93 protein-coding genes (1 of these 93 running past the window's edge) are annotated in these 115,343 nt (G+C 73.8%); 50 read left to right on the top strand and 43 right to left on the bottom strand.

Going from position 1 to position 115,343, the window contains the following annotated elements; genetic code table 11:
* The 7 genes from RM555_RS08040 to RM555_RS08010 form a co-directional block, all read right to left on the bottom strand.
* On the bottom strand, positions 1 to 213 hold the 5' portion of the coding sequence (locus RM555_RS08040) for a tetratricopeptide repeat protein (protein WP_311411127.1). It extends 660 nt beyond the left edge of the window; the window shows 213 of its 873 coding nt (coding positions 1-213); it begins with the start codon at positions 211 to 213; its stop codon lies off the left edge, out of view.
* A gap of 70 nt (positions 214 to 283) precedes the next feature.
* Positions 284 to 1,894 (bottom strand): ABC transporter substrate-binding protein, encoded by a 1,611-nt coding sequence (locus RM555_RS08035; protein ID WP_311411126.1) that lies wholly within the window; start codon positions 1,892 to 1,894, stop codon positions 284 to 286.
* A 38-nt stretch (positions 1,895 to 1,932) separates the two neighbouring features.
* On the bottom strand, positions 1,933 to 2,982 hold the full coding sequence (locus tag RM555_RS08030) for a dipeptidase (protein WP_311411125.1): 1,050 nt from the start codon (positions 2,980 to 2,982) through the stop codon (positions 1,933 to 1,935).
* A 486-nt stretch (positions 2,983 to 3,468) separates the two neighbouring features.
* Positions 3,469 to 4,251 carry an alpha/beta hydrolase gene (locus RM555_RS08025; RefSeq protein ID WP_311411124.1) on the bottom strand — a complete coding sequence of 261 codons (783 nt, stop codon included), beginning with the start codon at positions 4,249 to 4,251 and terminating at the stop codon, positions 3,469 to 3,471.
* A 22-nt stretch (positions 4,252 to 4,273) separates the two neighbouring features.
* Complete coding sequence (locus RM555_RS08020; protein ID WP_311411123.1) at positions 4,274 to 5,464, bottom strand: spore photoproduct lyase family protein; 1,191 nt, start codon at positions 5,462 to 5,464, stop codon at positions 4,274 to 4,276.
* Between the two features lie 43 nt (positions 5,465 to 5,507).
* Positions 5,508 to 5,924 (bottom strand): DUF4180 domain-containing protein, encoded by a 417-nt coding sequence (locus RM555_RS08015; protein ID WP_311411122.1) that lies wholly within the window; start codon positions 5,922 to 5,924, stop codon positions 5,508 to 5,510.
* Complete coding sequence (locus RM555_RS08010) at positions 5,917 to 6,372, bottom strand: helix-turn-helix domain-containing protein (RefSeq protein WP_311411121.1); 456 nt, start codon at positions 6,370 to 6,372, stop codon at positions 5,917 to 5,919. The genes RM555_RS08015 and RM555_RS08010 overlap by 8 nt, the downstream gene beginning before the upstream one ends.
* A gap of 471 nt (positions 6,373 to 6,843) precedes the next feature.
* On the opposite strand from RM555_RS08010, the gene RM555_RS08005 reads away from it, so the two are divergent.
* The 6 genes from RM555_RS08005 (at position 6,844) to RM555_RS07980 (ending at position 13,878) form a co-directional block, all read left to right on the top strand.
* The gene (locus RM555_RS08005; RefSeq protein WP_311411120.1) at positions 6,844 to 8,043 is read left to right on the top strand and encodes an RtcB family protein; all 1,200 of its coding nucleotides are present in this window, start codon (positions 6,844 to 6,846) and stop codon (positions 8,041 to 8,043) included.
* A gap of 120 nt (positions 8,044 to 8,163) precedes the next feature.
* Positions 8,164 to 9,261, top strand: a complete 1,098-nt coding sequence (locus RM555_RS08000) for an SRPBCC family protein (RefSeq protein WP_311411119.1) — start codon at positions 8,164 to 8,166, stop codon at positions 9,259 to 9,261.
* A gap of 222 nt (positions 9,262 to 9,483) precedes the next feature.
* A complete protein-coding gene (gene abc-f / locus RM555_RS07995; protein ID WP_311411118.1) occupies positions 9,484 to 11,133 on the top strand; it encodes a ribosomal protection-like ABC-F family protein in 1,650 nt (549 codons plus the stop codon).
* A 149-nt stretch (positions 11,134 to 11,282) separates the two neighbouring features.
* Positions 11,283 to 11,759 carry a hypothetical protein gene (locus tag RM555_RS07990; RefSeq protein ID WP_311411117.1) on the top strand — a complete coding sequence of 159 codons (477 nt, stop codon included), beginning with the start codon at positions 11,283 to 11,285 and terminating at the stop codon, positions 11,757 to 11,759.
* 54 nt (positions 11,760 to 11,813) lie between these two features.
* A complete protein-coding gene (locus RM555_RS07985; protein ID WP_396888715.1) occupies positions 11,814 to 13,064 on the top strand; it encodes a snapalysin family zinc-dependent metalloprotease in 1,251 nt (416 codons plus the stop codon).
* A 148-nt stretch (positions 13,065 to 13,212) separates the two neighbouring features.
* Positions 13,213 to 13,878 carry a hypothetical protein gene (locus RM555_RS07980; protein WP_311411115.1) on the top strand — a complete coding sequence of 222 codons (666 nt, stop codon included), beginning with the start codon at positions 13,213 to 13,215 and terminating at the stop codon, positions 13,876 to 13,878.
* A 169-nt stretch (positions 13,879 to 14,047) separates the two neighbouring features.
* Here RM555_RS07980 and RM555_RS07975 read toward each other — a convergent pair whose 3' ends face one another.
* From RM555_RS07975 to RM555_RS07960, 4 genes are all read right to left on the bottom strand, one after another.
* Positions 14,048 to 14,698, bottom strand: a complete 651-nt coding sequence (locus RM555_RS07975) for a C39 family peptidase (protein ID WP_311411114.1) — start codon at positions 14,696 to 14,698, stop codon at positions 14,048 to 14,050.
* Between the two features lie 728 nt (positions 14,699 to 15,426).
* Positions 15,427 to 18,264 carry an ATP-binding protein gene (locus RM555_RS07970; protein WP_311411113.1) on the bottom strand — a complete coding sequence of 946 codons (2,838 nt, stop codon included), beginning with the start codon at positions 18,262 to 18,264 and terminating at the stop codon, positions 15,427 to 15,429.
* 184 nt (positions 18,265 to 18,448) lie between these two features.
* A complete protein-coding gene (locus tag RM555_RS07965) occupies positions 18,449 to 19,471 on the bottom strand; it encodes a T3SS (YopN, CesT) and YbjN peptide-binding chaperone 1 (RefSeq protein ID WP_311411112.1) in 1,023 nt (340 codons plus the stop codon).
* Positions 19,458 to 19,817 carry a hypothetical protein gene (locus RM555_RS07960; protein WP_132239768.1) on the bottom strand — a complete coding sequence of 120 codons (360 nt, stop codon included), beginning with the start codon at positions 19,815 to 19,817 and terminating at the stop codon, positions 19,458 to 19,460. Before RM555_RS07960 ends, RM555_RS07965 begins: the two co-directional genes overlap by 14 nt.
* A gap of 205 nt (positions 19,818 to 20,022) precedes the next feature.
* On the opposite strand from RM555_RS07960, the gene htpG reads away from it, so the two are divergent.
* The 13 genes from htpG (at position 20,023) to RM555_RS07895 (ending at position 34,221) form a co-directional block, all read left to right on the top strand.
* Entirely contained in the window at positions 20,023 to 21,936 is a 1,914-nt protein-coding gene (gene htpG, locus RM555_RS07955) for a molecular chaperone HtpG (protein WP_311411111.1), read from the top strand.
* Positions 21,937 to 22,319: 383 nt separating this feature from the next.
* Positions 22,320 to 22,454, top strand: a complete 135-nt coding sequence (locus RM555_RS07950; protein WP_311411110.1) for a hypothetical protein — start codon at positions 22,320 to 22,322, stop codon at positions 22,452 to 22,454.
* Between the two features lie 87 nt (positions 22,455 to 22,541).
* On the top strand, positions 22,542 to 23,813 hold the full coding sequence (locus RM555_RS07945) for a cytochrome P450 (RefSeq protein ID WP_311411109.1): 1,272 nt from the start codon (positions 22,542 to 22,544) through the stop codon (positions 23,811 to 23,813).
* A gap of 265 nt (positions 23,814 to 24,078) precedes the next feature.
* A complete protein-coding gene (locus tag RM555_RS07940) occupies positions 24,079 to 24,552 on the top strand; it encodes a helix-turn-helix transcriptional regulator (RefSeq protein WP_311411108.1) in 474 nt (157 codons plus the stop codon).
* A 178-nt stretch (positions 24,553 to 24,730) separates the two neighbouring features.
* Complete coding sequence (locus RM555_RS07935; RefSeq protein ID WP_311411107.1) at positions 24,731 to 27,205, top strand: nitrate- and nitrite sensing domain-containing protein; 2,475 nt, start codon at positions 24,731 to 24,733, stop codon at positions 27,203 to 27,205.
* 17 nt (positions 27,206 to 27,222) lie between these two features.
* Positions 27,223 to 27,627, top strand: a complete 405-nt coding sequence (locus RM555_RS07930) for a roadblock/LC7 domain-containing protein (RefSeq protein ID WP_091094994.1) — start codon at positions 27,223 to 27,225, stop codon at positions 27,625 to 27,627.
* 47 nt (positions 27,628 to 27,674) lie between these two features.
* Positions 27,675 to 28,868: an ABC transporter substrate-binding protein gene (locus RM555_RS07925; RefSeq protein WP_311411106.1), complete on the top strand. Its 1,194-nt coding sequence runs from the start codon at positions 27,675 to 27,677 to the stop codon at positions 28,866 to 28,868.
* Positions 28,865 to 29,758 (top strand): branched-chain amino acid ABC transporter permease, encoded by an 894-nt coding sequence (locus RM555_RS07920; protein ID WP_311411105.1) that lies wholly within the window; start codon positions 28,865 to 28,867, stop codon positions 29,756 to 29,758. The genes RM555_RS07925 and RM555_RS07920 overlap by 4 nt, the downstream gene beginning before the upstream one ends.
* Positions 29,755 to 30,768, top strand: coding sequence for a branched-chain amino acid ABC transporter permease (locus RM555_RS07915; RefSeq protein ID WP_311411104.1), 1,014 nt, complete (start codon positions 29,755 to 29,757; stop codon positions 30,766 to 30,768). The genes RM555_RS07920 and RM555_RS07915 overlap by 4 nt, the downstream gene beginning before the upstream one ends.
* A complete protein-coding gene (locus RM555_RS07910) occupies positions 30,765 to 31,508 on the top strand; it encodes an ABC transporter ATP-binding protein (RefSeq protein ID WP_311411103.1) in 744 nt (247 codons plus the stop codon). The genes RM555_RS07915 and RM555_RS07910 overlap by 4 nt, the downstream gene beginning before the upstream one ends.
* Positions 31,508 to 32,281 carry an ABC transporter ATP-binding protein gene (locus RM555_RS07905; protein ID WP_311411102.1) on the top strand — a complete coding sequence of 258 codons (774 nt, stop codon included), beginning with the start codon at positions 31,508 to 31,510 and terminating at the stop codon, positions 32,279 to 32,281. The genes RM555_RS07910 and RM555_RS07905 overlap by 1 nt, the downstream gene beginning before the upstream one ends.
* A 30-nt stretch (positions 32,282 to 32,311) precedes the next feature.
* A complete protein-coding gene (locus tag RM555_RS07900; protein WP_311411101.1) occupies positions 32,312 to 33,121 on the top strand; it encodes a methyltransferase domain-containing protein in 810 nt (269 codons plus the stop codon).
* 167 nt (positions 33,122 to 33,288) lie between these two features.
* Positions 33,289 to 34,221, top strand: coding sequence for a diacylglycerol/lipid kinase family protein (locus RM555_RS07895; RefSeq protein WP_311411100.1), 933 nt, complete (start codon positions 33,289 to 33,291; stop codon positions 34,219 to 34,221).
* A 3-nt stretch (positions 34,222 to 34,224) separates the two neighbouring features.
* Here the strand turns inward: RM555_RS07895 and RM555_RS07890 are convergent, their stop codons facing one another.
* Positions 34,225 to 37,164: a glycosyl hydrolase family 28-related protein gene (locus RM555_RS07890; protein ID WP_311411099.1), complete on the bottom strand. Its 2,940-nt coding sequence runs from the start codon at positions 37,162 to 37,164 to the stop codon at positions 34,225 to 34,227.
* A 344-nt stretch (positions 37,165 to 37,508) separates the two neighbouring features.
* Between RM555_RS07890 and RM555_RS07885 the strand changes: the two genes are divergently transcribed.
* Positions 37,509 to 38,570: a LacI family DNA-binding transcriptional regulator gene (locus RM555_RS07885; RefSeq protein WP_311411098.1), complete on the top strand. Its 1,062-nt coding sequence runs from the start codon at positions 37,509 to 37,511 to the stop codon at positions 38,568 to 38,570.
* Here RM555_RS07885 and RM555_RS07880 read toward each other — a convergent pair.
* Genes RM555_RS07880 through RM555_RS07850 form a run of 7 tightly spaced genes read right to left on the bottom strand, consistent with a single transcriptional unit; the run spans position 38,563 to position 45,990 of the window.
* Positions 38,563 to 39,258 (bottom strand): N-acetylmannosamine-6-phosphate 2-epimerase, encoded by a 696-nt coding sequence (locus tag RM555_RS07880; RefSeq protein ID WP_311411097.1) that lies wholly within the window; start codon positions 39,256 to 39,258, stop codon positions 38,563 to 38,565. The two genes, RM555_RS07885 and RM555_RS07880, sit on opposite strands and share 8 nt — an antisense overlap.
* A complete protein-coding gene (locus RM555_RS07875; RefSeq protein WP_311411096.1) occupies positions 39,255 to 40,214 on the bottom strand; it encodes an ROK family protein in 960 nt (319 codons plus the stop codon). The genes RM555_RS07880 and RM555_RS07875 overlap by 4 nt, the downstream gene beginning before the upstream one ends.
* Entirely contained in the window at positions 40,211 to 41,053 is an 843-nt protein-coding gene (locus RM555_RS07870; protein WP_311411095.1) for a carbohydrate ABC transporter permease, read from the bottom strand. Before RM555_RS07870 ends, RM555_RS07875 begins: the two co-directional genes overlap by 4 nt.
* Positions 41,043 to 41,990: a carbohydrate ABC transporter permease gene (locus RM555_RS07865; protein ID WP_311411094.1), complete on the bottom strand. Its 948-nt coding sequence runs from the start codon at positions 41,988 to 41,990 to the stop codon at positions 41,043 to 41,045. Before RM555_RS07865 ends, RM555_RS07870 begins: the two co-directional genes overlap by 11 nt.
* 12 nt (positions 41,991 to 42,002) lie before the next feature.
* A complete protein-coding gene (locus RM555_RS07860; protein WP_311411093.1) occupies positions 42,003 to 43,286 on the bottom strand; it encodes an ABC transporter substrate-binding protein in 1,284 nt (427 codons plus the stop codon).
* Positions 43,287 to 43,309: 23 nt separating this feature from the next.
* Positions 43,310 to 44,905 (bottom strand): FAD-dependent oxidoreductase, encoded by a 1,596-nt coding sequence (locus tag RM555_RS07855; RefSeq protein WP_311411092.1) that lies wholly within the window; start codon positions 44,903 to 44,905, stop codon positions 43,310 to 43,312.
* Between the two features lie 32 nt (positions 44,906 to 44,937).
* Positions 44,938 to 45,990, bottom strand: a complete 1,053-nt coding sequence (locus RM555_RS07850) for a LacI family DNA-binding transcriptional regulator (RefSeq protein WP_151455491.1) — start codon at positions 45,988 to 45,990, stop codon at positions 44,938 to 44,940.
* 495 nt (positions 45,991 to 46,485) lie between these two features.
* Here RM555_RS07850 and RM555_RS07845 point away from each other — a divergent pair, with 495 nt between their 5' ends.
* The 3 genes from RM555_RS07845 to RM555_RS07835 all read left to right on the top strand — a co-directional run bounded on the left by RM555_RS07845 (position 46,486) and on the right by RM555_RS07835 (position 49,851).
* Positions 46,486 to 47,844, top strand: a complete 1,359-nt coding sequence (locus tag RM555_RS07845) for a glycoside hydrolase family protein (RefSeq protein ID WP_311411091.1) — start codon at positions 46,486 to 46,488, stop codon at positions 47,842 to 47,844.
* Positions 47,845 to 48,011: 167 nt separating this feature from the next.
* A complete protein-coding gene (locus RM555_RS07840; RefSeq protein ID WP_311411220.1) occupies positions 48,012 to 48,839 on the top strand; it encodes a DUF72 domain-containing protein in 828 nt (275 codons plus the stop codon).
* Between the two features lie 55 nt (positions 48,840 to 48,894).
* Positions 48,895 to 49,851: a DUF1152 domain-containing protein gene (locus tag RM555_RS07835; RefSeq protein WP_311411090.1), complete on the top strand. Its 957-nt coding sequence runs from the start codon at positions 48,895 to 48,897 to the stop codon at positions 49,849 to 49,851.
* Positions 49,852 to 49,876: 25 nt separating this feature from the next.
* Here RM555_RS07835 and RM555_RS07830 read toward each other — a convergent pair whose 3' ends face one another.
* The gene (locus tag RM555_RS07830; protein WP_311411089.1) at positions 49,877 to 50,929 is read right to left on the bottom strand and encodes a zinc-dependent alcohol dehydrogenase; all 1,053 of its coding nucleotides are present in this window, start codon (positions 50,927 to 50,929) and stop codon (positions 49,877 to 49,879) included.
* Positions 50,930 to 51,181: 252 nt separating this feature from the next.
* Between RM555_RS07830 and RM555_RS07825 the strand changes: the two genes are divergently transcribed.
* Entirely contained in the window at positions 51,182 to 52,378 is a 1,197-nt protein-coding gene (locus RM555_RS07825; protein ID WP_311411088.1) for a peptidoglycan DD-metalloendopeptidase family protein, read from the top strand.
* A gap of 83 nt (positions 52,379 to 52,461) precedes the next feature.
* On the opposite strand, the gene RM555_RS07820 is transcribed toward RM555_RS07825, so the two are convergent.
* Positions 52,462 to 53,181: an ElyC/SanA/YdcF family protein gene (locus RM555_RS07820; RefSeq protein ID WP_311411087.1), complete on the bottom strand. Its 720-nt coding sequence runs from the start codon at positions 53,179 to 53,181 to the stop codon at positions 52,462 to 52,464.
* A 178-nt stretch (positions 53,182 to 53,359) separates the two neighbouring features.
* On the opposite strand from RM555_RS07820, the gene RM555_RS07815 reads away from it, so the two are divergent.
* Positions 53,360 to 54,520 (top strand): epoxide hydrolase family protein, encoded by a 1,161-nt coding sequence (locus RM555_RS07815; RefSeq protein WP_311411086.1) that lies wholly within the window; start codon positions 53,360 to 53,362, stop codon positions 54,518 to 54,520.
* Positions 54,521 to 54,650: 130 nt separating this feature from the next.
* Entirely contained in the window at positions 54,651 to 55,769 is a 1,119-nt protein-coding gene (locus RM555_RS07810) for a hypothetical protein (protein ID WP_311411085.1), read from the top strand.
* On the opposite strand, the gene RM555_RS07805 is transcribed toward RM555_RS07810, so the two are convergent.
* Complete coding sequence (locus tag RM555_RS07805; RefSeq protein WP_311411084.1) at positions 55,753 to 56,496, bottom strand: N-acetyltransferase; 744 nt, start codon at positions 56,494 to 56,496, stop codon at positions 55,753 to 55,755. The two genes, RM555_RS07810 and RM555_RS07805, sit on opposite strands and share 17 nt — an antisense overlap.
* 456 nt (positions 56,497 to 56,952) lie before the next feature.
* On the opposite strand from RM555_RS07805, the gene RM555_RS07800 reads away from it, so the two are divergent.
* A complete protein-coding gene (locus RM555_RS07800) occupies positions 56,953 to 57,297 on the top strand; it encodes a TraR/DksA family transcriptional regulator (RefSeq protein ID WP_311411083.1) in 345 nt (114 codons plus the stop codon).
* Between the two features lie 129 nt (positions 57,298 to 57,426).
* Here the strand turns inward: RM555_RS07800 and RM555_RS07795 are convergent, their stop codons facing one another.
* Together RM555_RS07795 and RM555_RS07790 are read right to left on the bottom strand one after the other, a co-directional pair.
* A complete protein-coding gene (locus tag RM555_RS07795) occupies positions 57,427 to 57,699 on the bottom strand; it encodes a GlsB/YeaQ/YmgE family stress response membrane protein (protein ID WP_311411082.1) in 273 nt (90 codons plus the stop codon).
* Positions 57,700 to 57,887: 188 nt separating this feature from the next.
* Positions 57,888 to 59,150, bottom strand: a complete 1,263-nt coding sequence (locus RM555_RS07790) for an NAD(P)/FAD-dependent oxidoreductase (RefSeq protein ID WP_311411081.1) — start codon at positions 59,148 to 59,150, stop codon at positions 57,888 to 57,890.
* A 135-nt stretch (positions 59,151 to 59,285) separates the two neighbouring features.
* Between RM555_RS07790 and RM555_RS07785 the strand changes: the two genes are divergently transcribed.
* Positions 59,286 to 60,857, top strand: a complete 1,572-nt coding sequence (locus RM555_RS07785) for a helix-turn-helix domain-containing protein (RefSeq protein WP_311411080.1) — start codon at positions 59,286 to 59,288, stop codon at positions 60,855 to 60,857.
* A gap of 52 nt (positions 60,858 to 60,909) precedes the next feature.
* On the opposite strand, the gene recD2 is transcribed toward RM555_RS07785, so the two are convergent.
* From recD2 to RM555_RS07715, 14 genes are all read right to left on the bottom strand, one after another.
* Positions 60,910 to 63,114, bottom strand: coding sequence for an SF1B family DNA helicase RecD2 (gene recD2, locus RM555_RS07780; RefSeq protein WP_311411079.1), 2,205 nt, complete (start codon positions 63,112 to 63,114; stop codon positions 60,910 to 60,912).
* A gap of 133 nt (positions 63,115 to 63,247) precedes the next feature.
* Positions 63,248 to 65,596 carry an AbfB domain-containing protein gene (locus RM555_RS07775; protein WP_311411078.1) on the bottom strand — a complete coding sequence of 783 codons (2,349 nt, stop codon included), beginning with the start codon at positions 65,594 to 65,596 and terminating at the stop codon, positions 63,248 to 63,250.
* 123 nt (positions 65,597 to 65,719) lie between these two features.
* On the bottom strand, positions 65,720 to 68,716 hold the full coding sequence (locus tag RM555_RS07770) for a family 16 glycoside hydrolase (RefSeq protein ID WP_311411077.1): 2,997 nt from the start codon (positions 68,714 to 68,716) through the stop codon (positions 65,720 to 65,722).
* A gap of 302 nt (positions 68,717 to 69,018) precedes the next feature.
* Positions 69,019 to 70,074, bottom strand: a complete 1,056-nt coding sequence (locus tag RM555_RS07765) for an alcohol dehydrogenase catalytic domain-containing protein (protein WP_311411076.1) — start codon at positions 70,072 to 70,074, stop codon at positions 69,019 to 69,021.
* Complete coding sequence (locus RM555_RS07760; protein ID WP_311411075.1) at positions 70,061 to 70,774, bottom strand: GntR family transcriptional regulator; 714 nt, start codon at positions 70,772 to 70,774, stop codon at positions 70,061 to 70,063. The genes RM555_RS07765 and RM555_RS07760 overlap by 14 nt, the downstream gene beginning before the upstream one ends.
* 8 nt (positions 70,775 to 70,782) lie before the next feature.
* Entirely contained in the window at positions 70,783 to 71,694 is a 912-nt protein-coding gene (locus tag RM555_RS07755; RefSeq protein ID WP_311411074.1) for a 2-deoxy-5-keto-D-gluconate 6-phosphate aldolase domain-containing protein, read from the bottom strand.
* Entirely contained in the window at positions 71,691 to 72,692 is a 1,002-nt protein-coding gene (locus RM555_RS07750) for an alcohol dehydrogenase catalytic domain-containing protein (protein WP_311411073.1), read from the bottom strand. The genes RM555_RS07755 and RM555_RS07750 overlap by 4 nt, the downstream gene beginning before the upstream one ends.
* On the bottom strand, positions 72,689 to 73,510 hold the full coding sequence (locus RM555_RS07745) for a carbohydrate ABC transporter permease (protein WP_311411072.1): 822 nt from the start codon (positions 73,508 to 73,510) through the stop codon (positions 72,689 to 72,691). The genes RM555_RS07750 and RM555_RS07745 overlap by 4 nt, the downstream gene beginning before the upstream one ends.
* Complete coding sequence (locus tag RM555_RS07740; RefSeq protein ID WP_311411071.1) at positions 73,507 to 74,370, bottom strand: carbohydrate ABC transporter permease; 864 nt, start codon at positions 74,368 to 74,370, stop codon at positions 73,507 to 73,509. The genes RM555_RS07745 and RM555_RS07740 overlap by 4 nt, the downstream gene beginning before the upstream one ends.
* A gap of 97 nt (positions 74,371 to 74,467) precedes the next feature.
* A complete protein-coding gene (locus RM555_RS07735; RefSeq protein ID WP_311411070.1) occupies positions 74,468 to 75,763 on the bottom strand; it encodes an ABC transporter substrate-binding protein in 1,296 nt (431 codons plus the stop codon).
* Positions 75,764 to 75,790: 27 nt separating this feature from the next.
* The gene (locus tag RM555_RS07730; protein ID WP_311411069.1) at positions 75,791 to 76,897 is read right to left on the bottom strand and encodes a diphosphate--fructose-6-phosphate 1-phosphotransferase; all 1,107 of its coding nucleotides are present in this window, start codon (positions 76,895 to 76,897) and stop codon (positions 75,791 to 75,793) included.
* Between the two features lie 5 nt (positions 76,898 to 76,902).
* The gene (locus tag RM555_RS07725; protein WP_311411068.1) at positions 76,903 to 78,378 is read right to left on the bottom strand and encodes an aldehyde dehydrogenase family protein; all 1,476 of its coding nucleotides are present in this window, start codon (positions 78,376 to 78,378) and stop codon (positions 76,903 to 76,905) included.
* On the bottom strand, positions 78,375 to 79,595 hold the full coding sequence (locus RM555_RS07720; protein WP_311411067.1) for a mandelate racemase/muconate lactonizing enzyme family protein: 1,221 nt from the start codon (positions 79,593 to 79,595) through the stop codon (positions 78,375 to 78,377). Before RM555_RS07720 ends, RM555_RS07725 begins: the two co-directional genes overlap by 4 nt.
* 374 nt (positions 79,596 to 79,969) lie before the next feature.
* Entirely contained in the window at positions 79,970 to 80,752 is a 783-nt protein-coding gene (locus tag RM555_RS07715; RefSeq protein ID WP_311411066.1) for a DeoR/GlpR family DNA-binding transcription regulator, read from the bottom strand.
* A gap of 127 nt (positions 80,753 to 80,879) precedes the next feature.
* On the opposite strand from RM555_RS07715, the gene RM555_RS07710 reads away from it, so the two are divergent.
* From RM555_RS07710 to RM555_RS07660, 11 genes are all read left to right on the top strand, one after another.
* Positions 80,880 to 81,755 (top strand): hypothetical protein, encoded by an 876-nt coding sequence (locus RM555_RS07710; RefSeq protein ID WP_311411065.1) that lies wholly within the window; start codon positions 80,880 to 80,882, stop codon positions 81,753 to 81,755.
* 2 nt (positions 81,756 to 81,757) lie between these two features.
* A complete protein-coding gene (locus RM555_RS07705; RefSeq protein ID WP_311411064.1) occupies positions 81,758 to 82,486 on the top strand; it encodes a sulfite exporter TauE/SafE family protein in 729 nt (242 codons plus the stop codon).
* A complete protein-coding gene (locus RM555_RS07700; RefSeq protein ID WP_311411063.1) occupies positions 82,480 to 82,878 on the top strand; it encodes a YidH family protein in 399 nt (132 codons plus the stop codon). The genes RM555_RS07705 and RM555_RS07700 overlap by 7 nt, the downstream gene beginning before the upstream one ends.
* A complete protein-coding gene (locus tag RM555_RS07695; protein ID WP_311411062.1) occupies positions 82,875 to 83,282 on the top strand; it encodes a DUF202 domain-containing protein in 408 nt (135 codons plus the stop codon). Before RM555_RS07700 ends, RM555_RS07695 begins: the two co-directional genes overlap by 4 nt.
* A 523-nt stretch (positions 83,283 to 83,805) precedes the next feature.
* Entirely contained in the window at positions 83,806 to 85,455 is a 1,650-nt protein-coding gene (locus tag RM555_RS07690) for a glycoside hydrolase family 10 protein (protein ID WP_311411061.1), read from the top strand.
* Between the two features lie 46 nt (positions 85,456 to 85,501).
* Positions 85,502 to 86,047: a hypothetical protein gene (locus tag RM555_RS07685; RefSeq protein ID WP_311411060.1), complete on the top strand. Its 546-nt coding sequence runs from the start codon at positions 85,502 to 85,504 to the stop codon at positions 86,045 to 86,047.
* A gap of 127 nt (positions 86,048 to 86,174) precedes the next feature.
* Positions 86,175 to 86,927, top strand: a complete 753-nt coding sequence (locus RM555_RS07680) for an alpha/beta hydrolase (RefSeq protein WP_311411059.1) — start codon at positions 86,175 to 86,177, stop codon at positions 86,925 to 86,927.
* A gap of 207 nt (positions 86,928 to 87,134) precedes the next feature.
* On the top strand, positions 87,135 to 88,610 hold the full coding sequence (locus RM555_RS07675; protein ID WP_311411058.1) for a phenylacetate--CoA ligase family protein: 1,476 nt from the start codon (positions 87,135 to 87,137) through the stop codon (positions 88,608 to 88,610).
* A 3-nt stretch (positions 88,611 to 88,613) separates the two neighbouring features.
* Complete coding sequence (locus RM555_RS07670) at positions 88,614 to 89,054, top strand: DUF4188 domain-containing protein (protein WP_132239827.1); 441 nt, start codon at positions 88,614 to 88,616, stop codon at positions 89,052 to 89,054.
* Positions 89,051 to 90,184: a hypothetical protein gene (locus tag RM555_RS07665; protein ID WP_311411057.1), complete on the top strand. Its 1,134-nt coding sequence runs from the start codon at positions 89,051 to 89,053 to the stop codon at positions 90,182 to 90,184. Before RM555_RS07670 ends, RM555_RS07665 begins: the two co-directional genes overlap by 4 nt.
* 2 nt (positions 90,185 to 90,186) lie before the next feature.
* Entirely contained in the window at positions 90,187 to 91,170 is a 984-nt protein-coding gene (locus RM555_RS07660; protein WP_311411056.1) for a nitroreductase family protein, read from the top strand.
* 65 nt (positions 91,171 to 91,235) lie between these two features.
* Here RM555_RS07660 and RM555_RS07655 read toward each other — a convergent pair whose 3' ends face one another.
* The gene (locus tag RM555_RS07655) at positions 91,236 to 92,525 is read right to left on the bottom strand and encodes an MFS transporter (protein WP_311411055.1); all 1,290 of its coding nucleotides are present in this window, start codon (positions 92,523 to 92,525) and stop codon (positions 91,236 to 91,238) included.
* 119 nt (positions 92,526 to 92,644) lie between these two features.
* Between RM555_RS07655 and RM555_RS07650 the strand changes: the two genes are divergently transcribed.
* The 7 genes from RM555_RS07650 to RM555_RS07620 all read left to right on the top strand — a co-directional run bounded on the left by RM555_RS07650 (position 92,645) and on the right by RM555_RS07620 (position 102,983).
* The gene (locus tag RM555_RS07650; RefSeq protein ID WP_311411054.1) at positions 92,645 to 95,734 is read left to right on the top strand and encodes an MXAN_6230/SCO0854 family RING domain-containing protein; all 3,090 of its coding nucleotides are present in this window, start codon (positions 92,645 to 92,647) and stop codon (positions 95,732 to 95,734) included.
* A gap of 69 nt (positions 95,735 to 95,803) precedes the next feature.
* A complete protein-coding gene (locus RM555_RS07645) occupies positions 95,804 to 96,106 on the top strand; it encodes a WXG100 family type VII secretion target (protein WP_311411053.1) in 303 nt (100 codons plus the stop codon).
* Between the two features lie 7 nt (positions 96,107 to 96,113).
* Positions 96,114 to 97,778 (top strand): alpha/beta hydrolase, encoded by a 1,665-nt coding sequence (locus RM555_RS07640; protein ID WP_311411052.1) that lies wholly within the window; start codon positions 96,114 to 96,116, stop codon positions 97,776 to 97,778.
* Positions 97,779 to 97,891: 113 nt separating this feature from the next.
* Positions 97,892 to 98,314 (top strand): hypothetical protein, encoded by a 423-nt coding sequence (locus tag RM555_RS07635; protein WP_311411051.1) that lies wholly within the window; start codon positions 97,892 to 97,894, stop codon positions 98,312 to 98,314.
* Between the two features lie 252 nt (positions 98,315 to 98,566).
* Positions 98,567 to 100,273, top strand: coding sequence for an ABC transporter ATP-binding protein (locus RM555_RS07630; RefSeq protein WP_311411050.1), 1,707 nt, complete (start codon positions 98,567 to 98,569; stop codon positions 100,271 to 100,273).
* Positions 100,270 to 102,138, top strand: coding sequence for an ABC transporter ATP-binding protein (locus tag RM555_RS07625; protein WP_311411049.1), 1,869 nt, complete (start codon positions 100,270 to 100,272; stop codon positions 102,136 to 102,138). The genes RM555_RS07630 and RM555_RS07625 overlap by 4 nt, the downstream gene beginning before the upstream one ends.
* Before the next feature lie 77 nt (positions 102,139 to 102,215).
* Positions 102,216 to 102,983 (top strand): YqjF family protein, encoded by a 768-nt coding sequence (locus RM555_RS07620; RefSeq protein ID WP_311411048.1) that lies wholly within the window; start codon positions 102,216 to 102,218, stop codon positions 102,981 to 102,983.
* Here the strand turns inward: RM555_RS07620 and RM555_RS07615 are convergent.
* Complete coding sequence (locus tag RM555_RS07615; protein WP_311411047.1) at positions 102,975 to 103,454, bottom strand: winged helix-turn-helix domain-containing protein; 480 nt, start codon at positions 103,452 to 103,454, stop codon at positions 102,975 to 102,977. The genes RM555_RS07620 and RM555_RS07615 overlap by 9 nt on opposite strands.
* Positions 103,455 to 103,811: 357 nt before the next feature.
* Between RM555_RS07615 and RM555_RS07610 the strand changes: the two genes are divergently transcribed.
* Positions 103,812 to 108,194: a S8 family serine peptidase gene (locus RM555_RS07610; RefSeq protein WP_311411046.1), complete on the top strand. Its 4,383-nt coding sequence runs from the start codon at positions 103,812 to 103,814 to the stop codon at positions 108,192 to 108,194.
* 128 nt (positions 108,195 to 108,322) lie between these two features.
* Here the strand turns inward: RM555_RS07610 and RM555_RS07605 are convergent, their stop codons facing one another.
* From RM555_RS07605 to RM555_RS07595, 3 genes are all read right to left on the bottom strand, one after another.
* On the bottom strand, positions 108,323 to 109,018 hold the full coding sequence (locus RM555_RS07605; RefSeq protein WP_311411045.1) for a winged helix-turn-helix domain-containing protein: 696 nt from the start codon (positions 109,016 to 109,018) through the stop codon (positions 108,323 to 108,325).
* A gap of 333 nt (positions 109,019 to 109,351) precedes the next feature.
* Positions 109,352 to 111,157: a serine hydrolase domain-containing protein gene (locus RM555_RS07600; RefSeq protein WP_311411044.1), complete on the bottom strand. Its 1,806-nt coding sequence runs from the start codon at positions 111,155 to 111,157 to the stop codon at positions 109,352 to 109,354.
* Positions 111,158 to 111,170: 13 nt separating this feature from the next.
* On the bottom strand, positions 111,171 to 112,991 hold the full coding sequence (locus tag RM555_RS07595; protein WP_311411043.1) for a glycoside hydrolase family 3 protein: 1,821 nt from the start codon (positions 112,989 to 112,991) through the stop codon (positions 111,171 to 111,173).
* A 177-nt stretch (positions 112,992 to 113,168) separates the two neighbouring features.
* On the opposite strand from RM555_RS07595, the gene RM555_RS07590 reads away from it, so the two are divergent.
* From RM555_RS07590 to RM555_RS07580, 3 genes are all read left to right on the top strand, one after another.
* Positions 113,169 to 113,744: an RNA polymerase sigma factor gene (locus tag RM555_RS07590; protein ID WP_311411042.1), complete on the top strand. Its 576-nt coding sequence runs from the start codon at positions 113,169 to 113,171 to the stop codon at positions 113,742 to 113,744.
* Positions 113,737 to 114,456, top strand: coding sequence for a hypothetical protein (locus tag RM555_RS07585; RefSeq protein ID WP_311411041.1), 720 nt, complete (start codon positions 113,737 to 113,739; stop codon positions 114,454 to 114,456). The genes RM555_RS07590 and RM555_RS07585 overlap by 8 nt, the downstream gene beginning before the upstream one ends.
* Positions 114,457 to 114,715: 259 nt before the next feature.
* The gene (locus RM555_RS07580; protein WP_311411040.1) at positions 114,716 to 115,141 is read left to right on the top strand and encodes a hypothetical protein; all 426 of its coding nucleotides are present in this window, start codon (positions 114,716 to 114,718) and stop codon (positions 115,139 to 115,141) included.
* Positions 115,142 to 115,343: the final 202 nt, after the last annotated feature.

Genomic DNA, 115,343 nt, shown 5'->3' with positions numbered 1-115,343 from the left:
CAGCTGGTCGGCCGCGGCGCGCAGGTCGGCGACGGCACCGGCGTAGTCGCCGATCGAGATGCGTCGGTGTCCCCGGAAGCGCAGCAGGCGTGCGCTGCCCGGCTCCAGCTCCAGCGCCTCGGTCAGCAGTGCCACCGCCTCGCCGTGCTTGTTGAGGTAGCCCTTGAGCCGGGCGGCGATGACATAGCGGTCGGTCAGCGGTACGGACGTCATGGGCCTGCCTTTCGTCGTCTTCGCGGGTGGTGGCGGGGGCGCCGGGAGGCCGGCGTCCCCGCCACGGCCGTCAGCGGTCGAGCCAGATGTGCCGGTAGAAGCGGTACGTCGGTGTCGGGTCGCCCTGGTATCCCATGACGTCCTTCTGCACCACGTCGAAGTCCGCGTTCAGGAAGGTCATGGCCACCGGCCCGCGCTCGGCCAGGATCTTCTCGGCCTGCTGGTAGAGCGCGGCGCGCTTGTCCTTGTCCATCTCCGAGCGGGCCTGCACGACGAGGCTCTCGTACTCCTTGTCGGACCAGTTGCCGTAGTTCAGGCCGCCGCCGGGGAGGAAGCTGGCGGTGAACCGCTCGTCCGGGTCGTAGGTCAGACCGAAGCCGGACTGGTACATGTCGAAGTCCGCGGACTTCGTCTTCGTGTCGGCGATGGTCGACTCGACCGACTCGATGGTCACCTTGATGCCGATCTTGGCGAGCTGCTGCTGCTCCACCTCGGCCGAGCGCACCTGGAAGGCCGAGGTGGCGATGACCATGAGCTTGGCCTCGAAGCCGTTCGGGAACCCCGCCTCGGCCAGCAGCGCCTTGGCCTTCTCGACGTCGGCCTTGCCGTAGATCGGCTCCTTCACCGCGCCGAACCGGTCCGGCGGCAGGTAGCCCGCGTTGAGCGCGGTCCCGAAGCCGGAGTTGGCCACGTTGAGGATCTCCTGGCGGTCGAGCGCGAGGTAGATGGCCTGCCGGACCTTGACGTTGTCGTAGGGGGCCTTGGAGGTGTTGAGCCGCAGGTGCAGCGAGAGCGACCCGGATCCGCCGTACCACTTGAGCTTCTCGTCGCGCTTGAGCGCGTCGATGAACTCGGGCGCCGGACGCCAGAGGAAGTCGACGGTGCCACTGCGGACCGCCGCGGCGCGGGCGTTGTCGTCCGGGTTGAAGGTGAAGTCCATCCCGTCGAGGTAGGGAACGCCCTGCTCCCAGTACTGGGCGTGCTTGTCGAGCTTGATGGCCTGGCCGGTGACCCGCGAGGCCATCTTGAACGGGCCGCTGCCGCCGTCGACGCTGCCGTTGAGGCCGCCCGCCTCGGCCACCGTGCGGTCCACGATCGACGAGGCGGCGGTGGAGAGCAGGGTCAGGATGGCGGCGTTCGGCTTGGCCAGCTTCATCTCGACGGTACGCTCGTCGAGCGCCGTGACCGAGCTGATGCCCTCGTAGCTACGGGCCCGTGGCGCCCGGGTCGCCGGGTCCTTGATCCGCTCGATCGAGTACTTCACGTCCGCCGCGGTCACCTTGCGCCCGCTGTGGAAGACCGCGTTGTCGCGCAGCTTGAACGTCACCGTCAGCCCGTCGGTGCTCTGCGTCCACGACTCCGCGATCGCCGGCTTGATCTCGCCCCGGTACGACTGCACCAGCGACTCGTAGATCTGCTCGTTGATGACGAAGGCCGAGGTCTCCGACATGCGGTGCGGGTCGAGTTCGTTGGCGTCCAGCCGGATCATGATCCGGAGCCGACCGCCGGACTTCGGGGTGCCTGCCGGCTGCGACTCGTCCTGGAGGCGGACGCTGCCGCTCAGGCCGTCGTTGGAGCTGCTGCCGCTGTTCTTGGACGGAGGCTCACCGCCTCCGCAGCCGGCGGCGAGCGCCGAGATGACGCCCACTGCCAGCACCTTGGTCAAAACACGAGTACGCATTGGTCTCCTTGGCTGGTGTCACGATCAGCACTTACAGGTCAGGCCGGCTTCCACGTCTGTCCGTAGACCCGGAGCCAGTTGCCGCCGAGGATCTTGGTCACGTCCGCGGGCGAGAAGCCGCCCTTCAGGAGCGCCTCGGTGAAGTTGGGGAAGTCCGCGGCGTCGTCCATCCCGATCGCCCGGCGCTCGGTCCAGCCGAAGTCACCGAGGAGGTTCTGGTGCTCCTTGGACTTCGACTGCGCGATGGACTTCAGCTGCGCGATCCGCATCGGTTCCGTCCACGTCTCGTCGTAGTCGGTGGCGATCGCGACGTGGTCGATGCCGGCCACCTCCACCACGCGGCTGACGTGCTCGACGAAGCGGGCCAGATCCGGACGCCGGGACGGGGCCTCCGGGTAGTACAGGAACCCTGACAAGGTGGTGATGCCCATGACGCCGCCCTGCTCGCCGAGGCTGCGCAGGTAGCCGTCGGACTTGGCGCGAATGTGCGGCGACATCGCGTCGCAGAAGGAATGGGTGACGACGACCGGCTTGGCGGACGCCTCCATCGCGTCCAGGCCGGTGCGCTCGCCACAGTGCGAGACGTCGACCAGGATGCCCAGCTCGTCCATCGCCTGGACGAAGCGGCGACCCCGGTGCGTCAGGCCCGAGTCGGTCTCCTCGCCGCAGCCGGCGCCGAGCAGGTTCTGCCGCTGGTAGGTCAGCTGCAGGATGCGGACGCCGAGATCGTAGAAGGTGCCGAGCAGGTCGAGGTCGACGCCGATCATCTCGGTGTCCTGCGGGCCGAAGATGACGGCCTCCTTGCCCTCGGCCTTGGCCCGCTCGATGTCGGCGACGGTCAGTGCGAGCAGCACCTCGTCGGAGTGTTCGTCGATCCACCTGCGGCACCGGTTCACCTCCCGCAGGGCGGTGACCGTGTCCGCGTACGGCCTGGTGACCGTGTGGTTGACAGCGGTTACGCCGCCTCGCCGGATCCGGTCGAGGTGGGCGTCGCTGAGCTCGATGACCGTGCTCCCGTCCACCACGGTGGCGGCGGCGTGCAGCTCGGTCGCCTGGTTGGCGGGAATTTCCGTGACGGCAGTGTTCACATCATCTCCAGGATCATCGGAAGATGGTGAGACCCTACGAGTGCCGCCGGTTCATGTCCATAGATCCTGGCTAACTCGTCAAATATTGGTGCCTGAGCGACGAATTTCGTCGAATTTACGGATCGCGACTCGCCACAGAGGAGCATCGCGGAACAAAACGGACAGTTTCCTGCTGGCCGCCGGGATCCTGCACGTCCTGCGGGTTGAGACGGCGGGAAGCCCGCGCGCCAGCCGGGCGACCGTCGCACGTGCCGTCAGGTGAGGGGGAGTGGGCTGTGTCGCCCTGCCCCATGGACGGGGCAGGGCGGCCGTCCCGGACTCCCGGTGGCGCGGCGGCACCCGCCCGTGACGATTGGTCTCATCGACGGGGCAGCTCGACAGCGCGGACACGGCCGCCCCCCCGAGGACCCGCGCCAGCGGCGCCACCCGCGCCGGGCCGCCCGGCCACCGGCACCGGCGCTCAGCTGGCGCCCGGGGCCGGTCGGGTCAGCCGCCGGCGCGCAGCGGCAACCAGGCCAGCACGTCCTGGATCTTCGCGTCCCAGTACGCCCAGTCGTGCGCACCGGGGGAGAAGTCCACGGTGAGCGGGACACCGCGCTCGCGGGCCGCCGTCACGAAGGTCAGGTTGTCCTCGTACAGGAAGTCCTCGGTGCCGCAGGCGACGCGCAGCGCGGGCAGGTCGGCGCCCGCCGCCGCGTCGAGCAGGGCGAGGGTGTCGTCGTCGGTGCCGGTCACCGGGCGGTCGCCGAAGACGGTGTGCCAGACGCCGGGGTCGAGGGGCGCGGTCGGATGGTGGCGGCGGGTGGCCACGTCGAGCGCCCCGGAGAGGCTCGCCGCTGCGGCGAACCGGCCCGGGTCGCGCAGCGCCCACTTCAGCGCCCCGTAGCCGCCCATCGAGAGCCCGGCGACGAAGGTGTCCTCCCGACGCGCCGAGAGCCGGAAGAACCCGTGGCACAGCCGGGGCAGCTCGTCGGTGAGGAAGGTCCAGTACCGGTTGCCGTGCTCCTCGTCGCTGTAGAAGCTGCGCCCGACCTGGGGCATCACCACGGCCAGGCCGAGCGGCGCCACGTACCGCTCGATCGAGGTGCGGCGCAGCCAGATCGTGTCGTCGTCGGACAGCCCGTGCAGCAGGTAGAGCACGGGCGGGTCGCCCTGCGGGGCGGCACCGGACATGCCGACCTGCGAGGAGGTGTGCTGCGGCAGGATCACGGTCATGGAGGTGCCGAGGCCGAGCACCTCGGAGTGGAAGTCGACACGCATCAGGGCCACGGTCGTCGACCGTAGCCGATCCTCACGTCCAGTAGAGGACCCGGCAGGCCGGCAGCCGGGCGGCCAGCTCGCGGTCGAACCAGGTGCGCAGCTCGGCCATCGTGTCGCGCGGGTACACGTACTTCACCGCGCCGAACCTGCCGTACCTGCGGCTGCGGGCGGACTCGTCCATCTCCAGCCTCGTGCGCGGGTACCAGCCGAGCAGCACCTCCTTGCTGCCCGGGGTGAACCGGTGGGTGATCAGCTCGGCGGTCAGGTCGAGCCCCGGCACCCCGGCGACCGCGCCCGCGACCGCGTCGAGCAGCTCGCCGTAGTGCTCCCGCCAGCCGGGCAGCGGCATGATCGGCGCGACGGTCAACCCCACCGGGTAGCCGTCGAGGGCGAGCCGGCGCAGCGCCGCCAGCCGGTGCGGCACCGACGCCGTGCCGCCCTCCATCCGCTCGCTGACCGGGCGGCAGTTGACGCTGAACCGGACCCGGGTGCGCCCGGCGTGCGGCAGCCCCACGAACGTGTCCACGTCGGCGTACTTGGTGGTCCAGCGCAGTTGCACCGGGGCGTCCCAGCCGGCGAAGTGCTCCACCGCCCGGCGCCAGCTGCCGGTGAGGTGCTCCAGGGCCAGCGGGTCGGTGTAGCAGGACGCCTCGAAGGTGGTGCCCTCGGCGGCCCGCCCGGCGCTGCGGCTGGTCACGGTGCCCCGCCCGGCGTAGTCGGCCAGGCTGGCGAGGATGTCGTCCAGGTCGGCGTACACGCGCGTCACCGGTGGCCCCGACAGCGAGCCGGCGAGGTAGCAGTACTGGCAGTGGGCCGGGCAGCCCTCCGCCAGGTCGAAGCGCCAGTCCGCGCTGGGCGCGATGGGTTGCAGCTTCCGGCGCGACGGCGGGCTGACCACGAGCGCCATGGTCGCCTTCGCCCGCGCGTACGTCTCCCGCTCGGTGGCCCCGCGGACGCCGGTGAGCCGGTTGGCGCGCAGCCGCTCGACCTCGATGCCCAGGGCCTCGACCCGCCGGGCGATCCGTCGGCCGTGCGGGTGGTCCAGCGCGGCCGGCGTGGCGACCACCCGGCGCGGCGTCCACCGCCGGGCCGGCCGCGCCGGCGGCGCCAGCCCGGCCAGGTCGCGGGTCGGCACGCGCTCGCCGCTGGCGTCGTGCGGCGCGGGCGGTACGTCGACGGCCAGCGGCTCGTCGACGTCCACCGGCTCGGCCTCCGGCCTCATCCGCGCCGGTTACCCGTCCCGCGCGCCGGCAACCCCGGGGCGGTCAGCCGCGCGTCGGCGCCCCGCCCGGCCCGGCGGCGGCCCCACCGGGTCCCGGCGGTGGCGCCAGGCGGGCGTCGAGGGCGTCGAGGTCGGGGACGAACCACACGTGGCCGGAGCGGTTCGACTCGTGCACGAGGGCGCGCAGGGCCGAACTGGCCGCGAGGTGCGGGCCGATGTCGCCCACGACGGCCAGGCGCAGCCGGTAGTTGACGAACTTCTGCATGACCTCGCCGGCGAAGCGGGTGCCGAGGGAGAAGAAGGAGGCGTCGAGGCGGCTCACCGGCACGGCAACCACCTGGGCGCCGAGGAAGGCCGAGCCGATCAGGTCCAGCGCGTCCTGCTCGGTGGTCACCGGCGGCCCGTCCGGGTCGCACACCAGCACCGGCACCCCGGCCCGCTCCTGGATGACGTCAGGCACCGCCGGCCTCCCCCGTGAGCAGGACGTTGTCGCCGTCGAGCACGGCGTCGACCAGGTGCAGCACCTCGGCGGTGGCCGAGGCTCCGCCCAGGATCACGATCTTCATGCGGTTCCGCTCCTCGTCGTGGACGGTCTGGATGCGCAGCGGGTGCGCGGGGTGGTGGGTGGTGTTCGCCGCGGCCAGGACGAGCGTGGCCAGCCGGTCGGCCGCGGCCCGGTCGACGCCGTCGATCTGCAAAATGCTCGACACCTCCACCGCCGTGCCGCCGACGGGACGGGCGAGGGCCGGCCGACCGGTCAGCGCGTCGAGGTCGGCGCGGGCGATCCGGTACTGCTTGCCGATCCGCACCGCCCTGAGCCGACCGGCGCGGATGTAGCCCCGCACGGTGCGCACGTGCAGGCCCAGCCGCTCGGCCACCTGCTCGACCGAGTACATTTCCTCACTCATCGTTCCCTACTCTAGTGCAGACAGGGAAGGATGGGGAAGCAGCCGTGACGCGGACGTCGTGCCCGCCACCCGGTGCGCGTAGACGGGTGGAACGCGAATATCCATTGCGGCCACCGTCCCGCCCCGCCTACCGTCATCGGCGCAAGGTCAAGTGGACGACCCAGGGGAGTACGCCGTGTCGCAGCGCGCCCGCACCGACGCCGTGTGGCCGACGCCGCGCGGTGGTGCCCCGCTAGTCGCGGGCACACGATCCTGTGGGCGGCGCCGTCCCGAACAGGGGCGGCAACGGGGGTGGCGGCGCGTCTAGCGCCGGCGCGTACGCGCAGCCGCCCACCCCACCGGGGCCGGGCGGCTTTTTCGTCCCCCCGATCGCCGTCCACCCCCGTCCCGGCCGCGCCCCGGCGACGTCACCCGATCCCTCCCGGTCCCGCCGCGACGGCGGCGACCAGCCCTCGACACGAGGAGACGACGATGAGCTACACCCCGCTCGCGGGCACCCGCGCGCCGGTCCGGGTCTGGACCGACCCGTACGGCATCGAGCCGCAGGCCGCCCAGCAACTGCGCAACATCGGCGCCCTCCCGTGGGTGGAGGGCGTCGCGGTCATGCCCGACGTGCACTTCGGCAAGGGCGCCACGGTCGGCTCGGTCATCGCGATGCGGCAGGCCGTCTCGCCGGCGGCGGTCGGCGTCGACATCGGCTGCGGCATGTCCGCGGTGCGCACCTCGCTCACCGCCGCCGACCTCCCGGACGACCTGGCCGGGCTGCGCTCGGCGATCGAGGCCACGATCCCGGTCGGGTTCAACCAGCGGGAGAAGCCGGTCGACCCGCGCCGGGTGCGGGGCCTGGAGCAGGCCGGCTGGGACGACTTCTGGCGCCGGTTCGCCGGCCTCGACCGGAGGGTGGCGCAGTTGGAGACGCGGGCCCAGCGGCAGATGGGCACGCTCGGCGGAGGCAACCACTTCATCGAGGTCTGCCTGGAGCAGGGCGGCGCCGACGAGGGACGGGTGTGGCTCATGCTGCACTCCGGCTCGCGCAACATCGGCAAGGAGTTGGCGGAGCGGCACATCGCGGTCGCCCGGCGGCTGCCGCACAACACCGACCTGCCCGACCGCGACCTCGCGGTGTTCCTCGCCGGCACGCCGGAGATGGACGCCTACCGCCGGGACCTGTGGTGGGCGCAGGAGTACGCGCGGCGCAACCGGGCGGTCATGCTCGCCCTGCTCTGCGGGGTGGTACGGGAGCAGTTCCCGCACGTCGGCTACGACGAGCCGATCAGCTGCCACCACAACTACGTGGCGGAGGAGAGCTACGACGGCGTCGACGTGCTGGTCACCCGCAAGGGGGCGATCCGGGCCGGTCGGGGGGACCTGGGCATCATCCCGGGATCGATGGGCACCGGCTCGTACGTCGTGCGGGGCAAGGGGAACCCGGACGCGTACTGCTCCGCCTCGCACGGGGCGGGGCGGCGGATGTCGCGGGCGCAGGCGAAGCGCACGTACAGCACCGCCGACCTGGCCGCGCAGACGGCCGGCGTGGAGTGCCGCAAGGACGCCGGGGTGGTCGACGAGATCCCCGGGGCGTACAAGGACATCACCCAGGTGATGGCGCAGCAGGAGGACCTGGTCGAGGTGGTGGCGCACCTCAAGCAGGTGGTCTGCGTGAAGGGATGACCGCCGACCGGCGCCCCGGAGGGGTGGGCGCCGGTCGCCCACCCCGGCGGCCCGGCCGGCGCACAATGGGGGATCCCCCCGTCCGGGGCGGGCCGCGATCGATACCCGTAGAGTCGCGCCGTGATCGAGATCGACGTGCAGGTGGACCTGTTCCACCCGGCGGACCGGGTGTGGCACGCATTGACGGATCGCGCTCTGCTCGCCCGCTGGTTCACCGAGGTCGAGCCGATGGCCGGGTCGCGCGGCCGGCTGCTGCTGTTCACCGCCGGTCTGCCCGGGTTCGACGCCGCCGTCGACGCGGAGGTGACCGACCGGCGGGAGCCGGAGCTGATCGCGTTGCGGTGCCTCGAGGGCGGCCGGCGGAGCCGGCTGGCCTGTGCCGTCGCCCCCACCGCCGAGGGGTGCCGGCTGTCGGTCCGCGAGGTGCTGGAGCACGGCAGCTGGAACGACGAGCAGCGCGAGCGCCGTGAGGAGTCCTACCGGCAGGCGTTGACGGGGCGCCTGCCGGCGATCCTCGACTGGCTGGCCTTCCGGCAGGTCGACCTGAGTCGGGGTGAGCCCGGGATGACCGCCGAGATGCCGGTGACCGAGGTAGTCGGCGACGAGCCGGCGCCGGCCGCCCGGCGCCGCCGCTGGCCGCTGCTGGTCGCGGGGCTGACCGGCGTCGTGCTGGCCGCCGGGGCGGCGGCGTGGGCGGTCCTACCCGCCGAGCCGGACCCGGTCGCCGGCCCGGTCGCGACGCCGTCGCCGACCGCCACGGCCACCCCGAGTCGTACGCCGCGGGCGACCCCCTCCGCCCGCCCCACGCGCAGCGCCACGCCGACCCCGTCCCGCCCGAGCCGGACGCCGTCGGCGACCCCCTCGGCGACGCCCTCGCGCACGCCCACCTCGATCGCGCCGCCGGCCCCCGCCATGACCGCCCGCTACCGGACCGTGTCGACGAGGCTGCTCGGCTTCACCGGCGAGGTGGTCGTCGACAACTCCGGCAGCGCGGCGGTGGACGGCTGGACGGTGGTCGTCACGCTGGCCGAGGGCGGCTCCCTGACCGACGTCAGCGGGGCGGAGCACCGGCGCGACGGGCAGGTCGTCACCTTCACCGGGCCGCCCGTGCCGCCCGGCCGCTCGCGGACCTTCACGTTCGCCGTGCGCGACGTCGACCAGCTCACCAGGGCGCCCGAGGACTGCTCGCTGGGCGAGAACCCCTGCGCGGGCCTCTGACGCCGTCGCGCGTACCCGGGGCACGGGGCCGCGCTGTTAGGATGGGCGCGAGTGATCGGGACAGGGAGACCAGACGTGGCGGGTGACGACGACATCTCCGGGTGACACCGGAAGTGCCCGGACAGCGGCAGGCGTTCGACCGCCGCCGTGGCCGTGGTCCGTCGTCTTCGAATCCCGTCTCCAGGGCGCCCGGCGCGCCCACGTCACCCCGAGGGTCCCCGCATGTCCGACGCGTACATCATCTGTTCCCGCCTCTCCTTCTCCTGGCCGGACGACACCCCGGTCTTCGAGGGGCTGTCCTGCACGGTCGGTGCCGGCCGCACCGGCCTCGTCGCGCCCAACGGCGCCGGCAAGACCACGCTGCTCAAGCTGATCGCCGGCGAATACCAGCCGACCGACGGCTCCGTGACCGTCGACGGGGTGCTCGGCTATCTCCCGCAGAGCCTTCCGCTGGCCGGCGACCTGACCGTGGCCGAGGTCATGGGGATCGCCCCGGTGCTCGGGGCGCTGCACGCCATCGAGGCCGGGGACGCCGACGAGGAGCACTTCACCACGATCGGCAACGACTGGGACATCGAGGAGCGCACCCGCGCCCAACTGGACCGGCTCGGCCTCGACGACGTGTCCCTCGACCGGCCCCTGCACACCCTCAGCGGCGGTCAGGTCGTCTCCCTCGGCCTGGCGGCGCAACTGCTGCGGCGGCCCGACATCCTGCTCCTCGACGAGCCCACCAACAACCTGGACCTCGACGCCCGCCGCAAGCTGTACGCCGTGCTGGAGGACTGGAACGGTTGCCTGCTGCTGGTCAGCCACGACCGGGCGCTGCTGGACCGGATGGACCGCATCCTCGAACTCGACCGGAGCGAGGTCCGCTCCTACGGCGGCAACTTCACCGCGTACGAGGAGGCGGTGCGCGCCGAGCGGGAGGTCGCGGAGAAGAACGTCCGCCACGCCGAGCAGGAGGTCAAGCGGGAGAAGCGGGAGATGCAGCAGGCGCGCGAACGGGCCGAGCGCCGGGCCGGCAACGCCGCCCGCAACCTGAAGAGCGCCGGGCTGCCGAAGATCTTCGCCGGCACCATGAAGCGGGGCGCCCAGGAGTCGGCGGGCCGGTCGAACGAGACGCACGCCGCGCGGGTCGGCGACGCCAAGGCCCGGCTCGACGAGGCGGGCCGTGCCCTACGCGAGGAACAGCGGATCACGCTGGAACTGCCCGGCACCAGCCTTCCGGCCGGTCGCACGGTCTTCCACGGCGAGGGGATGCAGGTCCGCTACGGCGGGCGCGCCCTGTTCGCCGGTGACGGCGTCGACCTCACGATCCGGGGGCCCGAACGGATCGCGCTCACCGGTCCGAACGGCGCCGGCAAGTCCACCCTGCTGCGCGTGGTCAGCGGCGACGTGCAGCCGGAGGGCGGCCGGACCAGGCGGGCCGACGGCCGGATCGCCTACCTCTCCCAGCGGCTGGACCTGCTGGACCTCGACCGCACGGTCGCGGAGAGCCTCGCCGCGTACGCGCCCGCGATGCCGGAGGCGCAGCGGATGACCCTGCTCGCCCGCTTCCTGTTCCGGGGTTCCCGCGCCCACCTCCCGGTCGGGGCGCTTTCCGGCGGCGAGCGGCTCCGCGCCACCCTGGCCTGCGTGCTGTTCGCCGAACCGGCACCGCAGTTGCTCCTGCTCGACGAGCCGACCAACAACCTGGACCTGGTCAGCGTCGGCCAGCTGGAGAGCGCGCTCGACGCGTACGAGGGGGCGTTCGTGGTGATCAGCCACGATGAACGGTTCCTCGCGGCGATCGGCGTGGACCGCTGGCTGCGGCTCGCCGACGGCCGGCTGCGGGAGACCGGCGCCCCCGCCGGCCTCGCGCCGGAGTCGTGACCGGGGGCCGTCAAGGTCTCCGAGTGGGCGGGTTCCTTCCTCATCTCGGCGACCCGCTCGTCGAGGAAGGCGTGCAGCCGGTCACCCCTGGGTCGGGTGGCACCCGACGTGGCACGATGCGGGGTGATACCCGAGCAGGGGAGGCGGCAGTGTCGATGCCCGTTGCCGAGCTGAGTGAGCTGCGACGTCGTCTGTCGCGGGTGGTCCTCGTCCATGTCGCGCTCTCGGTCGGGTTCGCGCTGCTCGCGGCGGGCGGTGTGTCGTCGCCCGCCGGGCGGGCGGGGGCGTTCGCCGTGCCGTGGCTGGTGATCGGGGCCGCCGGCGCGCTCGGTGCGCTGCTCATCGCCGCCGCCGCGTGGCAGCTGCGCGCGGGCCTCACGGCGGGACGGTCGCCGGGGAGCCGGTGGGCCGTGCGGTGGGAGGCGTCGGCCCGCCTGGGCATGGCGATCGCGGCGGCGGTGGCGCTTGCCGCCGGCGTCGCCGTGGCGCCGGCCGGGTCGGAGCGGGGATTCGTGATCGGGGTGGACGCGGCCCTCGCCGGCGCGCTCGCGCTGTTCGCGCTGGCGGCCGGCGACGTTCGCCGGGCCGCCCGTTCGGTGGAGCGGGCCGCCGCGTCGCCGGTATGACGATTCCGTTATGCCGCATATCGGCGGCCCCGGCTCTAGCATTCACGTACATCGATGACTGGCGGTGGCACGCCGCCGGACAACCCAGGGAGTGCGTGTATGTTCCGACGACAACTGCTGCACGCGGCGACCGCCGCGCTGGCGGCGGTGCTGGCCGCAACCGGAATGCAGGTTGCCACCGGCGCGAGCGCGTCCGCCGACACGGGCGCGTCCGCCGCCCGGACCGTCTACTACGACGCGAGCCGGGCCGGCGAGTTCCGCACCAACTTCGACCAGGCCGCAGCCATCTGGAACAGCCGGGTCAGCAACGTCCAGCTGGTCGCCCGTACGCCGGGCAATGTCACCATCTACGTCGACAGCGGCTGGCCGCGCGCGCAGGTCACCAGCCTCGGCGCGGGCCGGGTCTGGATGGGCTGGACCGCCGTCAACCAGGGCTACAACCGCACCCGCATCGCCACCCACGAGCTCGGCCACATCCTCGGCCTGCCCGACCGGCGTACCGGGCTCTGCTCCGACCTGATGTCGGGCAGCAGCGCGCCGGTCTCCTGCACCAACGCGTACCCGAGCGCCGCCGAGGCGTCCCGGGTGAACCAGCTCTTCGCCGGTGGTCTCGCCGCGTCGGAGGTGCCCACCGGCACCTTCACGTGGAACGACACCGACGACATCTCGCCGCAGGTGGTCAACGGCCGGCCGGCGAGCGAGAACTACCCGTGGATGGTGTACGTCTCCGGCTGCACCGGCACGCTGATCAAGGCCAACTGGGCGGTCACCGCCAAGCACTGCGGGACCCCCTCCTCGGTGCGGGTCGGCAGCATCTACCGCAACAGCGGCGGCACCGTCGTCCCGGTCGTCCGGGCGGTCAACCACCCGAGCGTCGACGTGAAGCTGCTCCAGCTGTCCAGCTCGGTCAGCTACGCCCCGGCGCCGATCCCGACCACCTCAGGCGCGGTCGGCACCGCCACGCGGATCATCGGCTGGGGTCAGACCTGTGCCCCCCGGGGCTGCGGTAGCGCCCCCACCGTCGCGCACGAGCTGGACACCTCGATCGTCTCGGACAGCCGCTGCCTCGGCATCAACGGCCCGTACGAGATCTGCACCAACAACACCAACGGCAACGCGGGCGCCTGCTACGGCGACTCGGGCGGCCCCCAGGTGCGCCGGATCAACGGGGCCTGGGCCCTGATCGGCGCCACCAGCCGGGCCGGCAACAACAACTCCACCTGCGCCACCGGCCCGTCCATCTACGTGGACCTGCCGTCCATCCGCACCTGGATCAACACCCAGGTCGGCGGCCTGCCGGCCTGACCCCACCCCGGTACGGGGGGCGCCGCGTGCGGCGTCCCCCGTAGCGTCGTCGCCCCGGTCGTACCGCCGGGGCGTCACGCGGCGACCACCCGGAGTGCGGTACGGTGCCTGGCACATCGACCCCCTCTCGAGGTGAACCATGCGTGTCGTGGCCGCGCTCGCTCTGACCCTGGCGCTCGCTCCCGCGCCGACGCCGACGGCCTCCGGCGGGCCGGTCGGTGACCTGCTCGGCGGCGTCGGGCAGGTCGTCGACGACCTGCTCAAGGGGGGCGGCCGGGCCACCCCGGGGACCTCCCCGACGCCCGTGCCGTCCAGCTCGGCGGCGCCCGCCCCGTCCCCGGCCGGCCCGTCGGCCGCGCCGGCTCTCCCGGCGGCGCCGGGCCGGTCCGCGCCCGCGTCCAGCCCCGGGGGTGCGTCCGCGCCCGCACCCGCCGGTGACCGGCCTGCCGGGCGACCGGCCGACCGGGAGGCCGAGGCGCCGGGCGCACCCGGGCAGGGTGCCGCCTCCGACGCCCCCTCGACGGTCGCGGCCCCGCCACGCGAGGGCGAGGGGGGAGCGGACCGGTGGCTGGTCTACGGCCTGGCGCTGGGCGTCCTGGCGGTGCCCGTGCTGTTCGTCCTGCACCGACGGCGCCGGCCCGCCGCCGCGGCCACCGGCCTGGCCGGCCCGGCCAGCCCGCCGACCCCCGCCCCCGGGCCGGACGACGAGCCCGTGGCCGACAACGTGACCCACCTGCCGACGGAACTGAACGCGATCTACGAACTCGGCCGGCTCGACGAGCGGCTCAGCCAGGAGCGCAACCGCCGGTCCTGAGCCGGGTACGGGTGGCGGCGGTGGACACCACGCTGGGCGGGACCGGGCAGGGCGGGCGAGCCCGCGGCACGGCACGACGAAAGGGCCGGCCCCATGTGGTGGGGCCGGCCCTTGTCGTTGTCGCTGGGTGGTGTGTGTCGCTGTAGTGCGGTGGTGTGCCGTTGTTGGGTCAGGCGGTGTAGCCGCGGGTGGCGATCCAGTCGGCGAGGTTGTCGACGCTCATCCGGTAGGAGGCCTGGTTGGGGTTGGCGGAGTCGGCGATGGTGACGGTGTTGCCGTTGTCGCGGTAGCCGACGACGCTGATGTAGTGCCCGCCTTCGAAGGAGTGGGTGGTGCCGTCGGTGTCGGTGGCGGTGCCGGCGATGTTGGCGACGATGGCGTGGCCTTCGTCGATGGCGGTGACGATGTCGGCGCGCAGCTTGTCGGTCTGCTTGTCGTCGGCCTTGGCGTCGGGGATCTCGACGGACTGGTAGGCGTCCTTGCCGGTTTCCTTGTTCAGGATGGGGGTGATGTCGTTGATGGAGTTGGTGCCGGCTTCGGTGGTGCCCATGCGTTGGGCCATGCCGTCGACGTCGATGTTCTTGCCCTGCACGCTGAGGGCGTTGCGGGCGGCGGCGGGGCCGCAGTAGTAGAAGTTGGGCTGTGCCTCGTAGCGCACGCCCAGTTCGCGCTCGCCACCCTTGCGGTCCTGGGCGACCGTGGCCGACACCGGGGTGGTGGGGGCGGCGAGGGCGGTGGTGACGGGGCCGGCGATGGCGCCGCCGGTGAAGGCGAGGCCGGCAGCGGTCAGGGCGGTCTTACGCAGGATGTCGGTACGCATGATGGCAGCACCTTTCGATCGGGGGCACGCGACACACCAGAGGGGGGTGGGTGCGCCACGGTTGAGGAAAGGTCGAGATCTTCGGGGGCCTGCGGCCGGCGGGGCCGGCCGGGCTCGTCCCGGGGGATGCAACCGGTCGGGCCGGCCACACATTCCACGTCTCGCGGGCCCGTCCGGGTGCGGCGGTCGCCTGCTCGGTGGCCCCGGGGATGTAACCACCGTGGGCGGCCGGTCATTCCGCCGGCCCGGCGCCCGGGTCGGGCGGAGGTACTCGGTGGTCCGGGGGATGTAACCACCCCGGCCCGGCCCGCATTCCGCCGACCACGAGGCCAGCGAACGACCACCGGGCCGGCACCCCGGCCCATGCCCACCCGACCCGTGACGCCCACCTCCGCCGCCGTCCGGGGGCACGGTGGAACACCATGGGTGTCACCGGGGCCGCGAGACACCTATGGTGTTCCACCGGTGACCGGGTCGCCGGCGTCCCTGCTCTCGGATCCGTCCGCTGCGCCTCCCGCCGGCCACTAACCGATCTTGGGAGGAAGGGGCCCCGCCACGGGCCGAATCTGCCAAGGTCTCCGCAGCCGCCGTTGAAGCGTCCGCGCGCGCGGGGCGTCCGGTTCAAGCCCGGCGTCCGGATGGGCCCCGTCGCAGGGTACGCAAACGGGACATACGCCGCATGGGCCGACGCGGTGACGGCAGGCGCGAGAGGTCCCGACCGTGCGGGGTCAGGCGGTGGGCGGCAGGCGACGTTCGATGGTGACGGTGGTGCCTTCGGCGGTGGAGACCAGTCGCACGTCGCCGTACGCGTTCATCAGCGTGGCACCCCGCCCCCGGTCCATGGCCGGACGACGGTCCCGCCAGGTGCCGAAGTCGCGCACCGAGATCCGTACCGTGCCGTCAGCCACCCGCAGTCGCACCCGCACCTCGGGGCGGGTGGGGCGTTGGGCGTGCTCGACGGCGTTGTTGACCGCCTCGGAGGCGGCCAGCAGGAGGTCGGCCACGGTGTCCGGATCGACGTCCAGGTCCTCCAGCGAGGCCCGCACGTCCCGGCGCATCGCGGCGGCGGAGGTGGGCTGTGAGGGGTACGTCCAGCCCGTGTCCAGCGCGGCCGGCTGCTCGGGAGCCGGCCGCCGGCCCCCGTTGTGGGCGTGCTCCCCGTTCCCGTCGACCGACGGATCGACGCCCGGCGCGGCAGGCGGGCCGCTCACCGGACCGCCACCCACGTCCACGGGACCGCCACCCGAGGTCGGTGCCCTGGCCGGGGCGGGGCCGTCCGCCCCACGTGCCGTGTCGCCGGGGCCGCCCGCGTCGTCCCGGTGGTGCCGCCGGGTGCGGGCGCCGTGCAGGGCGGACCGGACCCGGGCGAGCAGCTCGGCGGCGGCGAAGGGCTTGACGACGTAGTCGTCGGCACCCAGGTCGAGCCCCTCCACGCTGGCGTCGCCGCCGGCGCGCGCCGAGAGCACCACCACCGGCAGCGTGCGGGTGCCGGACTGCCCGCGCAGCCGACGGAGCAGCTCGAAGCCGTCGATCCCGGGCATCATCACGTCGGTGAGCACCAGGTCGGGCGGTTCCCGGCGGATCGCCTCCAGGGCCTGCCGGCCGTCGCCGACCGTTTCCACCCGCCAGCCCTGCTCGCCCAGCAACCGGGCCAGGTACGCGCGCATGTCGGCGTTGTCGTCGGCGACGAGGATCCGCGCGTGCCGCAGTGCGTCCGCGGCACCGTACGCCGGCACCGGCGGCCCGGCCGGCGCGGACGCCCCCGCCTGCGCGGGGTCGGCCAGCCAGCCGACCGCCTCCTGGACGGCGGCCCGGGCCGCGTCCCCGGCCCCGGCCAGGTCCGTGGCCGGACCGGCGCGCCGCCCCGCAGCGGACCAGGGCAGCGCCACGGTGAACGTCGTTCCCGTCCCGATCCGGCTGTCCACCCGCACGTCGCCGCCTTCGAGGCGGGCCAGCTCGCGGACCAGGGCGAGCCCGATCCCGGTGCCCTCGTGGCTGCGCGACCGGGTGCCCTGCACCCGGTGGAAGCGTTCGAAGAGCCGGGGCAGATCCTCCTCGGCGATACCGATGCCCGTGTCGGCGACGGTCAGTCGTACCCCGTCGTCGTCGGCGGTCAGCCCGACCCGGATCTGGCCGACGAAGGTGTACTTCAGCGCGTTCGACAGCAGGTTGGTGACGATGCGTTCCCAGTTGACCGGGTCGACGGAGACCGCGCGGGGCAGTGGCGGGCAATCGACCTCCAGGCGCAGCCCGGCGCGTTCGACGGCTGCCCGGAAGACGCTCGCCAGCTCGGTGGTGAGCCCGGCCAGGTCGACCTCGCGAGCCTGGCTGTGTGCCTGCCCGGCCTCGAGGCTGGAGAAGGTGAGCAGGCTGTTGACGAGGGTGAGCAGCCGGGTGGCGTTGCGCCAGGCGGTGTCGACCCGTTCCCGCTGCGTCGTTGGCAGGGGATGCTCGTTGTCGTTGAGGGCGTCGGCCAGCGGGCCGAGCATCAGCGTCAGCGGGGTCCGGAACTCGTGGCTGACGTTGGTGAAGAAGCCGGTCTTGACCCGGTCCAGCTCGGCGAGCGCCTCGGCCCGCCGGCGCTCCTCCTCGTACGCCTGCGCGTTGCGTACGGCGACGGCCACCTGCTGGGCCAGCAGCGCGTGGAACGACCGGTACGCCTCGTCCAGCCCCCGGCTCGGGCTGACCCCGAGCAGCAGCACCCCGAGGGGCTGGCCCGCCTCGGCGGACGGCAGTGGCAGGGCGCGGGCGGTGCCGACCGGGTCGCCCCACGGCCCGGCGGGCAGGGCGAGTCGCCGCTCGACGCCGGCCACGTCGGTCGTCGTGCCGCCGGCAGCGGCCGCCAGCCCCCACTCGTGCTCCTCGCCCGCCGGCAGCGTGGCGGGCAGGGCCGCGGCCACGGGCTCCCCGCCGACGTGGGCGGCGCGGCGCAGCAGCGCGTCCTCGCGCAGGTAGATCGCGGCGAAGGGGACGTCCAGCGGGTGCCCGCCGATGGCCTCGGCGAGCCGGGCGCAGGTGCTCTCCACGTCGACGGTACGCCCGCCGCCGCCGACGGACAGGTCACGCAGCAGGCGCAGCCGGCGCTCACCGACGACCTGCTCGGTGACCTCGCTGCACACGGTGAGCACCCCCACCGTGCGTCCCTCGTCGTCGCGGGCAGGGGCGTGCGAGACGCTGAAGTACGCCTCCTCGCGGTAGCCGGCGCGGTCGAGCAGCAGTCGCAGGGCCGGCACCCAGCTGGCGACCCCGGTCGCCATCGCCTCGTCGATCAGGGGGCCCAGCACGTCCCAGCCCTCGGCCAGGGTGACCCGCACGTCGCCGCCGAGCGCGTCGGGGTGTTTGTCGCCGATCAGGGCGGAGTACGCGTCGTTGTACAGCTGGGTGAAGCGGTCCCCCCATAGCAGCAGCATCGGGTAGCGGGAGGAGAGGACCATCCGGACGGCGGCGCGCAGGCTCTGCGGCCAGCCGTCGACCGGGCCGAGCGGGGTGGCGGCCCAGTCGAGGCGCGCCATCAGCCGCCCGGTCCCACCGCCGTCGGCGAACAGGTCCCCCGTGGGCCGTGTCACCCTCGGTCGCACCTCATCGCAGCCCTCACTTCCGGGCCCCGACGACCCTTGCTGGTGTTACCCGCACATCCTGGCACCCAGCTTCAGCTGCACGTCCGCCGGCACCCCAGCGCGTGTCTGTACCCAGGCCTGCGCATCTCCACACCTCGACCCGGCAGATTGGGTCGGCAGGGGCGGGGCGGGGTCAGCCCTCGGCCGCCCGGCGGCGCAGCAGCTCGACCGCCTCGTCGACCAGGCCGCCTTCGGTGAGCAGCGTGAGCAGCAGCGGCAGGTGCCGCCAGTCGCCGCCGTCGACCGCCTGCCGCAGCAGGCCGACCGCCTCGTCGTGCCGGCCCCGGGCGGCCAACAGCACGGCCAGTTCGTCGCGGGCGCGCGGATCGCCCTGCTCGGCGGCGATCCGCCAGTACCGTTCGGCCTCGTCGGTGCGGCCCTCCCCGGCGAGCAGCGCGGCGAGCCGGGCGGCGGCGTGCCAGTCGCCGTGCTCGGCACGGATCCGCAGCTCCTCCGTCCGCCCCCGGTCCGCCAACAGGTCGACCAGGACGCTGCCCGCCCCGTTCGCGCCGGCCCGGTCGAGATCGCGCAGGTAGCCGGTCGGGTCGGGCACCGCCACCAGCCCGGCGGACTCCGGGCCGAAGAAGCGGCTGCCGCCGAACTCCCGCCGGAGCTGGTCGTCGAGGTCGTCGGCGAGCGCGATCATGGCCCGCAGGGCCAGCAGCAGATGGGTGGGCGCGAAGTCCTGCCCGAAGACGGGGATGGACGCCCAGACCGTGTCGCCGGTGCAGTAGACGCGCCCGACCACGAGCCCGTTGGTGAGGTCGGAGAGCCGCCGGTACAGGGACTCGGTCGGGTCGACGCCGGTGAGCAGCGGAGAGAACACGTCGACCAGCGGCGGGTCGTCCTGCGCCCGTACGAAGATCATGGCCGAGCCGGCGCGGATGCCGACGTCGCCGTCGGCGTCGACGCGCAACTGGTCCGTGGTGACGCCGAGGAGGCCGGCGAGCACAGCCCGGACCTGGTGGGTCAGCTTCCCTCCGTCGTCGTCCTCGGCGTCGGGGAGCGGGCCGGCGCTGCGGGCGGCGACCGGCCGGGCGGCCAGCGCGGCGGCGAGCCGCGTCCGGGCCGTTACGGGAACGGCCGTGGCGGTGGTGGCCGGGCGGGCGGCCAGCGCGGCGACGAACCTGCCGAGCAGGTTCTCACGCGGCGTCATCGTGCTCGCCGCCCGTGCCGTCCCGGCCGCTGTCGGCCGGTCGTTCCGTCACCCGGACCTGGTCGAACATCTTGGCGATCACCAGTGGCGCCGCGACCCCGAAGGTGAAGCTGGCGAAGGCCGTGGTGGCCAGGCCACCCGCCCCGGCCGCGGCGGCGAGGCCGGTGCCGGCCACGGTCCTGAGCAGCACCGCGAACACGACGATCGGGGCGTCCCGCCGGTCCCGCCACGGCCACTGCCACCGGCCCCCGGACTCGCTGGTCGGGCGCATCATCCCGGAGAGGTTCAGCGCCTCGGCCACCGCGCTGCCGACCAGTCCCCACATCGCGGCCATCCATAGAGACACATCCCTACCGTACTGACCGCCCGCCGCGGCGGGCGCACCAGCCCTCGGCTTCTCCGGCGGCCACGTCGACGCCAACTGCGACGGTAGGGCGCGGGGGCAACGCGACGCCAGCCGACGTTCCGCGGTCCCGTCGTCTCGCCGTCGGCGACGGCTCGTATCCTTTCCGCGAACCTTCAGTGGGCTTTCGAGGATGAAAGGACACGGTGTGAGCAACCGGGCCGAGACGTTGGAGTTCCAGGCCGAGGCGCGTCAGCTGCTCCAGCTGATGGTCCACTCGATCTATTCGAACAAGGACGTCTTCCTGCGTGAACTGATCTCGAACGCCTCGGACGCGCTGGACAAGCTGCGCCTGGCGTCGATGGTCGACAAGGAGCTGGAGGTCGACACCTCCGACCTGCACATCGAGATCGAGGTCGACAAGGCGGCGCGCACGCTGACCGTCCGGGACAACGGCATCGGCATGTCCCGCGACGAGGTCGTGCAGGTGATCGGCACGATCGCCAAGTCCGGGACAGCCGAGCTGCTGCGCAAGCTGCGCGAATCCTCCGACGCCGGGGCGCGGCAGGAGCTGATCGGCCAGTTCGGCGTGGGCTTCTACGCGGCGTTCATGGTCGCCGACCGGGTGGAGCTGGTGACCCGCCGGGCGGGGGAGAGCGGCGGCACCCGGTGGGAGTCGGCCGGTGAGGGCACGTACTCCGTCGAGTCGGTCGAGGAGACGCCGCAGGGCACGTCGGTGACCCTGCACCTCAAGCCGGCCGACGACGAGGACAACCTGCACGACTACACCGCCGATTGGACGATCCGCGAGATCGTCAAGCGGTACTCGGACTTCATCGCCTGGCCGATCCGGATGACCGTCGAGCGCCCCGGCGAGGGCGACGAGACCAGCACCGAGACCCAGACGCTCAACTCGATGAAGGCGCTCTGGGCCCGCTCCCGCGACGAGGTCGACGAGGCCGAGTACAAGGAGTTCTACAAGCACGTCAGCCACGACTGGGCCGACCCGCTGGACATCGTGCACATGCGGGGCGAGGGCACCTTCGAGTACGAGGCCCTGCTGTTCATCCCGTCGCACGCGCCGCTGGACCTGTTCGCCCCGCAGGGCCGCCGCGGCGTGCAGCTCTACGTCAAGCGCGTCTTCATCATGGACGACTGCGAAGCGCTCATGCCAAACTACCTGCGCTTCGTCAAGGGCGTCGTGGACGCGCACGACCTGTCGCTGAACATCTCCCGGGAGATCCTCCAGCAGGACCGGCAGATCCAGGTCGTCCGCCGCCGGCTGGTCAAGAAGATCCTGTCCACCGTCAAGGACATGAAGGCCAACCACGCCGAGCGTTACCGGACCTTCTGGACGGAGTTCGGGGCCGCCGTCAAGGAGGGCCTGATCGACGACACGGAGAACCGGGACACGCTCCTGGAGATCCTGTCGGTCGCCTCCACCCACGATCCGGCCGAGCCCACCGACCTCGCCGGCTACGTCGGCCGGATGAAGGACGGGCAGAGCGACATCTACTACGCCACCGGCGACTCGCGCACGATGATCGAGAACTCGCCGCACATGGAGGCGTTCCGCGCCAAGGGCTACGAGGTGCTGCTGCTCACCGACCCGGTCGACGAGGTGTGGATCGAGCGCGTCGGCCAGTACGACGGCCGGACGCTGCGCTCCATCGCCAAGGGCCAGGTGGACCTGGACACCGAGGAGGAGAAGAAGGAGGCCGAGGCCGAGCGCGAGCAGCAGCGCAAGGACTTCGCCGACCTGCTCACCTGGATGGGCGCCACCCTCGCCGACTCCGTCAAGGAGGTCCGCCTCTCCTCCCGGCTGACCACCTCGCCCGCCTGCGTCGTCGGCGACGCCCACGACATCACCCCGACGCTGGAGAAGATGTACCGGGCGATGGGGCACGAGGTGCCGACGGTCAAGCGGATCCTGGAGCTCAACCCCGGGCACCCGCTGGTCACCGGCCTGCGCAAGGCGCACGAGCAGGGCGGCACGGAGGAGTCGCTGAAGGAGACCGCCGAGCTGCTCCACGGCCTGGCGCTGCTCGCCGAGGGCGGGGAACTGGCCGACCCGTCCCGGTTCACCCGCGTGCTCGCCGACCGGCTCGCCCGGACCCTCTAGCCGCACGCACGGGCCGGCCGGCGGGGGTGCCGCCAGCCGGCCCGTGACCGGTCGGCTCCCACACCGGGCCGTCCCCCGGACCGCCGGGGTGGGCCGCCCCGCGCGTCGTCCTGCTCGGCGCCCCCGCCGCCCGCGTCGCGCCGCCCGCATGGACCCGAACCGTCCGCCGGAATCTGCGCGCTCCTGCCCGGAAAACTCCTGCGGGTAATCGGTCGGCCGTTCACGGAACGTGTCGTGAATCGTGTTCCCGGTGCGCGTACGAACGCCGGCCTTTCACGGCCTGATCCTCGGTCGATGTCGCACCGCCATTCCGCCCGGCCGTGCGGGACACGCGGGGCCGTGTCGCGAGGGAGTCCCCGCTGCCGGCCGCCGCGTCGGCTACCGTGTTCAACGTCGCCACCAGCGGGCAAGGAACATCCCGCAACTTGCAGGACGGCGTGGTGCACGCGCGGCCGAAGGCGTGGAAATTGCGCATCGGCGCATTGAAGAACGCCGATATTGACTTGCTCTCGGAATGAGCGCACCGTGAAGCGTGCGGCGGTAACCGGAGCCCCGGGAGTCGTTCGGCAATTCCGTTCGTGGCCATGGCGCTCGAGGAGGCGGTCATGCGATTGGATCCGTTCGCGGGGGCATATCTGACCGACCCGGCGCAGGTGTGGCGGCGGCTCCTCGACGAGCCCGAGGGGGTGCGCCACGACCCGGACCTGGGGCTGTGGCTGATCACCCGGCACGCCGACGTGCGCCGCGCGCTGGGTGACGCGGAGGCCTTCGGCAACGCACTCACCCTCGCTCCGATCTACGACGTCTGCCCCGAGGCGATGGAGTTCATCGCCCGCATCGACGCGCCGCCCACCACCGCCGCCGCGGACCCCCCGGTGCACCCCCGGACCCGTCGGGCCCTGCGGGTGACCTTCGCCAACACCGCCGAACGCGTCGAGCGCCGGTACGGCGCGATCGTCCAGCGCCGGGTCGACGAACTGGTGTCCCGGCTCGTCGACCGCGCCGACGGGCGGGCGGACCTCGTCGGCGAGTTCACCACCGAACTGCCCCTGCTGGTCCTGCTCGACATCCTCGGCGTACCGGAGGAGGACGTCGGGCGGGTCAGGGCCTGGGGGGACGGCCAGATCGCGTTGCTCTGGGGGCAGCCGGACCCGGCCGAGCAGGTCCGGCTGGCCCGGGACCTGTGGGAGTTCTGGCGCTACTGCGAGCGGTTGGTCGGCGCCCGACTCGGCGGTGGCCGGCACGGCGACGACTACGTCAGCCAACTGCTGGCGTACCGCGACGGCGACGACGAGGTGCTCACGGTGGCCGAGGTGTCGAGCATCGTGTTCAACCTCCTGGTCGCCGGGCACGAGACCACGGCCGGGCTGCTCGCCCACGCGCTCGACCAGGCGCTGTCGGGCCCGGGCCGGTGGCGGGAACTCGGCGAGGACCCGCGCCGGATACCCGCGTTCCTGACCGAGACGCTGCGTTTCGCGCCCGCCATCGACGGTTGGCTGCGGGTGACCCGCCGACCCGTCACCCTGGACGGCGTCACCATTCCGGCGGGTGAGCGCTGCCTGCTGCTGATCGGCGCCGCCAACCGGGATCCGGCGGTGTTCGCCCGGCCGGAACAATTCGATCCGCACCGGTCCGACAGGGACGGGCACCTGTCGTTCGGGCACGGGCCGCACTTCTGTATCGGCGCGGCGCTGGCCCGGCTGGAGGCGGAAATGGCGCTGACCCGGCTCTGCCGAGCGGTTCCCGGACTGCGCCTGGCCCCCGGCCACCGCCGCTCGTACAAGGTCAACATCGCCTTCCGCGCGCACCGGAGCCTGCCGGTGGTCCTCGACACGACGGTGCCGTCCGGTGCTCCGGCGGCGCCCGTCGCCGGGTGACCAGCCGTCTCGTGGCGGCGCCGGTCCTGTTCTGCGGGCGGGTGCGTCGGAGCGTGCCGTGCGGCGTCCGACCGGCTGCGCGCGGACCCGTGGGGTCGCCGCGGCCCGGCCGGCGGCCCCCGGCAGGCGACTACGCTCCGAAGTCACGTCTTCACACCCGTCGACCGATGGGTTAAGAATTGTCCCCTGCGAATGCCCATTCATCGCCCAATGTCTATTGACGCCGATGCCGATGCCGGCCGGTCGGCGTCGCGAAGGTGAACACATGGATCGCACGCCCCCGTCGAGCGCCCTCCGCTCCGGTGCCATCCACCGGTTCCGCTCCGAACTGCGCACCTGGCGCACCCGTCAGGGGTTGACCCAGCGGGCGCTCGCGGAGCGGGTGCGGTTCAGCCGCGAGACGGTCGCCGCGGTCGAGTCCGGTCGCCGGTACGGCAGCCACGAGTTCGCCGTCCGCTGCGACGAGGTGCTCGGCACCGGCGGTTGCCTGGCGGCGCTGTGGCCGCAGGTCGCGGCGGAGCAGTTGGCGGCGGACGGCCGCCGCGGTCCCCGGTTCGGAACGGTGGCAGGGCCCGACCCGGCCCCCGCGCCGCCGGCCGCGCGGCGGGACGCGCGCGACCCGGAGGCGGTCGTGGCGGCGATCGACGAGCTGCGGGAGCTGATCGGCCAGGTGCTCGGTGGGCCGCCGGAGGCCGACCTCCCGCCGCAGCCGTCAGGCGGGCGGCCCGGGCGCTCCTGACCTGCGCGGGATCGGAGTCGCGAGGCGGGACGGGCGCTGCTGACGCTGGGTACAGATGCCGGTACGGGCCGTTTGTACCACCGTCAGGTCTTCTCTGCGGGCGCTCGGTCCGGCGGAATGAGACGTGCAAACGGCAAGGTGCGCATTGGCCGTCTTGGATGAGTCGCGGGAGTCAGTCTTGGCGTCGAGCACGAGGTCCCACGCGGCCCGACCCTACCCGACCGGCCGCCGCGGCTGGAAGATCGGCACCCGGATGCGCCTCATCGTGGCGGCCCCGCTGGTCGCCGTGATGGGATTCGCCGGCCTCGCCCTGACCGAGAGCGTCCGCCAGACGACCCGCGCGAGCGATCTCGGACTCCTGGCACACCTCGGCGCCGACGCGGGCGACCTGGCCCACCGGCTGCAACGCGAGCGCGTCGTCGCCGCCGACCTGCTCAGCCGGGGCGCGGCCGAGCAGCAGGAGGCCTTCGCGGACGCCACCGGGAGCACCGACGACGCCGTCGCCCGCTACCGCCGGCAGCGGGCCCTTGTGCCTCCCGGCCCCGCCGCCGGGCAGACCGCGCTCCAACGGATCGACCTGGCGCTGGAGGGCCTGGCGCCGCTGCGCGCCCAGGTGCGTACGGCGGCGCACGCCTCGGTGTCGGCGATGACCTTCAGCTACCGGATCGTGATCGCCGACCTGCTCAGCCTTCGGGAGAGCGTCACCCTCGGCGCGGTCAACGCCCGGATCACGGACGGCATGCGGGCCTCGGCGGCGCTGTCCAAGGCGGCCGAGGCGGCCGGCCAGCAGCAGGTAGCCGTCCTGCGCGCGGTGGCGGCCGACCAGTTGACCCCCGCCATGCAGCAGGACATCACCGCCGCCCGGTCCGGCTTCACCGAGTCCAGCCTGTCCTTCCTGGCCCTCGCCCGGCCCGCCTGGCGGGGCTGGTGGGAGCAGGCGGGCAGCGGCCAGGACGCCCTGCTGCTGCAACGGCTGCAGGACGAGGTGTCGAGGACCCGGGCGGGAAGCCGGTTGCGGCTGGACCCCGGCGCCTGGGTCGCCGCGACCCAGCAGTGGTCCGTCCGCCTGGCCGAGCTGCGTCAACGGGTCGACGCGGCGGTGCTCGACGACATCCGGTCCGCCCACGCCGACCAGCGGCGGCGCACGGCATTCGAGGCGGCTGCCGTGGCCGTGGCCCTGCTGCTCACCGCGCTGGTCACCTGGGCGGTGGCCCGGCAGATCACGCGGCGCCTGCGCCGGCTACGGGACGCCGCGAACGCCGTCGCCTTCGAACGGCTGCCGCAGGTGGTGGCCCGGCTCCAGCAACCGGACAGCTCGTCGGTCGACCCGGACGAGCTGGCCCGCCAACAGTCCGCGGAGGCCCTGGAGCCGTCGCGCGGCGACGAGATCGGCGAGCTGGGGGAGGCGTTCGCGGCCGTGCACCGGGCGGCCGTGCGTACGGCGGCCGAGCAGGCGGTCATGCGGGCCAACACGGCCGACATCTTCATCCACCTCAGTCGCCGGGAGCAGCGGCTGGTCGACGCGGTGCTGGCGCAGGTCGACAAGGTCGAACGGGACGAGACCGACCCCGAACGGCTGGACCAGCTCTACACGCTGGACAACCTGGCCACCCGGATGGGACGGATCAACGCCAGCCTGCTGGTGCTGGGCGGGGTGGGGGTCGGGCGGGTACGCCAGCACGACGTGCCCCTGCAACAGGTGCTCCAGGCCGCGCAGAGCCAGATCGAGCACTACGCCAGGATCCGCCTCGGCATGGTCGACGGCGACGTCGCCGTCGCGGCCGACGCCGTCGACGAGGTCGTGCACCTGCTGGCCGAGCTGATGGACAACGCCACCGGCTACTCCGCGCCGGGCACCGAGGCGTGGGTGACCGGCCGCAGCCTCGGCGACCGGGTGATCGTGCAGGTCAGCGACGAGGGTGTGGGGCTGTCCCCGCAGCGTCGGCAACAGCTCAACGACCTGCTGGCCCGCCCGCCCGCCATCGACGTCGCGGCCGTACGGGCGATGGGGCTGGTCGTGGTGGGACAGCTCGCCGCCCGGCTGGGCGCGGCCGTCCAGCTCCGTCCGGGCCCCCGGCGCGGCACCATCGCCGAGGCGGCGTTCCCGGGGGCGATCATCCGACCGCTGCCGCCGGAGGAGTTCCTGCTCGCGCCCGGCAGGACGTCGCGGCGCGCGGCGCGGACCACCCTCGCGCCGCCGGCGTACGCCACGGCCCCGCAGCCGTGGGCCGGGAGCGAGGCGCAGCCGTGGGCGGGCGGGCCGGCGCCCGAGCGGGCGCTGCCGGTGGCGCCGGTCTTCCGGCCCGCACCGGCGCCGGCCGGCGCAGGTGACGAGCCCACCCAGGAACTCGTCATCTTCGAGGAGGTCAACCACTGGTTCCAGGCCGGCCACGACGACGCCACGAACGCGGGGCCGTGGGCCAGCCCCGCCGACGAGGCCTGGCGGACCGCTGCCCGGGCCGACGCGCCCGAGGTCGTCGCCACCACCACGTCCGGCCTGCCACGGCGTCAGCCGCGACAGCACCTCGTCCCGGGCGGCGTCACCGTGCCGCAGCAGCGCTCCGCGCACCGCGACCCGACCCAGGTGGCCACCGCGATGGCCGCGTACGCGCGGGGCGTCGCGGGCCGCCGGACCAACCTGATCACCAACTGACCCGACAGGGAGAGCACGTGACCGACCAACAGGATCTCGGCTGGCTGCTGGACGCCTTCGCCGAGCGCGCCACCGAGGTCAGCCATGCGATCGCGATCTCCAGCGACGGCCTGATGGTGGCCGCCACGAGGGGCCTCCCGCCGGACCGGGCGGACCAGCTCGCGGCGACCGGCAGCGGGCTGGTGAGCCTGCTCCGCGGCGCGGCGGCCTTCTTCGACGCCGGCGCGGTGATCTCCAACGTGACCCAGCTCGAGGGCGGCTTCATGTTCTCGATGGCCTTCAACGACGGCGCGTCCCTGCTCGTGCTCGCCGACCCGCAGTGCGACGTCGGCAAGGTCTCCTACGAGATGACCGAGCTGGCGAACCGCATCGGCGACGCGCTGACCCCGGCGGCGCGGGCGGCACTGAGCCGCAGCCGCTGACACCCCCGGCACCCCACGCCGGAACCCCCATCCCTCCTGGAGAAGACATGTCGCTGACCATCCCCCGGCGCAGCCGTGCCCGCACCGCGGCCCTGCTCGCCCTCGTCCTGTTCGCCGCGACCGCCTGTGCCGACGGCGGGCGGGGCGCCGGCGCCGCCGGATCGATCAAGATCGGCCTGCTGGCGTCGCTGTCCGGCACCTACCAGGCGGTCGGCAAGGAGATCCGCGCCGGCTTCGAGCTCTACCTGGCCACCCACGACGGCAGGCTCGGCGGGCGGCAGGTGGAACTCGTCGTCGCCGACGAGGGCAACGGCGCCGCGACCGCGGTGCCCGCCGCGACGAAACTGCTCAAGCAGGACCGGGTGGCCGCGCTCACCGGGATCGTCGGCGGTGGCTCGGTGGCCGCCGTCTATCCGTTGCTCAACGAGACGAAGGTGCCGTTCGTCGGCTCGAACGGTCGCCCGGAACTCAAGGACGTGTCCCGGATCTGGCACACCTCGTACCTCTCCGACGAGCCGGGGGAGGCGATCGCCCGGCACGTGCGCGACAACGTCGACGGCAGCGTCTACGCCATCGGCCCGGACTACCAGGGCGGCTGGGACGAACTGCGCGGCTTCACCGACGCCTTCGTCAAGGAGGGCGGCAGGCTCGCCAACCCCGACGGCAAGACCACCTTCACCCCGTTCCCGACGACCACCAACTTCACCCCGTACTTCGCCCGGATCAAGGCCTCCGGCGCGGACGCCGTCTACACGTTCTACGCCGGTAGCGCGGCCGTCGACTTCGTCAAGCAGTACGCGCAGTCGGAGATCAGCGACCTGCCGCTCTACGCCGCCGGGTTCCTGACCGAGGGCGGGGTGCTCGACGCCCAGGGCGAGGCAGCCCGCGACGTCTACTCGGTGCTGAACTACTCGCCGGACCTGGACAACGCCGAGAACCGCGCCTTCGTGGCCGCCTGGAAGGCGAAGAACGACGGCTCCCCGACCACGTACGCCATGGCCTCCTACGACGCCGCGGCCGTCCTGGACCGGGCCATCGAGGCGGCCGGGGACGACCCGAGCCCGGAGAGCATCAACGCGGCCATCGCCCAGCTGGGCCAGATCGCCAGCCCGCGCGGCACCTGGCAGTTCTCGCCGAGCACGCACGCACCCGTGCAGAAGTGGTACCTGCGCCAGGTGCGCCAGGACGGCCGGGCGCTGTCCAACACCGTCGTGGGTGACCTCGCCACCGTCGGCGGGTGAACGGCGTGGCGGTCGACATCCGGATCGACCCGTACCTGGTCCCGGCCCTGGACGGGGTGGCCTACGGGCTGCTGGTCTTCGTCGCCGCGGCGGGACTGGTGCTCTGCTTCGGCGTCGCCGGCATCCTGAACCTGGCGCACGGCACCCTGTACGCGATCGGCGGGTACACCGCCGCCGCGCTGCTGGACGGCGGCTGGCCGAGCCTGGTGCTGGCGCTGGCCGTCGGGACCGTCGCCGCCACCTCCGCCGGCGCGCTGGTCGCCGGCCTGCTCACCCGGCTCGCCGCGCGCAGCCACCTCACCCAGGCGCTGCTCACCTTCGGGGTGGCGCTGGCCGGGGGCAGCCTGCTCGTGGCGGCGTTCGGGCCGGACGACCCGCCGGTGCGGGTGCCGGCGGCGCTGGACGGGTCGGTGGTCGTGGCCGGGCACCGCTACGCGGCGTACCGCCTGGTCTTCATCGTCGTCGCGGCCGTGCTCGCCGGCCTGCTCCACCTCGCGGTGCGTCGCACCCGGGCCGGGATGCTGGTCCGCGCGGCCGTCGACGACGCCGAGATGGTATCCACCCTCGGCGTGAACCCCGCCTGGATCCGCGTCGGCGTGCTCGCCGCCGCCGGGGCGCTGGCCGGCGCCGCGGGCGTGCTCGGCGCGCCGATCATCGGTCCGGGGCCGGACACCGCCGACGCGGTGCTGCTGCTGTCGCTGGTCGTCGTCGTCCTCGGCGGGCTCGGGTCGATGACCGGCACGCTGCTCGCGGCCCTGGCGGTCGGGCAGATCCAGACCCTCGGGGTGGCGCTCGCCCCGTCGGCCGCCCCGTTCCTGCTCTTCGCCGCCATGGCCGCCGTCCTCGCGGTGCGGGCGCGGGGCCTGGCCACGACCCGGAGGACGTCGTGAGGGACGAGGCGGTACGCGCGCTGCGGCGCGGCGTCGCCGTGCTCGTCCTGGCCGGCCTGGTGCTGGCGCCGTGGGCGGTCGACGACTACACCGTGGCGCTGCTGGCCCGTACCCTCGCGCTGGGCCTGGTGGGGGTGAGCGTCGCGCTGCTCACCGGCGTGGCGGGGCTGCCCACCCTGGGGCAGACCGCGCCCTACGCGGCGGGCGCGTACGCCAGCGCGGTGGTCGGCAGCCGGCTCTCCGACGTGGCGGTGGTGCACCTGGTCGTCGCGGCGGCGGCCGGGGCGGCGCTGGCTGCGGCGACCGTCCCGCTCGTGGTGTACGCGCGCGGCGTGATCGTCCTGATGATCACCCTGGCGATCGGCGAGCTCGTGGTGACCGTCGTCGGGCGCTGGCGGTCGGTGACCGGCGGCACCGACGGGCTCGCCGGGGTGCCGCCGGTGCGTCCGCTGTGGGGGCTGCCGGTGCTGGCCACCGACCGGGCCCGCTACCTGTACGCCCTGGTGGTCGTCGCCGTGCTGGTCGGCGCGGTGCTGCTGGTCCTGCGCACCCGGGTCGGCCTGCTGCTGCGGGCCGGCCGGGACGACGAGGCGCGGCTGCGGGCCAGCGGCCACCGGGTGGCGGCCCACGTGGCGGCCGTGCACGTGGCCGCGGGGGCGGTCGCGGGCGCCGCGGGCTCCCTGCTGGTGGTCGCCCAGCAGTTCATCTCGCCGGCCGACTTCGGCTTCGACACCTCCGCCCTGCTGCTGCTCGGGGTGGTGGTCGGCGGCGTCGCGTCCGTGGGCGGCGCCCTGGTCGGCGCAGCGATCGTGATCGCCGGCCGGGACTGGCTGTTCGGCGTGCTCCCCGGGCACGCGCCCCTGGTGCTGGGGGTGGCGTTCGTCGTCACCGTCCACCTGCTGCCCCGCGACGGGCACCGGCCGGCGGGCGTGCGGGGCCGGCTCCTGCCGGGACTGCCGACGGGCCCCCCGGCCGAGGAACGGCCGGCGCCGACGGGGGCACGCGCATGACGCCGCTGCTGTCCGCCCGGGGCGTCACGGTCCGCTACGGCTCGCTGGCCGCGCTGGACGGGGTGGACCTGCGGATCGACCACGGCCAGCGGCACGCCCTGATCGGGCCCAACGGCGCCGGCAAGAGCACGCTGCTCGACGTGCTGGGCGGGGCGACCCCGGCGGGCGGCGGCCGGGTGCTCCTCGCCGGGCGGGACGTCACCCGGCTCGGCCCCGGCGCCCGGGCCCGGCGGGGCATCGGTCGGATCCACCAGCGTCCCGCCGTGTGGTCGAGCCTGACCGCCGCCGAGAACGTGGTGGTCGCCGCGTTGCCCCACGCGGTGCGGCCCGGCCGGTGGCGGCCCGGCGCGAGGCGGTGCGCCGCCGAGCGTACGGCGGGTGCGTGGCTGGAACGGCTGGGCCTGCGCGACGTCGGCGCGACTCCCGCCGGTCAGCTCGCCCACGGGCAGCGGCGGCAACTCGAGATCGCCATCGCCCTGGCCGGTCGCCCGCGGCTGCTGCTGCTCGACGAGCCGGCCGCCGGGCTGTCCGCCGTCGAGGTCGGCCGGCTGGTGGAGTTCCTGCGGGCCCTGCCGCGCGCCGTCGCGGTGCTGCTGGTCGAGCACCGGCTGGACCTGGTGTACGCGCTCTGCGACCAGGTGACCGTGCTCCGGGACGGCCGGACGGTCGCCACCGGGACGCCGGCCGAGATCCGCGCCTCCGGTCCGGTCCGGCAGGCCTACGCGGAGGGGGTGTCGTGATGTTGCGGACGGAGCGGCTCTGCGCCGGCTACGCCGGCGGGATCGTGCTGCACGAGGTCACCCTCGACGTGGCGGCCGGCGCCGTGCAGGCGGTCGTGGGCCGCAACGGCGCCGGCAAGAGCACCCTCGTGCACGCCGTCGCCGGGCTGGTGCGGCCCTGCGGGGGGCGGATCGAGGTCGACGGCGTGCACGTCGCCGGCCGGCAGCCGCACCGGATCGCCCGGTGCGGGGTCGGCCTCGTCCCGCAGGGCCGGCGGGTCTTCTCCCGGTTGACCGTGGCCGAGCACCTCGCCCTGGCGGCGGTGCCGTGGCGCGCCGCGACGCCGACGGGCGAGGGGTGGACCGTCGCGCGGGTCCTGGAGCTGCTGCCCCGGCTGGCGGCCCGGCTGCGCCATCGCGGCGACCAGCTCTCCGGCGGCGAGCAGCAGATGCTGGCGATCGCCCGGGCCCTGCTCGGCCAGCCCCGGGTGCTGCTGCTGGACGAGCCGTGCGAAGGGCTGGCCCCCGGCCTGGCCGCCCGGGTACGCGACCTCGTCGGCACCCTGGCCAGGACCGGGCTGGCCGTGCTCCTCGTCGAGCAGCAGCTCCAGCACGCCGTCGAGATCGCGGACCGGATCGCGGTGCTCGAGTACGGCCGGGTGGTCTACGACCGCCCGGCGGACGAGGCCCGGGCCGAGCCGGGCCGCCTGGCGGCGATGCTCAGCGTCGCCGCCGTCGCGGAGCTGCCGGCTCCCCGACCGGTACCCGGTTCCGGGCCGGTCCCGCGCACCTGACCCGACCGCCTACGACAGGAACGAGCGACGATGCCGACAGACATCCGTGACACCGAGTACACCTTCGACAACGGATCCCCCGAGGCGGTGCCCCAGCTGCGGGCGCTGGAGTCCTTCCTGGACCCGATCACCGCGGCCCGGATCGGCGCCCCGGTGCTCGCCCCGGGCCGCGTGTGCTGGGAGATCGGCGCCGGCGGGGGCTCGGTCGCCCGGAGCATGGCCGAGGCGGTCGGCCCGGCGGGACGCGTGCTGGCGACCGACATCGACGTCGCCCACCTCGCCCCCGCGGGCAACCTCGACGTCCGTCGGCACGACGTGCGCAGCGAGCCGCCGCCCGGCGACGCCTTCGACCTCATCCACGCCCGGCTGGTGCTGCTCCACCTGCCGGAGCGGCGGCGCGTGCTGGCCTCGCTGGCCGGCGCGCTGGCTCCGGGCGGGTGGCTGGTGGTCGAGGAGTTCGACTGCACGGCCCCGCTGCGCGTGCTGACCGCGCCGAGCGACGACGCGGCGAAGCTCTTCACCCACGTGACGGACGCGATGCTCGACGTCCTGCAGAGCCACGGCGCGGACCTGGCCTGGGCGCAGGACGTGCACGCCCACCTCGCGTCGGCGGGACTCATCGAGGTCGACACGGTCACCCACTCCGAGAGCTGGCCCGGTGGCTCGCTCGGCGCGTCGCTGTACGCGACGAACTCCCGGCAGTTGGCGCCGGAGCTGATCGAGGCGGGTGTGTCGCCCGGCCAGCTGGAGGCGTTCCGTCGGCTCCTGCGCGACCCCGGGTTCGTCGTGATGTCGTACCAGTTCGTGTCGACCCGGGGGCGGCGTCCGGCCCGGCGGTGAGGCGGTTCCCCTCGCCCGTACCGCCGCCGCGCCGGCGGGCCGGTCGGCGGGGCGCACGCCGAGGCGCCGCGCCGACCGGCCGTACCCGCGCCGTGGTCGGACAGAGCTGGCCGCGCCGGCGGGCCGGTCGGGCGTGGAAACCGCGCCGGCCGGGTACCACGGCGGTCATGGGTACGAGCAGCACGGTCGGCGACGCGCCGGCGACCGCCGTCCGGGTGGGCACGGTCGCGGTCGTCGCCCACCGCAAGAAGACCCTCGGCGGCGGCCTCGACGAGCTGCGCGCGGAGCTGGCGGGCGCGGGCGTCGAGGACCTCGTCTGGTACGAGGTGCCGAAGAGCCGCAAGGCGCCGAAGAAGGTCCGCAAGGCGCTGAAGAAGGGCGCCGAGCTGGTCTTCGTGTGGGGCGGCGACGGCATGGTGCAGCGCTGCGCCGACACCCTCGCCGGCTCCGGCGTCCCGATGGCGATCGTGCCCGCCGGCACCGCCAACCTCTTCGCCGCCAACCTGGGCGTACCGGAGGACCTCCCCGAGGCCGTCCGCATCGGCCTGCACGGCCGGCGCCGCTCCCTCGACCTGGGCCGGCTCAACGGCGAGCACTTCGCCGTGATGGCCGGTGCCGGCTTCGACGGCGACCTGATCCGCGAGGCGGACCGCACGCTGAAGGGCAAGCTCGGTCGCCTCGCCTACATGTGGACGGGGCTGCGGCACGTCCGGGGCGAACTGGTCGGCACGCGGATCACCGTCGACGGCGCGGAGTGGTTCGACGGCGACGCGAGCTGCGTGCTGTTCGGCAACGTCGGCACGATCACCGGCGGCATTCCGGCGTTCGACGACGCCCGCCCCGACGACGGCTGCCTGGAGATCGGCGTGTCGACCGCCGACGGCGCGGTGGACTGGGCGCGCACCCTCGGCCGGATGGCCGCCGGCCGCTCGGAGGAGTCGCCGTTCGTGCGGATCACCCGGGGCCGCAAGATCAAGGTCCGGCTCGCCGCGCCCCGCACGTACGAGCTGGACGGCGGCGCCCGGGGAGAGGTCACCAAGCTCAAGGTGCGGGTGGTGCCCGGGGCGCTGACGGTCTGCTGCCCCGGGCCCGTTCCCTGAGCGTCAGCGGAGGCCGTGGATCTCCACCTCGAAGACCCGGGCCAACCCGTCGGTCGGGCTGGGCTCGGTGAACACGAGCCGGACCTGTCGGATCCCGGTCGGCGCGCCGGCGAGGTCGACCCGGGCCGGGTTGGCGGTGTTCGCCCCGGCCGAACCGATGGTCGTCCAGGCCCCGTCGACCAGGGCCTCCACCCGGAACGCCCGCACCCGCAGGCTCTCCGAGCCGGCCACCCCGCTGTAGAGGTCGAGCCGCTGGAGCTGCGCCGGCCCGCCGAGATCCAGGGTGAGCGTCGGTGCCGGGTCGGCCGAGCCGGAGATCCAGCGGGCGCCCGTCCGGTCACCGTCCACCGCGTTGGCCGCGACGTTGCCGGAGAGCACCGAACTCGCCTGTACCGCAGCACCCCGGGCGAGGTTCTCCCCGGCCACGCCCACCCGCAGGGTCTGCGTGATCTCCTGCCGGTGGTTGGCCCGGGTGAACGCGACGGTCAACCGGACCGTGCCGTCGGTCACCGCGTCGGCGGGGACCTGCACGCTCACCGCGACCGGCGTGGTGGCGCCCGCGGGCAGCCGGGTGGTCTCCGGCCGCGCCCGCACCTGCCAGCCGGGCGGCGCGTCGGCGGCGACCGTCAGGGCGGTGAGCGGGCCGGGGCCGTCGTTGCGTACCCGCAGCACGGCGCTCCCGGCCCGGCCGGGCAGCACCCGGACCTCCGGCGCGTCCAGCGCGACGTGGGCGCCGGCCGGGTCGGCCTTCCTGCCGGTCACCCCGACCCCCAGGTACGCCACCTCGATCTCGGGCACGGTCCGGCCGGTCGCCACGTCGGCGACGGTGGCGCCCCACCGGGTGTTGGCCACGTTGTCCGGCCGGTAGCCCCGGGTGCCCCGGATCACGATGCCGCTGCTGTCGCGCAGTCCCACCGCGTACGGGTACGGGCCCTGCACGGTGGCCACCCGGAAGAAGACCGTGTTGCCGAACAGGACGTCGTGCACGTCGTCCAGCTCGACGGCCTGGGACCGCCAGCCGTAGATGTGGTCCTCGGTCTGCAGCGCGTGCAACTGCCAGTTGCGGACGCGGCGCAGCACGACCTCGCGGTGCTCGTGGTGCTCGACGGAGACCTCGTACATCCGGCCGCGCACCGAGGTGTCCTCGACGAGGAACCCGTTGTCGGCCCAGCCGGCGACGCTCCAGATGTTGGCGAAGGTCCCGCCGCCGCCCTGCACCCAGAAGCTGTACTTGTGCCGGCCCCGGTACTGGTAGCCGGGATCACCGGCGCCGGGGTCGCCGGGCGCGGTCCGCTCCGGGTGCCACTTCACGAACTGGGTGGCGATGTCGGCGAGGTAGCTGCGCTCACCGGAGCGCCAGTGCACCTGCACCGAGCCCGCGGTCTGCTGCGCGGAGTCCAGGCCGAGGCCGGTGACCTGGTTCCGCCCACCGGGCGGGGTCTGGACCATCGCCTTCGGCCGGTCCGGGTCGGTGAATCCGGCGGCGCTCTCCGGCAGCTTCAGCCAGGTCTGGCGGGGATGCAGGCCGATCAGGTTGTTCTGTGGCCGCAGCCGCAGGGTGTTCCCGATCAGGTACTGCCCCATCGGCACGTAGACGGTGTCGTGCTCGTCGAGGGCCCGCTGGAAGATGGCGTGGTCGTCGCTGGTGCCGCTGCCGACCGTGACGCCCCTGGCGGCGGCGTACTCGACCACGTTGACCCAGCCGCCGGTGGCCGGTGGCAGGGGCGCGTCGGAGCGCAGCAGCCGGGCGAAGCTCGGCGGCGCGGCCGGTGTCGCGGAGACCAGGACGCCGTCGGTACGCCGCTCGGTGTCGCCGAGCGCGTCGTCGACCCGGAGTCCGAGCGTGGCGTCGCGCACCAGGTACGACGGGCCGGGGCCGACCCAGGTGCGTCCGCTGGGCACGGTGGTCAGCAGCGCACCGGTGCCGGTGACCCCGGTGTCGACCACGTTGAGCTGGTTCTGGGCGCGGATGAGTTCCGGCTCGCCGCCGCCCGCGACGGACTCGCTGTCGTTGAGGGTGATCGCCGCCCCGCTGATGTTCTCGAAGACCGAGTCCTGCACGTAGAGGCGCTGGGTCTGGTTCGGGGTGGCGACGATGCCGGCCGGCGAGTCGGCGAAGCGGTTGCGGATCAGGCTCAGCTTGCTGTCCGTGTGCAGCTTGACGGCCGCTTCGCGTTGACCGGTGAAGGTGGTGTCCAGCAGCGTGGTCTGCCAGCCGGGCGAGGCGGCGAAGGCCAGCATGCCGACCGTGCCGCCGTACACGTTGACCCGTTGGATCAGGTTGGCGTTGTGGTCGATCCCGGCGTAACCCGTACCCACGTGGATGTCGAGGTCCTGGAGGACGAACATCTGGGCGCCGCTGAAGCGTACGGCCACCGCGGCGGGGTTGCCGGGCCCGATCCGGATGTCCAGGTTGACCAGGCCGGTGCCGAAGGTGTCGTTGTTGCCGAAGCTGCGGGCCGCGCCGGGCTGGAAGGGCCGGCGCAGCGCGGCGAAGAGGAAGGACTGGTTGCCGTCCTGGAAGCCGGGGGTGGACTCGCCGAGGACGAACTCGGGCCGCGCGGCGCCGAACCCGATCAGGCGTACCGAGGCGTGCAGGTCCACCTGCCGGGAGAGGCGGTAACGCCCTTGCGGCACGAAGACCACGCCGCCGCCGTCGCCGACGGTGACGTTGCGTGCCCCGCCGACGATGTTGCCCAGCCAGTTCTCGCCGCCCCGGCGGGAGGCCTCGTCGATGGCGGCCTGCACCGAGGCCGTGTCGTCGCCGACGCCGTCGCCGTGCACCGGGAACTCTGCGCTGCCGAGGACGACCGCGGTCGGGTCGGTCGGCATGCTCCGGTAGACGGAGGTCGAGGCGGTCGGTGGGGTGGGGGCCGCCGCTGGCGGGGCGGCGACCGCTGGCGCCACGGCCGAGGCGGCCAGGAGGAGGGAACCGGCCAGCATGCCGACCCGTGCCCGGCCCGCTGGGGGTCGGCGGCCGGCTGCCCGCCGGGGTGGAGCTTGGATCATCGGTACGCCTTTCCTGCCCCTGTCGGGACCGGTCGGCGACCATGTGGTCATGCGCATAACCAGAATGTTTCCGCAGGCCCGAGCTGTCAAGAGCCGGGCCGCCAGAATATGAAACCCCCGCGTAACATTGACTTGCGGCGGCCGGCGGGCTGATCATTCACGGCAGCCCGCTCCCGAGACGTCGCCGTGTGCGATCGTGTGGTCATGCGCATGACCAGCCGGGGCGACGGCGCGGGAGCGGGCCCCCGGCGAGCGGCCGGGACACGGAGGTGACAAGGATGCCAGGCACCAACGGACGGGCCACCCAGGCCGACGTCGCCCGGCTCGCCGGGGTCAGCCAGGCGACCGTGTCACTGATCCTCAAGGGAGGCGACACGGGTCGCCGACGCGTCGGTGAGCAGACCCGTCAACGCGTGCTCGACGCCATCCGGATGACCGGGTACGTCGCGAACCCGGCCGCCCAACGCCTGGCCGGGGGGCGCACCCGGATCATCGGCGTCTTCACCTACGAGCCGGTCTTCCCGCGCGACAGCCGGGACTTCTACCACCCGTTCCTGGTGGGGGTCGAGGCGCAGGCCGAGGAGCTCGACTGCGACCTGCTCTTCTTCACCAGCACCCCGGCCCGGCAGGGGCGGCGCCTGCTCGGCGACGGTTCCCGCCGGCTCGGCGTCGCCGACGGCTGCGTCCTGCTCGGCCGCCACGACGACAAGCGTGACCTGGCGGACCTGCTCGGCCGCGACTTCCCGTTCGCCTTCATCGGTCGACGGGAGTCCGACGCCGGCATCGTGCCGTACGTCGGCGCCGACTACGTGACCGCCACCCGCGAGGTGGTCGAGCGGCTGTTCGCCCTCGGCCACGAACGGGTCGGCTTCCTCGGCGACCTGCGCCGGGACGAGCCGTCGGCCGACCGCGCGCAGGGCTACCAGCAGGCGGTACGCGCCGCCCGCAGCCGCCCGGTCGTGCTGGACGGCGCCGGGTTGACCGGCGGCGAGGCCCTCGACCTGCTCGACGACAACGGCCTCACCGCGGCGGTCGTCTGGCCGTCCGGGTTGGCCCCGCGGATCCGGGCGGCGGCGCTGGCCCGGGGGATGTCCGTTCCCGGGGACCTGTCGCTGGCCCAGCTCGGCGACGCCGAGGACGGCAGTCCCGGCGACATCGACTGGACCGGTTTCCGGATCCCCCGCGAGCAGATGGGCGCGGGGGCCGTGCGACTGCTCTTCGAACAGCTGGTCGGTCCCGCGCCGAGCGCCGACGCCCTGCAACGCAGCCTGCCCTGCGCCGTCGTGCCCGGGACCACCGCCGCGGCGCCGGCGGGCACCCGGCCACGCGCCGTCAGGTGAGCCGGGCGCCCGCCGGGGTGGCCGGCACCAGGCGACGGGTGAGCCACAGCGGCGAGGTGACCGCGTTGCCCATCACCACCGAGTGGGCGCCCGCCGCGAACGCCTGCCCGATCTGCTCGGCGCTGCGGTAGCGGCCCTCGGCGATCACCGGCACCGCCAGCAGGTCGGCGAGCCGGGCCACCAGCGTCAGGTCCGGCCCGTCGGTCGGCGGGCTGGCCGGGGTGTAGCCGGAGAGGGTGGTCGCGACGGCGTCCGCACCGGCCCGCACGGCGGCCACACCCTCCTCGACGGTGGAGACGTCGGCGAGGACCAGCGCGTCGCTCCGCTCCCGGACCGCCCGGACGGTGTCGGCGAAGCTGCGCCCGTCCGGACGGGGACGGTCGGTGGCGTCGACGGCGACGATGTGCGCCCCGGCCGCGGCCACGTCGAGCGCGTGCGCCGCCGTCGGGGTGATGAAGACCCCTTCGACGCCCTGCTTGTGCAGCCCGATGACCGGCACGTCGACGGCGGCGCGGATGGCCCGGACGTCGGCGGTGCCGTTGGCCCGGACGGCGACCGCGCCGCCCCGAACCACCGCCGCGGCCACCCGGGCCTGCACGTACGGGTCGCGCATCGGGTCGTCGGGGTCGTCGAGCACCGGCTGGCAGGAGACCACGAGGCCGCCGGCCAGCTCGTCGAACACACTCACGTTCTCGTCCTCTCGTCGGTGACCACGGCGGAGCTGCCGGCCGCCTGCCGGCCGGGGCCCGGGAGACCCGCCAGCCGGGCGGCGCCCACGACGACCGCGTCCGCGCCGAGCGCCGCCGGGAGCAGGGACACGTCCGCCCAGGCCGCGGGAAGTTCGGCGGTGAAGGCGGCGCGGGCGCCGGGGAACAGGGCGTCGGCCGCCCCGCCCGCGAGCACCACCGCCTGCGGATCGAGCAGGGCGACCAGCCCCGCGAGCGCCCGGCCGAGGGCCGTGGCGGCGCGGTCCACCACCTCCCGGGCGACCGGTTCACCGGCCGCCGCCCGCTCGGCCACGGCCCGCCCGGTGATCCGCTCACCGGTCTCGAGGGCGTACGCGCCGGACAGTCCCGTGCCCGAGGCGATGCCCTCCAGGTGCCCGTACCGGCCGCACCCGCAGCGCAGCCGCTCGGCGCCGGGAGCCGGGAGGTGCCCCACCTCGCCGGCGCCGCCCCGGGCGCCGGTGGAGATCCGGCCGTGCTGGAGCATCGCGCCGCCCAGGCCCGTGCCGACCGCGACCAGCACCAGGTCCCGCCGGTCCCGGCCCGCGCCGACCCAGCTCTCGCCGAGCACGGCGGCGTTCACGTCGTTGGTGACCCGGACCGGCCGGGCCAGCCGCGCGGCCAACTCGTCGGCGACGGGCGTGCCGGCCCAGCCGGGCAGGCTGTCGGTGGCGTACCGGATGGTGCCGGTGGCCGGATCGACCGTGCCGGCGGTGCCCACGCCGACCGGGCCGGCGCCGCCCGCGTCGAGCAGTTCCCGGACGAGCCCCGCGGCGGTGTCCAACACCGCCGCCGGCCCCGACCCGGCAGGGGTGGGCGCCAGGCGACGCCCGAGCACCTGCCCGTCGGGTCCGACCAGCGCCGCCGCCGTCTTGGTGCCGCCGATGTCGAGGCCCACCAGGGCCGCCGGCACCGTCATCCCTTGAGCCCGGTGTGCGCCAGGCCCTCGACGAACTGCTTCTGCGCGATGACGAAGACCACCAGGACCGGCAGCGCGGTCATCGACGCCGCGGCGAGCTGGACGTTCCACATCGGGCCGCCGTAGGCGTCGACGAACTGGGTGAGCGCCTGCGGCAGGGTGAACTTCTCCGGCGAGGAGAGGAACACGATCGGTTCCAGGTAGAGGTTCCAGCTGTGCAGGAAGGTGAAGATGGCGACCGCGCCCAGCGCGGGCCGGGACAGCGGCAGGGCGATCTTCCAGAAGGTGGCGAACCGACCCAGCCCGTCCACCCGGGCCGCCTCCTCCAACTCGCCGGGGAGGCTGATGAAGAACTGCCGCATGATGAAGGTCGCCAGCACGCTCGGCGCGCCGAGGATCGGCACCAGGATCAGCGGCCAGTGGGTGTCGACCAGGCCCAGCTTGAAGAACATCTGGAACAGCGGCACGATCGTCACCTCGCTCGGGATGAGCAGGCCGGCGAGGATCACCAGGAAGAGCACGTTCTGGCCACGGAAGCGGATCCGGGCGAAGGCGTACCCGGACAGCGCCGCCACCGCCAGGGTGCCGACGGTGACCACCAGCGCGATGTAGAGGCTGTTCAGGTACTGCTGACCGAACGGCTGCAACTCGAACACCCGCCGGTACGCGTCCAGCTCCGCGTCGACCGGCAGCAGTTTCGGCGGGAAGGCGAAGATGTCCGCCACCGGCTTCAGCGACGAGGTGACCATCCACCAGGTCGGGAAGACGAACGGGACCGCCAGGACCATCAGCACCCCGTAGAGCACCAGCTTGGTCCGGCGCGACAGCTCACGACTCATGGTGGACCCACCTCTTACGCATCTGCCACTGGAGCACGGTGAGCGCGAGCACGATGACGAACAGGACGATCGACAGGGTGGCGCCGTAACCGAAGTGGTGGAACTGGAACGCCTGCTGGTACAGGTAGTAGACGAGCACCGTGGTCGAGGTGCCGGGGCCGCCCTGGGTGAGCACCGCGATCTGCGCGAAGACCTGCAACGAGCCGACCACCGTGATGATCGACGTGAGCAGGATGGTCGGGCTGATCATCGGTACGGTGATCCGCCAGAACTGGCGCAGCCGGCTGGCCCCGTCCACCTCGGCGGCCTCGTACAGCTCGGCCGGCACGCCCTGGAGGGCGGCGAGGAAGAGCACCATGTTCAGGCCGACGTTCTTGAACACCTGCACCACGACGACCGAGAACATGGCGGTGCCCTCACCGCGCAGCCAGTTCGGCCCGTCCACGCCGACCGTGTCGAGCAGGCCGTTCACGCCGCCGTTGTCCTGCAGCAGGAATCCCCACACGATGGTCCAGGCGACCAGCGAGACGACCACGGGGGAGAAGAACAGGGTGCGGAACACGATCGTCCCGCGCAGCTTCTGGTTGAGCAGTACGGCGAGCAGCAGGGCCAGGCCGAGGTTGAACACCACGAGCCCGACCGAGAACAGGCCGGTGGCCCGCAGCACCGAGCCGAGGTTGGTGTCGTCGGCGAGGTTCGCGTAGTTCTCGGTGCCGACGAACTCGAACGTGCCGGCCAGCACGTTCCACTCGTGCAGGCTGTACCAGACCACCAGGATCAGCGGCAGGATCACGAAGACGACGCTGCCGAGCAGTTGGGGAGCGATGAACAGGTAACCGGTGAGCTGGTCGCGGCGGCGGCTGGTCCAGTACGGCCGCGACCGGTCCCGGGTGGGCGGGGCCTCGACCCCGCCCACCGTCGTGTCCGTCTGGGACATGGTCAGGCTGCCCTACTTCGCCAGCAGCGGCTGGATCTTGGTGCAGACACCTTCGAGGACGGCCTTGACGTCCGCGTCGGCCTTCCAGAGCGGGTCGAGCCCGGCGCGCACCTGCTGGCTCAGCTCGGCCTGCCCGGCGTGACTGGGCTTGACCACGCCGTTGGTGATGCCGTCGATGACGACCTTCTGCAACTGCTCGGGCTTGAGCGTCGGGTTCGTCTTGGCCAGCGTCTCCGCGGTGAGCTGCGACTGGCGCGGCGGCGGGAAGAACTGGGCCAGCTTGGCCGAGTTGGTGGGGTTCGTCAGGAAGGCGAGGAAGTCCGCCGCCGCGTCCGCGTTCTTGCTCTTCTTCATCACGCCGACGCCGGCCTGGCCGACCACCGAGTAGTTGCCCTTCGGCCCGGCCGGCAGCGGCACCAGGTCCCAGCCGAAGCCGTCCGGCTTCAGCAGCGAGGCGCGGGAGATCTGGGTGACCGTCATGGCGGCGTCACCGGCGAAGAAGTCGGCGGTCGTACCCGGGCCGGGCAGCGCCTTGCCGGTGAAGATCGCCTTGTGCAGGGTGGTCATCGCCTCGACCATCTCCGGGGCGGCGAAGCCGCAGGACTTGCCGTCCTCGCTCCACGCCTGGGCGCCCCAACCCGTCCAGAGGGTCGACAGGTTGTCCCAGCCCTTGTAGTCGAAGTCGCGGATCACCAGGCCGGCCTTGCCGGTCGCGCCGGCGGTGGCGCCGGCGACGGTCAGCGCGGTGTCCCAGTTCCACTGCCCGGCCGCGATCAGTTCGGCCGGGGTCTTCTGCCCGGCCTTCTTGAGCATGTCGGTGTTGACGAAGACGCCGAACGGCGAGGTGGAGAACGGGTACGCGTACAGCTTGCCCCCGTCCTGCCAGAGCTTGAGGGTGGCGGGGGAGATGTCGTCGTACTGGTAGCCCTCGGTCTTCTTGAGCTTCTCGTCCAGCGGCAGCAGCGCGCCGGAGGCGACGAAGTCGGGGGCCGAGTTCTCGAACACCCAGGCCAGGTCGGGCGCGTTGCCGCCGGCGATCTGGGTGGTCAGCGTCGTGGTGTAGTTCTCGAACGGCAGCGGGTCGAACTTGATGGACGCGACGTCCGGGTGGCTCTTGCGGTACTCGTCGGCGATCTCGTTGAACAGCTTGAGGTGCGCCTCGTTGGCCGACCAGACGGTCATCCGCAGGTTGGCGGGACCCTTGTCCGCGGCGTCGTCACCGCCGCCGCAGGCGGACAGCGCGAGGACGCCGGCCAGTGTCGCCGCGACACCGCGCACAGCCTTTCCCAATCTCATGATCTTCTCCTCTTCGGGGGTGTTCAGTAGCCCGCGACCTGGGGCCAGCGCATCTCCACGCCGGCCGCCGAGAGGCGGTCCTGGAAGTCGGCCAGCAGGCGGGGGGTGCCGCGGACCGCGCGCGGGGACTCGCCCCGGGCCAGACAGAAGTCGGCGAGCAGGCCGGCGACCTCGCCGACGTTCCACTCGACCGGGTGCAGCCGGTAGCTGCCGTTGGTGATGTGGGTGGTGCCGATGTTCTTGCCGGCCGGGAGCAGGTTCTCGACCCGCTGCGGGATCAGCGCGCCCAGCGGGATCTCGAACGGGCACGACCCGACGTCGATGTAGTTGTCGCCGCCGGTGGAGGGGTGCAGGTCGATGCGGTACATCCCGACGCCGATCGAGTCCGGGTAGGCGACCGCGCCGTGCTCGCCGCGCACGGCCAGCGACAGGTCCTGCTCGACGACCGTGTACTCGGCCCGGATGCGGCGCGACTCCCGGATGTAGGGCGCCTGCGCCAGGCCGTCGCGGCTGCCGGTCACGTCGCCGCGCAGGCGCAGGCCGGGGAAGCCGGTCCCGCCGTCCGGCCGGGGCGCCTCGGTCTGCATCCAGTAGAGCACCGAGTACGACAGCTCGCGGGCCTTGCTCAGGTGCCACGACGCGTTCGGCACGTCGATGACCGGACCCTCGAAGTAGTCGATCATCGGCCAGTTCACCAGCGTGATGTCGCTGTCGTACGCGCCGTCGGTGAAGTTGCGCCGGGCGGCGATGCGCCGGAACGTCCAGAGGTTGCCGTCGCCGGGGTTGAGCCGCTGGTCGGCGTTGACGGCCAGCGGGTCGTCGTCCGGGTTGGGCGTGAAGCTGCGCTCGACGATCTCCAGGGTGCGCGGGTGCGGCGACCGCCAGGACAGCAGCCGGTCGCCCCAGAAGTCGGGCTTGTAGTCGCGCCAGAAGTCGTAGTTCGCCGGCCGCTCGATGGTGTGGTCGCCGTCGACGTGGTCGAGGGCGAAGCAGACGGAGACGGCCTGCATGTTCATCGGCTGCGCCTCGGCCGGCGCGCTGGGCTCGCCGGTGTCGGCCTGCGACTCGAAGCCGGTGACGTACTCGGTGCCGGTCAGCGGCAGCAGCTCGCCGGTCTCCGTCGCGTCCAGGATGTACGGCGCGACGAGGTCGATCCGCTCGTCCCGGTCGCGGTGCGCGACGGTCACCCCGACCACCCGGTCCCCGTCGGTCTCCGCGGCGACCGGCCGGTACGGCTGGAGCACCGTCAGCCGGCCGGAGCCGAGGAACGGCGCCAGCATCTGCTCGATGACGGCGACGGCCACCCGGGGCTCGTGGCAGACCCGGCTCACCCAGCCGGCTCCCGGGTTGAGGTCGGTCCAGGCCCGCGACCGCTCGGTGAGCGGGTAGTGCCGGCGGTAGTAGTCACGGATCCCGGTGCGCAGGGCCCGGTAGCTCGCGGTGGCTCCGAACTGTTCGATCCAGGAGTGCTCGTCCGGCGGGACGGCCTGGCTGGTGAGCTGCCCGCCGAGCCAGTCGAACTCCTCGGTCAGGATGACCGACCGGCCGGCCCGGGCCGCGGCGAGCGCCGCCGCCACCCCGCCCAGCCCGCCCCCGACGACGAGGACGTCCGCACGCATCTGTACCACTTGCTTCCTTCCGGGTTGCACGGTCACCGCTCAGCTGCGGTGGACCGCCGATCAGGGGTGCCGAGGGTGTCGCCCTCGACGAGTTCGCAGGGCAGGAGCCGCTGCTGGACGCCGACGGCGCTGCCGTCGATGACGCTGGCGAGCACCTCGACCGACTGCCGGCCCATCTCCTCGCGGGGGATGCGGAATCCGGTGAACGCGAGGTCGGTGGGAACCGGGACCGTCGGGTCGCCGAGCGTCAGGATCGACAGGTCGCCGGGCACGCCCAGGCCGCGCCGCCGGCTGGCCAGCTCCAGCGCCACGGCGGTGGCGAAGTCCTCGACGAAGGCCACCGTGGTCCCGTCGGCCAGCAGGTCGTCGAGGATGACCTCGGCGTCCCGGGCGACGGTCGTCAGGTGGCGGGCGCTCTCCGCGGCCGTCGCGGCCGCGACGAACCCGCGCCGCCGGTCCGCCGAGGACTCCGCGGTCAGGTCCGTGTTCAGGTAGGCCAGGCGCCGGTGACCGCGGGCGAGGGCCAGAGCGACCAGCTCGCCCACCGCCGTCGCGTAGTCGGCACCGACGTACGGCACCGGGCCGCCGGCGTCGTCGCGACGGCCGACGGCGACGTACGGGAAGCCGTCGCGGTTGAGCCGGTGCAGCTCCGCGGCGTCGATCTCCCGCCCGAGCAGGATGCAGCCGTCGGCGAGGCGGAGCCGGTTGTCCTGGTGGAAGATGCGGCGCCGACCGTCGACCACCGGGGCGCTGGTGAACAGCAGCAGGTCGCAGCCGGCCCGTTCCGCGTACTCCTCGATGCCCAGCAGGAAGGGGTGGAAGAAGTCGCGGCTGCCGCTGGGGAAGGCGGGCTCGTAGGTGAAGACGCCGATGATCCGGTTGAACCGTGCGGCGAGCCGGCGGGCCACGGGATCGGCGGCGTACCCGGTCTCCGCGATGGTCCGCAGCACGCGGTCGCGGGTCTCGGGCGCGATGCGGACGTCGGCGTCGGCCCGGTTGTTGAGCACCAGCGACACGGTCGCCTGACTGACGCCAGCCAGCCGCGCGATGTCACGCTGCGTGACGCGTCGGGGTGTAGAGGGCACGACAGGTCCTTCCGGTGCGGCTAATGCGTATTAGCGCTCGGCGTTGGGGAGGAGCCTCGCGGGCCGACCGGGTGTGTGTCAAGGGGTGGACGCAGAGATTTCTCGGAGATGAAGTCCCTGGAGTAATGCGGATTAGCTCCGGGCGACCCGCCCCGCCCTCGCGGCCGGGTGGCTCCCGCCGGGCCCGGCGGGCCGCCCCGCCGGGGCTGGCTGCCGTCCTCTTGACAAGACCCGCCCGGGTCGAGCAGCATTCGAGAAGGATTGATGGTAATACGTATTAGCACTCGACCCGGGCGGCCTGCTCACCCTCGCGGTGAGCCAGCCGTCTCACGCAGCGTGACTTCGTGCCGCCCTGCGGCGTGCTGCGCGGCGTCCACAGTCGTCACCGGCGTACCCGTCCCCATCCCTGGGCTCCTCCGTCGACGGCCCCGTACGTCGACGGCCCGCCCGGGCGGTGGGGGAGCCCCACCATCCCCCGACAGAGCAGGAACAGCGATGACGAGAGCATCCGTCCGAGTGCCCGGTCGCGCCGCCGTGGCGGCAGCCGGCGCGGGCATGCTGGTGACCGCGCTGGCCGGTGCGGCTCCGGCCGCCGCCGATCCGGCCCCCGACTTCCCGCGCTTCACCTACGCGGGCACCGCGTTCGACAAGAGCGCCCTCACCTACAACCCGACAAACGAGTTCATCTTCCCGAGCGTCATCCGGGCCGCCGACTACTTCCCCAACCCGCTGGGCACCTACTACCTGTACTACGCGCCCCACGAGCGGCCCGGCGGGATCGCCCTGGCGTACGCGGACTCGATCAACGGTCCGTGGACCGAGTACCGGGCCAACCCGTTGATCGGCAACACCTGGCTGCCCCACTACTCCACGGTCAGCCACATCTCCTCCCCGCACGCCATCTGGGTGGAGGGGGAGCGCAAGCTGTTCCTCTACTTCCACGGCGAGAACTCGATCACCCGGTACGCCACCTCCGAGGACGGCATCCACTTCGACTACGGCGGGACGGCGATCAGCCGCGACGACAGCACCGGCGGGGAGACCTCCTACGCCCGGGTGTTCGAGCACGCCGTGCCGCGGCTGGGCGGTCGGTACCTGATGCTCTTCATGGACAACCCGACCGCCGCGCCGCCCGGGCCGAGCGGGCCGGTGTCCCGGCGGATCCGCTGGGCGGTCTCCCCGGACGCGCGGACCTGGACGATCCAGCCCGACCCGATCGTGACCCCGCAGGGCATCCAGGGCCCGAACGCCTCGGGCCCGTTCTTCCTGCGCTGGAACGGCCGCAACCTGGTGATCTTCCACGCGGCCGACGGCAACATGCACGCCGTGGACGTCGGCGAGAACTTCGACCGGGAGGTCCACCTCGGCGTCGTGCACGACTCGATGGTCGCCGCGCCCGACCTGGGGCGCTCGGCCGCGCCGACGTTCTACTTCGAGGGGCGCACCGCGCACATGTACTACGAGGCCGGCGGGCGGCTCACCGCGACGATCGGCCATGCCGTCGCCACCCTGGACCGGCCGGTGCCCACCCGCGACGTGGACTGCGTGGTGGACCGGCCGGTGCTGTGGCCGCCGAACCACCAGATGGTCGACGTCACCGTGACGGCGGACCTGCGCGACGGGGTCCTCGGCCCGTACGCGCTCAACCTGACGGCGGTGACCGGCGGCGACGCCGCGGACGTCAGCGGCTTCACCGTCGGCACCCCGGGCACCAGCGGCCGGCTGCGGGCCGAGCGCGACGGCGCCGGTGGGGACAGGGTCTACTCCCTGACGTACGCGGGGCACGACGAGATCGGCCGCCCGGTCGGCTGCACCGTGACGGTCACCGTGCCGCACGACCTGGGCCGCGACTGACGGACCAGGGGACCTGGGCGCCGGCCGTGCCGCACGGGCACGGCCGGCGCCCGTGCCTGGGCTCGCCGCCGCCGGTGCGGCCGGATACCGTACCCGCGGCGCGGGTCACCCCGCGTCGGGCCGTCGAGCGGTGGGAGGATCCGATGCGCCTGCACGTGGGGTGCGCGATGTGGACGCACAAGTCGTGGCAGGGGCGCTTTCTGGCGCATCCGCTGCCGGCCCACGAGCGGCTGCGCGCGTACGCCGGCTGGTGCACGGCGGTCGAGGGGAACACCACCTTCTACGCCACCCCGGCCCGGGAGACGGTCGCCTCCTGGGCGGAGCAGACCGGCCCCGACTTCCGGTTCGTGCCCAAGCTGCCGAAGGTCGTCACGCACGAGCGTCGGCTCACCGGCGCCGACGAGGAACTCCGGGCCTTCCTGCACGCCGTCGAACCCCTCGGCCCACGGGCCCACGCCCTCTGGATCCAGCTGCCGGGCTCGTTCGGCCCGGCCGACGTACCCGCGCTGGCCCGTTTCCTGCGCGGGCTGCCCGCCGCCCACCGGTACGCCGTGGAGGTCCGGCACCCGGCGTTCTTCGACGACCCCCGGGCGGCGCGGACGCTGGAGGAGGCGCTCGCCACCGTCGGCGCGGAGTGGGTGCCCTTCGACACGACCGCGTTCTTCCGCACCCCGCCGACCAGCGACGCGGAACGCGAGGCGTGGACCAGGAAGCCGCGTACCCCGCTGCGCACCCGCGCGCTGACCGACCGGCCGATCGTCCGCTACCTCGGCCGCGACGACCCCGCACGTACGGTCGAGGGCTGGCAGCCGTGGCTCGACGTGGTGACCGGGTGGCTGCGCGAGGGCCGATCACCGACGATCTTCGTGCACACCCCGGACAACGCCGACGCGCCCGAGCTCGCCCGCCGGTTCCACGACGAGGTGCGGGCGCGCCTGCCCGAGGTCGAGCCGCTGCCCGAGCCGGAGCCGGTCGGACCGTCGACGCTGTTCTGAACGGACCCGTCCCGCCTGCCACGGAAACCCTGCGGCGGTCACCTGAGGAGGCCCGATGCGGTCGCTGGCCGTACCACCGCTGTTCGCCGCGCTGGAGCCGGCCCGCACCGTGCTGATCGCCGGCGCGGGTGGTGGCTTCGACGTGTACGCCGCGATTCCCCTGGCCGTCGCGTTGCGCGACGCCGTCCGGACCGTACACCTGGCCAACCTCTCCTTCACCCGGCTCGAGCTGCTCGACCTGGACGCCTGGGCGGCGCAGGACGTCGCCGCCGTCACCCCGGACACCGCCGGTCCTGACGACTACTTCCCGGAACGGGCGCTGGCCCGCTGGCTCGCCGCCAACGACCAGCCGTGCACCGTCTACGCCTTCCCGCAGGTGGGCGTGGAGCCGCTGCGCGCCGCCTACCGGCATCTGGTCGACGCGCTCGGAGTGGACGCGGTGGTGCTGGTCGACGGGGGCACCGACATCCTCATGCGCGGCGACGAGGCCGGCCTGGGCACCCCCGTCGAGGACATGACGAGCCTCGCCGCGGTCGCCGGTCTGGACGTGCCGGTGAAGCTGGTGGTGTGCCTCGGGTTCGGCATCGACGCGTACCACGGGGTCAACCACACCCAGGTGCTGGAGAACATCGCGGCCCTCGACCGCGACGGCGCGTACCTCGGGGCACTGTCCATTCCGGGCAGCAGCCGGGAGGCGCGGCTGTACCGGGACGCGGTCGCGTACGGGCAGGCGGCCACGCCGCTGCGGCCCAGCATCGTGCACGGGCAGATCGCCGCCGCCATCCTCGGCGCCGACGGGGACGTGCACGTGACCCGCCGTACCCGGGGCAGCACCCTGTTCGTCAACCCGCTGATGGCGATCTACTTCAGCTTCGACCTCGACGGCCTGGCCCGCCGCTCGCTCTATCTCGACCGCCTGGAGCACACCGTCGGCATGCGACAGGTGGCCTCCCGGATCGAGGACTTCCGCGACGAGATCGAGCGGCGCACGCCCCGGGCCTTCCCGCACTGACGCGGCGGCTGCGCGGCCCGCCGACTCAGGCCCGGTCCGGCTGGTTCGGGTCGATCAGCACCTTGGTGTGCTCGCTGCGGCCCGAGTCGAGTTCGTCGAGGACGTCCTTCAGCGACGACAGCCCGAAGGTGCCCGTGTGCAGTGCCGCCACGTCGATGCGACGTGCGGCGATCGCGTGCATCGCGCCCACGAAGTCCTCGTGCTGGTAGGCCAGTGACCCGATCACCGTCAGCTCCCGGCTCTGCCAGTCGCCGTAGCTGACGCTCGAGTTCTCCAGCGGGTAGCCGAGCAGCGCGAGCGTCCCGCCCCGGCGCACGAGCTCCGCCGACGGCTGGAGCAGCGACGGAACGCCGCTGCACTCGTACACGACGTCGGCGCCCATGCCCGCGGTGAGCTCGTTGAGCGCGGCCGGCAGGTCGGCGGGCTCGACCACGTGGGCGAAGCCGAGCTTGCCGGCCAGCGTACGGCGCGCCGCGGAAGGCTCCGAGATGATCATCGGCCCCGCCCCGGCGTTGCGCGCGTGCTGGGCGGTGAGCAGCCCGATCGGGCCGGCGCCCTGGACCAGCGTGGTGCTGCCGTACTCCGCCGCCACCCGCCGCACGGCGTGGAAGGTGACCGTGGCCGGCTCCACGAGCGCCGCCTCCACCGCCGACAGGCCCTCCGGAACCGGGACGACCCGCCGCGCCGTCACCTGCACCCGGGTGGCGAAGGCGCCGTGCGGCGGTGCGTCGGCGTCGACCCCGTTGGCCTCGGCGAACACGGTGTCGCAGTGGCGGGCGTGCCCGGCGACGCACTGGCGGCAACGGCCGCACGCCGGCCCCACCGCGCCCACCACGCGCTGGCCGACCCGCAGCCCGTCCACGCCGGCGCCCACCGCCGAGACCGAACCGGTCCACTCGTGCCCGAAGACCGCCGGCGGCAGCATGTGCCCGTCGGTGTAACCGTGGACGTCCGTGCCGCAGATCCCCGTGTACGTGATGTCGACGGTCACGCGGCCGGGTCCGGGCTCGGTCGCGGACACCTCGCCCGCGCGGAGTTCGCGCGGACCGGCGACCGCGAGGTAGCGACCAGCAGACATACGGGATCCCCCTCGGCGACAGCTCCAGTCTCGCACCCGACCCGCGCCACGGGGCGTCTACCAGCAGATTCGCGCGGCGGGACGTCCCCGATCCGGCCGGGACCCCCGCCGCCGACGGTGGATCTTCGGCCCCGCGCCGAAACATACCTTCATTGCCGGCGGGTCAACATGTAGACAATCTTCCTCGTTCTGTCTATCGTCAGCACCACTTAGCGATGTCCTTCGATTTGAAAGAGGTCGTCAATGGTGCACATGAGACGATGGGCCGGCGTCGCCACAGCCCTGCTGGCGACGGAGCTCCTGGTCAGCGGCACCGCCGTGCACGCCGCCGTGCCCAAGCCGGAGCCGGTGCGGGTGAGCGTCGAGGACGCCGTCACCGCCAAGCTGCGCGCGCAGGTCCAGGCCGCGGAGGCGGAGCACGCCGAGACTTCCGCGGTGGCGCACCCGGAGAGCTCCGAGACCCGGGTGACCGTCACCCGCAGGAACGGCCCGTGGGCCTTCGGCACCGCCGTCGCCGTCACCACCCACGAGAAGGACGTCCATCCGACCGGCGCGATCTTCATCGCCCGTGCCGAGGCCGGCACGTGGCGGGTGAACTTCGACGGCGAGGCCGGGTTCAGCGAGCTGGCCGCCGAGTCGCCCCTGGTCAACAAGCAGGAGAAGGCGGTCTTCGCCCGCACCCCGAGCACCATGCAGGCGGGCGGCGACTATCGGACCGGGATGGCCCTGCCCTTCGCGGTGGGTCAGACGTGGACGCTGACCAGCGGCCCGCACGGCTGGGGCGGCTACGAGGCGCCGTACAGCTCGATCGACCTGGCCGGCGGCGACCAGGTGGTCCGGGCGGCGCGGGCCGGCACGGCGTACACGATGTGCACGGGGTGGATCCGGGTGATCCACGACCGGGGCTACTCGACCGACTACTACCACCTGTGGAGCAGCATCTCGGTCAACGGCGCCGCCGTCGGCCAGGGCGCGTACCTGGGCTACACGGGCACCGACGTCACCTGCGGCGGGGCGGCGTACGGTCGGCACGTCCACTTCGGGCTGCGGCAGAACAGCGCCTATGTCGGCATCGCCGGCCACAGCATCGGCAAGTGGGAGTTCGCCAACGGCGCTGCCGCCTACCAGGGCGGGGCGCGGCACGGCTCGGTCTGGGCCGGCGCCGGCGCCGGCCTCTACAACTACGGGGCGCTGGGCTTCAACCAGGCGGTGGTCGACGCCAACGGTGGGGGCTCGGTGAACAAGCGGTCCGGCCCCGGCACCGGCTACGCCGTGCGGGGATCGGTAGGCGACGGCGCCACGGTCACCGTCTCCTGCTCCGCCAACGGCACCTCCCACGCCGGGCGGTACGGCACCACCGCGCTGTGGAACCGGCTGAGCGACGGCACCTGGGTGTCCGACGCCTACCTGGCGAGCGGGGTGAACGGCCCGATCAACGGCTGGTGCTGACCGGCACCCGACCGAGCGTCGACGCAGGGGTCCCGCCATCTCGGCGGGGCCCCTGCCTCGTGGGCGGCCGGGTGTCGGGCGGGTCAGCCCGGGGCGCCGACGAGGAGAGACTCGTGGCGACTCCACAGCCACCGCAGGTACTGCTGGAGTTCCCCGAGGGTGGCGACCTGCTTTTCGTCCATGTAGGTGAGGATCCGTGTCACCTCCCCCGGCACGAGGTCGTAGGCGGTGGCCCCGGTCTCCGGGACGGGCGTGTCCGGGGAGACGGCCACGGGGACGGGGATGACGGGCAGGCGGAGGTCCTTCCTGTCCAGCGCCTTGAGGACCGTGAGGTAGGCGCGGGTCAGGTGGTAGGGGGAGACGACGAGCGCGAGGCTCGCGACGCCGAGGCCCTGCACCCGGTCGGCGATCCAGGCGGCCTGCCGGCCGGTGTGGGGGGCGGCGCCGGCCTGGAGAAAGACCCCCTCGGCGCGCCGGAGGCCGAGGCCGCGCAGGTGGTCGAGCGTGAGGTCGACGTACGTCTGCTCAGCCGGGTTCCCGTTCGTCACCAGGAGGTGACGCAGCCCCGGGTTCGCCTCCCAGTCGCGGATGGCGTGGCGGAGCCGCCACTCCTCGCCCTGGCCGGTGACCACGACGAGGGCGTCGACGTGGTCGGCGGCCGACCGGGGCAGCGTGAGGATCGCCGTGAGGGCCTTCAGCACGTCCAGGAACTGGCCGGCCGTGAAGCCGGCGAGGTCCTCCTCCCTGACGATCCGAGGGATTCCTCCGTCCGGGTTCGCCGCATGCTCCGCCCTCGTCCGCATCGGACGACGATACTGCGGGAGTCCCCGGCGTGACCTCGGAGAGCTTCGACGCGGCGGCCACCCCGACCGAGCCTGCCGCCGGCCCGCGCGGCAGACCGCACGGGGGAAGGTGCGCGCCCCCGCGTACGCCGTCAAGGATGTGAATCTCGCGCGAGCCGTGACCCTGGAGGGCGCTGGGATGAAGCCGTTCCGCATCGAGATTCCGCAGGCCGACATCGACGACCTGCGCCGACGACTGGCCGACACCCGGTGGCCGCACGAGCCGGGAGCGGACGGCTGGGAACGCGGCGTGCCGCAGTCCTACCTGCGGGAGCTGGCCGACTACTGGGGCAGCGGGTACGACTGGCGGGCGGCCGAGGCGCGGCTGAACGAGTACCCGCAGTTCGTCACGGAGATCGACGGCGCCACGGTGCACTTCCTGCACGTGCGTTCCCCGGAACCGGACGCGACGCCGCTCGTCCTCACCCACGGCTGGCCGGGCAGCTTCCTGGAGTACGTCGACCTCGTCGGGCCGCTGACCGATCCGCGCGCCCACGGGGGTGACCCCGCGGACGCCTTCCACGTGGTGATCCCGTCCCTGCCCGGGTACGGCTTCTCCGGTCCGCTCACCGGGACCGGCTGGGGCGTGCCGCGCATCGCCGGGGCGTGGGCCGAGCTGATGGACCGGCTCGGTTACGACCGCTACCTGGCGCAGGGCACCGACTTCGGCTCCTGGGTGACGGTCGCGCTCGCGGCGGGGGACGCCGGGCACGCGATCGGGGCGCACGTCAACTTCCTCATCACGCCGCCCCCCGGCGACCCGCGCGAGCTGGGCGCGCTCGACGAGGACACCGGCCGGCGGCTCGCCCGGCTGGCCCACTTCGTCGACGACGAGTCCGGCTACATGAAGATCCAGGCCACTCGCCCGGTGACGCTCTCGTACGCCCTGACCGACTCCCCGGTCGGGCAGCTCGCGTGGATCGTGGAGAAGTTCAAGGAGTGGACCGACTCCGGCAAGAGCCCGGAGGACGCCGTGGACCGGGACCGCCTGCTCACCAACGTGTCGCTCTACTGGTTCACCCGGACGGCGGGCTCCTCCGCCCAGCTCTACCACGAGACGGCGGACATGCTCCCGGTCAGCGCCGCGCCGCGGCAGCAGCCCCCGGTGCCGGTGCCGCTCGGGGTGGCGGTCTTCCCGCACGACCCCTCGCAGCCTGTCCGGGCCTGGGCCGAGCAGGCCTTCCCGAACATCGTGCAGTGGACCGAGCACGACCGCGGGGGGCACTTCCCGGGGCTGGAGCAGCCCGGGCTCCTGGTCGACGACATCCGCCGGTTCGCCCGGACCCTCCGCGGGGCCTGAGCCCAGGGTCGCCGGGCCGGAAAGGGCGTCCAGTGGTCCGGGTCGGGGGCCGAACCGCCCCTACCGGTAGCAATGGGAAGTATCGACCGGCGCCAGTTTCCTCATCGACCGGCCGGTGGTTGTACGAGGCGTGACGGCAGCCTCGTACTCCATCATGGCGATCCCGGCCTCGGCGCAGCCTGGCTGGCGGATCAGGTGGGCGGAACGCGAGAACGACCGGCGGCGGCGCGCGTACGACGCGCGGTTCGCGGCCTGGCAGCGGCACCACGACCACCTGGTCCGGCTGCGGATCGAGGCGGCCGGGTTCCTCGGCTGCACGCAGCCGCGTGCCGGCCTGCCGGTGGCGCTCGACGACGACGAGGTCGTCTACCGGGTACTGCCGGTCGCGGACCTGGTCGAGGTGGACGCGCGGCACGGCACCGGGCTGCCCGCCCCGGGCCTGACCGTCGCCACGGACGACGTCGCCGGCCGCGCGCTGCCGAGGGGCGTGCGGGCCCTCGACACGGGGATGGCCGTCGTGACCAGCCGCCGCGTCGCCTTCTCCTCCCCACGCGGGCGGCGGCACGAGTGGAGGTACGCGGACCTGGCGGGGCCGGCGCACCATCCCGCGCTCCCGCTCACCCTGCTGCACGCCACCGACGGGCGGCGGCTCGCCGGGCTGCGGGTGCCCGCCGCCGGGACCGTGAACTTCCGCTTCTACCTCACCCTCGCCTTCGCCGCCGCCACGGGTGGACGGGCCGCCGTCGCCGCGCAGCTCGAGGCGATCCTGGCCGCCCACCGGCGGGCGCGGCCGGTGCCACCGCCGCCGGTCCACCCGGATCAGGCCCCGTCGAGCGGGCTGCGTGCCGGCCCCCGCGCGGCCCTCGCCGCCGCCGTCGTCGCGGTGACGTTCGTGACGCTGACCGCCGTCGGCACGGCCGCGCCGGAGCGGGGCGGTCCGCCGTACCGGGCCGACGAGGGCGCACGGGGCGACATCCCCGCCGCCGCGCCATCGACCCCCACCGGCGCGACCCCCACCGGCGCGACCGCCCCAGCCGTCCCCGGCGAGCCGGTGGCGCGCAGGACGGGCGCGGCGACCTCGGGGGCCGCCGCGCTGGTGCCACCGCTGCCGTGGCTCGCCTGCCCGCGCGGCGAGCCGGACGGCGACGCCGCGCCCGGACCGGGTGACGCGTGCGTGCACATCTCCCCGGCGGCCCGCACCTGGCCCGCGGCCGGACCGCGGCCCGACCCGCCTAGAGGCGGTGCCTGACCCAGACGTTGGGCTCGACGTAGACGGCGTGGTCGTGCGCCACGTCGCAGTGCACCGGCACGAGGGCCCCCGGCACGTGGACCGGCCCGCTGACGTCGAACGGCAGGCCCGTCCAGCGCCGCCAGTCGGCGAGGGTCCCGGCGATCGTCATCGACCGGGTGGCGACGCGCTCGATGCGTCCGCCCGCGCGGACGTGCACCCGTAGCCAGGGGTCGACCGGCAGGCCGTCCTCGCGGACCTGCGCCGCGTACTGCGCCATCGGCAGCTCGGGCCGGGTGTGCTTGCCGCTCGGCCGGACCGGCGCGACGAGCGTGTCGTAGCCCAGTTCCGCGACGGCCTTCCGCATGGCGGCCAGCATCACGGCGGACAACCCGGTGCCGCGCCGGTCGGGCCGGATGCAGATCTCCAACGCCGAGACCATGTTCGTGTCGGCGCCGGTCAGGCGGTTGACGGTGGCCCGCTGGATCATCCGGTCCCAGCCGCCGTCGGGAAGCTCGGACTCCGTCCAGCGCAACGGCACCGCGTACGCCCGGGCGACCGCGCGGGCGGGGTCGGCGGGGTCGACCGCGGCGAACACGAACTCGGGATACAGGTCGTGGGCGACGCCGTAGTACACCGTGCCCATCGGGTCCCACAGCATGAACGGCGGCCACGCCCCGTCGAAGTCCTCGTCGAGCGAACGGCCGAGTTCGGGGCGGTCCGCCAGGCACACGATGTCGAGGGTCACGGCGGAAACCTAGAGCGCCGGGGTCGCCACGCGCACGTCGATTTCGGGGCCTGTGCGGCGGGTCACGGCCGCCCGGACCGACCCGGCCGGGCGCTGGCCGGTACGCGGGCGTCCGGTCTATGGTGGCGCCGTGACCGCCCCCGGCCCCTCCCGGCAGCCCCGCACCGCGGCGCACCAGGAGTTTCCCGCCCCGTCGCGGACCACCGCGACGACCGGACCGCGGGCCCACCTCGTCGCGGGGGCGATCGCCCGTCGCCTCGTCGTGCCGTCGGTCGTCCGCGTCCGCCGGGGCGCCGTCGCGCCGATCGTCGCGCCGCCGACCCGGCGGGCGCCTCGTCAGCGCCGCCCGCCGCCACCCGTCCGAAATCCACAGGACCGGCACCGGCGGGCGGAGCGCATCAGCGCTCCGCCCTTTCTTTTCGTTCCGAGCAGGGAGAAGGACCGATCGTGTACGTCGTGAACAGGCAGGCCGAGCTGGGGGTGCTCCGGATCGTCCTGGAGGAGCAGTACGAGCGGCACAGCATCCAGTTGGCGCTGCTGGACCGGCAGGCCCGACGGCTGCGCTCAGACGGCGCCGATCTTGCGGCGGCCTCCGCCCTGACCGCCGCCACGCGGCGGGCCCTGGGTGACATCGCCCGCGCACTGCACTACCTGGAACAGGGCCGCTACGGCACCTGTGGAGGGTGCGACCGCGACATCCCGATCGAGGAGCTGGCGCATCGCCCGTCGACCCGGCTCTGCGCCACCTGCCAGCCGGAGCCTCGTCGGCGTACCGGCGACGGCTGCGACTGTCGCCGGTAGGGCCGCCACCTGTCGTCGGCGGCGCGTTCCGTCGAGGGACACGGTCGGCGCGGCGGGTTCCCGGCGCCTCGGCGGACAGCACGGCGCCGGCCCGCCAGGAGGGCGGGCCGGCGCCGTGGGACGTGCAGGTCAGCGGATGCGTCGGCGACCGTAGGCGCCGGCGGCGATGGCGACACCGATCGCGGCGAAGACGACCTGGAGGGCCAGCTCGATCCAGTCGATCCCCTTGGTGTCGTCGACGCCCAGGGCACCGGCGACGAGGGTGCCGAGGATCGCCGCCACCACACCGATGAGCAGTGTGAGCCAGATCGGGATGTTCTGCTTCCCGGGAACGACCAGGCGGCCCAACGCCCCGATGATCAGGCCGATGATGATGGCAGTGAAGAAACCGGTGACTTCCACGTGGAGCCGTCCTTCCGGGAGAGTTGTCGTCGAGCTGCGGTGTTGCCCCCGCCGGAAGGGCGGTGAAACCACTCCCGGTCACTTCCACAGCTTCTTCATACAACTGTCATGGAGTCGGGTACGAAACGTCATCGGCGTCATCCGACGCACGCCGCGCCGGCCCCTCCTCGACCCCGGGCGGGCGCCCGTCAGCGCAGCGGGTCGAACGGGCGCAGCTCGACGGGCTGCCCACCGCCGGTGATCTGCTCGGCGAGCAGCTCGCCGGTGAGCGGGCCGAGGGTGATGCCCCACATGCCGTGGCCGCCGGCGGCGAAGACGCGCGGCGACCTGGTCCGGCCGATCAGGGGCAGGCCGTCCGGGGTGCAGGGCCGCGAGCCGACCCACTCGTCGGTACGGGTGTCCAGGTCGGCGCCCCGCAACAGCGGTCGGGCGGCCTCGGCGATGGCCGAGACGCGGCGCCGGTCCAGCGGCGCCTCGGCGCTGCGGAACTCCATCATGCCGGCGACGCGCAGCCGGTCGCCCAGCGGCGTGCAGGCCACGCGCTGCGCGGGGAAGTAGACCGGGCCGGCCGGCAGGTGCTCGATGGCGACGCTGAAGCTGTAGCCGCGGCCGGCCTGCACGACGGTGCGGACGCCGAAGCGCCGGGCCAGCTGGCCGAGCCAGGTGCCGGTCGCCAGCACCACCGCGTCGTAGCGCTCGTCGGTGCCGGCGGAGGTCACCACCCGGACACCGGCCGCCTCGTCGCGGACGTCCAGGACGTCCACGCCGGCCCTGACCGCTCCGCCCCGCGCGCGGACCGAGTCGGCCAGGGCGTGCACGTACTGGCCCGGGTTGACGTAGCGCTGGTCGTGCAGCCGGATGGCGGCGCCGATCGTGTCCGACAGCGAGGGCTCCACCTCCCGGGCCTCGGCCCCGGTGAGGACGTCGAACTCGATCCCCTGGCCCGCGGCGTGGATGTGCGCCAGTTCGTCGAGCAGGACCGACCGCTCGGCCTCGGTCCGGTACGCGGCGAGGAACGACTTCGCCTCGTGCGTCGGCGCCGAGACCCCACCGGCGGTCAGCGCGTCGAACGCCGCCAGCGCCCGCCGGTTCATCGGGATGAGGGCCCGCATCGCGCTCTGCCACTTCGACGCCGTGCTGTGCCGCGCGAAGCCGGCCAGGAACCGCAGCAACCGGGCGTCCGCGCGCGGCGGCACGTAGACCGGCGAGGACGGGCTCAGCACGGCGCGCACCCCGTACCGCAGCACCGCCGGCTCCGGCAGGGGAGTGGTGATGCCGGGGGTGAGCCAGCCGGCGTTGCCCCACGACGCGCCCGCCGCGACCCCCGTACGGTCGAGCACGGTGACCCGGACCCCCCGCTCCTGCAGGAACCAGGCGGTGGCCAGCCCGACCATCCCCGCGCCGACGACGGCGACGTGCTGGGGGGCGGGCACTGACTCGACGGGGGACATGGCGTCTTCTCCTTCGGGCGCGACAGGGATCGGGGCCAATCCTGTCCCCACCGGGCCGGGAGGTCATTGTCCGTTCCGGCCAAGGATCGCCCAGGTCATTGGCCCTGCCGGACAAGATCGGGGCACAATCGCGGCATGCTCACCGTGGCTGGCGTGGTGGACGCGGCCGGCGCCGCGTTGCTCAAGGTCGTCGTCCCCGCCGACGAGGCGGAGGTACGCGACGTGACCCTCGCCGACGACGCCACGACCGGCCAGAGCGGTGACCTCGTCCTCGGCGCGGGCGTCGCGACCCCGGAGCAGGCCCTCACCGTCGTCGCGCGCTGCCAGGAGGCCGGGGCGGCCGGCCTGGTGCTCAAGCCTCCGCTGGCCGCGCATCCCGACGTGACGTCGGCCGCCGCCGAACGGCGCCTCACCCTGGTCGAGCTTCAACGTCACGGCTCCTGGGCCCAGCTCGTCTGGCTGCTCCGCGGGATGATCGACCGGGCCGTCGCGCCCGGCTCGCCGGAGACCGGGGAGCCCGGCGTCTACGACGAGCTGTTCGCCCTCGCCGACGCGACCGCCGCCGTCGTCGACGCGCCGGTCACGATCGAGGACGCCCAGTCCCGGGTGCTCGCCTACTCGTCGCGCCAGGACCGCACCGACCCGGCGCGCGTGTCGACCATCGTCGGCCGTCGCGCCCCCGGCAACGTGATCGCCCACTTCCGCTCCCGTGGCGTCTTCCGCAAGCTCGCGACGGGCAGCGAGCTGATCTTCGTACCGCAGGGGCCGGACGGGACGTTGCCCCGCCTCGTCGTCCCGATCCGCGCCGGCGGCGAGCTGCTCGGTTCGATCTGGGCCGTCGTCGAGGGCCCGGTGCCGGAGGGGCGGCTGCGCGACCTCCAGGGCACGGCGTCCGTGCTGGCCCTGCACCTGCTCCGCCTGCGCGTGCAGGCCGACGTCGCGCGCCGGGTGTCGGCCGACCGCCTGCGGGCGGTCCTGCGGGCCCCCGGCGGGCTGGGTCGGGAGGAGCTGGCCCTGCCCGAGGGGCCGTGGCGGGTCGTCGCCCTCGGCGCGCACGGCGGGACGGGGGAGATGGTCGACAACCTCGCCCTGTGGGAGTCGATCACCCGCCGGCACGGCTGGCGCCAGCCGCTGCTCGCGGACGTCGGGGACGTCCTGTTCGCCGTCCTGGTGGACGAGGGCGCCGCGCCCGGTTCGCGGCGGTGGATGGAGAAGCTGGTCCACGACGTCGCCGTGCAGGACCCGGGCCTGTACGCCGCGTCGGGCGGCGTCGCCCGGAACCTGGCGGACCTGCCGCGCTCGCGCGCCGAGGCGGCGGAGCTGCTCGCGTTGCGCGGTCCGCACGGGCAGCGGGGCCCGGTGCTGCGGTTCGAGGACCACTGGGCGGAGCTGGTCGTGCACCGGGTGGTCGGCGCCGTGCCGGGCGTCGACCTGCTGCTGGGCGGCCCCCTGCCCGGTCTCGTGGCGCACGACCGGGAGCACGGCACCGACTACGTCGCCACCGTCGCCGCCTGGCTCGACCAGCAGGGCGACCCGCAGCGGGCCGCCCGGCAGCTGCACGTGCACCCCAACACGCTCCGGTACCGGCTGCGTCGCCTCACCGAGGTCGTCGCCGTGGATCTCGACTCGCCGCGCACGCGGCTGGCGTTGCAGATCCAGCTGGCGGCGCTGCGCCCCACGCCGACCGCGCCCCGTCCGGTGGCGTAGGGGCCCGCCCGGCGGGGACAGCCGGCCCCGGCGTGCGGCAGCCGTGAGGCGCTCAGGCGAGGCGGTGGTCGAGGGCGGTGTGGCGACGCCCGGCCCCGACGGTGCGGACGGCGGCGGCGAGCGCGCGGCGGGAACCGACCAGGACGACGAGCTTCTTGGCGCGGGTGACGGCGGTGTAGAGCAGGTTGCGTTGCAGCATCATCCAGGCGCTGGTGGTCAGCGGGATGACCACGGCCGGATACTCGGAGCCCTGCGAGCGGTGGATGGTCATGGCGTACGCGTGGGCCAGCTCGTCCAGTTCGTCGAAGTCGTAGTCGATGCTCTCGTCCTCGTCGGTGCGTACCGTCAGGGTCTGCTCGTCGGTGCTGAGAGCGGTGACGATGCCGACGGTGCCGTTGAAGACGCCGGCCTGGCCCTTGTCGTAGTTGTTGCGGATCTGGGTGACCTTGTCGCCGACGCGGAACACCCGTCCGCCCAGGCGGCGTTCGGGCTGCCCCTCGCGTGCCGGGGTGAGCCGCTGCTGGAGCAGCGTGTTCAGGGCCGCCGCGCCGGCCGGGCCGCGGTGCATGGGGGTGAGGACCTGGACGTCGCGGCGCGGGTCGAGGCCGAAGCGGGCGGGGATCCGGGTGCAGGCGACGTCGACGGTCAGGGCGGCGGTGGCGTCGGTGTCGTCGCTGGCGAACATGAAGAAGTCGCTGAGGCCCTGGAGCAGCGGCGGCTTGCCGGCGTTGATGCGGTGGGCGTTGGTGACGACCCCGGACTCCGCGGCCTGGCGGAAGACCTGCGTCAACCGGACCCGGGGGATGACCGGGGCGGCGAGCAGGTCGCGCAGGACCTCGCCGGCGCCGACGGAGGGCAGCTGGTCGACGTCGCCGACGAGCAGCAGGTGCGCGCCGGGCGGGACGGCCTTGACGAGCTTGTTGGCCAGGATCAGGTCGAGCATGGAGGCCTCGTCGACGACGAGCAGGTCGACGTCGAGGGGATTGTCCCGGTCGTGGCTGGCCTCCCCGCCGGGGCGCAGCTGCAACAGCCGGTGCACGGTGGCCGCCGGGTGCCCGGTCAGCTCCGACAGCCGCTTGGCGGCGCGGCCCGTCGGCGCGACGAGGGTGACCTTGGCCCGCTTCGCGGCGGCGAGTTCGACGATCGAGCGTACGGTGAAGCTCTTGCCGCAGCCGGGCCCACCGGTCAGCACGGCGACCCTGGAGGTGAGGGCGAGGCGGACGGCCTGTTCCTGCTCGGGGGCCAGCTCGGTGCCGGTGCGGGCCTTCAACCAGGCCAGCGCCCTGCCCCAGTCGACGCCGGTGAAGTGGGGCAGCCGGTCGGCGCGGTCGTGCAGCAGCCGCAGCAGGGATCCGGCGAGGGACTGCTCGGCGCGGTGGAACGGCACCAGGTAGACCGCCGCCGTCGGCTCGCCGTCCGGCCCGGGCAGCGTCTCGCGGACCACCCCCTCCTCGCCGACGAGCCCGTCCAGGCAGGTGGTGACGAGGTCGGCGGGCACATCGAGGATCCTGGTGGCGTCGGCGACCAACTGACCGTCGGGCAGGTAGCAGTGCCCGTTGTCGGTGGCCTCGGACAGGGTGTACTGGAGGCCGGCCTTGACCCGCTGTGGGCTGTCGTGCGGGATCCCGACGGCCTGCGCGATGGTGTCGGCGGTCCTGAAGCCGATGCCCCACACGTCGCCCGCCAGCCGGTACGGCTCGTTCCTGACCACCGTGATGGAGGCGTCGCCGTACTGCTTGAAGATCCGCACGGCCAGGGAGGTGGACACGCCGACGCCCTGGAGGAAGACCATCACCTCCTTGATGGCCTTCTGTTCCTCCCACGCCGAGGTGATCTTCGCGGTGCGCTTCGGTCCCAGGCCGGGCACCTCGACCAGGCGGGCGGGCTCCTCCTCGATCACGCGGAGGGTGTCGAGGCCGAAGTGGGCGACGATCCGCTCGGCGAAGACCGGACCGATGCCCTTGACCAGCCCGGAGCCGAGGTAACGGCGGATGCCCTGGATCGTGGCCGGCAGGACGGTGGTGTAGGAATGCACCTCGAACTGCCGGCCGTACTGGGGGTGCGACGACCACCGACCGGACAGGCGCAGGCTTTCCCCTGGCTGGGCTCCCAGCAGCGCGCCGACCACCGTGAGCAGGTCGCTGCCGTGGCCGGTGGCCACCCGGGCGACGGTGTAGCCGGTCTCCTCGTTGACGTAGGTCAACCGTTCGAGCACCGCGTCCAGGACGGCCGACGGCGGGCGGGTGGGGGCAGTCACCCGCCCATCCTGCCTCCCGCCGACGCGACGGCGCCCTCGGCCCGGCCGCGTGCCCGGCCCGACCGGGATGCGGGCGGCGGTGCCCGGATCCACCGCCACCCGGGCGGCGGTGCGCCGGCTCGCGGTCCGGTCCTCACGGTGCCCAGGGCGCGGCGACGTTCCAGGTGCTGTCCGCGCTCCACAGGGTGGGCGTGTCGTACGCCGCGCCGCCGGCACCGTTGCTGAGCCATACCTCCGAGTTGAAGTGGCGCAGGAACGAGCCCCGGAAGTTGTACGACTCCAGGGAGACCCCGCCGCCGGTCAGCCCGGTGCGGGCGCACCAGGTGGCGTCGGCGCGCATCAGCGCCGAGCCGTCGTTCGGCGAGTTGCGGACCCGGGACGCGGCGTGCCGGAGGTACTGCCCCGGGAAGTTGACCGACTCGAAGGAGTAGCAGGTGGCGTCGGCCAGCCCCGCCCGGATCGTGTAGGTGGCGTCGCTCCTGAGCAGCGCCGTGCTGCCCGAGTCGACGACCTCGGTGTAGGCGAGGCTGTCCTGGTGCCGCAGGTACCGCTGCGTGTGTCCGGGCGTGGTCACCTGCAACGACCGTCGCGTGTTCAGCGGCAGTGCGACCGGCTGGTTGTCGCCGAGCGACCTGGACGCGTCGATGAGCGCCTGGTTGGCCGCCCGGACCCGGGACTCGACCATCTTGACGATCCGGCGGTCGTAGGTGAGGAAGCCGTTCAACTCGCCTTCGACGTCGGTGATCTCGGTGTAGACCGAGGCGCTGAGGCCCTTGCCGAGCATCAGGTTCCGGGTGCCCTGCACCAGCCCGACGTACCGGTCGGTGAGGGCGGTGGAGTTCGGCTGCCACTCGTAGGCGAAGAAGCCGCCGCTGGGGCTGTACTCGTGCCCCGGCGTCCGCAGGCCCAGGCCGCCGAACTCACCGAGTACGGCGACCCGGGAGGCCGACGGGCTCGGCGAGGCGGGGCCGAGGTACATGTGCCAGTCGTCGATGTCCCCGTTGCCCGGGTCGCCGAGGGACTGGCAGCAGTTGTGGCCGCTGTGCACGTTCACCAGGCGGGTCGGGTCCTGGTTCTTCACGTTCTGGCCGACCCGCCGGGTGTCGGCGAGCGCGCGCTCGCCCCAGCCCTCGTTGTAGACGGTGTAGGCGACCACGGCCGGGCTGCTGCGGTGTTCGTCGACGATCTCCCGCGCCTCGGCCTCGAACTGGGCCTGCTGGGCGTTGTCGGCGTTGATGTCCTGCGCGGTCATCGAGGGGACGTCCTGCCACACCAGCAGGCCGAGGCGGTCGGCGTGGTAGAACCACCGCTGCGGTTCGACCTTGATGTGCTTGCGGACCATGTTGAACCCGAGGTCCTTGTGTTTTTGCAGGTCGAAGGCGAGTGCCGCGTCGGTGGGGGCGGTGTACAGCCCGTCCGGCCAGTACCCCTGGTCGAGGGTGCCGGCCTGGAACACGAACTGGCCGTTGAGCTTCGGGCGCAGCACCCCGCCGACCATCCCGGTGGTGATCTCCCGCATGCCGAAGTAGTGCGTCGTCCGGTCCGCCTGGGCGCCGCCCGCGTCGCGCAGCGTCACCCGTAGGCCGTAGAGGAACGGATCGTCCGGGGACCACCGGCGGGCGTTCGGCACCGGCACGCTGAAGTCGGTGAAGCCACCGGTGGCCGAGCCGACCAGCGTGGTCCCGTTCAGCGCCTCGGCCAGCACGCTGTGTCCGGTGACGTTCCCCCGGGTGGACACCCGCACCCGTAGCGTGTTGGTGGACAGGTTCGGATACACGTCGACGCCGCTGATGGACGCGGTCGGCACCGGCTCCAACCAGACGGTCTGCCAGATGCCGGAGCTGGGGGTGTAGAAGATCCCACCCGGGGTCCTGGTCTGCTTGCCGATCGGGGGGAGGCTGCCGTTCTGCCGGCTGTCCGTGGGATCCCACACCTTCACCACGATCTCGTTCGTGCCGCCCACGAGATGTGGCGTGACGTCGAACGTGAAGGCGTCGTAGCCCCCGGTGTGCGCGCCGACCTGGGCACCGTTGACCCACACGGTGCTCTGCCAGTCGACCGCTCCGAAGTGCAGCAGGGTCCGGCGGCCGGACCAGTCGGCCGGCACGGTGAAGGTGCGTCGGTAGAACAGATAGTGGCGGTTGTCGTTCGCGGCGCGCCGCACGCCGGACAGGGCGCTCTCCACCGGGAAGGGCACGTTCACCCGCTCGGGGAGGTTCGTGCCGAACTGCGGGGCGTCGTCGGTGGCGGACTGGCGCAGTTGCCACTCGCCGTTGAGGTTGAGCCAGTCGGGCCGGGTCATCTGCGGCCGGGGGTACTCCGGCAGGGGCGTACCCGTGAGGGCCTGGCTGGTCCACGGCGTGGTCAGCGGGGGCGTCTTCGCGGGCGCCGCCCGGGCCGGGGACACCGTCGTGAGCAGGGCGGCCAGCAGGGTGAGGGCGGCCGCCAGCGGCAGGGTGCGGATGCGGGCGCGACGTGTCATGCCGTCTCCGGTGTGGACGGGTCGCGCGGGCGCGGGGCCCGTGCGACGGACGGGAGTTCTTCAGGCCTGCGCGGGATGAGGGCCGGGGCGACCCGCGCGGGTCGCCCCGCCCCGGGCGTACGGTCAGCTCGTCGGCTCGACCCAGATGTTGCGGTAGTGGACGTTGAGGCCCGGGTCGCCGTGGTCCTGCAGCCGGATCGGCCCCACCGAGGGTCCCTCCGGGGCGCCGTTGCCCGTGGGCCCGTTGATCACCGCGTTGTCGTGGACGGTGACGCCGTTCCACACGACCGTGACCCGGGCGTTCTCCGTCTTGACCCCGGCGCTGTCGAAGCGGGCCGCCCGGAAGGTGACGTCGTAGGTCTGCCACGTCTCCGGTGCGCCGGCCGCGTTGACCGATGGCCCGATCTTTCCGTAGATGGCGCCGCCCTCGTCGTTGGCCGGGGTGGTGTCGCCGAAGGAGTCCAGGACCTGGAGTTCGTAGCGGTCCTGGAGGTAGATCCCGCTGTTGGCGCGGGCCTGGCCGGTGACGTCCGGCGGGAGGTTGGGCAGCCAGAACTCGACGTGCAGCCGGAAGTCACCGAACGCGCGCCGGCTGCGGATGTCGCCGCCGAGGACCTCCACGCCGCCCTTGGCCAGCGGCCAGGTGGCCGGGGTGCCGTTGGTGCTCTCGAAGTTGTCGAGGTGGGACCCGTCGAGCAGCGTGACGCGGCCGGTGTCGCCTGCGGGGCCGTGGGCCTCGAACTCGTAGATCCGGGCCGCGTTGTCGGAGGTGCTGGTGGCCTTGGTGACGTTCAGCCGGACGTATCTGGCCTGGGTGGGGGAGAAGTCGTGGGTGGTGGTGTTGGCCGTGTTGGCGGTGACGTTCGTCGTGGTCGTCCACGAGGTGCCGTTGGTGCTGGTCTGGATGGTGAAGTCGCGGGTGTTCCAGGCGGTGTTCTCGCCGCCGGCGCCGGCGTGGCGTACGACGAAGCGGTTCACGCTGCGGGTGGTGTCCAGGTCGACCTGCAACCACTTGGTGGTGCCCGTCGAACACCACTTGTCGCGATTGCCGCTGGTGGTCGTCCCGTTCACGGCCCTGGCCGGGCCCTCGGTGGCCGAGCAGGAACTGTCGGCCGTCGCCGCCCTGCCCAGCGCGAGGTTGACGGGCGGCTGCTGACCCGGGATGGCATTGAGCGTGTACCAGACCTCGGTGCTCCACAGCGACTGGCCGTTGCTGGCCGAGAACGGCCGGGGTGAGCGGACGTGCACGACCCGGCCGGGCTTGAGGCCGTTGATCGCCAACGTGACGGTCTTCCCGTCGGCCGACAGGGTGGCCGAGGAGACCGACAGGGTCTCCTCGTCGATCTTCGGCCCGCCGTACGCGGCCGTCGCCACGTAGCGCCACTGCTTGACCCGGTACCTGGAGGCCAGCGCGGCGGCGGTCGTCGCCGACAGGGGCTGGGTGTACTCGATCTGGAAGCCGTTGGGGGTGGCCCGCATCGTCCGCATGTCGAAGTTGTTGCCGCCGTTCGGGGCGATCTTCTGCAGGCCGTAGCTGAGCTTGCCCTCCTGCCCCCAGTTGCCGCCGCCGTGCAGACCGCCGGTGTAGATGGCGCCGTCGGGCCCGACGGACACCTCGGACACTCCCGCCTCCAGGCCCTGGGTCATCCGGAACAGCGCGCCCTGGTACTCGCCGTTGACCTTCTCCAGGTACGCGCGCTGGAGCCCGCCGTAGGTGACGTCGCCGATGAGCATCTGCCCGGCGAACGGGCCCTGGTTGAGCATGACCGGGGTGCTCGGCGAGTTGCCGATCTCGTTCTGCGGCAGCCAGAGGACCGGTTGGGTGACCGGGTTGTTGTCGAACGGGCCGGCCGGGTTCATGTAGTGGTTGAAGAAGCGGCCCTGCTTGACGTGCACGAGCTTCGACGACGGCAGCCAGCCGCCCTGGTTGTCGGTGACGAAGATGCCGCCCTCGGGACCCCAGCCGATGCCGTGCGGCGTGCGCAGGCCGCCGGCCACGTAGTCGATCGCGCCGGTGCTCCGGTTCACCCGGATGGTGGTGCCCCGGTTCGGGGCCGGCTGCGGGTCGGTCGTGGCGCCGCCGTAGTTGATGGAGACCGAGAGGTTCAGGTAGAAGTAGCCGTCCCGGTAGAGCAGGCCGAACCCGAACTCGTGGAAGTTGCTGCCGAACGGCCAGGTGGCGACCGTACGGTACTGGTCGGTCACCCCGTCACCGTTGGTGTCGTTGAGCTCGGTGAGTTTCGCCTTCTCCGAGACGTAGATCTTCCCGTCGACGATCTTGAGCCCCATCGGCTCCTGGAGCCCCGTCGCCACCCGCTGCCGGGTCACCTGGCCGGGGCTGGTGCTGCCGGTGACGTTGCCGAGGATCCACACCTCGCCCACGGTGGTCAGTGAACCGCCCCAGGTGGCCACGGCCAGCCGGCCGTCGGGGAACCAGTCGAACCCGGTGACCTGCGGCTGGAAGCCGCTCGGGCGCAGGTCGGTCAGGGTGTAGTTCGGGTGCACCGACGTGAGCGGCAGCCCGTCGCCGGGGGAGTCGCCGCTGGCCTCGCACTCCTTGCGGCCGGGCGCGGTCACCCGGACGACGCCGGCGTCGGTGCTCAGCGCCGAGGTGGGGACGGTCACGAACGTGCTGGAGCCCGGCGTACGCCACTGCAACGTGAGCTGCTGGCCGCCCGTACGCTCGAAGTGCTCGATGCGCAGGGAGTGGTATCCGGCGGTCAGGTCGACGGCGCCGTCCTTCGGTTCCGGGCCGTGCGCGCCGTCGTGGTCGACGATCAGCGTGTCGTCGATCAGCAGGCGGGAGCCGTCGTCGCTGATGAGCCGGAAGGTGTAGCTGCCGGCCTGGGTGATGTTGACGTTGCCCAGGACGTGGACCAGGAAGTGGTCCTCGATGCCGAAGTCGGCCGCGCTCGTCCAGTCGACCGTCGGCATGAGCTTGTCGACGTTCGGTGTCTGGCCGGCCTTCAGGGTGCAGAGGTTGTTGAGCGGCACCTGCAGGTCGAAGACGCGCAGGGTGACACCGGGTTCCTGCGGCGGCGGAGCCGCAGCCGCGCTCGGCGGGGACAGCCACAGGCCGGCGAGGGCGACGACAGCGGTGAAGGCGCTTGCGAGGGGCACGCGTGCTCGTCGGGACGATCCGAGCATTCTTCTCCTCCAGGGGAGCGGGACAACGACGTACGTTGTCGCGCGGCGCTCGGGCTCAGCGGCGGGCCCGGACATCGAACGGACATCGTTGTCATGTCCTGATGGTTGGCCTGGCACGCCGCTGCCTGGTGAAGGCAACACTATGATTCTTAAATCTAAATGTCTAGATGTTTGTGCGAGATCGTCTGAACTTTCGTCCGGGCGGCCAAAAGTCGGCAACGCCGGACGGCGCCACCGGTGGTGCCGCCCGGCGGGACCCGCCCGCTTGCGCCTGGTTACCGGCGGGCGGCGTCGACGCCGTACGGGGCGACGAAGACCTTGTCGGCCTGGCCGACGGCCTGGGCCTCGAGCGCCTGCGAGACCTTCTCCAGCGGGAAGAACGCCGGCCGCAGCCGGTCCAGGCGGAGCGTCGGCAGCATGCCCACGGCCCGGTGGTGGGTGTACGGGTTGATCACCGCCCCCACGATGGTCAGCTCGCGCGCGAAGACCTCGTTGGGGCGTACCCGGGCCTCCTCGTCCGGCCGGGCGACACCGAAGACCAGGATCCGGCCGCCTCGGCTGGCCATGCCGATCGCGGACTCCAGCAGGTGCGCCGAGCCGACGGCGTCGACGACGTACGGGAAGCCCAGGCCGTCGGTCATGTCCCGGGCCGCCGCCCCGCTGGCCGGGTCGGTCGGATCGAGGGCGGCGTCGGCTCCCATCCGCAGCGCGAGGTCGCGGCGGTCCGGGCGGGGATCCATGACGACGACGGGGGCGAGCCCCCGGGAACGGGCCAGCGCCACCATCATCGCCCCCGCCGGGCCGGCGCCGTAGACGAGCACGGGCAGGCCGGAGCGGGGCGCGAGCTGGTCCATGCCGTGGATGCAGCACGCGAGCGGCTCGGTGAGGGCGCCGATCCACGGTGGTGTGTCCGGGGGCAGCCGGTAGGCGATCCGTGCCGGCACGACCATGCGCTCGGTCATCCCGCCGTCGAGCCGTACGCCGTAGCCCCGCTTGGCGTCGCAGAGGTGTTCCTGCCCCAGCCGGCAGTACGCGCAGGCGGTGCAGTAGTCGTGGGGCTCGACGGTCACGAGGTCGCCGGGCGCGAGCCGGTCGACCCCGGGTCCGACCTCCCGCACCCGTCCGCAGACCTCGTGGCCCAGCACGACCGGGCGGGCCGCCGGGAAGCTGCCGCCGACGATGTGGCCGTCCGTGCCGCAGACCCCGACGGCCAAGGGCTCGATGGCCACCTCGCCGGCACCCGGGGCGCGCGCGGGCAACTGCTCGACGCGTACGTCGCCCGGACCGTGGCACCGCACGGCGGCGATCGTGCGGGCGTCAGTAAGCGGCACGAAGCAGCTCCTTGAGTCGGCGGATGTGCGCCCGGGCGGCCTCACCCGCGGCGTCGGGATCACCCGAGCAGAGCGCCTCGAAGATGGCCTGGTGGTCGGCGACGGCCTGGGCCATGCCGCCGGTGAGGCTGGTCGAGCGCATCGCGATCAGGACCCGGCTCTGGACGCCGTCGAGCATCCGGGTCAGCACCGGGCTCTGCGCGGCCTGCCGGATCTCCCGGTGGAACGCGGCGTCGAGCTCGATGTGACGGGCGAAGTCGCCGTCCTCCGCGACCTGCCGGTGCTCGGTGAGCAGGGCGAGCAGGCGGCGGCGCAGCGCCGGGCTGTAGCGCTGCGCCGCCAGCCGGGCCACCGCCCACTCCAGAGCCTCGCGGGCCTCGTAGAGGCTGACCAGCTCCTCGCCCTCGATGCGGGCGACGACCGCGCCGCGGTTGAGGGTCTCGCGCGCCAGCTCGTCCTGCACCAGGCGGATCACCGCGTCGCGCACGGGGCTGCGGCTCACCCGGAACTCCTCGGCCAACGCCGGGACGCTCAGCCGGGTGCCGGGCCGCAGCTCGCCGGAGATGATCCGGTCGCGCAGCGTCCGGTAGAGCAGCTCGCCGACCCGCTCACCGGTGTGCGGGTCCGCCTCCTGCGCGGGCGCGGTGGCGGGCGCCGGCAGCGTCGCGGCGGGGGGCCGGGGCGGGGAAGGTGGCGTCACTGGTGTCCTCACTCGTGCGGCTCGGGCCCGACCGGCACCGCGGCGAGGAACGCGGCGGCGAATCCGCGGTAGTTCGCGGCCACCGCCGCCACCGCCTGAGGGCGGGCCAGGTCCCCGGCGAGCAGCCCGCGCAGCGCGTCCCACCAGATGCTACGCCCGATAGCGAAGCCGGTGAATCCGGCCGCGGCGGCGTCGGCGAGCCACCCCTCGACCCGCGCCGCCGGCGCGTTGGCGCCGAGCAGGATGCACTCGCCGCCGGCCCCGGCCGCGATCCGGGCCGCGGTGCGGTAGTGCTCCTGCCGGTCGAGGTGCTCCAGCTTCCAGACGTCCACCGGCACCTCGTCGAGCAGCTCGGTCATCGCGCGGTGCACCAGCGCGGGACGCAGTTCCCGCTCGAACCGTCCCAGGTCGCCGCCGACGGCGTCGAGCTGCGCGGGCGTGGGCGGCACGAGCAGCTCGAACAGGAAACGGCCACCGGCATCGCGGACCGTCGCGGACACCTCGGCCAGCCGGGCGCGCTGGACGCGGTTGCCGTCGACGTCGCCCTCGACGTTGTAGCGGACCAGGACCTTGGGCAGTTCGGGCCCGTGGTGCTCCAGGTGGGACCTGAGGTCGGCCGGCTCGGTCTCGTAGATCTCGCAACCGCCGCGTTCGAGCGGCATGCTCACGGTCACCCCGTTGGCGTGCGCCCGCTCGGCCACACCGGGGCCGAGCGTCGCGTCGACGAGGATGCCGGCGTGCGCGGCGAGCCTCGGCTCGTCGGCGAGCGCCGCGAGCAGACCCTCCACCACCATGTGCTTGCCGTCGGCGATCGCCGCGCGTTGGCCACGCGTGGCGGTGCCGGTGTGGCCGTGGAGCGCCTGGGTGAGCCAGGGACGCTGGTCGACCGCGAGGATGAGCAGGTGCTGCGGCTGGTTCATGGGGCGTCCTCCGACACGATGCAGGGTTTGAAGTAGTCGCCGGCGACGAAGCGGGCGAAGGCGTCCGGCAGTTCGGCGAGGGTCACCGGCACCGTCAGCCGGTCCCGCAGCGCGGCGCCGTGGTCGCGCAGCAGGTCCCAGTTCGCCTCGACCTCGCTGGTGGGGAAGTAGAAGGAACGCACCGTGTAGCAGTCGGTGCGCCGCCAACGGGGCGTCGCGGGCATCGTGTAGGGCTCGTCGGACTCGCCGAGGGCGATCACCGCGCCGCCGGGCGCGACCACCCGCTGCGCGGTCTCCCGGGCCGCCGCGGCGCCGCTGACCTCGACCACGAGGTCGTACTGGTTCTCCGCCGCCAGGTCGCCGGCGGCCCGGGCGCCCAGGTCGACGGCCGTGGCCAGGCGACCCTCGTGCGGGTCGAAGGCGTCCACCTCGCCGACGCCGAAGGCGCCCGCCACGGCGACGACCCCGAGGCCCAACGGGCCGGCGCCGATGACCAGCGCCCGGTCGACGCCGTCGGGCTGGGTGCGCTGCCACAGGCGCAGGGCGTGCGCGGCGGTGCCCACGGTGTCCAGACCCAGCACCGCCGTGTCCAGCGGCACGTCGTCGGGCACCGGCAGCAGGCAGCGGGCCGGCACGTCGACGTGCTCGGCGAACCCGCCGTCGCGCTGCCAGCCGATCAGCTCCCGCAGGTGCAGGCACTGGTTGGTGCGGCCGGCGGCGCAGCGCCGGCACGTACCGCAGAAGACCGGGATGTAGACGATGCCGCGGGTCCCGACGGGCACGGTGACGTCCGCGCCGACGTCGACCACGGTGCCGGCGATCTCGTGCCCCGGCACCACGGGCGACCCCGACCGCAGCAGCCGCTTGTCCGAGCCGCAGAGGGCGCAGACGTCGACGCGGACGCGTACCTGCCCGTTCGCGACCGGGCCGAGCGTGGCCCGCTCGAAGTCGATCCGTCCGTCGCCCAGGAAGCGGGCACGGACACTGGTGGTCGTCACTTGACGGCACCTCCGGTGATTCCACGCACCAGCCACCGCTGCGCGAAGATCGTCAGCAGGAGGGCCGGCGCTGAGATGAGCGTGCTCGCGGCCATCAGACCGCCGAAGTCGTTCGATCCCTGGCCGATGAAGTTGAAGGCGATGACCGTCAGCGGCAGCGTCTGGTCGTTGGCGAGCGCCAGGGCGAACAGGAAGTAGTTCCAGGAGAAGACGAAGCTGAGCGTGAGTGCCACCGAGACGCCGGGCATGGCGAGCGGCAGCACCACCATGCGGAACCGCTGCCAGGTGGAGGCGCCGTCGATGAGCGTCGACTCCTCGATGCTGATCGGGATCTCCTCGAAGAACGGGATCAGCAGCCAGATGCACAGCGGCAGGGTGACGATCAGGTGCGCCACGATGAGCAGCGCGTAGTTGAGCCCGGTGTTCGACGGGGCGTCGATGCGGATGGAGAGCACGAACAGCGGCAGCACGAACAGCACGCCGGGTGCCATCCGGGCGAGCAGCGTCACGAAGCCCAGCGTGTTCAGTTGCCGCCGGACGATCACGTACGCGGCCGGTGCGCCCAGCACCAGGCCGAGCAGGGTGGAGCCGCCGGCCACGATGAAGCTGTTGGCGATGTAGCGGCCGAACTCGAACCGCTCGAACAGGTTGGTGAAGTTCTCCAGCGTCAGCGGCGAGCCCACGTCGAACAGGGAGCCGGTGATGTCGACGTTGCGCCGCAGCGACGACCAGAGCATGAACAGCACCGGGCCGAAGAAGACCACGGCGAACAGGACGTACGCGGTGTAGACGCCGACCAGCCGCTTGCCCGCGCTCATTTCGCGGCCCTCCTTCGGACCAGGGTGAAGACGGTGGCGATCAGCACGACGAGCACCAGCAGGGCGATCTGCAGGGCGGCGGCGTAGCTGGGCGCCTGGTTGATGAACGCCTCGTTGTAGCCGTACACGTTGAGGGTGTTCGTCGAGTCGACCGGCCCGCCCTGGGTCATGATGTAGATGGTGTCGAAGAAGCGGACCAGGTCGACGGTGCGCAGCAGCATCGCGACGATGAGCACCGGCCGCAGCAGGGGCAGACCGATGTTCCACGCGGTACGCCAGCCGCTCGCCCCGTCGATGGCCGCCGCCTCGAACGGCTCCTCCGGCAACGACCGGATGCCGGCGGAGATGATCAGCGCCATGAACGGCGTCCACTGCCAGATGTCCACGAGCGCGATGGACCAGGGCGCGATGGACGGGTCACCGAGCCAGACCACGGGGTCGATCCCGACGACGGCCAGCAGCTCGTTGGCCGCCCCCAGCGACGGATCCATGATCAGCAGCCAGAGCAGGCCGACCGCCACCGACGCGGTGATCGCCGGGATGAGCATCATGCCCTGGAAGACGCGCCGACCCGGCACGTCCAGGCTCATCACGTAGCCGAGCGCGAGTCCCAGCACGGTCTCCACGGCGAGGCACACCACGAAGAGGAAGAGCGTGACCTTCAGGGAGTTGTAGAACGCCGGGTTGGCGAACATCTGGGCGTAGTTGTCGAACCCGAGGAAGCCCGTGTTCGTGCCGTCGGACTGCCGGTCGGTCACCGACAGCCAGACGGTGTACGCGATCGGCAGCAGGACCAGCAGGGCGGTGACCACGGCGGCCGGCACCACGAAGGGCCAGATCCCCCGGGCGGTCGGATGCACCGTCCTTCTCGGCCGGCGCCCCGCCCCCCGCCCCGCCGTGCTGGCGGGGCGGGGGCCGGTCGGGCGTGTCGTCGTCGTGTCGGTGCTCATGAGGCTCCTACTCGCTGTTCTTCGCCAGCAGCGGGGTGAGGCCGTCCTGGATCTGCTTGGCCGCGTCCTCGGCGCTCGCCCGGCCGAGGATCACGGTGCCGACCGCGTCGCCGATGACCTTGCGCATCTCGGGGGCCGCGACACCCACCGGCCCGACCTCGGTGTCACCGTCGGTCTGCGCCTTCGTCAGCGCCGCGTTCCACTGCTTGAGCGTCTCGGTGTTGAGGGTGGCGGTGTAGGCGGGGTCCTGGCTGACCGAGGTGCGCGGCGGGGCGATGCCGGACTTGGTGAGCTCCAGCTGCGTCTTCGCGCTGGTGGCCCACTGCACGAACTTCCACGCCGCGTCCTTGTTCTTCGAGAACGAGGAGACCGACAGGCCCCAGGACAGCACGGTGGTCTTGGAACCGGCGGCGCCGGCCGGGAAGTCGAGGACGCCGATCTTGTCCGCGATCTTGGAGGTCTTGGGGTCGACGATGCTGCTGACCTCGTTGCTCGACTCCAGCTCCATGGCGGCGTTGCCGGCGGCGAACAGGGCCGAGGACTGGGTGAAGGTGTTGTTCACGACGCCGGGCGGACCGTACTCGCGGGCCAGGGTGGCGTAGCGGTCGATCGCCTCGATCGCCTTCGGGTCGTCGAAGTTGGGCGTGCCGTCGGGCTTGGTCCAGCTCACGCCCTGCGAGTGCAGGAACGGGCCGAAGGTGAACGGCAGCGCCGCGGACTGTCCGCGCAACGCGATCGGGGTGACGCTGCCGCCGGACTTCTGCTTGATCGTCTCGGCGGCGGTGGTCAGCTCGTCGAGCGTCTTCGGCGGCGTGACGCCGTACTTGTCGAACAGGTCGGTGCGGTAGTACAGCACCACGCCCTCGACGTTGATCGGCGCGGCGATCAGCTTGTCGTCCACGGTCATGCCGGCCCGTACGGCGGCCGGGAAGTCGTCGACGTCGTAGTCCGCCCCCGCCTTGGCGACGTGGTCGTCCAGCGGCTCGTAGTAGTTGGACTTGGCGAACTGGGGACCCTCGCGGGAGGGCAGGGTCATGAACACGTCCATCGAGGCACTGCGCGACTGGAGGTTGAGCTGCACCTTGTCGCGCATCTGCTGCTCGGCGAACGTCTGGACCTTCACCGTGACGCCCGACTCCTTCTCGAAGTCGTCGATCAGCGGCTCGATCGCCCGCTGCCAGGGGTGGTTCGACATGATCAGGTTGATCTCGTTGGCGGAGCCGGCGGAGTCCGAGCCGCAGCCGGCGGTGAGTCCGCCGACCAGGGCCAGGGCGAGCGCCGCGCTCAGGTACCTGTGCCGCATGTGCCTGCCTTTCGATGGAGGGGTCACTCAGGCGATGAGAGGGGTCAGCCAGTCGTGGAAGTCGCCGAGGTCGGCGGGGTCGGTCGTACGCCACGGCGCGGGTACCGGTCGGGTGCGGCCGGCCACCTCCGCCAGTGGCACCGGGTCGTACCCGGCGGTGTAGGGCCCGGTGCCGACGCGGTGCAGGCCGACCATGAGTCCGCTGCGCCCGTCCGCGAGCAGCCGCGCGGCGTGCCGTCCGGCCTCGGTCGCCTCCCGGCGGTCGACGTCGCCGGCCAGGGCGCCGGCCGAGCGCTGCACCATGCCGAGGACCTCGCCGCGGGCGGCGACCCCGAGTTCGGCGGTGACCAGCGCGGCGAGCCGGCGGGACACCCCGCCCAGCAGGATCCGGGTGTGGTTGGCCGCCTCGAAGGGCTCGTCGGTCAGCTCGCGGGCGGCCCCCTCGCTGGTCACCACGAACGCGCGGCCGTGCGCGTGCAGGGCGTCGTCGACCTGGCGCAGGAAGTCCGCCCGGTCGAACGGCACCTCCGGCAGCAGGACGAGGTGCGGTGCGTGCGCCGGGTCCTCCCGGTGCCACGTCGCGGCCAGCGCCAGCCAGCCCACCGACCGGCCCAGGGTCTCCACGACGCGTACCGGCTCGATCGCCCGCATGGCCGCGTGGTCGCGGGCGAGGTCGGGCACGACCCGGGTCAGGTAGCGCGCGGCGGAGCCGAATCCGGGGCAGTGGTCGACGCCGACCAGGTCGTTGTCGACGGTCTTGGGGATGCCGGCGGTGCACAGCGGCAACCCGGCCTGCTCGGCGCGTTCGGTGAGGGCCCGCAGCAGCGCCATCGTGCCGTTGCCGCCGATCAGCGCGACCCCGTCGACGCGGTGCTCGGCGAGCGTCGCGACCGCCGCGTCGAGGTCGTCGCCGGTGACCGCCCGGCGGCCGGCGCCGAGCCAGGACCCGCCGCGGTGGGTCCAGGCGGGCGGGACGTCGGCGAGGGTGACCGGGGTGAGCCGGCCGTCGACGAGACCGTCGGGGCCCCCGCGCAGGGCGAGGACCTCGTGGCCCTCGGCGGCCTCCAGAAAGCCGCGCAGGCTCGCGTTGACGACGGCGGTCGGCGCGCCGGTCTGGCCGATGAGCAGGCGCATGACGCTCAGGCCCCCGCCGGGCGGGAGGCGACGCTGAGGTGGGTCTGGAACGCCTCCAGGCCCGGCCGGCCGCCCTCGTAGCCGACGCCCGAGTCACCGAGCCCGCCGAACGGCACCCATGGCGTGTTCGGCGTGCCCGTGTTGATCCCGACGATGCCGGCGCGCAGCCGGTCGGCGACCGCCCGCGCGGCGTCCAGGTCGGTGCCGCACACGTAGCCGGCGAGCCCGTAGCCCGTGGCGTGGTGCACCGCCAACGCCGCGTCGAGGTCGTCGTAGACGTGCACCGGCGCGACCGGTCCGAAGATCTCACCGGTCATGGCGTGGCTGTCCACGGGCGCGTCGAGCAGCACCGTCGGGGCGGCGTAGTGCCCGGCGGACGGTGCCGCGCCGTGCGGCGCGACGGCACGGGCGCCCCGGGCGACGGCCTCGTCGACCAGACCGGCCATGCGCGCCGGGTCGCCGGCCGGGGCGAGCGGGCCGATGTCGGTGCCGGGGTCCCGGGGATCGCCGACGCGCAGGGCGCGGGTGGCCTCGACGAACGCCTCGACGAACTCCCCGGCCACCTCCCGGGCGACCAGGATCTGGTTCGCCGCGATGCAGGACTGGCCGTTGTTGCGGTACTTGGCGACCATCAGGGTCTGCGCCGCGGCCTGCGGATCGGCGTCCGGGAGGACGACGAACGGCGCGCAGCCACCCAACTCCATCACCGTACGCAGGAACCGCGGCGCCGCCTCGGTGGCCACCAGGCGACCGACCCGGGTCGACCCGGTGAAGGAGACCGCCCGCACCGCCGGCGCCGCGAGCCACGGGGAGACGACGTCGGCCGGGGTGCCGAGGACGGTGCCGAGGACCCCGTCGGGCAGGTGCCGCTCGCACACCGCGGCGAGCACCATCGACGACAGCGGAGCCAGTTCCGAGGGCTTGAACAGCACCGGGCAGCCGGCGGCGAGCGCGGGTGCGATCTTCCGGGCGGGAATGGAGACCGGGAAGTTCCACGGGGTGAGTACGGCCGCGACCCCGACCGGCCGGGCCGAGACCCGGTGCTCGTGCTGCGGCACCACCGTCAGCCGCTGCTCCTCCTGCCGCTCGACGAGGTCGGCCATGACCCGGAAGTAGGTCACGGTCAGCCCCAGCTCGGCGGTGGACTCGGCGAGCCGCTTGCCGGTCTCCCGGGTGATCAGCCCGGCCCAGTCCGGACGGGTCGCCAGGGCCTCGATGTCGTCGGCGATGGCCCGCAGGGCCGCGGCGCGCACCGCCACCGGGGTGGTCGCCCAGGTCGGCAGCGCGTCGGTGGCGGCGGTGAGCGCGCGGGCGGCGTCGGCCGAGCCGCCGGTGCCGACCTCGGCGAAGGCCGTCCCGGTGGACGGGTCGACGACGGGCAGGGTGGGCGCCCCCGTGACGGCGCCCGGGACCGCCCGGCCGCCGATGCGCACCGCGCTCGGGGTTGCCAGGACCTCGTCGACGATCGGGGAATCGGTCACGACAGCTGCTCCTCGTACGGGTCGAGCTGGTCCGGATCGAGGTCGATACCGAGACCGGGGCGGTGGGGCACGGTGACCGTGCCGTGGGTGGTCAGGAACTCGTCGGCGGCCCGGCGCAGCGGATTGGACCGGACGTCCCACTCGACGAGGGACGTCGCCGGGCTGCTGGCGGCCACCTGCACGGTCGCGGCGGTCGCGATCGCGCCGTTGTAGAGATGCGGGTTGACGGTCTTGCCGGCGGCCTCGGCGGCCCGGAGCACCGTCAGGTACTCGCTGATCCCACCGACCTTGGTGAGGTCCGGTTGCACGATGGTGACCCCGCTGCCCCGCAGGTACGGGGTGAAGGCCGCGGCGCCGTAGAGGTTCTCGCCGGTGGCCAGGGGCATGCCGGTGCGGGCGCCGAGCTCGTCGAGTTCCTCCGGGCGGTCGCCGGCGAGTGGCTCCTCGACCCAGGCGACACCCAGGTCGGCCAGCGCCGGCAGCATCCGCAGCGCCTCGGGCAGCGACCACGCCTGGTTGGCGTCGGCGAAGATCTGCGCCCCGTCGCCGAGGACGCGCCGCGTGGTGCGGACGTTGTCCAGGTCCCGGTCCCGGCCGAAGCCCACCTTGACCTTCACGGCGGTAAGCCCCAGGGCCCCGCAGTGCGCTGCGGTCTCGGCGACCCCGGCGGGGCCGAGGCTGGAGCCGTAGACGGGCAGCTCGGTGCGGGGGTGCGTGGTGAGCAGCGACGCCAGGCTCCGCCCGGCGTGCCGGGCGGCCAGGTCCCACAGCGCGATGTCGACCGCGCTCACCGCCTGGTGGATCGGGCCGGGCGCACCCCACTGGCGGCCCAGCGGACCCAGCTTCGCCATCAGCGCCCGCTGCGCGTCGGCGGGGTCGGCCGGCCGCGTGCCGCGCAGCAGCGGCGCCACGCCCTCCCTGATCGTGGCGACGCGCTCGCGCCAGGCCCAGGACGGGTAGTTGGCCCAGCTCTCGCCGACGCCGACCGAGCCGTCGGCCAGTTCGACCTCGACCAGCACCATCACCCGGTGGGTCAGGGGGGCGAAGGACATCGCGATCTGCTCGGCGGGCCGGGCGCGGAACACCCGGCACCGCACGTCGGCGACGGGGACGTCGGGCAGCCGCACGGCGCCCACCGAGGGGCCGGCCTTCCCGGCCGGCGGGCCGGCCTGGTCGGCCGCGTCCGGGGCGTGCCGCAGATCTCCGCTGAGTCCCATGAGGCCTCTCTCACACTTGTGAAGAACTGCATGCAGTTCTAGCCGGCGTTCATCGGCCCGTCAAGGGCTGGAAACAAACTGGGGCGTCCTGGTGGCCGGCGGTGGCGGGCGAAAAAGGACGACGCGCCCCGCAACGGGACGCGTCGCCGCGCGGTGGTGCTGGTGGGCTGCCTGGACCGCCGGGCCCGCCGCGGGGCTACGTCGACGGCAGGGCCCGGAGCAGGGCTACGCGGACGGCAGGGCCCGCTGTGGGGCTGCGTGAGCGGCAGGGCCCGCCGCGGGCTGCCGGGACGGCCGGAGCCCGCCGCCGGGGCGTTGTGGCACCCGGTGCCGCCCGCCGGATCGGCGGCCGGTGGCGGAGCGGGCCGGGGAGGTCAGGCGGTGATGACGCGGATGCCGTTGCGCCGCACCGTCGTCGCGACCGCCTCGGGCAGCGGCGCGTCGACCACCACGGTGTCGATCCGGTCGAGCCCGCAGACCTGCACCGGGGCGGTGGCGGTCAGCTTGCTCGCGTCGACCACCAGGACGATCTCGTCGGCGATCTCCATCAGGGCGTGCTTGGCGCTGAGCTCGATCTCCGAGCGCACGTAGACCCCGCGCTCGTCGACGGCGCCGGCGCCGAGGAAGAGCATCCGGATCCGCAGGCGGCGGGTCAGGTCCAGGGCCGCGAAGCCGACCAGCGCCTGGTTGTCGTGCAGCAGCTCGCCGCCGATCCCGATGACGCGGGCGCGCGGACGCGACAGCATGTGCCCCAGCACCGGCACCGAGTGGGTGACCACGCATCCCTCGAACTCGGCGGGCAGGGCGTGGGCCACCTCGGCGGCGGTGGTCCCGCTGTCGATGCCGATGGTGTCGCCGGGCTGCACCAGGGCGGCGGCGGCCGCCCCGATCGCGAGTTTGGCCTGCGTGTGGGTCTGCGCCCGGGAGGCGAAGCCGGGGCCGGCCACGCCGCCCGGCGGCAGGCTGACCCCGCCGTGCACGAGGGTCACCTCGTGGGACTCGGCGAGCTGGCGCAGGTCGCGGCGCACGGTCATCTGCGAGACGCCGAGCTGGGCGCTGAGTTCCGCCACGGAGAGGAAGCCCGCCCGCCGCAGCGCGGCCATGATCTGCGTGCGGCGCCGGGGGGCGCTCTCGTAACGGGACGTCTGCACGCTCACGCCGGGCCCTCCTGCCGGATGTCACCCCACGGGGCTCGTGGAGAGTTTAGAGCAACCGAGGGATGTTATTTTTCTACCATCCGATGGTACGTTGCCAACGTCCTTTGGTAATCCTGGGAGGTACCCCATGACCGTCGCCACCGTGTCGCCCACCGTCCTGGCCCGCCCCTCCGGCGGCTACGCCATGCTCGCCGTCGACCAGCGGGAGGCCCTGCGGGCGATGTTCGCCGCCCACCAGAGCCAGCCGGTGACCGACGAGCAGATCACCGCCTTCAAGGTCGCGGCGGCCCGCGCGCTGAGCCCGTACGCCTCGGCGATCCTCGTCGACAAGCAGTTCGGCTGGGACGCCGTCATCGCCCAGGAGGCCGTCGCCGCCGAGTGCGCCCTGATCGCCGCCGCCGACCGCTTCACCGCCAGCGCCACCGAGTTCGTCGCCGACGTCGCCATCGACGACGACGTCGACCCCGCCGCCGTACGCGCCCAGGGCGCCAAGGCGCTCAAGCTGCTCGTGCTCTGGCGCCCCGACGAGGACCCCGCCCCCCGGATCGCCCTGGTGACGGACTTCGTGCGGCGGTGCCGCGAGAACGGACTCGTCAGCATCATCGAGCCGGTGTCCCGTGCCCCCCGCCAGGGCGGCGCCTTCGACCACGACGCCGGGATCCTCGCCGCCGCCAGGGAACTCGGCTCGCTCGGCGCCGACCTCTACAAGGCCGAGGTCCCCACCGCCGGGCAGGGCACCCCGGCGGAGATCGTCGCCGGCTGCTCCCGGCTGAGCGAGTCCATCGCCGGACCCTGGGTGGTGCTGTCGTCGGGCGTACCCGCCGAACTCTTCCCCGACGCCGTCCGCCTCGCCTGCCAGGCCGGGGCGTCGGGCTTCCTGGCGGGCCGGGCGATCTGGGCGTCGGTCGTCGGCAGCCCGACGATGGCCGACGACCTGCGGACCATCTCCGTGGATCGGCTGCGCCGCCTCTGCGACGTGGTTGACGACGCCGTGTCCCGCTGACGGTGGCCCTCCTCGGCGCCGCCCTCGCGGTGGTGGCGGTCGCCCTCGGGGCGGCCATGCAGCGGGTCACCGGGCTCGGCTTCGCGCTGGTCGCGGCGCCGTTCCTGGTCATCATCCTCGGCCCGTTCACCGGTGTCGTGCTGGCGAACCTGCTCTCCGCCGCGATCAACCTCGTCGTCCTGGCCTCGACCTTCCGGGCGCTGCACCGCAGGTTGGCCGTGGAGATGATCGTCGGCGTCGTGGTCGCCGTCCCCCTCGGCGCCTGGGTGGTGGCGTCCCTGCCCGGTCCGCTGCTGCTCATCGGCGTCGGCTCGATCACGGCGATCTCCGTCGCCTGGGTCGCCCGGGGCAACCCGCTGCGCTTCCTCCGTGGCCGGGCCGGGCCGGTGCTGTCGGGCTTCACCTCGGGCTTCTTCAACACCACCGCGGGCACCGGCGGGCCGCCCCTGGCCGTCTACGCGGTGAGCACCGACTGGGGCCAGCGCAGCTTCGTGCCGACCGTGCAGGTCGTCGGCCTGGTCACCAACGTGCTGTCGCTGGCCGCCAAGGGCACGCCGGCGCTGTCCTGGCCCCTGCTGCTGGCCTGCGGCGTGGCGATGACCGTCGGCATCGCCGGAGGTCAGGTGCTGTCCCGCTGGCTGCCGGAGGAGCGGGCCCGAGGATCGGTCATCGGGCTGGCCTTGATCGGCAGCATCATCGCCGTCGGAAAGGGAGTGAGCGCCCTGTGGTAGTCGACACGGACGACGGGACCTCCTCGCGGACGCCCGGGCGACGCCGGTGGCCCGGGCGCGTCTTCGACCGGGGCGTCGATCCCGACCCCCGGTTCAGCCTCGCCAACGAGCGCACCTTCCTGGCCTGGATCCGTACGTCGCTGGCGCTCTTCGCGGCCGGGATCGCCCTGGAGGCGTTGGCCCTGCCCATCGCGCCCGGGCTGCGCCGCGCCGCGGCCGTCGTGCTGATCGTGCTCGGCGCCGCGGCCCCGGTGCAGGCGTGGATCGGCTGGCTGCGTACGGAGGCGGCGCTGCGCCTCGGTCGGAGCCTGCCGCCACCCGCGCTGGCGATGCCGCTCGGCCTGGGCCTGGTCCTGGCGGCCGGACTGATCCTGGTCGGCCTCGTCCGGTGAGCCGTGCCGCCGCACCCCGCGACGGGGACCGCCCGGCGTCGGCGGGTCCACCCGGGACGCCCCCTCGCCTGGACGGCGACCCCGGCCTGCAACTGGAGCGGACCATGCTGGCCTGGCGGCGCACGGCGGCGGCGTTCCTGGTGGCCGGTGCCGTCGGCGCGCGGCTGCTCACCCCGCTGCTCGGCGGCTGGGCCTATCCGGCCGTGGCGGCACCGGCGCTGTGCGTGGGCGCGCTCGCCCTCGCCAGGTGCGTCCCGCCGCGTCGCACCACGTCGCCCCCGGTCCCCGCGACCGTCGTCCCGCGGGCCGGCTGGATGGCCGGCGTCGCGGGGCTCACCTGCCTGCTCGGGCTCGCCGCGGCGGCGGCCGTGCTGACCGCCGCGACACCGTCGTCGATCCCGTGACCGTGCGAGGCCGGTGACGGCGCCGTCGCGACTCCGGTACGTGTGGCCCCCGCAGCCTCGCCTCGGCGGCGGGGCGTGGGAGCGGTAGGCTGTCCGAAGCGGGTATGCGACGGCCGATGACGCGCCCCGACCACCCGCGTTCCCGCCCGGCCCGCAGCTGCCAGTGAAGACGTTGCGCGCCGCCCTGTGAAATCTTGGAGTACGTCTTGGCAGACCTGACGCCGCCCGCCCTGAATCCCTTCGAGTCAGAGGGAGACAGGGACACCGACCGCGAACGCGGGCAATCGGTGGACGTGAGCGCGGCCGCGATGACCCGCATGCGCACCCCGTTCGTCTCGGCGGACGGCGACCACGGCACCGCTCACGAGAGGCGGGCGTCGCGTTCCTGACGCGCCGATCCGGAGCCTTCGAGGGCGACGACCCGGCCTGATCCGCCACGGCGGTGGCGTCCGGCCCCCGGCCGACCGTCCACCGACGGTCCAACCGGTTCGCGAGGCGGGGCCGGACTGGGCAGACTGGGGCGATGCCCGCCGCTGAGTCGCCCGCCCGCCGCCGTCGTACCCAGGCACTGGTCGCGGTGGTCGCCGCGCTCGCCGTGGCGGTCGCGCTCGGCGCCTGGTCGCTGCGGGGCCGGGTCGCCGGTGGACGCGACCTGCCGGAGCAGGGCGTCGGGACCCCCTTCGGGGCCGCCCCGACGGATCGCACCCCCGCCTGCGCCGGTCGACCGGCCGAGGCGCCCCGCGAGCTGCGGGGCATGTGGATCACGACGGTCAACAACATCGACTGGCCGAGCCGGCGGGGGCTGTCGCCCGAGGCGGCGCGGGCGGAGTTCCGGGGCTGGCTGGACCTGGCGGTGCGGCAGCACCACAACGCGGTCTTCGTGCACGTGCGGCCGAGCGGGGACGCGCTCTGGCCGTCGGCGTACGCGCCGTGGTCGGAGTGGCTGACCGGGCGCCGCGACGGCCGCGACCCGGGCTGGGACCCGATGGAGTTCATGGTCGCCGAGGCGCACGCCCGCAACCTGGAGTTCCACGCCTGGTTCAACCCGTACCGGGGCGGGCAGCCGGCGACGGTGGGCGGGCCGGGCCCGAGGCTGGACCGGCTCGCGCCGACGCACCCGCTGCGGCGGCACCCCGACTGGGTGGTGACCTATCCCAGCGCCGACCGGCCCGGCAGCCGCCTCTACTTCAACCCCGGCATCCCCGAGGCGCGCACGTTCGTCGAGGACTCGATGCTGGAGGCGGTCCAGCGGTACGACGTCGACGGGGTGCACTTCGACGACTTCTTCTACCCGTACCCGGAGGCCGGGCAGGACTTCCCGGACGACGCGACGTTCGCCCGGTACGGCCGGGGGGTCGCCGACAAACACGCCTGGCGCCGGGACAACGTGAACACGCTGGTCCGCGAGATGAGCGAGCGGATCAAGGCGATCAAGCCCTGGGTCAAGTTCGGTATCAGCCCGTTCGGCATCTGGCGCAACGAGCGCACCGACCCGGCCGGCTCGGCGACCGCGGGGTTGCAGAGCTACGACGACATCTACGCCGACACCCGACTCTGGGTACGGCGGCAGTGGCTGGACTACGTCGTGCCGCAGCTGTACTGGCACATCGGTTTCGACAAGGCCGACTACGCCACGCTGCTGCCGTGGTGGGCGGCCACGGTGCGGGGCACCCGGGTGCAGCTCTACATCGGCCAGGCCGACTACCGGGTGGGCGAGCGCGGCGCCTGGCGCGACCCGGCCGAACTGGACCGCCAGCTCGCCCTCAACCGCCGGCACGGCGCGAGCGGGAGCGTGCACTTCAGCGCCCGGCAGGTACGCGCCGACAAGCTCGGCGCGGTCAGCCGGTACCGCGCGGCCCACTACGCCGGGCCGGCGCTGGTGCCCGCGATGGCGCAGCTACCGGCGACGCCGCCGGCCGCCCCCACGGTCACCGGCGCGCGGCGCGCGGGCGTCGACGGGGTGACGCTGACCTGGCGCGGGGACGGCGCCGCGAGCTTCGCCGTCTACCGCGTCGACGGCGACACGGCCCGGCTCGTCGGCGCCGCCCGGGGCACCGGCTGGGTCGACCGCACCGCACCGGCCGACCGTCCGCTGTCCTACTGCGTCTCCGGCCTGGACCGCAGCGGCAACGAGGGCCGCCTGAGCGCGCCGATGGCCGTCGCGGCGCCGTAGGAGGGGGGTTGCGGGAACGCCCCGTCGCGCCGGTTACCCTGCGGCGGTGGTGGTCGGCGAGGACGGGGAGCGGCTGGCGGCGTCGCTGGCCGAGCGGCTCGACGCGGTCACCTTCACCGACCTGACCACGGACCAGGTCACCGCCCGGCTGATCGACGCGGTGGTCGGCTGGGCGGGGGAGCAGGGCTGGCGGGTCTACCGGCGGGCGTCCAGCGTGTTGCCGCTGCCGCCGCCGATGTCCGCGCAGCAGTCGGTGCTCGACGTGGCCTGTGCCCGCCCGCACGGACCGCCGGTCGTCGTCGAGGTCGATCACGGTACGCGCCGCCGTACCTGGGAGAAGTTGCTCGCCGAGGCCGACGCGGGGCGGATCCCGCTCTGGGTGCGCTGGGGTGCCGGCCGGTTCACCGCCCCGCCCGCGCCGATCCTGATGGTGGCCTGCGAGGTGAGCGGGCGGCCGGATCCGACCGGCCGGGGCCGGGTGCACAGTCGTTCGCCGCGAGCCGACAAGCTGCCGCCGGCGCATTCGGCCGTGCGGGTCGCGACGGTGGACGCCGTCGAGCTGCCGCTGCCGCCGCCCGGCACCGGGGCCTGAGCCGGACGGCAACGGCCGCCGTACGCCTCGGGGGACCGCCCCGGCGCGTGGCCGCCAGCGGGCGGTCGACGGTGCGACGCCCGGCAGGGGGCAGCACAGAGTGGCCGGAAGGTGCCAGACTGCGATCATGGACGAGACGCCGAGCTTCCTCCGCCCCTTCGTGCTGACACCGACGGCACGCCAGGCCGAGCGGGAGGCGAACCTCGACTGGTACGTACCGGACGGCGCCGGCCCGCACCCCGCCGTGGTCCTCGTCCACGGTGGACCGCTGCCACCCGACCTGCCATCGGGTCCCCGCGACTGGCCGGTCTTCCGCGGCTACGGCTGCCTTCTCGCCGACCTCAATCTCCTGGCCATCACCGTCGAGCACCGGATGGGCGTCGTCGTCGGTCCGCAGGGCCCCGTCACCGACTGCGCGACGGCCGCCCTCGACGTCGCCTCGGCCGTGGAGCGGGTCCGCGCCGACCCGCGCGTCGACGGCGGGCGGATCGCCCTCTGGTTCTTCTCCGGCGGGGGGCTGCTGAGCACGGACTGGCTGCGGGACCGGCCTTCCTGGCTGCGGGCGGTGGCGCTGACGTATCCCATCCTCGCGCCGCTGCCGGGTTGGGGCGTCGACCCGCGCTTCGCGCCGGGCGCGGCGATCGGCGCGGCGGGTGGGCCCGTACCGCCGCTGCTGCTCACCCGGGTCGGCCGGGAACGGGAGGAGATCGCCGGGACGGTCGCGGCGTTCCTGGACGCGGCGGGCGACGCCGGCGCACGGGTGGAGGTGATCGACGTACCGGGCGGGCAGCACGGGTTCGACATGCTGGACCACACCGACGAGTCCCGGCGGGCGGTCGAGCAGGCGGCCGACTGGATCTCGCAGCGACTGGCCCCGTGACGAGGTAGGGGCCGGTGCCCGGATCGGGCTGGGTGCGGATACTCAGCGTCGACCGGTGCGACAGCTCAGGCATCCTTGGTCGGCTGCGCCGAGGATTTCGACATGGCCGAGACGCTGCATCGATACGCTGATCCGTCCTTTCTCACGGCACCGCGCCTGACGGCCGGCGAGCGCTGGCGACGGGCACGTCTGACGATCTCCGGTCGCGTGATCGGGGCTGCGGTGCGGCTCGCCGGCAGCCATCCCGCCGCGTGGCGGTGGTCGGCCCGGCGGCACCACCGGGCACTGGACCTGCTCGCGGCGGCGAACGCGCGCGCCGGTTGCGCGCTCGCCGCGCTGGACGTCCCGGCGTACCGCGCCTTCCTGCGCGCCCGGCCGGCCGGGGCCCGCCGCCGGCTGCGGGACTTCCCGGAGACCGACAAGGTGAGCTACGTCGTGCCGTTCGACGCGGCCCGGCGCTGCCGGGGAGGACGACTGCCGGAGCGGGGCGTGGTGGTCGACGAGTCGGCCGGCTCGTCGGGCCGGCCCTTCAACTGGCCCCGGGGCGAGCGCGAGCTGCGCGCGGTGCACCGCGACATCGTCGGCTACACCAGCCTGGTCTTCCCGATGCGTCGTCCGTTCGTCATCAACGCCTACTCGATGGGCGCGTGGGCGACCGGGACGACGACCGGCGCCGCGATGGCCCGGATCGCGGTGGTCAAGAACACCGGCCCGGACCTCGGCAAGATCGTCGACACGCTGCGCGAGTTCGGCCCGGACTTCGACTACCTGGTGACCGCGTACCCGCCGTTCCTCAAGCACCTGCGCGACCGGCTCGACGCCGAGGGCTTCGACTGGTCGCGCCACCGCATCTTCGCCAGCTGCGGGGGAGAGGCGATGACGGAGGCGCTGCGCGCCTATCTGGAGGAGCGTTTCCTGCGGGTCCGGTCGGCGTACGGCGCCTCGGACCTGACCATCGGCATCGGCGCGGAGACCCGGTTCACCGTGTGGCTGCGGGGGCGCCTGCGTGACGACCCCGAGCTGCGGGCGGCGCTGCTCGGCGCCGACGAGCAGCGGCTGCCGATGGCGTTCCAGTACAACCCGCTGGCCACCTACCTGGAGACCAACGAGCGCCGGGAACTGCTCTGCACGATCACCGGTCCCGACGTCCTGCAGCCACGGCTGCGGTACAACGTCGGCGACGAGGCGCTGCTCGTCGGGTATCGACGGATCCTCGACCTGGTCCGCGGCGACCCGCGGCGCTGGGCCGACTGCCGGGCGGCGCTGGCCAGCGAGCGGATGACCCTGCCGGTGCTGCTGCTGTTCGGCCGGCGCGACTCGACGGTGTCGTACCTGGGCGCCAACCTCTATCCCCAGGACGTGGAGTACGGCCTCTACGCCGACAACCCGTACGCGGCCGAGATCAGCCGGTTCTGCCTGTCGCTGGCCGAGGACGCCGCGCTGGAGACCCGGCCCGTGGTCCACCTGGAACTGCGCCGCCCGCTGTCCGGGTCGGACCGCGAGGCTCTCGCCGCCGCCTGCCGCAGCGGGGTACGCCGGCACCTGGCGGCCGTCTCCCGCGACTTCGCGCAGTCGCTGACCGAGGACCCGACCGCCGGTGACCTCCGCATCGCGCTGCACGAACCGGGCGCCGGCCCGTTCGCCGGACAGCAGAAGATCAAGAACGTCTACCTGAAGGGCTGAGCGATGCGTACCCGTGACTTCTCCCGCGCCCCCGCGCGGGCCCAGGCCGGCGCCATGTTCTTCGGCGCCACGCGCTACCGCGGGCCGCTGGCGATCCTGCGGCTCTTCCCGGCCTGGCGCCGGATGGTCCGCGACATGCGTCGCATGTCCGGATACCGCTGGCACCGGGTGTACTGGGAGTTCCCGTTCACCCTCGGCACCGTCGCGTTCTTCACCGACCGCGAGGCTTTGATGCGCTTCGCCCGCTCCCGCCACCACCGCAAGCTGATGGTCTGGCTCACCGACGGCGACCGCAACGCCACCGCGGGCTTCATCCGGCTCTTCACCGCCGAACCCGACGGCTACTCCAACGGGCTGTGGCGGGCCGAGTCCACCGAGTTGGGGCACATCGAGACGTTCACACCGCTGGGCTCGGAGACGGTGGGACCGGCGGTGCGGCGATGACCGCCCCGCGCGGCCTGGAGCGGGTCGTCGACCGGCGCGGCCTGCGCGAGTTCCTGGCGCTCACCGACCGGCTGTACGCCGGCGAGCCGCGCTTCGTGCCGCCGTCGCGCCAGCTGGTGCGGCGCTGGTGGCGCGACGGCGTGCCGATGTACGTGCTGCGCGACGGCGGAACCGGTGCGGTCGTCGGGCGCACCACCCTGCACACCGACGCCGCCCTCGACGCCAAGCTCGGCCGCCGGTGTCAGCTCTTCGGGCTCACCGAGTTCACCGAGGCGGCGGCGCGACCGCTGTTCGAGGCGATCGTCGCCGCCGCCCGCGCCGCCGGCGACCGGGACGCGCTCTTCGGGCCGGTGGCGTTGCTGCCCAACCAGGCGGGCGGCGTCATCACCTCCGGCTACGCCGACCGGGGCTTCATCGACAGCGCCTGGAACCCGCCCCGGTACGTGACCGCCTACGAGTCGTACGGGTTCCGCCGGCGGTTCGAGTCGGACACCTGGATCTGCCCGGTCTCCGCCGCCGCCGACGACCCGCGCGGCGCCGACCAGCCCGGCATCGACCCGCGCGGCACCGACCAGCCCGGCGCCGACCCCGACGGCGCGGAGCTGCGGGTGCACCGGGGCGACGTCCGGCGCCTCGCCGAGCAGCTCGAACTGCTGCGCGGGATGCTCAACGCGTCCTTCGCCCAGCTCGGCTACTACACCGAGATCTCCGCCGCGCAGCTGCGCCGGCAGACCGACGGGCTCGCCTACCTGCTGGACGAGTCGCTGCTGCTCTACCTGACCAGGGCGGGGCAACCCGTGGCGTTCGTGCTCTGCGTGCCGGACATCAGCGAGTTCGTCGTCCGGGTGCGGGGCGACCTCAACCTGCTCCACCAGCTCCGGCTGCTGGCGGTCCGCCGCCGGTACCGGCGGGAGGCGGTGCTGATCGTCAAGGGCGTGCTGCCCGAGTACCAGGGGCGCGGATACCAGCGGCTGCTCTCCGACGCGCTGCGCCGCAACCTGCACGCCGGCGGGTACACCACGCTGCGCAGCACCTACGTCGGCCGGGACAACCCGGCCTCGGCCGCGCAGTACCGGGCGTCAGGCGGCCGGCCCCTGCACGGGTACACCTTCTACGAGAAGGCGCTGTAGACATGGACCTCGCGGCGTTCCGCGCCCTGGCGCCGCTCTGCTGGCGGGCGCCGAGCGCGCACAACACCCAGCCGTGGCGCCTCGACCATCAGCCCGATGCGGTCCGGGTGGGCTGGGAGCCGGCGCACACCCTGCCGGCGGCCGATCCGTCCGGCCGGGACCTGCGACTGTCCCTGGGCGCCTTCGTCGAGACCTGCCTGGTCGTCGCCGCCGACGCCGGGCTCCGGCTGCGCTTCGTCGCCGACCACTGTGCCGCCGACCGTCGGGCGGGCTGGCTGCGGGCGTCCCCGCACCGCTACGACACCCCGTTCGACGCGGCGCAGGTGCTCACCCGCCGCACCCACCGGGGCCGGTTCTCAGCCGGGCCGGACCCCGAGGTGGTGGCCGCCGCCGACGCCGTCGCGCGGGCGTCGGGCGGGACCGTCCGGGCCGTACCGGAGGCCGGCCGGCTGGCCCGACTGCTGCGGGCCGCCGACCGGCAGACGTACGCGGATCCCGCCGTGGTCGCCGAGCTGCGGTCCTGGCTGCGGCTCACGCCGACGCACCCGGACTACCACGCCGACGGGCTCACCGACCGGTGCCTGGGCCTGTCCGGGCGCGAGGCGACCGCGTTGCGGGCGGCGCTGGCGGCGTACCCGGTCCTGCGCCCGCTGGGCCTGCCCCGGCTCCTCGCGGCGGCGTCCGGCAACCCGCTCGCCCGCGGTGGCGCCGTGCTCGTCCTCATCGGACCGCCCGGGACGGACGACGCGACACATGTCGAATTCGGTCGGGTGCTCGCGCGCGTGTGGCTGACCCTGCACGCGGCCGGGCTGGCGGCACACCCGCTGAGCCAGCTGATCGACACGGCCGCGACCCGCGACGCCCTCGGCTCGCTGCTGGGCGTGGCGTCGGAGCGCCTGCTGCACGTGGCCCGGGTCGGTCGGCCGGTGGGCCCGGCGGCACCCTCGGCGCGCCGGCTCGGCGGCTCCGGGCAGGGCTTCCGTTGACCCCCGGCGATGGTGGCGGCACGTGCGGTGCGGGGCCCCCGGCGTGCGGGTGGCACGTGCCGGGGTCACGACGCCTGGCTGGTCGCGGGCCGCTGGAGCGCCGGCGGGCGGGCCACCGGCTCCGAGCCGGCGCGGCGGATCGGGGTGAACAGCCCGCCGACCGCGACCAGGAGACACCCCGCCCCCGCGACGACAGTGACCGCGGTGACGCCGTAGCGGCCCGCCGCCCAGGTCAGCACGGCGGCGCCGGCCGGCCCGAGCGCGTAGTGCGTGCTCCAGAACGCCGAGGTGACCCGCCCGAGCAGGTGGTCCGGCGTGATCTCCTGGCGCAGCGACATCGAGCAGATCCCGCCCACGCTGACACCGCACAGATACACCGCGGTCAGCACGGTGACGCCCCGTACGCTCCCGACGACACCGATGCCCACGATGGCGAGACCGCACACCGCGTGCGCGCCGATCCAGGTGATGCCGAAGCCACGCCTGCGGCGCAGCGGCGCCACCAGCAGCGCCCCGACGACCGTGCCCAGGGCCGCCAGCCCCAGCACCGTGCCGACCGTGCCGTCGGAGCCGCCGAGGTCGTGCTTGACGTGGTAGACGAGGACGTCGGTGAAGCCGTACGTCAGGAAGATGAAGACCGACAGCAGGACGGTCAGCGAGCGGAGCACCGGCTGCCGCCAGAGGAACCGCGCGCCGGCGAGGAACTCGGCCAGCCGGCCCTCGCGCGCCGCCGCGCCGCCGGCCGTCGCACCTTCGTCGGACCGCCGCAGCCGCACCAGCCAGAGGCCGACGGCCGACAGGGCGAAGCTGGCCGCGTTGATGGCGATGGCCGCCGTGGGGCCGAAACGGGCCGACACCACGCCGGCGAGCAACGGCCCGAGCACGGCCGCCGCCGCGTACGTCGCCTGTAGGCGACCGTTGGCCTCGGTGATCCGGGGCCGGTCGACGAGGTTGCGCACCGCCGTCACCGCGGCGACCTGGAACACCATGCCCGCCGCCTCGCAGATCGGCAGCACGACGAAGAGCAGCCAGACCTGCGGACCACCGAGCCAGGCCAGGGGGATGAGGCCGTAGAGCACCAGCCGGGCCAGGTCGGCGGTGATCATCAGTTTGCGTCTGTCGTACCGGTCGACCAGGACGCCGCCGAAGATCCCCGCGCCGACGGACGCGGCACCGGCCGCGGCCGTGAGCAGGCCCATCTGGGCGACCGACCCGGTCGCGTGGAGCACGAGCAGCGGCACCGCGATGTAGGCGAACGAGTCGCCGGCGGCGGAGAGCGACTGCGCAGCCCAGTAGGCGCCGAAGTTGCGATCGCGCCACAGGGGACGCCGAACCGGATCGGTGCGTCGGCTCATACCGGCGAGGGTAAACCGATCCATCCTGCGAGCGTTGTCCCTGGCGAGCCGGACGGGCGTCTGCCGGCCGGGAATCAGGGTGAGGTTGGCCGTGGCTGCGCCGTATGATCCTGTCCGCGGTGGGCGGCTCCCCGCGGTGCTTCCTTCTCACCCTGTCCTGGCAACTAGCGTCGCGACTCTCCGCCCACCGCCTCTACGGGGAGGGCGCGAGCATGGATCCGCTGGCGGCGGTGCTGCTGCGACGCGCCGGCCGGGTCGCGGTGGTGGGCACGGGCGCCGCCCCTGCGGACGGTGTCGCCTGGGTGGCCGCGCTCGAGGCCGATCTGGCCGGTCGTGGCTGGCTGCTCCGGGCGGACCTGCGCACGGCGGCGGCCCGGCTGCCGGCGGCGGTGCGGGTCCGGTGGGCCGACTGGCTGCTGGCGACCATCGACGAGATGGTCGGCGCGGACCGCCCGATGCTGCCGCTCTACCGCTCGTTCCCCGACACCCGGCGCGACGTCGAGGCGGTCTACGTACGGCGGCTGCTGACCCACCTGTTCGCCGTGCCCGGCGCGCCCTGCGTGCTGTGCGGCCGCGAGGAGGGTGGCGCGCCGCTGGACCCGTGCGGCCATCCCGTCTGCCCGGCGTGCTTCCCGCCGGAGCAGGTCACCGCGTGCCCGATCTGTGGCCGCCGGCTGGCGGCGGGCGACACCTATCTCCCCGTCGTCGCGCCCCCGGCCCCGGTGCGCCGCCCGCCGCGGCGAGCCGGTGCGTCGGCCGGGGACGCCGGCGAGCACACCGTCCCGGCCGCGCCGCCGCTGCCGATGCGCCTCGCCGGGCTCGAGGCCGACCCGGTCGGCGCCGCGGTCCGGCTCCGGGACGAGCTGGTCGCCCGGCCCGCCGCGCTGAGCGAGTCCGACCGGGCCGACCTCGGGGTGCTGGTGGACGCCACCGCGCCGGGCCGCCTCGACTGGTTGCCCGAGGTGGTGCCCGCGCGGGAGACCCTCGCGCTGGTCGTCGCCCGGGCGCTGCACGCCGCGACGGGCACCCCCGGTCACCGCGACGTGGTCGCCGCGGCCCGGCGGCGGTGGTCGACCGCGACGGACGTGGCGCGGACCCTGTGGGCGTACTCGGGTGGGGACCCGGGGCTGGTCCTGCCGCGGCGCGACGACGAGTCCACGGCTCCGGGCGTGGCCTGGCGTCCGGCCGACGAGTCCGCCGTCGTCGTGCCGGTCACCCGGGTGCGGGCCCTGCCCCGGCCGCTGCGGCGCGCGGCCCTCGCGCATCTCGACGCCTGCGGTGCGGCGGGCGCGGCCGAGGACCTGCGGCGGCACCCGACCGTCTGGAAGCGCCTCGGCGAGCGGCTGCACCCGTACGAGAACGTGGCCGCGTACCCGGCGGCGGCCGTCGCCTTCGCCGCGCTGCGCGGCACCCGCACGGCCCGCACGGGTGTCCTCGGCACGGCCATCGTGGCGGCCTGCGCCCGCGAGCCCCGGCGACTCGTGCCGACCGGGCACCCCGACGGCACGGTCACGGTCCGCGTGCGGACCCACGCGTCCCTGGTGGAGGAGGCCCTGACCGGCGACGACGCGGCGGAGGCCGCCCGCCTGCTCACCGAACGTCCGGGCGAGCTGTGGCGCCGGCTCGACCACCTGCTGCGGGTCGCCGGGGACGATCCGGCGGCGTACGCGGCCGTCGAGACAGCCATGCGCCGGACCGTGGCCCGGGTGGCACCCGGCGTGCTCGCCGCGGCGGCGGCTCAGCTGACCGGCCGCGACCGGACGATACGGGCGACGCCCGCCGAGCTGGCGGCGACCGCGCGGGCGCGGGCGGCGGCGCGGGCCCGCCGCTCCGCGCAGGTCGGTGCCGCCCCGGCGCTCACCGTCGGCCTGGGCGACGTCCTGCGCGCCGTCGCGCGGGGCGTGCGCGGCGCCGGCCCCGCCCTCCTGCGGGGGGCGCTCCGGCCGGGCGGCGAGGCGGCCCCTCCCGCCGAGGTGCCGCCCGGAGGCGGCACCGTCGAGGAGCCCGGCACCGTCGAGGAGTGCGGGATCGTCGGTGGCCGTCCCGGTCCCGGAATGCCCCGGCGGGTGTTCCATCCCCGCGGCAGCGTCGTGACCACCTGGACCGAGCCCGAGCGCCGCCCGCCGGTGCCCGCGCCGGCGATCACCGCGGTACGCGAACTGGTCGACGCCGAGTTGACCGCCCGCGCCGCCCGGCTCGGCCGTTTCGACGTGGCCGTCCTCGACGCCGCCCTGGCCGAGGTGCCCGCGCCGACGCGGGAGCGGGCCGCCTCGGCGCAGCTGGCGGGGTGGCCCCGGGGCAGTGTGCGGGCGCTGCCCGGCGCGGAGGTGTTGCGGTTCTTCCTGCACTGGGAGGACCCGGGCGCCACGCGGGTCGACCTCGACCTGTCCTGCGTGTTCTTCGACCGGGACTGGCAGCGGGTGGGCCACTGCGACTTCACCCGGTTGCGTTTCGCCGGCGACGGCGCGGTCCACTCCGGCGACCTCACCTCCGCCCCGGCTCCGCTCGGGGCCACCGAGTTCCTCGACCTCCACCTGGCCCGTCTCGCCGAGCGCGGCGCGCACTACGCGGTGCCGACCGTCCTCAGCTACAACGCCGTGCCGTTCGAGGCCCTCACGGAGGCGCTCGCCGGCGTCATGCTGCCCCTCCCGAGGGGCGGGCAGTTCGACGGGGCCCGGGTCGCGCAGCGGTTCGACCTGCGCGGCAACGCCCGGATGCTGCTGCCGATGGTCGTGGACCTGCGTTCCCGGCGGCTGCTCTGGACCGACCTGACCCTGACCGGCCGTGGCTACGGCCACAGCGTCGACCGCCACGGTGACCAGCTGGCCCGGGCGGCCGCCGACCAGTGGGAGCACTTCCTGGGCGGCCACCACGCCACGGTCCTCGACCTGCTGGCGTGGCACGCGGTCGGGCGCGCCGACCGGATCCTGGTCGGCCACGCGGACCGCACCTACACCGAGGTGCCGGCCGACGTGGCCGCCGTCCGCGCGGCGGCGTCGAAGGACACCGGCGGGATCCGCGTACCACCCGACCTGGCCGGCCGCACGGTCCTGGCCGGCGCCGCCGACCCCGACGCCCTCGACCGCCTGGCCCCCGCGCCCGTCCCGGTCGCGCCGGGCTCGACGGTGGTGACGGTGACGGGCACGCCCGGCCACCCGTGGACGGTGCTGCGTGCCGGCGACGTGCTGGCCGGGCTGGGCACCGGCTGAGGCGACCGATCCGCGCGGTGCGTGGGGCGGGTAGGTAGGCTCGCATCGATCTTCGCGGGAGGCCAGTCAGTGATCGAACTTCACGTCGAGCCGGAGTTGCTGGAGAAGGCGTCGCGGGTGTGCGACGACCTGCGGGACGACCTGCGGCGCGGTGTGTCCGACGTCGGAGACGAGACGCGGGCGGCGGTCTCCGGCCTGCCCGGCTGGCAGACCCGGGCGGCGCTGGAGCAGCTGCGCTGGTCGTGGTCGGACGACCTGGCCGGGTTGGAACGCCATCTGTCCCAGGTCGGCGACGCATTGCAGGGCTGCGCGATGGACTACCGCTACAGCGACGAGGCCAGCGCCGCCCGCTTCGACATCCCCGGGCGGTGACCGCGCGGTGGTGACGTACGCGGACCTGCGCGAGGCGCGCGTCGCCCCGCTGCGGGACGCCGCGCAGGCCTGGACGGACCTGTCGCGGGCCTGCGCAAAGCTGGAGGCGCGGTGCGGGGCCGAGCTGACCGGGCCGCTGCGCTCCTCGGGCTGGCAGGGGCCGGCCGCCAGCGCCGCGCTGGGCCGGCTGAGCGAGCTCGACGACGAGTTCGAGGTCGCGAGCCTGCAGACGCGGACCGCCGCGAGCGTGTTGCGGGAAGCGGCGGAGGAGTTCGGCGACCTGCAACGGCGGTTGGAGTCGGCCGTCGGCACCGCCCGATCCCTCGGACTGAGCGTGGACGAGGCCGGGCGGGTGTCCGCGCCGGCGATGGCGGCAGGGGACAGGCACGACCCGGACGCGGAGACGCTGCACCGTCGACAGGTCCGGAACGCCGCGATCCACACCGACCTCATCACGCGGATCGTCGCCGAGGCCACCGAGGCCGACAGCCGGATCGCCCGCGCCCTGACCCAGTTGAAGGCCGGCGCGCCGGGGCAGTTCGCCTGGGAGTACGACAGGGCCAACGACGGCGCCCTCGCCGCCGCCGCAGCGCTCCAGCTCAGCGCGGACAGCATCCCGGCGCCGGGCAGCAGCCCCGCCGACGTGCACGCCTGGTGGAGCGGCCTGTCCGACGACGAGCGGCAGGTCCACCTCACCGCCTACCCGGAGCGGATCGGCGCACTCGACGGGCTGCCCGCCACGGACCGCGACGCGGCGAACCAACTGGCGCTGCGTACGTTCGTCGGTGACGACGTGGGCCGGCACCGCGACCGGGACGACCCGAGGCACGCCGCCGCGCTCATGCTGCTGGACAAGCTGGAAGGCGCGGAGAACGCGGCTCCGCACGAACGGCTCTACCTGCTGTCGTTCGATCCGGCGGGTGACGGGAAGGCGGCGGCGGCGATCGGCAACCCGGACACCGCCGCTCACACCGCGGTCCTCGTTCCCGGGGTCGGCACCGAACTCGACGACATCCGTGGCCTGATCGGTCGGGCCGACGACCTGCGGGAGGCCTCGGTCGAGCTCGCCCCCGCCGGCAGCGACGTCTCCGTCGTGGCCTGGCTCGGCTACGACACCCCGTCGCTGGACCTCGACATCGTCAGCGCCGTGTCCGGCGCCAGGTCCGAGGCCGGCGCCCGCGCGCTCGACGGCTTCGTCGACGGGCTCCGCGCCTCCCACGACGACGGCCCGTCCCACGTCACCGCCATCGGTCACAGCTACGGGTCGACCGTCCTCGGCGAGGCCGCCAGCGACGGCGACGGCCTCGCCGTCGACGACATGATCGCCGTCGGCAGTCCCGGCATGCGCGTCGAGAACGCCGGCGAGTTCACCATCGACCCGAGACACGTGTGGGCCGGTGCCGCGGCCGACGACACCGTCGTCGCGCGACCGGAGGAGACGATCGGCTGGCTCGACGGCGTACCCGTCGTCGGGGAATGGTTGGTCGACGGCCTCGTCGGCATCCACGGCCCCGCCCCGCACGACCCGGAGTTCGGCGGCAACGTCCTGCACGTCGACACGTCCGGTCACAGCGGATACTGGGCGCAGAACAGTCAGATGCTGCGCTCCCAGGCGGCCGTCATCGTCGGCGACTACGAGGCAGCCGCCCTCGACCACGGCACCGCCCCGTGACCCCGCGTCACCGCACGCCCCGGTGGCACGCCGTGGCGGTGGCGGCCGTCCTGGTGCCCGCCACCGCCTGCGCGGGCGGGGGACCCGGCTCGTCGTCAGGAAAGGACGATTCGTTGCAGACCAAGGCAGCCGCCGAGGTGAGCACCCTGGCCGAGGCTCGCGCCCGGGCCGTCGCCACCACCGCCGGCGTCACGCTCGACGCCTGGCGGATGAACACCTCGCCCTGCCAGGGCCAGCGGGGCGAGATCGCCGACGACGGACGGTGGACGTTGAGCGGCTTCGCCGGACTCGCGGTCCCGCCCGCCGACCAGATCGCCACGCTGCGGCGCATCCGGGACATGTGGCGGCAGCAGGGCTACGAGATCACCGAGGACCGCACCTTCGCCGACGGCACCCGGGGCGCCGTGTCGATGCGTGACCCCGGCACCGGGATCACGATCAGCCTCACGACCACCGCGAGCCGGGACCGCGTCGCCCTGATCCTGGCGACGGGCTGCTACCGGCCCACAGCCGGGGAGGACCCGGCCAACGCCTAGGGGGAGCCGACGCGGTTCTGACGCAGGTCGCCGAGCCCCCGTTCGGCGGAGCCATTAGGTGAGGCTAACCTGGCCCTCGATCGCTGGGAGGGCGCAGCTCGTGCACACATCGTCGTTTCTCCGGGTCGCCTTCGACCCCGGGGTGCGGACCCTGAACCCCACCTGGCCGGACGTCACCGTGCCGACCGGCTGCGGCGCCCCGCCCGCCGGCCGGCCGGGCGTCCCCGTCGCGCCCGTCGGGGCCTGACGCCCGTGGCAGCCGAGAAGATCAGCGGCGGGACGGTCCTGCGCCGCGCCCTGCGCCGCCAGCGCGGCCGCGTGGTGGCCGGCACCGCACTGCTCTGCACCCACCAGGCCACCGAGGCCCTCGTCCCGGTCGCGATCGGCGTGATCATCGACCGCGCGGTCGCCACCGGGGACGTACGGGCGCTGCTGCTCTCCCTCGCCGGTCTCGCCGTCCTGTTCACCGTCCTCGCCTTCGCCTACCGCACCGGCGCCCGCCTCGGGTACGCCGCCCTGGAGCAGGAGGCCCACCTGCTGCGCGTCGAGATCGCCCGCAGCGCCCTCGACCCGCGCGGGAGCCGCTCCGGCATGCGCGACGGCGAGCTGCTCTCCGTCACCGCCTCCGACGCCGAGTTGACCGCGCTCGTCGTACGGGTCGCGGGGCTCTGCGCCGCCGCGCTCACCGCCATCGCGGTCTCCGCCGTCGCGCTGCTCGTCGTCGACGTCCCCCTCGGGCTGGGCGTGCTCGTCGGCGTGCCGCTGGTGGTCGTCGCCCTGCAACGGATGGCGCCGCTGCTCAGCCGGCGCAGCGCCGCGCAGCAGGAGGCCCTCGCCGCCACGACCTCGCTCGCCGTCGACCTCGTCACCGGCCTGCGCGTGCTGCGCGGCATCGGCGCGCAGGACCACGCCGCCCGCCGGTACGCGGCCGCCAGCCGCCACGCCCTCGACGTCACCCTGCGCGCCGCCACCACCAAGGGCCTGCACCTCGGGCTCACCACCACCGTCAACGGCCTCTTCCTCGCGGCGGTCGCCGGGGTCGCCGGCTGGCTCGCGATCCAGGGCCGGCTCACCGTCGGCGAACTCGTCGCCGTCGTCGGGCTGGCCCAGTTCGTCGCCGAGCCCGTGCAGACGCTGGGCTGGTCCGTGCAACTGTTCGCCATGGCCCGCGCCAGCGCCGGGCGGGTCGCCCGGGTCCTCGGCGCCGAGCCGCTCACCCGGCCGGGTACCGCCGGGCCACCCGCCCCGGACCCGGCGCGGCTCACCCTCGACGCGGTCGGGTACGCCGGACTCGACGGGCTGTGCCTGCGGGTCGGCGCCGGTGAGGTCCTGGGTGTGCTCGCCCACGACCCGAGCGAGGCCGAGGCGCTGGTGACGCTGCTGTCCGGACGCGTACCCCGGGAGGACTACCGGGGCACGCTGTACGTCGACGGTGTGCCCGCCGAGGACCTGCACGTCGACGCCGTACGCGGCATCCTCCTGGTCGAGCAGCACGACGTGGCGTTGTTCGAGGGGACGCTGCGCGCCAACCTCGCCGCCGGCGCCGACGCCGACGAGGCGGTCCTACGCGCCGCCGTACGCGCCGCGGCGGCCGAGGACGTGCTCGCCGCGCACCCGCACGGCCTCGACCGGCTGCTCACCGAGCGGGGCGCCAACCTCTCCGGCGGGCAGCGGCAGCGGATCGGGCTGGCCAGGGCGCTCGTCGCCGACCCGCCGGTGCTGGTGCTGCACAACCCCACCACGGCGGTCGACGCGGTGACCGAGGCGCTGCTCGCCGAGGGGCTGACCTCGGCCCGCGCGGCGGCGGCCCGCGGCACGGTGCTGATCACCAACAGCCCGGTCCTGCTGCGCAGCACGCACCGGGTGGTCGTGCTCGACCGCGGGCGGGTCGTCGCCGAGGGCCCGCACGAGCACCTGCTCGCCAGCGACGCCCGCTACCGGGAGGAGGTCCTGCGATGACCGACGAGTCGAGCACGCCCGGCGTGCGGAGCAGGCGGCTGCTGCCCACGGCCACCGGGCGGCAGACCTGGGCCGCCCTCCGGGTCGAGTTCGCCCGGCTGCCCGGGCTCAGTGCCGCCGCCGGCACGTTGCTGGTCGCCGCGGCGGCGACCGGGCTGGTCGCACCCTGGGTGCTCGGCCGCCTCGTCGACGACGTCATCGCCGGGTCCGACACGCCCCGCATCGTGGCCTGGGCGGGGGTGATCGCGGGCGCCGCGGTGCTCGCCGGAGTCCTCACCGCGGTCGGCGCCGCGCTCACCGCACGCCTCGGCGAGACCGTGCTGGCGCGGCTGCGGGAGCGGGTCCTCGACCGTGCCCTGCACCTGCCGTCGGCCACGCTGGAGCGGGCCGGCACCGGGGACCTGGTGGCCCGCGCCGGCGACGACGTGGCCGTGGTGACGAACGTGATCGCCACCAGCGGACCCGCCTTCCTCGGCGCGCTGCTGTCCATCGTGCTGACCGCGGTGGGGCTCTTCGCCCTCGACTGGCGGCTCGGCCTCGCCGGGCTGGCCGCCGCCCCCGCCTACGCGTTGGCGCTGTACTGGTACCTGAAGCGGTCCGTCCCGTACTACGCGCGCGAGCGGGTGGCGACCGGCGAGCGGGCACAGGCCATGGCGGGGGCGCTGCGCGGCGCGGCGACCGTGCGCGCGTACCGGATGGAGGACGCACACGTCGGTCGGATCGCCGATCGCTCCGCCACGGCCCGCGACCTGTCGTTGGAGATCTTCGGCCTGCACACCCGGTTCGGGCTGCGGATCAACCGGTCCGAGTTCGTGGGGCTCGCCGCCGTGCTGCTCGCCGGTTTCCTGCTGGTCCGCGACGACCTGGCGACCGTGGGGGCGGCGACCACCGCCGCCCTCTACTTCCACCGCCTCTTCAACCCGATCGGTCTGCTGCTGCTCCAGTCCGACTCCGTGCTCCAGGCCGGGGCGAGCCTCGCCCGGCTCGTCGGCGTCACCGCGCTGCCCGACACCGCCGCGCCCGACGGCTCCGGGCCCGCCCGTGCGCAACGGCCCGGGACGGCAGGGCCGGGCACGCGCGAACCCGCGGCGCTGGAGGTGCTCGTCGACCGGCACTGCTACGACGACGGACCGGTCGTGCTGCGGGACGTCGCCCTTCGTCTCGCACCGGGGGAACGCGTCGCCCTCGTCGGCGCGAGCGGCGCGGGCAAGAGCACGCTCGCCGGTGTCGCCGCCGGAATCATCGCGCCCACCAGCGGCTCGGTCCGCCTGCGCGGCGTGCCGCTGACCGACCTGGACGAGCACCGCGTCCGGCGCGAGATCGCGCTGATCAGCCAGGAGGTGCACGTCTTCGCCGGGACGCTCGGCGACGACCTGCGCCTCGCCGACCCGGACGCCACCGACGCCGAGATCACCGCCGCGCTCGAGCTCGTGGGCGTCGCCGACTGGCTCCGTACCCTGCCCGACGGTCTCGACACGTGCGTGGGGGAGGGCGGGCGGCACGTCACCGCCGCCCAGGCCCAACAGCTCGCCCTGGCCCGCCTCGTCCTCGCCGATCCGGCCGTCGCGGTCCTCGACGAGGCCACCGCGGAGGCCGGCAGCGCGGGCGCGCGTGACCTCGACCGCGCCGCCACGGCGGCCACCGAGGGCCGTACCACGCTGATCGTCGCCCACCGCCTCAGCCAGGCGGCCACCGCGGACCGCGTCGTCGTCCTGGAGCACGGGCGCGTCGTCGAGCACGGCACGCACGAGCAGTTGCTGGCGGCCGGGGGCGGGTACAGCCGGCTGTGGCGGTCCTGGAGCACGCCCGATCCCGTCCTCCCCAGGGGGCGCGAGGGCGAGGAGGCGGCCGCCGCTCGTCGTTGACCGGCCGCGCGTCGGCGCGGGTCGCCGGCGACGGCCCCGGGTGACGTCGCCCGCCCCGGCAGGGCAGGATGGGGTACGTGCACATCGAGCCGGTCGACGCCGCGCCCGAGCAGGGGTTCCGGTGGGGGATCCTGCGGCAGCGCTGGGACGACCTGACCTTCCTGCACTGGGCGGTCGCGCCGGAGCTCGTCGCGCCATTGCTGCCAGAGGGAACCCGCCCCGACACCCTCGACGGGGTCAGCTACGTCGGTCTGATCGGCTTCCGGATGGTGGGGCTGGGCCTCGGCCGAGGGCCGGGGGTCCCGTACTTCGGCAGCTTCTGGGAGACCAACGTCCGGCTCTACTCGGTGGACGACGCCGGTCGGCGCGCGGTGGTGTTCCGTTCACTCGACGCGTCGCGGCTGGTCCCGGTGCTGGTCGCCCGGGTGACCCTGGGGCTGCCGTACATGTGGTCGGCGATGCGGCTCGACCGGGAGGGTGACCGCCGCACCTACCGGTGCCGGCGCCGCTGGCCCGGCCCGGTGGGCGCGACGAGCCGCATGGTGGTGCGGGTGGGGGAGCCGGTCGCCGAGCCGACCCCGCTGGAGCACTTCGTCACCGCCCGCTGGGGACTGCACACCCGGGCGTACGGGCGGACGCTGCACCTGCCGAACTGGCATCCCCGCTGGCCGCTGCACCGGGCGGAGCTGTTGCACCTGGACGACGAACTGGTCGCGGCCGCCGGGCTGCCGCCGCCCGCCGGGGCACCGGTGAGCGTGCTGTATTCCCCCGGCGTCCCGGTCCGGTTCGGCCCGCCGGTCGCGCGGGGCCTGACCCGGGCTGCCCAAGTCAGGCAGTCATCCTGAACCGCTGACCTTCGGCTGCTGATGGTCGGTCAGCCGGAACCCGACGCCGCGCACCGCGTCGATGGCCACCCCGGTGCCGAGTTCGTGGAGCTTGCGACGCAGCCGCTTCACGAGGGACTGCACGTCCGCCCTGCGTTCCCGGCCCTCGTCACGCCAGACCGAGCGGTGCAGCTCGGCGTAGCTCCACACCCGGATCGGCTCGGTGGTCAGGCAGGCCAGCAGGTCGTGCTCGAGGCGCGTCAGACCGATCTCGCGGCCCCGGCTGCGGGCCGTCGACCGGGCCGAGTCGATCAGCAGCGCGTCCTCGTCGGCGGTCGGCGGGCGCGCGGACGGCGCCGGCGCGGGCCCCGGCGGGGCCGCGATCAGCCGGCGCAGCTCGTCGAGGTCGGAAACCAGCAGCAGCGGCGCGACCCCGTCGAGCCGTTCCGCGAGTCGTATCCGCTCGGCCGCCGACGGCGTCACCGCGATCACCAGCGGAAATGGTTCGTCGGCCGGATCTGGTCCGCCCGGCGCAGTGCTTTCGTCGCGTGCCCCCACAGCACCCACCCGGAAACTATGGACAGCCTCTGCCCATCTTCGTCATGACCGTGACAGTCATTGGCAAGCTCCCCATTCGCCGGCCAACGGCTAGTGCCAAATTGCTTACGGCAAGTTCTTGATCGTCCATTCTTGTCGATCATAGTGTCCAGACGGGCAGCCGGCGTGACCCGCGCGGTGCCTTGGGGGGCATGGAGGGGCCGGATCCCGCTCATCCGAACGGAGACGAGCCCCTGCACCCTCCACCATGGCTCGTTCCACTCTGGGTCGTTCTGGAGGAGGCACCACCGAATGTTCACACGTCCACCCACGAGGCGCTGGGCCAGATCACTGGTCAGCGCCGGCGCGGCGATGATCCTCGCCGCCACAGGCCTGGCCGCGACAGGGTCAGGCGCACAGGCCTCCCCGTCCGACAAGATCCGACCGGAACTCACGAAGGCACTCCAGGGCAAGACGGAGGGCGACTTCTGGATCCGCTTCAAGGACAAGGCGGACCTCAGCCAGGCCGCCGCCATCAAGGACTGGGCCAAGCGCGGTACCGCCGTCGCCGACGCCCTGAAGAAGACCGCCGCCGGCAGCCAGTCCAAGATCCGGGCCGAGCTCGACGGCACGGGCACGAAGTACGAGACCTTCTGGGCGACCAACGCGATCAAGGTCAGCGGCGGCTCCCTGACGATGGCGCAGAGCTTCGCCGCACACGCCGAGGTCGAGGGCCTGTACGCCCCGGTCGCCTACAAGGTGCCCGAGGTCTCCGAGGGCACCGACGAGAAGACGGTGAACGCCCTCGAGTGGGGCATCGCGAACATCAACGCCGACGACGTCTGGTCCCAGTACGGTGCCAAGGGCGCCGGCATCACGGTGGCCAACATCGACACCGGGGTCCAGTTCGACCACCCCGCGCTGGTGAACTCCTACCGGGGCAACAACGGCGACGGCACGTTCGACCACAACTACAACTGGTACCGCGCCACCGGCTCCTGCGCCGCGCCCTGTGACACCAACGGCCACGGCACGCACACGATGGGCACGATGGCCGGCTCCGCCGGTGCGAACCAGATCGGCGTCGCACCCGACGTGAAGTGGATCGCGGCCAACGGCTGCTGCCCGAGCGATGCGGCGCTGGTCACCTCCGGCCAGTGGATGCTCGAGCCGACGGACCTCAACGGCCAGAACCCGGACGCGAGCAAGCGCCCGAACATCATCAACAACTCGTGGGGAACCACGCTGCCCTCCAACGACCCGTTCATGGAGGACGTGACGCTGGCCTGGACCGCGTCGGGCATCTTCGGCGTCTGGTCCAACGGCAACAGCGGATCGGCCTGCCAGACCAGCGGCTCACCGGGCAGCCTGGTCAGCAACTACTCCGCCGGCGCCTACGACGTCAACAACAACATCGCCAGCTTCTCCTCCCGCGGCGCCGGCCAGAACGGCGAGATCAAGCCCAACATCGCGGCGCCCGGGGTGAACGTCCGGTCGAGCATTCCGGGTGGCGGCTACGCCAGCTACAACGGCACCTCGATGGCCGCCCCGCACCTCGCGGGCGCGATCGCGCTGCTGTGGTCCGCCGCACCGGCGCTCGTCGGCGACGTCAACGCCACCCGCGCGCTGCTGGACGACTCGGCGACCGACAAGGCCGACACCCAGTGCGGCGGCACGACCGACGACAACAACGTGTTCGGCGAGGGCCGCCTGGACGCGCTCGCGCTGCTCAGCGCCGCCCCGATCGGCGACACCGGCACCCTGGCCGGCAAGGTCACGGACGCGACCACCGGCGCCCCGATCGCCGGCGCCACGGTGACCCTGACCGGCGCGGCGGACCGCGAACTGACCACCGGGGCCGACGGCACGTACTCGTCCCTGCTCCCGGCCGGCGACTACCAGGTCGCCGTGGCGGCGTTCGGCTACCAGGCGAAGACCACGCCGGCCACGGTCGCCCGCAACGCGACCACGACCGTCGACGTGGCGCTGACGGCGGTGCCGAGCGTCACCGTCAGCGGAACCGTCACCGACGGCTCCGGGCACGGCTGGCCGCTCTACGCCAAGGTGACGGTGCAGGGTCAGTCGGGCGTGTCCGACTACACCACCCCCGTCAACGGCCGCTACAGCCTCAAGCTGCCGGCCGGCGCCACCTACGACCTGAAGGTCGAGGCGCAGTACCCGGGCTACCAGACGGTGACCAAGCAGGTCGTGGTCGGCGCGGGTAACGCCACGGCCAACGTGGCGGTGCCGGTGCAGACCAACGCCTGCACGACCGCACCCGGCTACCGCTTCGGCTCCGACGGCGAGTACGAGACCTTTGACGGCAGCACCGTGCCGGCCGGCTGGTCCGTGGTGGACCACGCCGCCAGCGGCCAGGTCTGGAAGTTCACGGACGACGGCGCCCGGGGCAACCTGACCGGCGGCACCGGCAACTTCGCGATCGTCGACAGCGACGAGTACGGCTCCGGCGGCAAGCAGGACACCTCGCTCGTCAGCCCCGTCGTCGACCTGACCGGCGTCACCGCACCGGTCATCCGGTTCAACCAGGACTACAACTGGCTGGGCAGCGACCGCGCCGACGTCGACCTCAGCCTCGACGGCGGGACCACGTGGACCAACGTGCTCCGGCAGGCGGCCGACGTCCGCGGCCCGAAGGTGACCGAGGTCGCCATCCCGCAGGCGGCCGGCCAGGCCCAGGCGCGGGTCCGGTTCCGCTACTACGACGCCTCGTACGAGTGGTGGTGGTCGATCGACAACGTCCTGATCGGCAGCCAGCTCACCTGCACGCCGGTCGACGGCGGCCTGGTGCTCGGCCACGTCCGCGACAAGAACGACAACGGCTACGTCAACGGCGCCACCGTCACCAGCGACGACCGGCCGGCGGAGAAGGCCACCACCGTGGCGACCCCGGACGACCCGGGGCTGGCGGACGGCTTCTACTGGCTGTTCTCGACGCTGACGGACACCCACAAGTTCACCGCCCGGGCCGGCAACTACGTCAGCCAGAGCAAGCAGGTCGACGTCCAGGCCGACTGGGCCACGGCGGCGAACTTCCAGCTCGCGGCTGGCCGCCTGTCGGTCAAGCCGGCCCAGGTCACCGGCACGGCCCGGATGCCCAGCGGCAAGGTCACCAAGGCGTTCACGGTGACGAACACCGGCGGGGCCCCGGTCTCCGTCGAGTTCAGTGAGCGCGCTGGCGGGTTCGAGCTGCTGCGGGCCGACGGGTCCCGGATGAGCAAGCAGGAGGTGCTCGGCTCCGAGGGCGCACCGGTGCAGCGGCTCGAGGTCCCGACCTCGTTCGCGGCGAGGACGTCCGGCAAGTCGACGGCGGCGGCGTCGCCCGAGGCCGGCCCGCAGGCCGCGCCCTGGACCGACATCGCCAACTACCCGGCCGTGGTGATGGACAACCGGGTGGTCAACCTGGGCGGCAAGGTGTACTCCATCGCCGGCGGCACCGGCTCGGTGTCCTCGGCGAAGAACTACGCCTACGATCCGGTCGCGCAGACCTGGACCGCGATCGCCGATCTGCCCGGCGCGCGTACCGCCATGACGGTGGGCGTCCTGGACGGCAAGATCATCGCGACCGGCGGCTGGGCGGCGGCCGGCCCGGACGGCACCACCTGGTCGTACGACCCGGCGGCCAACACCTGGACGGAGAAGGCCGACAACCCCGCGCCGCGCTCCGCCGCCGGCCAGGCGGTCGCGGGTGGCAAGCTGTACGCCATCGGTGGCTGCACCACGGCGTCCTGCACGCCGATGTCCAACGACGTCGTGCGGTACGACCCGGCCAGCGACAGCTGGGAGACCCTGGCGGACTACCCGAAGTCGGTGGCCTTCCTCTCCTGCGGCGGGATCGACGGCGTCGTCTACTGCACCGGAGGCAACGACGGCTCCGCGGCGCAGAAGGCGAGCTACGCCTTCGACCCGGGCGCCAACACCTGGACGGCCATCGCCGACGCGCCGGCCGACAACTGGGCCAGCTCGTTCGCCGTGGCCAACGGGAAGTTCCTGGTCGTCGGCGGCTCGCAGGGTGGCGCCATCACCAACGTGGGCTTCGCCTACGACCCGGCCACCTCCTCGTGGTCGAGCCTGCCGAACGCCAACACGGCGCGGTACCGCGGCGGCGCGGCGTGCGGCTTCTACAAGGTCGGCGGCTCCTCCGGCGGCTTCACCGCGACGCGGGACAGCGAGGCGCTGCCCGGCTTCGAGGAGTGCGCCGTCAGCACCGCCGACGTCAGCTGGATGACGATCGACAAGACGGCGGCCACCCTGGCGCCGGGCGAGGCCGTCACGGTCAACGTCGGCATGACGGCGAACGTGGACCAGCCCGGCACCTACACCGCCTCGGTCGCCATCAAGGAGAACACCCCGTACACGGTCGAGCCGGTCGCGGTCACGATGAACGTGCTGCAGCCGACGACCTGGGGCAAGCTGACGGGCACGGTCACCGGGACGAGCTGCCAGGGTGCCAGCTCGCCGCTCTCCGGTGCCACCGTCCAGGTCGACTCGTGGGCGATGTCCTGGACGTTCTCCACGGACGCCGAGGGCAAGTACGCCTACTGGCTGGACCGTCGGAACAACCCGTTGACGATGATCGTCGCCAAGGACAACTGGAAGCCCCAGACCCGGCAGACGAGGATCAACACCACCACCCCCACGGTGGAGGACTTCGCGTTGTCTCCCGTGCGCTGCTGACGCCGACCGTCAGCTGACAGATCCGGCCCGCCTGGTTGCGACCAGGCGGGCCGGACCGCGTCGGAGGGCCTCGGAGGAGGCCGTACGGGTCAGATCGACGTCGGAAGGCATCGAAGAGGCCGGACGGGTCAGATCGACGCGAGACGGAAGCCGACCCCGCGGACCGCGTGGATCGACGCCGAGGCGTCCAGCCGCGCCAGCTTGCGACGCACCCTGCGCACCACCGAGTGCATGTCGGAGCCCCGCCCGAGGTGCACGTTGCCCCAGACCTCGAGGTGCAGCCGCTCGTAGGTCCAGACCTGCCCGGGCGCGCCGACCAGGCACCGCAGGAAGTCATGCTCCAGGCGGGTCAACTCGACCTCGCGGTCCAGCCAGCGCAGCACCCGGCGGTCGGAGTCGACGCTCAGGTCGGTCGGCGGCGGTGTCCCGACGCCCAGCCCGGGCTCGGCCGTCACGACGGCTTCGGCCGTCACGACGGGTCCGGCTGCCACTGGTCCGGCCGTCACGACCGGTTCGGCCGTCACGACGGGTCCGGCTGCCACTGGTCCAGCCGTCACGACCGGTTCGGCCGTCGCGACGCGTCGGTCCGTCACGAGGGGCACGGGCGGCAGCACCGGTGTGCCGGGCACGCCGAGGAACGTGCGCGCCTGGTCGACGCTCGAGACGATCAGAAGCGCCTCGGTCCCACCGAGCAGACGCGCGAGCTGCCTGCGTTCGGCCGGCGAGGAGGCGATGCCGATGACCAGCGGAGCCACCCCCCTCATTCCCACCCCTTCCGGTTCCCCACCCACCCCGGGGGCAGATTCAGCCGCGACGCCGATCAATCGGTCCACTGACCCTAGTGGTGGCTCGTCTCGCTTCGGTTAAAAACGGTGACGCGTAGGCGTCGATAAATTGACTGAATTCGGCGGGCCGAGTCGGGTCGTGGCCCTTCATGGTGGCTTGACCCTGTTCGGCGCGATGTGTTCTCCGGACGCGCGGTTTCGGCGACCGACAATGGCCCCGCAGGTGCGATGGGAAACCCCGCGTCGGGCCCGGCGAATCGTCACGCCTCGGCCGGCGCCGCCGGCGATTCTGACAATCCGGCCGACGCTGCCGCGCCCGGCCGAGCGCTGGTGGCACGGGCGACGCGGGCCGGGGCGCGCGCCGTGGCCCGGTCAGGCGCGGGCAGGCGACCAGCCGACGGGAACGAGCCGGGCGGCGTCGGCGCCCTCGCCCTGGAAGAGCAACCCGTCCCGGTCCGCGGCCACGATCCGGTCGACGTAGACGCCCCGACCCTGGCTGGAGGCGTCGGTGGTGCTGCTGAAGCGCAGGTGGGTCGCCCGGTCGGGCAACTCGACCGAGACCTGCCACCAGACCCGGCCGCCGTGGCCGGTGACCGTACCGTCACTGCTCCACCGCCGGTCGGCGTGGCGCAGCAGCAGCCGTCCCGGAGCCCACGTCGCTCCGCCGTCGGTGGAGACCTCGAAGCGGGCGCTGTCGAAGCGGGGCTCGGTGTCGTACCAGAGCAGGAAGCTCGCCGTGCCACCCTGCGCCGGCCGGCGCAGCGGGGCCGTGAGGGTGACGGCCGCGAGGTCGCGCGGGTCGGCCCGCCACGCCTCGCGGGACCGGGGTCGCACCGGCATCGCCTCGGCGAGATCGCGCGCGACGGCGCGCCGGGCGACGTTGTTGCTGCCCCAGCCGCGGTCGGGGTGCACGCGGTTGCTGAGCAGGATGACGAACGAGTGGGAGAGCGGGTCGACGACGATCGACGTCCCGGTGAAGCCGGTGTGCCCGAACGCCACCGGGGAGGAGAGCCCCATCATGTACCAGTGCTTGTCGAGCTCGAAGCCCAGCCCGCGATCGCTCTCGGGGTAGGCCTGCTCCAGCGGGGCGTTGTAGTTGACCAGCATCGCGCGCACCGTGTCCGCGCGCAGGATGCGTCGCCCCCGGTACTCGCCGCCGTTGAGCAGGGACTGGCAGAGCACGGCCAGGTCCGGCGCGGTGGAGAACACCCCCGCGTGCCCGGCGACGCCGCCGAGCGACCACGCGTTCTCGTCGTGCACCTCACCCCAGACCATGCCCCGTCCGGCGTACGGCTGGTACTCGGTGGCGGCGATCCGCGACCGCCGCTGCGGCCCCGGGTTGTAGCCGGTGTCGGTCATGCCCAGCGGGGCCGTGACGCCGTCCGCGACGAGCGCGTCCAGCGGGCGGCCGGTCACCCGTTCCACCAGCACGCCCAGCGCGATCAGCCCGAGGTCGGAGTACACGTACCGGGTACCGGGCTCCGCGCCGGTCGCGAGCGGCGCGGCGAGCGCGGCGGCGAACCGCTCCGCCGGCGTCGGGTACCTGCTCCACAGGGGAACGAAGGCGGGCAGACCCGAGGTGTGGGTGAGCAGCATCCGTACGGTGACCGCCGCCTTGCCGCCGGCGGCGAACTCCGGGACGTAGCGGGCGACCGGCGCGTCGAGGTTCACCCGTCCCCGCTCGACCTGCTGCATGGTCACGATGGTCGTGAACAGCTTCGACACCGACGCCAGGTCGAAGATGGTGTCGGGCCGCATCGGGATCTGCTCGTCGGCGGGGAGTTCCACCCCTGCCAGCCCGGGCGGCGGGCCGACGGCGGCGTACCTCACCGCGGCACCCACCGCGGCGTGCTGCACGACCACGCCGTCCTTGGCCGCCAGGACCACGGCGCCCGCGTACGCGGGATGGCCGGGGTGGTCCGGCGTCGGCTCGAGGTACGCCGCCAGGTCGGCGGGCATGCGGTCCACGGGCTCGGGGAGCAGACCGACCTGGCGGGCGTGGCCGGACCGCAGCGTGTCGTGCCGGAAGTGGATGTCGGCGGGCGTGACGACCGGCGGCGCCGAGCCGGCCGGCGGCGGCGTGGCCCCGGCCGCCGTGGCCGGCAGCGCCGCGCCCAGGACGGCCACGGTCAGGCCGATCGCGAGTGGTCGGAGCGCGGGTGGGCGGAGCGACGACATGGTGGGTTGCCTCCTACCAGCTCATGCCGTGGCCGTAGGGGTAGAGCACGGTGCCCGCGCCCTCGGCCGTGGGGATCGTGACGGGTAGCCGCCCACGGGGGGACAACTCGCCGTGCAGCGCGCGGACGAGGGCGTCCATCGCCGCCCGCGTGTACGAGTAGGTCGCCAGGTAGGTGGTCACGCCCGGCAGGTACGCGACGTCGTAGGGGTCCCGCACCGCGACCACCACCACGGGCTTGCCCGTGCCGAGCAGCGCGGCGACGAGACGCCGCTGGGTGCCGCGCGGATCGGTGACGGTCGTGTCCCACGCCTTGTTGGTCAGCACGACGGTGAGGTCGTGCCCGGCCGCCAGCGCGGCCGTCGCGGCGATCGTCTGATCCGAGGGCAGGGTCGCGGGCCGGGCGGTGGCCCGGGCGCCGCGGGCGGTGAACCCGTCGGCGACGGTCTCGACCGGCGCGAAGGCGGCGCTGTTCCAGCCGGTGACCAGCACCGAGCGCTGCCCGGGGTCCAGCGGCAGCAGCCCCGCGTCGTTGCGCACGGCGGTGAGGGTCGGGTCGGTGACCCGCGCGACGGCGGCGAGGTGCTCGGGCGCCCCGACCGTGCGTACGGCCTGCTCGACGTCGACCAGCGGCGACCGGGCGAGGCCCTGCCGGTACTTCATGGCGAGGATGCGCCGCACCGACTCGTCGACGCGCCGCTCGGTCAGCTCGCCGGTGGCGACGGCCCGCAGCACCGCGTCCCGGGCCAGCCGCAGGTCCGGCGGCATCAGGAGCTGGTCGGCGCCGGCCTTGAGCGCCAGCACGGGCACCCGGTCGTCGCCGTACTTGCGCCGCACGCCGGCCATGTTCAGCGCGTCGGTGACGATGACTCCCCGGAAACCGAGCTCGCCGCGCAGCACGCCGGTGAGGATCGTCGGCGACAGCGTCGCCGGGTCGCCGGAGGGGTCGAGCGCGGGGACCACGATGTGCGCCGTCATGATCGATTCGACGCCCGCGTCGATCGCCCGCCGGAACGGCGGCGCGTCGATCCGGTCCCACTCCTGTCGGGTGTGGTCGATGACCGGCAGGTCGGTGTGGCTGTCCGTGGCCGTGTCGCCGTGGCCGGGGAAGTGCTTCGCCACCGCGGTCACGCCGGCGCCGTCCTGGAACCCGGCGACCTGGGCGGCGGTCAGCTCGGACACCAGGTGGGGGTCGGCGCCGAAGGACCGTACGCCGATCACCGGGTTGCCGGGGTCGACGTTGACGTCGGCGATCGGCGCGTACGGCTGGTGGATGCCGACCGCGCGCAGCTCGCGTCCGGTGATCTTCGCGGCCTCGCGCGCGGCGGCGGGGGACCGCCCGGCGCCCAGGGCCATCGACCCGGGGAACTGCGCGGCGGGGGCGGGCATCCGCAGCACCACGCCCTGCTCCTGGTCGGTGGAGACGAGCAGGGGCACCCGCCCCTTCGCGCCGTCGCCGACGGCGGCCCGCTGCAATCCGTTGGAGAGGGTGGCGATCTGGCGCGGGCTGTCCAGGTTGTGCGACCACGAGAAGTAGCAGACGCCGCCGAGGTGGAACTCGTCGACGACCTCGGCCGGCGTCTCGACGCCGAACGCCGCGCGGTTGGCGGCGCGGTCGGCGGCCGAGGGCTCGGTGGCGTCGGCGCCGTAGACGTAGGTGGCGAAGAGTTGGCCGACCTTCTGCGCCAGGCTCATGTGCCGCAGCGTCGAGGTGACCCAGCCGTGCTCGCCGCCCGGCGGGCGTGCGGGCGCGGCGGAGGCCTGGACGGGCAGCGGTGCGAGGGTGGTCGACAGGGTGACCACCAGGACGGTCGCGGTAACGAGTCGGGCCTTCATCGACGACGACCTCTCAGTCCGGATGGCTGAAACTTAGCTACGCATCGATGAATCGTCAAGAAGGATTGCTACAGGCCGGGCCGAACTCCGGCGTGGCCGGCGGCACGGCGAAGGGTGCGACCGGACACCTTTCCCGCGACGCGGCGGAACCCGCAGGGCGCCGGTGGTGTCATCAACGTGTCCCCATCGGAGGTACCCCTGAACGACGAAGACCTGGTCACCCGCGCCCGGGCGGGCGACCTGGAGGCGTACGAACTCCTGGTCGCCCGGCACACCGCGTCCGCGTACCGGACGGCGGTGCTGCTCGGCGCGGGTCCGGACGCGGAGGACGTCATCCAGGAGGCGTTCGTGAAGGGACATCGGAAGATCTCCCGCTACCGCGGAGAGTCGTCGTTCCGGTCGTGGCTGCTGGCGATCGTGGCCAACGAGACCCGCAACCTGCACCGGTCACGCGGCCGACGCGACGGGCTCGCCCTGCGCGCGGCCGTGGCGAACCCGCCCGCGGAGATCGGCGAGGACGCCGCCGTCGAGGCCGTCCTGGCCGGGGAACGCCGGGCCACCCTGGTGCGGGCCCTGCGCTCGCTGCCGGTGAAGGACCGTGAGGTGATCGTGTGTCGGTTCTTCCTCGACCTCAGCGAGGACGAGACCGTCACCATGCTGGGCTGGCCGCGCGGCACGGTGAAGTCGCGGACCTCCCGGGCACTGGCGAAGCTCCGCGGCCTGCTCGACCTCGCGGAGGTGCGCCGTGGATGACCTCGAACGCGAACTGCGCGACCTCGCCGCCTGGCTGGAGACGCCCGACCCGCCCGACGTGACCGCCCGGGTACGCGCCCGCCTCGCCACGCCCGCGCCGAGGCGACGCCGGTGGCGCCACCTCGTCGCCGCGGCACTCGCCGCCCTGGTCGTGGCGACGCTGCCGCCGGGGCGCGCCGCCCTCGCCGACGCCGCCGCCGGGCTGCTGCGCTTCGCCGGCATCACGGTCGCCACGACGCCCGATCCGGCGCGACCCACCGGCACCGCCTCGCCGCTGCCGGCGCAGCGGCCCGCCACCGTGGCCGAGGCGCAGCGGAAGGTGCGCTTCCCCGTCCGTACCCCGACGAAGCTGGGCCCGCCCGAGCAGGTGCTGGTCGCCGACCCCGACGGCGCGGGCTTCTGCCGGGTGGCGACGCTGCTCTACCGCGGGGGAGCGCTGCGCATCGACGCCTTCGACGGCCGTCTCGACCTGGCCTTCCACAAGGAGAGCAGCGCGGCGGGCGCCAGCTGGGTCCAGGTCGACGGCGGCTTCGCCGTCTGGATCGGCGCCCCGCACCCGGTCTCCTACGTGGATCGCACCGGCACCGTCCGGGTGGAGACCGCGCGGCTCGCCGCCGCCACCCTGATCTGGCAGGGGCGCGATGTCAGCTACCGCATCGAGGGCGACCTCACCAGGCACGAGGCGATCGAGATCGCCAGGTCGCTGGGGTAGGGCGGTCGCGCCGACCCGGGGGCCCAGCGACCCGCAGGCCCGGGTCGGGAACCCGGGGAAGCCGGCCGGTGTCCCGACAGTGAGAAAGCACGAGCAGGTCGTCGGGAGGCGTGAGATGGGTTCAGCGCGCAGCGTGTTGCTGGGGGCAGCGGTCCTGCTGGCGGGGTGTACGACAGCGGGGCGACCCGCCCCACAGGCCGCGTCTCCGGCTGCCCCGCAGACCGCCTCCACGGCCGCCCCGCAGACCGCCTCTTCCGCCGTGACGGCGTCGGCGGGCGCGGCCTCGGGTGCCACCGGCTGCGGTTCCCGGGTCGCGACGGGGCCGCTGCCCGACTGGGCGGACGCCGGGTTCAGCGGGAGCACCCGGACGCCGCACGTCCTCGGCGCGCACGGCGAGATCGTCGCGGTGCTGTTCGGACACCCGCTGAGCCGGTCCAGGAAGCACGGGACGCACAACAAGATCCTCTGGGTCGCCCGTCCCGCCGCGACGCCCCCCGCCGCGACCGCCCCGGACGCCCTGCGGATCACCGCGACCCTGGCCGGCACCGGAACCCGGGTGACCCGGGAGGTCGCCGGCGGTCCGGGGCCGTCGATCGTCGACCTGCCGCAGGCGGGCTGCTGGCACCTCGAACTGCGCTGGGCCGGGCGCACCGACGTGCTGGACCTCGTCTACGAGGACAGCTAGGCCCACGGGTCGCCGACGTGCCGGGGCGGCGGACGCCGCTCCCACTCGTCCGCGACCACCAGTTCCACGGTCGGGGCCGGCGAAGGTGGTGCCGGTGGAGGTGGAGACGTAGACGTCGTTGAGGGTGCCGTGGGTGAAGGTGACGATGTCGTCGCGTCCGTCGCCGGTGAAGTCCGTGGGCGAGCCCGCCAGATACCGGCCA

It is taken from the genome of Micromonospora reichwaldensis (assembly GCF_031845925.1).
Classification (GTDB): Bacteria; Actinomycetota; Actinomycetes; order Mycobacteriales; family Micromonosporaceae; genus Micromonospora; species Micromonospora reichwaldensis.
Note: the sequence above shows the minus strand (reverse complement) of the source record. Positions and strands in the feature narration are given on the sequence as shown.

What these genes read in the sequence shown, in the direction of transcription:
- RM555_RS08035 (WP_311411126.1), bottom strand. Translation starts at nt 1,894, where the DNA reads ATGCGTACTCGTGTTTTGACCAAGGTGCTGGCAGTGGGCGTCATCTCG.
- RM555_RS08020 (WP_311411123.1), bottom strand. Translation starts at nt 5,464, where the DNA reads ATGAGGCCGGAGGCCGAGCCGGTGGACGTCGACGAGCCGCTGGCCGTC.
- RM555_RS08010 (WP_311411121.1), bottom strand. Translation starts at nt 6,372, where the DNA reads ATGAGTGAGGAAATGTACTCGGTCGAGCAGGTGGCCGAGCGGCTGGGC.
- RM555_RS08005 (WP_311411120.1), top strand. Translation starts at nt 6,844, where the DNA reads ATGAGCTACACCCCGCTCGCGGGCACCCGCGCGCCGGTCCGGGTCTGG.
- abc-f (WP_311411118.1), top strand. Translation starts at nt 9,484, where the DNA reads ATGTCCGACGCGTACATCATCTGTTCCCGCCTCTCCTTCTCCTGGCCG.
- RM555_RS07985 (WP_396888715.1), top strand. Translation starts at nt 11,814, where the DNA reads ATGACTGGCGGTGGCACGCCGCCGGACAACCCAGGGAGTGCGTGTATG.
- RM555_RS07975 (WP_311411114.1), bottom strand. Translation starts at nt 14,698, where the DNA reads ATGCGTACCGACATCCTGCGTAAGACCGCCCTGACCGCTGCCGGCCTC.
- RM555_RS07965 (WP_311411112.1), bottom strand. Translation starts at nt 19,471, where the DNA reads ATGACGCCGCGTGAGAACCTGCTCGGCAGGTTCGTCGCCGCGCTGGCC.
- RM555_RS07945 (WP_311411109.1), top strand. Translation starts at nt 22,542, where the DNA reads ATGCGATTGGATCCGTTCGCGGGGGCATATCTGACCGACCCGGCGCAG.
- RM555_RS07940 (WP_311411108.1), top strand. Translation starts at nt 24,079, where the DNA reads ATGGATCGCACGCCCCCGTCGAGCGCCCTCCGCTCCGGTGCCATCCAC.
- RM555_RS07925 (WP_311411106.1), top strand. Translation starts at nt 27,675, where the DNA reads ATGTCGCTGACCATCCCCCGGCGCAGCCGTGCCCGCACCGCGGCCCTG.
- RM555_RS07910 (WP_311411103.1), top strand. Translation starts at nt 30,765, where the DNA reads ATGACGCCGCTGCTGTCCGCCCGGGGCGTCACGGTCCGCTACGGCTCG.
- RM555_RS07905 (WP_311411102.1), top strand. Translation starts at nt 31,508, where the DNA reads ATGTTGCGGACGGAGCGGCTCTGCGCCGGCTACGCCGGCGGGATCGTG.
- RM555_RS07900 (WP_311411101.1), top strand. Translation starts at nt 32,312, where the DNA reads ATGCCGACAGACATCCGTGACACCGAGTACACCTTCGACAACGGATCC.
- RM555_RS07895 (WP_311411100.1), top strand. Translation starts at nt 33,289, where the DNA reads ATGGGTACGAGCAGCACGGTCGGCGACGCGCCGGCGACCGCCGTCCGG.
- RM555_RS07890 (WP_311411099.1), bottom strand. Translation starts at nt 37,164, where the DNA reads ATGCTGGCCGGTTCCCTCCTCCTGGCCGCCTCGGCCGTGGCGCCAGCG.
- RM555_RS07885 (WP_311411098.1), top strand. Translation starts at nt 37,509, where the DNA reads ATGCCAGGCACCAACGGACGGGCCACCCAGGCCGACGTCGCCCGGCTC.
- RM555_RS07875 (WP_311411096.1), bottom strand. Translation starts at nt 40,214, where the DNA reads ATGACGGTGCCGGCGGCCCTGGTGGGCCTCGACATCGGCGGCACCAAG.
- RM555_RS07870 (WP_311411095.1), bottom strand. Translation starts at nt 41,053, where the DNA reads ATGAGTCGTGAGCTGTCGCGCCGGACCAAGCTGGTGCTCTACGGGGTG.
- RM555_RS07865 (WP_311411094.1), bottom strand. Translation starts at nt 41,990, where the DNA reads ATGTCCCAGACGGACACGACGGTGGGCGGGGTCGAGGCCCCGCCCACC.
- RM555_RS07860 (WP_311411093.1), bottom strand. Translation starts at nt 43,286, where the DNA reads ATGAGATTGGGAAAGGCTGTGCGCGGTGTCGCGGCGACACTGGCCGGC.
- RM555_RS07855 (WP_311411092.1), bottom strand. Translation starts at nt 44,905, where the DNA reads ATGCGTGCGGACGTCCTCGTCGTCGGGGGCGGGCTGGGCGGGGTGGCG.
- RM555_RS07845 (WP_311411091.1), top strand. Translation starts at nt 46,486, where the DNA reads ATGACGAGAGCATCCGTCCGAGTGCCCGGTCGCGCCGCCGTGGCGGCA.
- RM555_RS07840 (WP_311411220.1), top strand. Translation starts at nt 48,012, where the DNA reads ATGTGGACGCACAAGTCGTGGCAGGGGCGCTTTCTGGCGCATCCGCTG.
- RM555_RS07835 (WP_311411090.1), top strand. Translation starts at nt 48,895, where the DNA reads ATGCGGTCGCTGGCCGTACCACCGCTGTTCGCCGCGCTGGAGCCGGCC.
- RM555_RS07830 (WP_311411089.1), bottom strand. Translation starts at nt 50,929, where the DNA reads ATGTCTGCTGGTCGCTACCTCGCGGTCGCCGGTCCGCGCGAACTCCGC.
- RM555_RS07825 (WP_311411088.1), top strand. Translation starts at nt 51,182, where the DNA reads ATGAGACGATGGGCCGGCGTCGCCACAGCCCTGCTGGCGACGGAGCTC.
- RM555_RS07820 (WP_311411087.1), bottom strand. Translation starts at nt 53,181, where the DNA reads ATGCGGACGAGGGCGGAGCATGCGGCGAACCCGGACGGAGGAATCCCT.
- RM555_RS07815 (WP_311411086.1), top strand. Translation starts at nt 53,360, where the DNA reads ATGAAGCCGTTCCGCATCGAGATTCCGCAGGCCGACATCGACGACCTG.
- RM555_RS07790 (WP_311411081.1), bottom strand. Translation starts at nt 59,150, where the DNA reads ATGTCCCCCGTCGAGTCAGTGCCCGCCCCCCAGCACGTCGCCGTCGTC.
- RM555_RS07785 (WP_311411080.1), top strand. Translation starts at nt 59,286, where the DNA reads ATGCTCACCGTGGCTGGCGTGGTGGACGCGGCCGGCGCCGCGTTGCTC.
- RM555_RS07775 (WP_311411078.1), bottom strand. Translation starts at nt 65,596, where the DNA reads ATGACACGTCGCGCCCGCATCCGCACCCTGCCGCTGGCGGCCGCCCTC.
- RM555_RS07755 (WP_311411074.1), bottom strand. Translation starts at nt 71,694, where the DNA reads ATGAACCAGCCGCAGCACCTGCTCATCCTCGCGGTCGACCAGCGTCCC.
- RM555_RS07745 (WP_311411072.1), bottom strand. Translation starts at nt 73,510, where the DNA reads ATGAGCGCGGGCAAGCGGCTGGTCGGCGTCTACACCGCGTACGTCCTG.
- RM555_RS07735 (WP_311411070.1), bottom strand. Translation starts at nt 75,763, where the DNA reads ATGCGGCACAGGTACCTGAGCGCGGCGCTCGCCCTGGCCCTGGTCGGC.
- RM555_RS07730 (WP_311411069.1), bottom strand. Translation starts at nt 76,897, where the DNA reads ATGCGCCTGCTCATCGGCCAGACCGGCGCGCCGACCGCCGTCGTCAAC.
- RM555_RS07720 (WP_311411067.1), bottom strand. Translation starts at nt 79,595, where the DNA reads ATGGGACTCAGCGGAGATCTGCGGCACGCCCCGGACGCGGCCGACCAG.
- RM555_RS07710 (WP_311411065.1), top strand. Translation starts at nt 80,880, where the DNA reads ATGACCGTCGCCACCGTGTCGCCCACCGTCCTGGCCCGCCCCTCCGGC.
- RM555_RS07690 (WP_311411061.1), top strand. Translation starts at nt 83,806, where the DNA reads ATGCCCGCCGCTGAGTCGCCCGCCCGCCGCCGTCGTACCCAGGCACTG.
- RM555_RS07680 (WP_311411059.1), top strand. Translation starts at nt 86,175, where the DNA reads ATGGACGAGACGCCGAGCTTCCTCCGCCCCTTCGTGCTGACACCGACG.
- RM555_RS07670 (WP_132239827.1), top strand. Translation starts at nt 88,614, where the DNA reads ATGCGTACCCGTGACTTCTCCCGCGCCCCCGCGCGGGCCCAGGCCGGC.
- RM555_RS07665 (WP_311411057.1), top strand. Translation starts at nt 89,051, where the DNA reads ATGACCGCCCCGCGCGGCCTGGAGCGGGTCGTCGACCGGCGCGGCCTG.
- RM555_RS07660 (WP_311411056.1), top strand. Translation starts at nt 90,187, where the DNA reads ATGGACCTCGCGGCGTTCCGCGCCCTGGCGCCGCTCTGCTGGCGGGCG.
- RM555_RS07655 (WP_311411055.1), bottom strand. Translation starts at nt 92,525, where the DNA reads ATGAGCCGACGCACCGATCCGGTTCGGCGTCCCCTGTGGCGCGATCGC.
- RM555_RS07625 (WP_311411049.1), top strand. Translation starts at nt 100,270, where the DNA reads ATGACCGACGAGTCGAGCACGCCCGGCGTGCGGAGCAGGCGGCTGCTG.
- RM555_RS07610 (WP_311411046.1), top strand. Translation starts at nt 103,812, where the DNA reads ATGTTCACACGTCCACCCACGAGGCGCTGGGCCAGATCACTGGTCAGC.
- RM555_RS07600 (WP_311411044.1), bottom strand. Translation starts at nt 111,157, where the DNA reads ATGTCGTCGCTCCGCCCACCCGCGCTCCGACCACTCGCGATCGGCCTG.
- RM555_RS07595 (WP_311411043.1), bottom strand. Translation starts at nt 112,991, where the DNA reads ATGAAGGCCCGACTCGTTACCGCGACCGTCCTGGTGGTCACCCTGTCG.